The organism is Nocardioides renjunii (assembly GCF_034661175.1).
Lineage (GTDB): Bacteria > Actinomycetota > Actinomycetes > Propionibacteriales > Nocardioidaceae > Nocardioides > Nocardioides renjunii.
Window position 1 is genome coordinate 1,236,112 of the sequence record NZ_CP141058.1, and the last position, 111,608, is coordinate 1,347,719.

At 73.1% G+C, this 111,608-nt stretch carries 112 protein-coding genes and 1 tRNA gene (2 of these 113 only partly in view); 67 read left to right on the top strand and 46 right to left on the bottom strand.

Going from position 1 to position 111,608, the window contains the following annotated elements:
- On the top strand, positions 1–1,295 hold the 3' portion of the coding sequence (locus tag SHK17_RS05855) for a lanthionine synthetase LanC family protein (protein ID WP_322921428.1). 52 nt of this gene lie to the left of the window's left edge; only the last 1,295 of its 1,347 coding nucleotides appear in the window; its start codon lies beyond the left edge, outside the window; its stop codon occupies positions 1,293–1,295.
- A 12-nt stretch (positions 1,296–1,307) separates the two neighbouring features.
- Here SHK17_RS05855 and SHK17_RS05860 read toward each other — a convergent pair whose 3' ends face one another.
- On the bottom strand, positions 1,308–2,267 hold the full coding sequence (locus SHK17_RS05860) for a helix-turn-helix transcriptional regulator (protein WP_322921429.1): 960 nt from the start codon (positions 2,265–2,267) through the stop codon (positions 1,308–1,310).
- Between the two features lie 102 nt (positions 2,268–2,369).
- Between SHK17_RS05860 and SHK17_RS05865 the strand changes: the two genes are divergently transcribed.
- The 6 genes from SHK17_RS05865 to SHK17_RS05890 all read left to right on the top strand — a co-directional run bounded on the left by SHK17_RS05865 (position 2,370) and on the right by SHK17_RS05890 (position 11,862).
- Entirely contained in the window at positions 2,370–2,795 is a 426-nt protein-coding gene (locus tag SHK17_RS05865; protein ID WP_322921430.1) for a VOC family protein, read from the top strand.
- 61 nt (positions 2,796–2,856) lie between these two features.
- Positions 2,857–3,135, top strand: coding sequence for a hypothetical protein (locus tag SHK17_RS05870; RefSeq protein ID WP_172270535.1), 279 nt, complete (start codon positions 2,857–2,859; stop codon positions 3,133–3,135).
- Positions 3,136–3,235: 100 nt separating this feature from the next.
- Entirely contained in the window at positions 3,236–4,186 is a 951-nt protein-coding gene (locus tag SHK17_RS05875) for a carbamate kinase (protein WP_322921431.1), read from the top strand.
- 2 nt (positions 4,187–4,188) lie between these two features.
- On the top strand, positions 4,189–5,295 hold the full coding sequence (locus SHK17_RS05880; RefSeq protein ID WP_322921432.1) for a barbiturase: 1,107 nt from the start codon (positions 4,189–4,191) through the stop codon (positions 5,293–5,295).
- A gap of 79 nt (positions 5,296–5,374) precedes the next feature.
- Entirely contained in the window at positions 5,375–8,605 is a 3,231-nt protein-coding gene (locus SHK17_RS05885) for an ATP-dependent helicase (RefSeq protein WP_322921433.1), read from the top strand.
- A complete protein-coding gene (locus SHK17_RS05890; RefSeq protein ID WP_322921434.1) occupies positions 8,602–11,862 on the top strand; it encodes an ATP-dependent DNA helicase in 3,261 nt (1,086 codons plus the stop codon). The genes SHK17_RS05885 and SHK17_RS05890 overlap by 4 nt, the downstream gene beginning before the upstream one ends.
- Before the next feature lie 633 nt (positions 11,863–12,495).
- On the opposite strand, the gene deoD is transcribed toward SHK17_RS05890, so the two are convergent.
- Positions 12,496–13,206 (bottom strand): purine-nucleoside phosphorylase, encoded by a 711-nt coding sequence (deoD, locus tag SHK17_RS05895; RefSeq protein WP_322424678.1) that lies wholly within the window; start codon positions 13,204–13,206, stop codon positions 12,496–12,498.
- Between the two features lie 32 nt (positions 13,207–13,238).
- Here deoD and nudC point away from each other — a divergent pair, with 32 nt between their 5' ends.
- Positions 13,239–14,174 carry an NAD(+) diphosphatase gene (gene nudC, locus SHK17_RS05900; protein ID WP_322921435.1) on the top strand — a complete coding sequence of 312 codons (936 nt, stop codon included), beginning with the start codon at positions 13,239–13,241 and terminating at the stop codon, positions 14,172–14,174.
- 12 nt (positions 14,175–14,186) lie between these two features.
- On the opposite strand, the gene SHK17_RS05905 is transcribed toward nudC, so the two are convergent.
- Positions 14,187–14,663, bottom strand: a complete 477-nt coding sequence (locus tag SHK17_RS05905; RefSeq protein ID WP_172270543.1) for a hypothetical protein — start codon at positions 14,661–14,663, stop codon at positions 14,187–14,189.
- A gap of 44 nt (positions 14,664–14,707) precedes the next feature.
- A complete protein-coding gene (locus SHK17_RS05910) occupies positions 14,708–14,950 on the bottom strand; it encodes a mycoredoxin (protein ID WP_172270545.1) in 243 nt (80 codons plus the stop codon).
- A 74-nt stretch (positions 14,951–15,024) separates the two neighbouring features.
- On the opposite strand from SHK17_RS05910, the gene SHK17_RS05915 reads away from it, so the two are divergent.
- The 3 genes from SHK17_RS05915 to SHK17_RS05925 all read left to right on the top strand — a co-directional run bounded on the left by SHK17_RS05915 (position 15,025) and on the right by SHK17_RS05925 (position 17,929).
- Entirely contained in the window at positions 15,025–17,067 is a 2,043-nt protein-coding gene (locus tag SHK17_RS05915) for an ATP-dependent DNA helicase UvrD2 (protein ID WP_322921436.1), read from the top strand.
- Positions 17,068–17,278: 211 nt separating this feature from the next.
- Complete coding sequence (locus SHK17_RS05920) at positions 17,279–17,461, top strand: hypothetical protein (RefSeq protein WP_172270547.1); 183 nt, start codon at positions 17,279–17,281, stop codon at positions 17,459–17,461.
- Positions 17,462–17,581: 120 nt separating this feature from the next.
- On the top strand, positions 17,582–17,929 hold the full coding sequence (locus SHK17_RS05925) for a WhiB family transcriptional regulator (RefSeq protein ID WP_172270549.1): 348 nt from the start codon (positions 17,582–17,584) through the stop codon (positions 17,927–17,929).
- Positions 17,930–17,971: 42 nt separating this feature from the next.
- On the opposite strand, the gene SHK17_RS05930 is transcribed toward SHK17_RS05925, so the two are convergent.
- Positions 17,972–18,250: a hypothetical protein gene (locus SHK17_RS05930; protein WP_172270551.1), complete on the bottom strand. Its 279-nt coding sequence runs from the start codon at positions 18,248–18,250 to the stop codon at positions 17,972–17,974.
- A 48-nt stretch (positions 18,251–18,298) separates the two neighbouring features.
- Between SHK17_RS05930 and SHK17_RS05935 the strand changes: the two genes are divergently transcribed.
- Positions 18,299–18,466, top strand: coding sequence for a hypothetical protein (locus SHK17_RS05935; protein WP_172270553.1), 168 nt, complete (start codon positions 18,299–18,301; stop codon positions 18,464–18,466).
- 19 nt (positions 18,467–18,485) lie between these two features.
- Here SHK17_RS05935 and SHK17_RS05940 read toward each other — a convergent pair whose 3' ends face one another.
- Together SHK17_RS05940 and SHK17_RS05945 are read right to left on the bottom strand one after the other, a co-directional pair.
- The gene (locus SHK17_RS05940; protein WP_322921437.1) at positions 18,486–19,007 is read right to left on the bottom strand and encodes a hypothetical protein; all 522 of its coding nucleotides are present in this window, start codon (positions 19,005–19,007) and stop codon (positions 18,486–18,488) included.
- A 114-nt stretch (positions 19,008–19,121) separates the two neighbouring features.
- Entirely contained in the window at positions 19,122–19,280 is a 159-nt protein-coding gene (locus tag SHK17_RS05945) for a DUF5679 domain-containing protein (RefSeq protein WP_090969683.1), read from the bottom strand.
- 193 nt (positions 19,281–19,473) lie between these two features.
- On the opposite strand from SHK17_RS05945, the gene SHK17_RS05950 reads away from it, so the two are divergent.
- The 3 genes from SHK17_RS05950 to SHK17_RS05960 all read left to right on the top strand — a co-directional run bounded on the left by SHK17_RS05950 (position 19,474) and on the right by SHK17_RS05960 (position 22,122).
- Positions 19,474–20,280: an enoyl-CoA hydratase/isomerase family protein gene (locus tag SHK17_RS05950; protein WP_322921438.1), complete on the top strand. Its 807-nt coding sequence runs from the start codon at positions 19,474–19,476 to the stop codon at positions 20,278–20,280.
- 135 nt (positions 20,281–20,415) lie between these two features.
- Complete coding sequence (locus SHK17_RS05955) at positions 20,416–21,474, top strand: PHP domain-containing protein (protein ID WP_322424672.1); 1,059 nt, start codon at positions 20,416–20,418, stop codon at positions 21,472–21,474.
- A gap of 45 nt (positions 21,475–21,519) precedes the next feature.
- On the top strand, positions 21,520–22,122 hold the full coding sequence (locus SHK17_RS05960; protein ID WP_322921439.1) for a M48 metallopeptidase family protein: 603 nt from the start codon (positions 21,520–21,522) through the stop codon (positions 22,120–22,122).
- A gap of 28 nt (positions 22,123–22,150) precedes the next feature.
- Here SHK17_RS05960 and SHK17_RS05965 read toward each other — a convergent pair whose 3' ends face one another.
- Both SHK17_RS05965 and SHK17_RS05970 read right to left on the bottom strand, forming a co-directional pair.
- A complete protein-coding gene (locus SHK17_RS05965; protein ID WP_322921440.1) occupies positions 22,151–22,735 on the bottom strand; it encodes an NUDIX hydrolase in 585 nt (194 codons plus the stop codon).
- The gene (locus SHK17_RS05970) at positions 22,732–24,063 is read right to left on the bottom strand and encodes a zinc-dependent metalloprotease (RefSeq protein WP_322424670.1); all 1,332 of its coding nucleotides are present in this window, start codon (positions 24,061–24,063) and stop codon (positions 22,732–22,734) included. The genes SHK17_RS05965 and SHK17_RS05970 overlap by 4 nt, the downstream gene beginning before the upstream one ends.
- A 60-nt stretch (positions 24,064–24,123) precedes the next feature.
- On the opposite strand from SHK17_RS05970, the gene SHK17_RS05975 reads away from it, so the two are divergent.
- The 7 genes from SHK17_RS05975 (at position 24,124) to SHK17_RS06005 (ending at position 31,042) form a co-directional block, all read left to right on the top strand.
- Positions 24,124–24,561 (top strand): molybdenum cofactor biosynthesis protein MoaE, encoded by a 438-nt coding sequence (locus SHK17_RS05975; RefSeq protein ID WP_322921441.1) that lies wholly within the window; start codon positions 24,124–24,126, stop codon positions 24,559–24,561.
- Positions 24,562–24,604: 43 nt separating this feature from the next.
- A complete protein-coding gene (locus tag SHK17_RS05980) occupies positions 24,605–24,877 on the top strand; it encodes a hypothetical protein (protein ID WP_322921442.1) in 273 nt (90 codons plus the stop codon).
- Positions 24,878–24,904: 27 nt separating this feature from the next.
- The gene (locus SHK17_RS05985) at positions 24,905–25,960 is read left to right on the top strand and encodes a YlbL family protein (RefSeq protein ID WP_322921443.1); all 1,056 of its coding nucleotides are present in this window, start codon (positions 24,905–24,907) and stop codon (positions 25,958–25,960) included.
- Positions 25,957–26,601: a PPA1309 family protein gene (locus tag SHK17_RS05990; RefSeq protein WP_322921444.1), complete on the top strand. Its 645-nt coding sequence runs from the start codon at positions 25,957–25,959 to the stop codon at positions 26,599–26,601. The genes SHK17_RS05985 and SHK17_RS05990 overlap by 4 nt, the downstream gene beginning before the upstream one ends.
- Positions 26,598–29,606 (top strand): UPF0182 family membrane protein, encoded by a 3,009-nt coding sequence (locus tag SHK17_RS05995; RefSeq protein WP_322424668.1) that lies wholly within the window; start codon positions 26,598–26,600, stop codon positions 29,604–29,606. The genes SHK17_RS05990 and SHK17_RS05995 overlap by 4 nt, the downstream gene beginning before the upstream one ends.
- Before the next feature lie 49 nt (positions 29,607–29,655).
- Positions 29,656–29,729 (top strand) — tRNA-Met (locus SHK17_RS06000).
- Positions 29,730–30,103: 374 nt separating this feature from the next.
- On the top strand, positions 30,104–31,042 hold the full coding sequence (locus tag SHK17_RS06005) for a LysR family transcriptional regulator (RefSeq protein WP_322921445.1): 939 nt from the start codon (positions 30,104–30,106) through the stop codon (positions 31,040–31,042).
- Between the two features lie 11 nt (positions 31,043–31,053).
- On the opposite strand, the gene SHK17_RS06010 is transcribed toward SHK17_RS06005, so the two are convergent.
- Together SHK17_RS06010 and SHK17_RS06015 are read right to left on the bottom strand one after the other, a co-directional pair.
- Positions 31,054–32,019 (bottom strand): alpha/beta fold hydrolase, encoded by a 966-nt coding sequence (locus SHK17_RS06010; RefSeq protein ID WP_322921446.1) that lies wholly within the window; start codon positions 32,017–32,019, stop codon positions 31,054–31,056.
- A 20-nt stretch (positions 32,020–32,039) separates the two neighbouring features.
- Positions 32,040–32,762 carry an aspartate/glutamate racemase family protein gene (locus tag SHK17_RS06015; RefSeq protein ID WP_322921447.1) on the bottom strand — a complete coding sequence of 241 codons (723 nt, stop codon included), beginning with the start codon at positions 32,760–32,762 and terminating at the stop codon, positions 32,040–32,042.
- A gap of 171 nt (positions 32,763–32,933) precedes the next feature.
- Here SHK17_RS06015 and SHK17_RS06020 point away from each other — a divergent pair, with 171 nt between their 5' ends.
- Positions 32,934–33,239: a GNAT family N-acetyltransferase gene (locus SHK17_RS06020; RefSeq protein ID WP_322424664.1), complete on the top strand. Its 306-nt coding sequence runs from the start codon at positions 32,934–32,936 to the stop codon at positions 33,237–33,239.
- A gap of 13 nt (positions 33,240–33,252) precedes the next feature.
- Here the strand turns inward: SHK17_RS06020 and SHK17_RS06025 are convergent, their stop codons facing one another.
- Positions 33,253–33,900: a response regulator transcription factor gene (locus tag SHK17_RS06025; protein ID WP_322921448.1), complete on the bottom strand. Its 648-nt coding sequence runs from the start codon at positions 33,898–33,900 to the stop codon at positions 33,253–33,255.
- Positions 33,888–35,114: a sensor histidine kinase gene (locus SHK17_RS06030; RefSeq protein WP_322921450.1), complete on the bottom strand. Its 1,227-nt coding sequence runs from the start codon at positions 35,112–35,114 to the stop codon at positions 33,888–33,890. The genes SHK17_RS06025 and SHK17_RS06030 overlap by 13 nt, the downstream gene beginning before the upstream one ends.
- A gap of 222 nt (positions 35,115–35,336) precedes the next feature.
- Here SHK17_RS06030 and SHK17_RS06035 point away from each other — a divergent pair, with 222 nt between their 5' ends.
- Together SHK17_RS06035 and SHK17_RS06040 are read left to right on the top strand one after the other, a co-directional pair.
- Positions 35,337–36,524 (top strand): serine hydrolase domain-containing protein, encoded by a 1,188-nt coding sequence (locus tag SHK17_RS06035; protein ID WP_322921451.1) that lies wholly within the window; start codon positions 35,337–35,339, stop codon positions 36,522–36,524.
- 205 nt (positions 36,525–36,729) lie between these two features.
- Complete coding sequence (locus SHK17_RS06040) at positions 36,730–37,587, top strand: mechanosensitive ion channel family protein (RefSeq protein ID WP_322921452.1); 858 nt, start codon at positions 36,730–36,732, stop codon at positions 37,585–37,587.
- Positions 37,588–37,594: 7 nt separating this feature from the next.
- Here SHK17_RS06040 and SHK17_RS06045 read toward each other — a convergent pair whose 3' ends face one another.
- Positions 37,595–38,473 (bottom strand): EamA family transporter, encoded by an 879-nt coding sequence (locus SHK17_RS06045; RefSeq protein WP_322921454.1) that lies wholly within the window; start codon positions 38,471–38,473, stop codon positions 37,595–37,597.
- 83 nt (positions 38,474–38,556) lie between these two features.
- On the opposite strand from SHK17_RS06045, the gene SHK17_RS06050 reads away from it, so the two are divergent.
- Positions 38,557–39,420 (top strand): LysR family transcriptional regulator, encoded by an 864-nt coding sequence (locus SHK17_RS06050; protein ID WP_172270586.1) that lies wholly within the window; start codon positions 38,557–38,559, stop codon positions 39,418–39,420.
- 36 nt (positions 39,421–39,456) lie between these two features.
- On the opposite strand, the gene SHK17_RS06055 is transcribed toward SHK17_RS06050, so the two are convergent.
- Positions 39,457–40,248 carry an IclR family transcriptional regulator gene (locus SHK17_RS06055; protein ID WP_172270587.1) on the bottom strand — a complete coding sequence of 264 codons (792 nt, stop codon included), beginning with the start codon at positions 40,246–40,248 and terminating at the stop codon, positions 39,457–39,459.
- A gap of 175 nt (positions 40,249–40,423) precedes the next feature.
- Between SHK17_RS06055 and kduI the strand changes: the two genes are divergently transcribed.
- From kduI to SHK17_RS06110, 11 genes are all read left to right on the top strand, one after another.
- Complete coding sequence (gene kduI, locus SHK17_RS06060; protein WP_322424657.1) at positions 40,424–41,239, top strand: 5-dehydro-4-deoxy-D-glucuronate isomerase; 816 nt, start codon at positions 40,424–40,426, stop codon at positions 41,237–41,239.
- The gene (gene kduD, locus SHK17_RS06065; RefSeq protein WP_172270589.1) at positions 41,236–42,051 is read left to right on the top strand and encodes a 2-dehydro-3-deoxy-D-gluconate 5-dehydrogenase KduD; all 816 of its coding nucleotides are present in this window, start codon (positions 41,236–41,238) and stop codon (positions 42,049–42,051) included. Before kduI ends, kduD begins: the two co-directional genes overlap by 4 nt.
- A gap of 157 nt (positions 42,052–42,208) precedes the next feature.
- Complete coding sequence (locus SHK17_RS06070; RefSeq protein WP_172270590.1) at positions 42,209–43,294, top strand: sugar ABC transporter substrate-binding protein; 1,086 nt, start codon at positions 42,209–42,211, stop codon at positions 43,292–43,294.
- Between the two features lie 68 nt (positions 43,295–43,362).
- Positions 43,363–44,310, top strand: a complete 948-nt coding sequence (locus tag SHK17_RS06075; RefSeq protein ID WP_172271710.1) for an ABC transporter permease — start codon at positions 43,363–43,365, stop codon at positions 44,308–44,310.
- Positions 44,307–45,869 carry a sugar ABC transporter ATP-binding protein gene (locus tag SHK17_RS06080; protein ID WP_322921455.1) on the top strand — a complete coding sequence of 521 codons (1,563 nt, stop codon included), beginning with the start codon at positions 44,307–44,309 and terminating at the stop codon, positions 45,867–45,869. Before SHK17_RS06075 ends, SHK17_RS06080 begins: the two co-directional genes overlap by 4 nt.
- A gap of 1 nt (position 45,870) precedes the next feature.
- A complete protein-coding gene (locus tag SHK17_RS06085) occupies positions 45,871–46,878 on the top strand; it encodes an ABC transporter permease (RefSeq protein ID WP_322921456.1) in 1,008 nt (335 codons plus the stop codon).
- A 109-nt stretch (positions 46,879–46,987) separates the two neighbouring features.
- Complete coding sequence (locus SHK17_RS06090) at positions 46,988–48,478, top strand: aldehyde dehydrogenase family protein (RefSeq protein WP_172270594.1); 1,491 nt, start codon at positions 46,988–46,990, stop codon at positions 48,476–48,478.
- A 20-nt stretch (positions 48,479–48,498) separates the two neighbouring features.
- Positions 48,499–49,143: a bifunctional 4-hydroxy-2-oxoglutarate aldolase/2-dehydro-3-deoxy-phosphogluconate aldolase gene (eda, locus tag SHK17_RS06095; RefSeq protein WP_322921457.1), complete on the top strand. Its 645-nt coding sequence runs from the start codon at positions 48,499–48,501 to the stop codon at positions 49,141–49,143.
- Positions 49,140–50,237 (top strand): sugar kinase, encoded by a 1,098-nt coding sequence (locus SHK17_RS06100; protein WP_172270598.1) that lies wholly within the window; start codon positions 49,140–49,142, stop codon positions 50,235–50,237. The genes eda and SHK17_RS06100 overlap by 4 nt, the downstream gene beginning before the upstream one ends.
- A gap of 233 nt (positions 50,238–50,470) precedes the next feature.
- Positions 50,471–56,323 (top strand): LamG-like jellyroll fold domain-containing protein, encoded by a 5,853-nt coding sequence (locus SHK17_RS06105; protein WP_322921458.1) that lies wholly within the window; start codon positions 50,471–50,473, stop codon positions 56,321–56,323.
- A gap of 126 nt (positions 56,324–56,449) precedes the next feature.
- Complete coding sequence (locus SHK17_RS06110; RefSeq protein WP_322921459.1) at positions 56,450–57,397, top strand: peptidylprolyl isomerase; 948 nt, start codon at positions 56,450–56,452, stop codon at positions 57,395–57,397.
- Between the two features lie 72 nt (positions 57,398–57,469).
- Here SHK17_RS06110 and SHK17_RS06115 read toward each other — a convergent pair whose 3' ends face one another.
- Positions 57,470–57,694 (bottom strand): tautomerase family protein, encoded by a 225-nt coding sequence (locus SHK17_RS06115; protein WP_172270602.1) that lies wholly within the window; start codon positions 57,692–57,694, stop codon positions 57,470–57,472.
- 198 nt (positions 57,695–57,892) lie between these two features.
- Here SHK17_RS06115 and SHK17_RS06120 point away from each other — a divergent pair, with 198 nt between their 5' ends.
- Both SHK17_RS06120 and SHK17_RS06125 read left to right on the top strand, forming a co-directional pair.
- Positions 57,893–58,519 (top strand): DUF1775 domain-containing protein, encoded by a 627-nt coding sequence (locus SHK17_RS06120; protein ID WP_172270604.1) that lies wholly within the window; start codon positions 57,893–57,895, stop codon positions 58,517–58,519.
- Positions 58,516–60,198: a copper resistance protein CopC gene (locus SHK17_RS06125; RefSeq protein WP_322921460.1), complete on the top strand. Its 1,683-nt coding sequence runs from the start codon at positions 58,516–58,518 to the stop codon at positions 60,196–60,198. The genes SHK17_RS06120 and SHK17_RS06125 overlap by 4 nt, the downstream gene beginning before the upstream one ends.
- A 25-nt stretch (positions 60,199–60,223) precedes the next feature.
- Here the strand turns inward: SHK17_RS06125 and SHK17_RS06130 are convergent, their stop codons facing one another.
- From SHK17_RS06130 to SHK17_RS06140, 3 genes are read right to left on the bottom strand one after another with little or no spacing between them, the layout of a single operon-like run.
- Complete coding sequence (locus SHK17_RS06130) at positions 60,224–61,297, bottom strand: spore photoproduct lyase family protein (protein ID WP_322921461.1); 1,074 nt, start codon at positions 61,295–61,297, stop codon at positions 60,224–60,226.
- 8 nt (positions 61,298–61,305) lie between these two features.
- The gene (locus tag SHK17_RS06135) at positions 61,306–61,647 is read right to left on the bottom strand and encodes a DUF2200 domain-containing protein (RefSeq protein WP_322921462.1); all 342 of its coding nucleotides are present in this window, start codon (positions 61,645–61,647) and stop codon (positions 61,306–61,308) included.
- 29 nt (positions 61,648–61,676) lie between these two features.
- Positions 61,677–62,366 carry a hypothetical protein gene (locus SHK17_RS06140; protein WP_322921463.1) on the bottom strand — a complete coding sequence of 230 codons (690 nt, stop codon included), beginning with the start codon at positions 62,364–62,366 and terminating at the stop codon, positions 61,677–61,679.
- Positions 62,367–62,544: 178 nt separating this feature from the next.
- On the opposite strand from SHK17_RS06140, the gene SHK17_RS06145 reads away from it, so the two are divergent.
- Entirely contained in the window at positions 62,545–63,000 is a 456-nt protein-coding gene (locus SHK17_RS06145; RefSeq protein ID WP_172270610.1) for a DUF4383 domain-containing protein, read from the top strand.
- A gap of 12 nt (positions 63,001–63,012) precedes the next feature.
- Entirely contained in the window at positions 63,013–63,825 is an 813-nt protein-coding gene (locus SHK17_RS06150; RefSeq protein ID WP_172270612.1) for an MBL fold metallo-hydrolase, read from the top strand.
- A gap of 33 nt (positions 63,826–63,858) precedes the next feature.
- Here SHK17_RS06150 and SHK17_RS06155 read toward each other — a convergent pair whose 3' ends face one another.
- Entirely contained in the window at positions 63,859–64,599 is a 741-nt protein-coding gene (locus tag SHK17_RS06155; protein WP_172270614.1) for an AfsR/SARP family transcriptional regulator, read from the bottom strand.
- A 246-nt stretch (positions 64,600–64,845) separates the two neighbouring features.
- Here SHK17_RS06155 and SHK17_RS06160 point away from each other — a divergent pair, with 246 nt between their 5' ends.
- The 3 genes from SHK17_RS06160 to SHK17_RS06170 all read left to right on the top strand — a co-directional run bounded on the left by SHK17_RS06160 (position 64,846) and on the right by SHK17_RS06170 (position 67,209).
- Positions 64,846–65,766, top strand: a complete 921-nt coding sequence (locus SHK17_RS06160) for a manganese catalase family protein (RefSeq protein ID WP_172270616.1) — start codon at positions 64,846–64,848, stop codon at positions 65,764–65,766.
- Positions 65,767–65,775: 9 nt separating this feature from the next.
- Entirely contained in the window at positions 65,776–66,864 is a 1,089-nt protein-coding gene (locus SHK17_RS06165; RefSeq protein WP_322921464.1) for a putative manganese transporter, read from the top strand.
- Positions 66,865–66,930: 66 nt separating this feature from the next.
- Positions 66,931–67,209 carry a hypothetical protein gene (locus SHK17_RS06170; RefSeq protein ID WP_172270620.1) on the top strand — a complete coding sequence of 93 codons (279 nt, stop codon included), beginning with the start codon at positions 66,931–66,933 and terminating at the stop codon, positions 67,207–67,209.
- On the opposite strand, the gene SHK17_RS06175 is transcribed toward SHK17_RS06170, so the two are convergent.
- The 7 genes from SHK17_RS06175 to SHK17_RS06205 form a co-directional block, all read right to left on the bottom strand.
- Entirely contained in the window at positions 67,114–67,821 is a 708-nt protein-coding gene (locus tag SHK17_RS06175) for a hemerythrin domain-containing protein (RefSeq protein ID WP_322921465.1), read from the bottom strand. The genes SHK17_RS06170 and SHK17_RS06175 overlap by 96 nt on opposite strands.
- Positions 67,822–67,893: 72 nt before the next feature.
- Positions 67,894–68,454 carry a hypothetical protein gene (locus SHK17_RS06180; protein ID WP_322921466.1) on the bottom strand — a complete coding sequence of 187 codons (561 nt, stop codon included), beginning with the start codon at positions 68,452–68,454 and terminating at the stop codon, positions 67,894–67,896.
- Between the two features lie 14 nt (positions 68,455–68,468).
- Positions 68,469–69,617 carry a zinc-dependent alcohol dehydrogenase gene (locus tag SHK17_RS06185; protein WP_172270626.1) on the bottom strand — a complete coding sequence of 383 codons (1,149 nt, stop codon included), beginning with the start codon at positions 69,615–69,617 and terminating at the stop codon, positions 68,469–68,471.
- A 158-nt stretch (positions 69,618–69,775) separates the two neighbouring features.
- Entirely contained in the window at positions 69,776–70,375 is a 600-nt protein-coding gene (locus tag SHK17_RS06190; protein WP_172270628.1) for a DUF3618 domain-containing protein, read from the bottom strand.
- Positions 70,351–70,830 carry a phage holin family protein gene (locus SHK17_RS06195; RefSeq protein ID WP_322921467.1) on the bottom strand — a complete coding sequence of 160 codons (480 nt, stop codon included), beginning with the start codon at positions 70,828–70,830 and terminating at the stop codon, positions 70,351–70,353. Before SHK17_RS06195 ends, SHK17_RS06190 begins: the two co-directional genes overlap by 25 nt.
- On the bottom strand, positions 70,827–71,699 hold the full coding sequence (locus tag SHK17_RS06200) for a hypothetical protein (protein WP_322424644.1): 873 nt from the start codon (positions 71,697–71,699) through the stop codon (positions 70,827–70,829). The genes SHK17_RS06195 and SHK17_RS06200 overlap by 4 nt, the downstream gene beginning before the upstream one ends.
- The gene (locus SHK17_RS06205) at positions 71,696–71,860 is read right to left on the bottom strand and encodes a hypothetical protein (protein WP_172270632.1); all 165 of its coding nucleotides are present in this window, start codon (positions 71,858–71,860) and stop codon (positions 71,696–71,698) included. Before SHK17_RS06205 ends, SHK17_RS06200 begins: the two co-directional genes overlap by 4 nt.
- Before the next feature lie 163 nt (positions 71,861–72,023).
- On the opposite strand from SHK17_RS06205, the gene SHK17_RS06210 reads away from it, so the two are divergent.
- From SHK17_RS06210 to SHK17_RS06220, 3 genes are all read left to right on the top strand, one after another.
- Entirely contained in the window at positions 72,024–73,160 is a 1,137-nt protein-coding gene (locus SHK17_RS06210) for a fatty acid desaturase family protein (RefSeq protein ID WP_322424643.1), read from the top strand.
- Between the two features lie 97 nt (positions 73,161–73,257).
- Entirely contained in the window at positions 73,258–74,346 is a 1,089-nt protein-coding gene (locus SHK17_RS06215; protein WP_322921468.1) for a carboxylate-amine ligase, read from the top strand.
- 4 nt (positions 74,347–74,350) lie between these two features.
- On the top strand, positions 74,351–75,454 hold the full coding sequence (locus SHK17_RS06220; protein ID WP_322921469.1) for an amidohydrolase family protein: 1,104 nt from the start codon (positions 74,351–74,353) through the stop codon (positions 75,452–75,454).
- Positions 75,455–75,600: 146 nt separating this feature from the next.
- On the opposite strand, the gene SHK17_RS06225 is transcribed toward SHK17_RS06220, so the two are convergent.
- The 4 genes from SHK17_RS06225 to SHK17_RS06240 form a co-directional block, all read right to left on the bottom strand.
- Positions 75,601–78,294 carry an FAD/NAD(P)-binding protein gene (locus tag SHK17_RS06225; RefSeq protein WP_172270640.1) on the bottom strand — a complete coding sequence of 898 codons (2,694 nt, stop codon included), beginning with the start codon at positions 78,292–78,294 and terminating at the stop codon, positions 75,601–75,603.
- A gap of 92 nt (positions 78,295–78,386) precedes the next feature.
- Entirely contained in the window at positions 78,387–78,989 is a 603-nt protein-coding gene (locus tag SHK17_RS06230; protein WP_322921470.1) for a GNAT family N-acetyltransferase, read from the bottom strand.
- Between the two features lie 236 nt (positions 78,990–79,225).
- Entirely contained in the window at positions 79,226–80,266 is a 1,041-nt protein-coding gene (locus SHK17_RS06235; protein WP_322921471.1) for a 1-aminocyclopropane-1-carboxylate deaminase, read from the bottom strand.
- Positions 80,263–80,958, bottom strand: coding sequence for a GntR family transcriptional regulator (locus tag SHK17_RS06240; protein ID WP_322921472.1), 696 nt, complete (start codon positions 80,956–80,958; stop codon positions 80,263–80,265). The genes SHK17_RS06235 and SHK17_RS06240 overlap by 4 nt, the downstream gene beginning before the upstream one ends.
- A 79-nt stretch (positions 80,959–81,037) precedes the next feature.
- Between SHK17_RS06240 and SHK17_RS06245 the strand changes: the two genes are divergently transcribed.
- From SHK17_RS06245 to SHK17_RS06255, 3 genes are read left to right on the top strand one after another with little or no spacing between them, the layout of a single operon-like run.
- The gene (locus SHK17_RS06245; RefSeq protein ID WP_322921474.1) at positions 81,038–81,709 is read left to right on the top strand and encodes a hypothetical protein; all 672 of its coding nucleotides are present in this window, start codon (positions 81,038–81,040) and stop codon (positions 81,707–81,709) included.
- A 4-nt stretch (positions 81,710–81,713) separates the two neighbouring features.
- A complete protein-coding gene (locus tag SHK17_RS06250; protein ID WP_322424635.1) occupies positions 81,714–82,643 on the top strand; it encodes a cation diffusion facilitator family transporter in 930 nt (309 codons plus the stop codon).
- Positions 82,644–82,657: 14 nt separating this feature from the next.
- Positions 82,658–83,680 (top strand): LLM class flavin-dependent oxidoreductase, encoded by a 1,023-nt coding sequence (locus tag SHK17_RS06255; RefSeq protein ID WP_172270652.1) that lies wholly within the window; start codon positions 82,658–82,660, stop codon positions 83,678–83,680.
- 12 nt (positions 83,681–83,692) lie between these two features.
- Here the strand turns inward: SHK17_RS06255 and SHK17_RS06260 are convergent, their stop codons facing one another.
- Positions 83,693–84,679, bottom strand: coding sequence for an LLM class F420-dependent oxidoreductase (locus tag SHK17_RS06260; protein WP_172270654.1), 987 nt, complete (start codon positions 84,677–84,679; stop codon positions 83,693–83,695).
- A gap of 106 nt (positions 84,680–84,785) precedes the next feature.
- On the opposite strand from SHK17_RS06260, the gene SHK17_RS06265 reads away from it, so the two are divergent.
- Entirely contained in the window at positions 84,786–84,995 is a 210-nt protein-coding gene (locus SHK17_RS06265; protein WP_172270656.1) for a hypothetical protein, read from the top strand.
- Positions 84,996–85,019: 24 nt separating this feature from the next.
- Positions 85,020–85,676 carry an SDR family oxidoreductase gene (locus tag SHK17_RS06270; RefSeq protein WP_322921476.1) on the top strand — a complete coding sequence of 219 codons (657 nt, stop codon included), beginning with the start codon at positions 85,020–85,022 and terminating at the stop codon, positions 85,674–85,676.
- 13 nt (positions 85,677–85,689) lie between these two features.
- Here SHK17_RS06270 and SHK17_RS06275 read toward each other — a convergent pair whose 3' ends face one another.
- From SHK17_RS06275 to paaZ, 3 genes are read right to left on the bottom strand one after another with little or no spacing between them, the layout of a single operon-like run.
- Positions 85,690–85,905 (bottom strand): hypothetical protein, encoded by a 216-nt coding sequence (locus SHK17_RS06275; RefSeq protein ID WP_322921477.1) that lies wholly within the window; start codon positions 85,903–85,905, stop codon positions 85,690–85,692.
- 58 nt (positions 85,906–85,963) lie between these two features.
- Positions 85,964–86,263: a hypothetical protein gene (locus SHK17_RS06280; RefSeq protein ID WP_322921478.1), complete on the bottom strand. Its 300-nt coding sequence runs from the start codon at positions 86,261–86,263 to the stop codon at positions 85,964–85,966.
- A gap of 17 nt (positions 86,264–86,280) precedes the next feature.
- Positions 86,281–88,311, bottom strand: coding sequence for a phenylacetic acid degradation bifunctional protein PaaZ (paaZ, locus tag SHK17_RS06285; RefSeq protein ID WP_322424632.1), 2,031 nt, complete (start codon positions 88,309–88,311; stop codon positions 86,281–86,283).
- A gap of 135 nt (positions 88,312–88,446) precedes the next feature.
- On the opposite strand from paaZ, the gene paaA reads away from it, so the two are divergent.
- The 6 genes from paaA (at position 88,447) to paaI (ending at position 92,827) form a co-directional block, all read left to right on the top strand.
- A complete protein-coding gene (gene paaA, locus SHK17_RS06290; RefSeq protein ID WP_322921479.1) occupies positions 88,447–89,412 on the top strand; it encodes a 1,2-phenylacetyl-CoA epoxidase subunit PaaA in 966 nt (321 codons plus the stop codon).
- Positions 89,409–89,789, top strand: a complete 381-nt coding sequence (gene paaB / locus SHK17_RS06295; protein ID WP_172270668.1) for a 1,2-phenylacetyl-CoA epoxidase subunit PaaB — start codon at positions 89,409–89,411, stop codon at positions 89,787–89,789. The genes paaA and paaB overlap by 4 nt, the downstream gene beginning before the upstream one ends.
- Before the next feature lie 93 nt (positions 89,790–89,882).
- A complete protein-coding gene (gene paaC / locus SHK17_RS06300; RefSeq protein WP_322921480.1) occupies positions 89,883–90,818 on the top strand; it encodes a 1,2-phenylacetyl-CoA epoxidase subunit PaaC in 936 nt (311 codons plus the stop codon).
- On the top strand, positions 90,815–91,330 hold the full coding sequence (gene paaD, locus SHK17_RS06305) for a 1,2-phenylacetyl-CoA epoxidase subunit PaaD (protein ID WP_322424629.1): 516 nt from the start codon (positions 90,815–90,817) through the stop codon (positions 91,328–91,330). The genes paaC and paaD overlap by 4 nt, the downstream gene beginning before the upstream one ends.
- Positions 91,330–92,388: a 1,2-phenylacetyl-CoA epoxidase subunit PaaE gene (paaE, locus tag SHK17_RS06310; protein ID WP_322921482.1), complete on the top strand. Its 1,059-nt coding sequence runs from the start codon at positions 91,330–91,332 to the stop codon at positions 92,386–92,388. The genes paaD and paaE overlap by 1 nt, the downstream gene beginning before the upstream one ends.
- Entirely contained in the window at positions 92,381–92,827 is a 447-nt protein-coding gene (gene paaI, locus SHK17_RS06315; RefSeq protein WP_322921484.1) for a hydroxyphenylacetyl-CoA thioesterase PaaI, read from the top strand. Before paaE ends, paaI begins: the two co-directional genes overlap by 8 nt.
- Here paaI and SHK17_RS06320 read toward each other — a convergent pair.
- Positions 92,763–93,407, bottom strand: coding sequence for a TetR/AcrR family transcriptional regulator (locus SHK17_RS06320; RefSeq protein ID WP_322921486.1), 645 nt, complete (start codon positions 93,405–93,407; stop codon positions 92,763–92,765). The two genes, paaI and SHK17_RS06320, sit on opposite strands and share 65 nt — an antisense overlap.
- A 47-nt stretch (positions 93,408–93,454) precedes the next feature.
- Here SHK17_RS06320 and paaK point away from each other — a divergent pair, with 47 nt between their 5' ends.
- The 5 genes from paaK (at position 93,455) to SHK17_RS06345 (ending at position 100,201) form a co-directional block, all read left to right on the top strand.
- Positions 93,455–94,762, top strand: a complete 1,308-nt coding sequence (gene paaK, locus SHK17_RS06325) for a phenylacetate--CoA ligase PaaK (RefSeq protein WP_172270678.1) — start codon at positions 93,455–93,457, stop codon at positions 94,760–94,762.
- 195 nt (positions 94,763–94,957) lie between these two features.
- Complete coding sequence (locus SHK17_RS06330; protein ID WP_322921487.1) at positions 94,958–97,072, top strand: DEAD/DEAH box helicase; 2,115 nt, start codon at positions 94,958–94,960, stop codon at positions 97,070–97,072.
- A 61-nt stretch (positions 97,073–97,133) separates the two neighbouring features.
- Positions 97,134–97,604, top strand: coding sequence for a DUF5709 domain-containing protein (locus SHK17_RS06335; RefSeq protein WP_172270682.1), 471 nt, complete (start codon positions 97,134–97,136; stop codon positions 97,602–97,604).
- A gap of 341 nt (positions 97,605–97,945) precedes the next feature.
- Positions 97,946–98,749, top strand: a complete 804-nt coding sequence (locus tag SHK17_RS06340; RefSeq protein ID WP_322921488.1) for an alpha/beta fold hydrolase — start codon at positions 97,946–97,948, stop codon at positions 98,747–98,749.
- 249 nt (positions 98,750–98,998) lie between these two features.
- Positions 98,999–100,201, top strand: coding sequence for a DUF222 domain-containing protein (locus tag SHK17_RS06345; RefSeq protein WP_322921490.1), 1,203 nt, complete (start codon positions 98,999–99,001; stop codon positions 100,199–100,201).
- Here the strand turns inward: SHK17_RS06345 and SHK17_RS06350 are convergent.
- Positions 100,108–101,334 carry a hypothetical protein gene (locus SHK17_RS06350; protein ID WP_322921491.1) on the bottom strand — a complete coding sequence of 409 codons (1,227 nt, stop codon included), beginning with the start codon at positions 101,332–101,334 and terminating at the stop codon, positions 100,108–100,110. The two genes, SHK17_RS06345 and SHK17_RS06350, sit on opposite strands and share 94 nt — an antisense overlap.
- A gap of 349 nt (positions 101,335–101,683) precedes the next feature.
- Between SHK17_RS06350 and SHK17_RS06355 the strand changes: the two genes are divergently transcribed.
- On the top strand, positions 101,684–102,466 hold the full coding sequence (locus SHK17_RS06355; RefSeq protein WP_322921492.1) for an aminoglycoside phosphotransferase family protein: 783 nt from the start codon (positions 101,684–101,686) through the stop codon (positions 102,464–102,466).
- A gap of 14 nt (positions 102,467–102,480) precedes the next feature.
- Here SHK17_RS06355 and SHK17_RS06360 read toward each other — a convergent pair whose 3' ends face one another.
- Positions 102,481–102,729 (bottom strand): hypothetical protein, encoded by a 249-nt coding sequence (locus SHK17_RS06360; protein ID WP_322921493.1) that lies wholly within the window; start codon positions 102,727–102,729, stop codon positions 102,481–102,483.
- Positions 102,730–102,932: 203 nt separating this feature from the next.
- Between SHK17_RS06360 and SHK17_RS06365 the strand changes: the two genes are divergently transcribed.
- Positions 102,933–103,751 (top strand): class I SAM-dependent methyltransferase, encoded by an 819-nt coding sequence (locus SHK17_RS06365; protein ID WP_322424616.1) that lies wholly within the window; start codon positions 102,933–102,935, stop codon positions 103,749–103,751.
- Between the two features lie 36 nt (positions 103,752–103,787).
- Here SHK17_RS06365 and SHK17_RS06370 read toward each other — a convergent pair whose 3' ends face one another.
- A complete protein-coding gene (locus SHK17_RS06370; RefSeq protein WP_322921494.1) occupies positions 103,788–104,252 on the bottom strand; it encodes a hypothetical protein in 465 nt (154 codons plus the stop codon).
- Positions 104,253–104,336: 84 nt separating this feature from the next.
- Positions 104,337–104,840, bottom strand: a complete 504-nt coding sequence (locus SHK17_RS06375) for an AAA family ATPase (protein WP_322921495.1) — start codon at positions 104,838–104,840, stop codon at positions 104,337–104,339.
- A 97-nt stretch (positions 104,841–104,937) separates the two neighbouring features.
- Between SHK17_RS06375 and SHK17_RS06380 the strand changes: the two genes are divergently transcribed.
- Positions 104,938–105,492 carry a putative glycolipid-binding domain-containing protein gene (locus SHK17_RS06380; protein WP_322921496.1) on the top strand — a complete coding sequence of 185 codons (555 nt, stop codon included), beginning with the start codon at positions 104,938–104,940 and terminating at the stop codon, positions 105,490–105,492.
- Positions 105,493–105,525: 33 nt separating this feature from the next.
- Here the strand turns inward: SHK17_RS06380 and SHK17_RS06385 are convergent, their stop codons facing one another.
- The 5 genes from SHK17_RS06385 to SHK17_RS06405 are packed head-to-tail and all read right to left on the bottom strand — an operon-like array spanning position 105,526 to position 110,071.
- A complete protein-coding gene (locus SHK17_RS06385) occupies positions 105,526–106,269 on the bottom strand; it encodes an SDR family oxidoreductase (RefSeq protein WP_322921497.1) in 744 nt (247 codons plus the stop codon).
- A gap of 25 nt (positions 106,270–106,294) precedes the next feature.
- On the bottom strand, positions 106,295–106,963 hold the full coding sequence (locus tag SHK17_RS06390; protein ID WP_322921498.1) for a histidine phosphatase family protein: 669 nt from the start codon (positions 106,961–106,963) through the stop codon (positions 106,295–106,297).
- The gene (locus SHK17_RS06395) at positions 106,960–108,039 is read right to left on the bottom strand and encodes a phosphotransferase family protein (RefSeq protein ID WP_322921499.1); all 1,080 of its coding nucleotides are present in this window, start codon (positions 108,037–108,039) and stop codon (positions 106,960–106,962) included. Before SHK17_RS06395 ends, SHK17_RS06390 begins: the two co-directional genes overlap by 4 nt.
- Positions 108,036–108,821, bottom strand: a complete 786-nt coding sequence (locus tag SHK17_RS06400) for an SDR family NAD(P)-dependent oxidoreductase (protein WP_322921500.1) — start codon at positions 108,819–108,821, stop codon at positions 108,036–108,038. The genes SHK17_RS06395 and SHK17_RS06400 overlap by 4 nt, the downstream gene beginning before the upstream one ends.
- Positions 108,818–110,071, bottom strand: coding sequence for an acyl-CoA dehydrogenase family protein (locus SHK17_RS06405; protein ID WP_322921501.1), 1,254 nt, complete (start codon positions 110,069–110,071; stop codon positions 108,818–108,820). The genes SHK17_RS06400 and SHK17_RS06405 overlap by 4 nt, the downstream gene beginning before the upstream one ends.
- Positions 110,072–110,110: 39 nt before the next feature.
- Between SHK17_RS06405 and SHK17_RS06410 the strand changes: the two genes are divergently transcribed.
- Positions 110,111–110,710, top strand: a complete 600-nt coding sequence (locus SHK17_RS06410) for a TetR/AcrR family transcriptional regulator (RefSeq protein ID WP_322921502.1) — start codon at positions 110,111–110,113, stop codon at positions 110,708–110,710.
- A 24-nt stretch (positions 110,711–110,734) separates the two neighbouring features.
- Here SHK17_RS06410 and SHK17_RS06415 read toward each other — a convergent pair whose 3' ends face one another.
- Positions 110,735–111,608 carry the 3' portion of an MXAN_6640 family putative metalloprotease gene (locus tag SHK17_RS06415; protein ID WP_322921503.1) on the bottom strand. It continues 698 nt past the right edge of the window, so only the last 874 of its 1,572 coding nucleotides appear in the window; its start codon lies off the right edge, out of view; the stop codon is at positions 110,735–110,737.

Sequence of the window (111,608 nt, forward strand, 5' to 3'; positions counted from 1 at the left end):
TGCTCGACCAGGTGCGGTGGGACGACGCGGGTCCGTGGATCCCCGAGACGGTGCCGCACGCCGGGGGACCGCCCGAGGAGCGCGACGGCATGCACAGCGGCATCGGCGGGCTCGCACTCGTGCTCGCCGAGGTCCGGCTCGGGCGGGCGTGGACCGACGAGGAGCAGCGGCTCGCCGACGGCATCGCGGCCCGGATCCGCGCGGGACTGCCGAGCCAAGGGCTGGCGACGTACTTCGACGGGGTGGTCAGCGACCTCGGGGTGCTGATCGCCCTGGACGCACGAGGCGCAGGCAGTGCCGAGGATGCCGGCGTCGCGGTCGCGCGGCTCGTCGAGCTCGCGACCGACGACGGGTGGGAGCAGCCCTACCTGGTGCCGCCCCCGTTCGCGCCGCACACCCGCATCAACGACGTCACGCTGGGCACGGCCGGTGTCCTGCTCGGCGCGGTCTGGGCTCACCGGCACGGCGCACGCGGGGCGGAGGACCTGGCTGAGCGGGCGGCCGGCATCCTCCTCGCGGAGGGGGAGCCGACGCAGGCGGGGACCGCCTGGTCGTTCGTGCCGAGGCGCTTCCGCGCCGACGTGCCGGTCGAGCGGCAGCGCGAGATGCCCAACTGGTCGCACGGCCTCGCCGGGATCGCGGCCGCGCTCGCGGTGGCGGGCAGCGAGCTGCGCCGGCCGGACCTCGTCGACGCGGCACGCCGCGGAGCGGAGCACCTGGTGACGCTGGGCGACACCGACGGCGACGGCTTCGTCGTGCCGGCGGCGATCCCGCCCTCACCGGGACTCGAGGAGGTCACGTTCACCTGGTGCCACGGACCGACCGGCACCTCGCTGCTCTTCACCGCCCTCGAGCACGCCGGCGTCGACGTGGTCGCGGGCGAGTCCCCGGCCCAGTGGCACCGCCGTTGCCTGCGCAGCGTCCGCACGTCCGGCGTGCCGCGACGGCTGCGCCCGGGCTTCTGGGACAACGACGGACGCTGCTGCGGCACCGCCGGTGTCGGCGAGGTGTTCCTCGACGCGTGGCAGCGGCTCGGCGACCCCGACGACCTCGCCTTCGCGACGGTCCTGGGCGATGCGCTGCTCGACCGGGCCGTCCGCGACGGCGACCGCGCGTGCTGGCGCTTCACCGAGCACCGCAGGGACGACCCCCTCCTGCCGCCCGGAGTCGGCTGGATGCAGGGCGCCGCCGGCATCGCGGCCCACCTGCTGCGGCTCTCGCGGGTCCTCCGCGAGGGTCGTACGGCGCCCGCCGTCGCCCGTCTCGACACGTGGTGGAACCTGCCGCCAGCCTGAGCGGCGCGGCGCTCAGCCGCCGGCCCCCGCGAACCGGGCCGCCAGCACCCGGCACGCCGCCGCCAGCTCGGGCGGCTCCACCACCTCCACATCGGCGTCGAAGCGGGCGAACGCCGCCGCGAGCGCCACCCACGACCAGGCGCCGAGCGTGACCCGGCAGGTGCCGTCGGCGAGCGCCTCGACGTCGCCGTCGCCGACGAAGGGCGCCACCTCGGAGGCGGGTGCCCGCAGCACCGCGGTGCCCCGGCACGGCCACGCGTCCTCGTCGGCCGAGCCCTTGAAGCGCGCGGACACGAACGTCGCCACGTCGGGCGCCGGCAGCTCGCGCGGCACGAAGCGCGGCCCGTGGGGGGTGCGCAGCCGCATCCGGTCCAGCCGGTAGGTCCGCCAGGCCTCGCGGTCGAGGTCCCACCCGACGACGTACCAGCGGGAGCGACGCCGGACCAGGTGCACCGCCTCCGTCCGCCGCGGTGGCGCGCCGGGCGACTCCTCGCCGTAGTCGAAGCGCAGCACCTCGCAGCGGCGGATCGCCGCGCTCACCTCGACGATGACGGCCGGGTCGACGGCCGGCCCGCGGTCGAGCGCCGTCACGCGGACGGCGTCGACGCGGTGGCGCAGGTGGCTGGGCAGCACCTGGCGCACCGTGGCGAGGGCGCGGGCGGCGCCCTGCGCGACGGCGTCGTCGGTGCCGTCGCCGCTGCCGGTCGCCAGGCGTAGCGCCACGGCCAGCGCCACCGCCTGCTCCTCGTCGAAGAGCAGGGGAGGGAGCTCGCTGCCCGACTCCAGCCGGTAGCCGCCGTCGGGTCCCTTCGTGGCCGTGACGCGGTAGCCCAGCCCGCGCAGGCGATCCACGTCGCGACGCACCGTGCGCTCGGTGACCTCCAGCCGCCGCGCCAGGACACCCCCGGGCCAGTCGCGGCGCGCCTGGAGGAGGGAGAGCAGGGCGAGGAGCCGCCCGGTGGGTCCTGACATGGCCCCAGTGTGCCCGAGGTAGCGGACAGGAACGGTCCTCTTCTGGCGAGAGAGTGAGGGCACCGGCCGGAACCGCCGACCGGGCCACCAGGAGGAACCACCATGACCATCGACGTCACCCCGCACCTCAACTTCCGCGGCAGCGCCCGCGAGGCGCTCGAGCTCTACCGCGACGCCCTGGGCGGCGAGCTCACGATCGTCACCTACCGCGACGCCCACGCCGTCCAGGACCCCGCCGAGGGCGACCAGGTCATGTGGGGCCAGGTCGCGGCACCGAGCGGGGCCCGGGTGATGGCCTACGACGTGCCGTCCGCGCTGCCCCACGACGCCGGGACCATCCCGTTCTTCGTCTCGCTCCGCAGCGCCGACGCGGACGAGGTCTCCGCGGCGTGGGCGGGGCTGCTCGACGGCGCGACGGTCGTGCAGGACCTCGCGCCGTCCGGCTGGTCCCCGCTCTACGGCATGCTGCGCGACCGCTTCGGGGTCACCTGGGTGCTGGACGTGGCGGTGGCGTACCCGTCGGCCTGACGAGCCGGCCGGCCGCAGCCGGCCCGGGACACCGGGCCGGCTCCGGGCGCACACTGGACCGATGGACGAGGACGTCGAGGACATGAGCCGCGAGCAGCTGGTCGCCGAGGTCCGCACGCTGCGGGCGGCGATCCGGACCCACCGCGACAGCTCGGGGCACGACCTGTGCTGGCACCACCCGGACCTCTGGGGCACGCTCCCGGAGCGGGTCGAGCCGGACGTCGCGGTGCCGCCGTGGCCGCAGTTCCTGCGCGGGTGCCTGGCCTACCGGCAGTCGCTCGACGAGCAGGTGGCGGGCGCCCCGGCACATGCGGCGGAGTACGACGCAGGGGCGTCCTGACCTCGGCCGGAGGTGCTGGGCAACTGTTGCCCTCCGTCCCGCGTGTGCCTGACAACTCTTGCCGGTGGGGGCTGTGCCGCCGGTCACTAGGGTCGAGCGCATGAGGGTCCTGCTCGCACTCGGCGGCAACGCCATGACGAACGCCGACGGGCGGGCGCGTCCGGAGGACCAGATCGCCGCGGCGGGGGTGGCCATGGCCGCCGTCGCCGGACTGCTCGAGCACGAGCACGAGGTCGTCGTCACCCACGGCAACGGTCCGCAGGTCGGCAACCTGCTCGTGAAGAACGAGCTGGCCGCGGGCGTCGTACCTCCCGTGCCGCTGGACTGGTGCGGGGCACAGACGCAGGCCACCCTCGGCTTCGTCCTCATGGACGCCCTCGACCGCGAGCTCGACGCGCGGGGGATCGACCGGCGCAGCGCCGCGCTGGTGACCCGCACCCTGGTCGACGCCGACGACCCGGGCTTCACCACGCCGACCAAGCCCATCGGACGCCACCTTCCCGAGGCCGAGGCGAAGCTGCTCGTGGGCCACGGCGAGACCTGGGAGGACCGCGGTGAGAAGGGCTGGCGCCGCGTCGTCGCCTCACCCGAGCCGCAGGAGATCCTCGACGCACCGGCCGTGCTCGCCCTCATCGAGGCGGGCTTCGTCGTGGTGGCCAACGGAGGCGGCGGCATCCCGCACGTACGCCGCCCGGACGGGTCGCTGGCCGGCGTGGAGGCCGTCATCGACAAGGACCTCGGCGCCGCGCTCCTGGCCGCGACGACGCGGGCGGACGTCCTCGTCATCGCCACCGACGTGCCGCACGCCGTCATCCGCTGGGGCGAGCCGGACGCTGAGCCGCTCGGCCGCCTCACTGTGGCCGAGCTGCGCGCCCACGCCGCCGACGGCCACTTCGCGTCGGGGTCCATGGGACCCAAGGTCGACGCCGTGTGCCGCTTCGTGGAGGCGACCGGCCGCACCGGCGTCATCACGAGCCTCGACCAGATCACCGCAGCGGTCGCCGGCGACGCCGGCACCGTCGTCGTACCCACCCCGAAAGGAAACCGCTGAACATGCCCAGCGCCATTGAAGTCCGCAAGGTCCCGATCCACTCGGTGTCCGACGCCTCCGAGCTGACGAAGCTGATCGACGAGGGCGTCATCGCCGCCGACCGGGTCTTCGCCATCATCGGCAAGACCGAGGGCAACGGCGGCGTCAATGACTACACGCGGATCATCGCCGACCGCGCGTTCCGCGAGGCCCTCGTCGCCCAGGGCGCCGACGCCGAGCAGGTCAAGGGCATCCCCATCGTGTGGTCGGGCGGCACCGACGGCGTGATCAGCCCGCACGCCACCATCTTCGCGACCACCGACGTCCCCGAGGACGACCCGTCGCGCCAGGAGATGCGGCTCACCGCCGGCTTCGCGATGAGCGAGCCGATCCTGCCCGAGGAGATCGGCTACACCGCGATGGTCGAGAAGGTGGCGGCCGGGGTGAAGGTCGCCATGGAGGGCGCCGGCATCACCGATCCTGCCGACGTGCACTACGTCCAGACCAAGACCCCGCTGCTGACCATCCACACCATCCGCGACGCCAAGTCGCGCGGCAAGACGGTGTGGACCGAGCACACCCACGAGTCGATGGACCTCTCCAACGGCGTCACCGGCCTCGGTATCGCCGTCGCCCTTGGCGAGATCGACATGCCGAGCGACGCCGACATCATGCACAACCGCGAGCTCTACTCCGCTGTCGCCTCGTGCTCGTCGGGCGTCGAGCTCGACCAGGCGCAGATCGTGGTCGTGGGCAACGCCACCGGCGTCGGGGGCCGCTACCGCATCGGCCACTCGGTCATGGAGGACGCCCTCGACGCCGACGGCATCTGGGAGGCCATCCGCTCCGCCGGCCTCGACCTGCCGGAGCGCCCCCGCACCAGCGACCTCGACGGCAGGCTCGTCAACGTCTTCCTCAAGTGCGAGGCCAGCCAGGACGGCATGGTCCGCGGCCGGCGCAACGCCATGCTCGACGACTCCGACGTGCACTGGCACCGCCAGATCAAGGCGGCGGTCGGCGGTGTCACCGCGGCCGTGACCGGGGACCCGGCCGTCTTCGTGTCGGTCTCCGCGGCCCACCAGGGTCCCGAGGGCGGCGGCCCGGTCGCCGCCATCGTCGACCTCGGCTGAGCCGCTCCGACGCACCGCTCGTACGCCCCTCGGCGGGGCCGGCAGGTGACTGTCGGTCCCGCGTGATGGGGTGTCTCCCGTGAGCACGACGACCCGCTACCGGCTGGTGCGCCCCGACCGCGAGGTCGTGGTGCCCGAGCTCGACGAGCACCAGCAGCGCGTCGTCGACCACGAGGGCGGTCCGCTGCTCGTGCTGGCCGGCCCCGGCACGGGCAAGACCACCACCCTCGTCGAGGCGATCGTGGACCGCATCGAGGTCCGGGGCGCCTCGCCCGACTCGGTCCTCGCGCTGACGTTCTCGCGCAAGGCCGCCGAGCAGCTGCGCGACCGGGTGACGGCCCGCGTCGCCCGCACGACCTCGGCCGCCTCGTGCTCGACGTTCCACTCCTTCGCCTACGCCCTGGTCCGCAAGTACGCCCCCGCCGAGCTCTACGAGGGCGCCATCCGCCTGCTCTCGGCCCCCGAGGCCGACGTGGTGCTGCGCGAGCTGCTGCGAGACAACCCCGAGTCGGTGGTGTGGCCCGAGCCGCTGCGGCGCGCGGTCGGCACCCGGGGGTTCGTCCGCGAGGTGCAGGCGGTGCTGGCCCGCGCCCGCGAGAAGGGCCTCGACCCCGCCGGGCTGCGCAGCCTCGGCATCGAGCACGACCTGCCGGAGCTCGTCGCCGCCGGGCTCTTCCTCGAGCAATACCTGACGGTCCTCGACAACCTCGGCGCCACCGACTACTCCGACCTCATCCGCCGGGCCGTCATCGAGGCCGAGGGCCACCGCGACGAGCTGCGCGCGCGCTGGGGCCACGTCTTCGTGGACGAGTACCAGGACACCGACCCCGGCCAGGTGGCCCTCCTGCGGGCGCTCGCGGGCGACGGCCGCGACCTGACCGTCGTCGGCGACCCGCACCAGTCGATCTACGGCTTCCGCGGCGCCGACGTGCGCGGCATCCTCGACTTCCCGGCGAGCTTCCCGACCGCCGCCGGCGAGCCGGCCCCCGTCGTCGTGCTGCGCCGCACGAGGCGCTTCGGCCCGCGGATCCTGCTCGCCGCAGGCCGGGTCGCCAGCCGGCTCACGCTGACCGGCAGCATCGGCGCCGAGGCCCGGGAGGCGTTCCTGGCGCCCGAGGCGGTGCCGGGGCCGCACGGCAACGGCCGCGTCGAGGTCTTCACCTACGACACCGAGCGGGCCGAGGCGGAGCGGCTGGCCGACCTGCTGCGCCGCGCCCACCTCGAGGACGGCATCGCCTGGGACCGGATGGCCGTGCTCGTGCGGTCCGGCCGGACCAGCATCCCGCCGCTGCGCCGGGCACTGGCCGCATCGGGCGTGCCCGTGGAGGTCGCCTCCGACGACCTGCCGCTCGTGCACGACCCGGCCGTGCTGCCGCTGCTCGACGGGCTCCGCGCCGTGGTCAACCTCGACAACGACGACCCCGACTCGCCCGACTTCCTCGACCCGGGCCGGATCGAGTCGCTGCTGCTCTCGCCCCTGGGCGGCCTCGACGCGTCCGACCTGCGCGCCCTCGTGCGCCGCCTGCGCACCCGCGAGAAGGAGCTCGCCGACGCCAGCGACCGGCGCACCTCCCGCGAGCTGCTGCGGTTGGCGGTGGTCGAGGACGGCTTCCTCGACGGCCTCGACGGGCCCGACGTCGAGCGCGCCGCTGCGCTGGCGGACCTCCTGCGCGACGGCGGACGCATGCTGGCCGACCGGGCCGGCGTCGAGGACGTCCTGTGGCACCTGTGGTCGACCACCACCTGGCCGCAGCGCCTGCGCCGCCAGGTCGACACCGGAGGAGCGGGCGCCCGGCGGGCCCACCGCGACCTCGACGCCATCGTCGCGCTGTTCGATCTCGCGGCCCGGGCCGTCGACCAGCGTGACCACGTCGGGGTGGAGGCGTTCTTCGCCAGCCTGGTCGCCCAGCAGCTGCCCGCCGACACCCTCGCCGAGCGCGGGGTGCGCGGCGCCGCGGTCAGGTTGCTCACCGCCCACCGCTCCAAGGGCCTCGAGTGGGACCTCGTCGTGGTCGCCCACGTCCAGCAGGAGGGCTGGCCCGACCTCCGGCGGCGCGCCACCCTGCTGGGTGCCGACCGGATCGGTGTCGACCCCGTCGGGCACCCCGACCTCGTCCCGCCCGTCACGACCCGCGCGCTGCTGATGGAGGAGCGCCGGCTGTTCTACGTCGCCTGCACCCGCGCCCGCCGCCGGCTCGTGGTGAGCGCCGTCCGCTCGCCCGAGGACGACGGCGAGCAGCCGTCGCGGTTCCTCGAGGAGCTCGGCGTGAGCATCGAGCACCAGGACGGCCGTCCCCCGCGGCCGCTGTCGCTCGGTGGCCTCGTGGCCGAGCTGCGCCGCACCGCGGCGGACCCGCAGGCGTCGACGGCGCTGCGCGAGGCGGCGGCGCGCCGGCTCGCCGCCCTCGCGGCCGAGGAGGTCGACGGGCGCCAGCTGGTGCCGGCCGCCGACCCCTCGACCTGGTGGGGCACCCGCAGCGCCACCCGGTCGATCGAGCCCATCCGCGACCCCGAACGGCCGGTGCCGGTCTCGGCCAGCATGCTCGACTCAATCCTGGTGTGCCCCGCGCAGTGGTTCTTTGAGCGCGAGGCGGGCGGGGTCTCGGCGGTGCACCAGTCCGCCAACCTCGGCCAGGTGCTGCACGCCCTCGCCGAGCGCGTCGCCCGCGGTGAGCTCCCGGCCGAGGAGGCGCCGCTGATGGCCGAGGTCGAGGCGATCTGGGACCGGCTCGCCTTCCGGACCCCGTGGTCGCGCCAGCGTGAGCTCGCCCGGATCCGCAAGGCGGTCGCGCGGTTCGTGCAGTGGCACCTCGCCAACCCCCGCCAGGTCCTCGGCGCCGAGCAGCGCTTCGAGAGCGTGGTCGACGTCGACGGCCGCCCCGTGCGGCTCACCGGCTTCGCCGACCGGCTCGAGATCGACGACGACGGCCGCGTCGTCGTCGTCGACTTCAAGAGCGCGCGCACCGCCCCCACCGGTCCCGCGGTCGCCGGCAACCTCCAGCTCGCCCTCTACCAGTACGCCGTCGACGCCGGCGCCCTCGACGAGGCGGCGGGTCGTCCGGTGGCCTCCGGCGGGGCCGAGCTCGTCCAGCTCGGCATCGACGACGACTCGGCCGTCGCCAAGGTGCAGGGACAGCCCGTCCACGACGACGCCGGGCCCGAGCGCGCGCTGCTCCGCGCGGGGCTGGCGCGTGCCGCCGACCTGGTGCGCTCGGAGAACTTCCCCGCCACGGCCGGCCCGCACTGCCGCGACTGCCCGTTCGTCCCGATCTGCCCGGCGAAGGGCGCAGGGAGCGTGACCGTCCAGTGACCGGGACCAGCCTGCGCGAGACGACCGTCCCCGAGCGGGAGCCGGTCCGCCTCGACACGCCCGCGGACCTGCAGGCGCTGATGGGCGGCCACGCACCGAGCGACGAGCAGTGGGCCGCCATCACCGCGCCGCTGCGCCCCACGGTCGTGGTCGCGGGAGCCGGCAGCGGCAAGACGACCCTCATGGCCCAGCGGGTGGTCTGGCTCGTCGCCACCGGCAAGGTGCGGCCCGAGGAGGTCCTCGGCCTCACCTTCACCACCAAGGCCGCCGCCGAGCTCCGCCAGCGCGTCACCGCCGCGCTGGGCGCGGCGGGCCTGCTCGACCGCTCCGTCGTCGTCGAGGGGGAGGACGTCCTCGAGCCGACCGTCGCGACCTACCACGCCTACGCCGCCACCCTGCTCACCGACCACGGGCTCCGCATCGGCCACGAGCCCGACACCCGCGTCGTCTCCGACGCCTCCCGCTACCAGCTCGGCGCGCGGGTGATCGAGCGCTTCACCGGCCACATCGAGCTGCTCACCGACCACCCCGCCACCGCCATCCAGAACCTCCTCGCCCTCGACGGCGCGATGAGCGAGCACCTCGTCGACGCCGACGACGTACGCCGCGTCGACCAGGACGCCCGGCGCGGGTTCGAGCGCGCGATCGAGGAGGAGCAGGCCGGCAAGGCCCGCTCGACCTACCTCGGGCCGCCGGCCAAGGCGATCAACGCCATCGACCGCCGCGCCGAGCTCTTGCAGCTCGTCAGCGGCTACCGCCGGCTCAAGGCCGACCTCGGCCTCATGGACTTCGGGGACCAGATCGCCCTCGCCGCGCGGCTCGTCGAGGACCAGCCCGAGGTGGGCGAGATCGAGCGGGCGCGGTTCAAGGTCGTGCTGCTCGACGAGTACCAGGACACCTCCGTCGCCCAGGCGACCATGCTGGCGCGGCTCTTCTCCGGCCCCGACCCCGAGCGCGGGCTGGGTCACCCGGTCATGGCCGTCGGCGACCCCAACCAGGCGATCTACGGCTGGCGCGGCGCCTCGGTGTCCAACATCCTCAACTTCGCCGACACCTTCCCGGCCGCCGACGGCGAGCCCGGCCGGCTCCCGCTGACCGTCAACCGGCGCTCGGACCGGCGCATCCTCGACGTGGCCAACCGGCTGGCCGAACCTCTGCTCGCGGCCTACGGCGACAAGGTGGCGCGGCTCCGCGCGGCGGAGAGGGCAGCCGACGGCCGCGTGGAGGCCGCCGTCTTCGAGCGGGCGTCCGACGAGCTCGCGTGGCTCGCCGAGGCCGTACGCCGCGAGCACGACGCGGGCAAGGCCTGGTCCGACATCGGCGTGCTGAGCCGCGACAACGCGCAGGCCGAGGACGTCTACGACACCCTCACCGCCGCCGGCGTGCCGGTCGAGATCGTCGGCCTCTCCGGCCTGGTCCGGCTCCCCGAGGTGGCGGAGGTCGTCGCCACCCTCACCCTGCTCCACGACGTCACGGCCAACTCCTCGATGCTCACCCTGCTCACCGGCCCGCGGTGGGCCATCGGCCCGCGCGACCTGCGGCTGCTGGCGCTGCGCGCGGGGGAGATCGCCGAGGTGCGGGGCCGCAAGGAGGCCGCCTCGGTCGCCGCCCAGCTCCTCCAGATCGCCGACGGCATCGACGCCTCCGAGCTGCCGGCCCTCAGCGACGCCGTGGAGTCGCCCGGCGAGGCGGCCTACTCACCCGAGGCGCTCGACCGGTTCGGGCTGCTCGCCGGCGAGCTGCGGCGCCTGCGGGCGCACGTCGGCGACCCGCTGCTCGACGTGGTGCGCCGGATCATCGACACCACCGGGGTCGACGTCGAGCTCGCCTCGGCGACCTCGCCGGCCGCTGCCGCGCGCCGTGACAACCTCGACCTGTTCGTCAAGGCCGTGGCGGAGTTCCAGTCGGTCGACGGCGACGTCACCCTGCCGGCGCTGCTGGCCTACCTCACGGCGGAGGACGACCAGGGCAACGGCCTCGACGTCGCCGTGCCGACGGCCGCCGACTCGGTCAAGCTGCTCACAGTCCACCGCGCCAAGGGCCTGGAGTGGTCCTCGGTGTTCTGCGTCGGCGTGGGGGAGACCCGCTTCCCAAGCAACCGCTCCCGCACGCTGTGGACCTCCTCGCCCGCCGTCCTGCCGGCGCCGCTGCGCGGCGACCGCGCCGACCAGCCGCAGCTCGTCGGCCACGACAAGGCTGCGCTCGACGCCTACCGCGCCGCGACGAAGGCCCATGACGCCGAGGAGGAGCTGCGCCTGGGCTACGTCGCCTACACCCGCGCCGCCCACCACCTCGCGGTGACGTCCTACCTCTGGGGCCAGCGGGCGACGCCCTTCGGGCCCTCGGCCTACCAGTGCGTGGTCCGTGACCAGCTCGACGACTGGGGCGAGCCGGTGGAGCGGTGGTTGGACAAGCCGGCCCCCAAGTCGCCCAACCCCAACGACGACGTCGACCCCTCCCGCCCCTGGCCCGTGCCGGGGCCGGGGGAGGAGGCCCGTCGGCGGCTGGCCGCCGCCGAGCTGGTGCGCAGCGTCGACCGCACCGCCCCCGACCACGACCTCGACATGGTCGAGGCGGCCCGGGTCGCCGACTGGGACGACGACCTGGCGCAGCTCCTGACCGAGGCCCGCGCCGAACGCGCCACGTCTGTCGACCTGCCGCTGCCGAGCAGCCTGTCCGCCACCTCCGTGGCCCGGCTCCGTGACGACCCCGAGGGCTTCGCCCGCGAGCTGGCGCGACCGATGCCGCGCCCGCCTGCCCCGGCCGCGCGGTTCGGCACGGCGTTCCACGCCTGGGTGGAGGAGCGGTTCGGCCAGCAGGCGCTCATCGAGCCCGACGAGCTGCCGGGGCGTGCCGACGCCGGCATCGACGACCAGGCCGACCTGGGGGAGGTGGTCAAGCGGTTCGAGGACGGACCGTTCGGCGACCGGGCCCCCCACGCCGTCGAGGCGCCGTTCGCGCTCGTGCTCGCCGGCCAGGTCGTCCGCGGTCGCATCGACGCCGTCTACGCCGAGCCCTCAGGGTCGGCGGACGCCCACTTCCTCGTCGTCGACTGGAAGACCGGTCGCCACGAGAGCGCCGACCCCCTCCAGCTCGCCCTCTACCGGCTGGCGTGGGCCGAGCTCACCGACACCCCGCTCGACCGCGTGCGGGCCGCGTTCCACTACGTCCGGACCGGTCACACGGTCGAGCCCGAGGACCTGCCCGGTCGCGACCAGCTCGAGGCGCTGGTGCGCGAGGGAGCCGTCGGCGCCTGACGCTGGTGCTCCACCCACGGCGCGCGGGTTCGGGTGGTGGCGGCAGATCGCGTCGTGCGGCGGGTCTGGCGTGCGAGGTGCCGCCACCCAGGTCGGCGGTGGCCGGGTGGCGACAGATCGCGTCGTACGGCGGGTCTGACGTGCGAGGTGCCGCCACCCAGGTCGGCGGTGGCCGGGTGGCGGCAGATCGCGTCGTACGGCGGGTCTGACGTGCGAGGTGCCGCCACCCTTGTTGGCGCAGGTTCGGGTGGTGGCGGCAGATCGCGTCGTACGGCGGGTCTGGCGTGCGAGGTGCCGCCACCCTTGTCGGCTCGCGGGTCCGGGTGGTGGCGGCAGATCGCCTCGTACGGCGGGTCTGGCGTGCAAGGTGCCGCCACCCTTGTCGGCGGTGGCCGGGTGGTGGCGGCAGATCGCGTCGTACGGCGGGTCTGGCGTGCGAGGTGCCGCCACCCTTGTCGGTGGTGGTCGGGTGGTGGCGGCAGATCGCGTCGTACGGCGGGTCTGGCGTGCGAGGTGCCGCCACCCTTGTCGGCGCAGGTTCGGGTGGTGGCGGCAGATCGCGTCGTACGGCGGGTCTGGCGTGCGAGGTGCCGCCACCCAGGGACCGTCGGCGCCTGGCGCGGACGACGACCCTCAGGCGAGCGCCGCGGTGAGGGCGATCTCCACCATCTCGCCGAACGTCTGCTCGCGCTCCTGCGACGTGGTCTCCTCGCCGGTCACGATGTGGTCGGAGACGGTGCAGATGGCCAGCGCCCTTCGCCGGTGCTTGGCGGCGAGCGTGTAGAGCGCACTCGCCTCCATCTCGACCGCGAGCACGCCGTACTTCACCATCTCGCCGAGCAGCTCGGGGCGCGCCGGGTAGAACGAGTCGCTGGAGAAGATCAGGCCGACGTGGAACGGCGAGCCGCCCTCGCGCGACTCGGCCGCCTCGACCGCGCCGCGCAGCAGCCCGAAGTCGGCAACTGGGGCGTAGTCGATGCCGTGGAACGCGATCCGGTTCATCGAGGAGTCGGTGCACGCCCCGGAGGCGATGATGACGTCGCGCACGCCCACGTCCTCGGTCACGGCGCCGCACGAGCCGACCCGCACGATCGACTGCACGTCGTAGTCGGTGAAGAGCTCGTTGACGTAGATCGACATCGACGGCTGACCCATGCCGGACCCCTGCACCGACACCGGCCGGCCGTTCCACGTGCCGGTGAAGCCGAGCATCCCGCGCACCTCGCTGTAGCAGCGGGCGTCCTCGAGGAAGGTGTCCGCGATCCACCTGGCCCGCAGCGGGTCGCCGGGCAGCAGGACGATGGGGGCGATGTCGCCGGGCTGGGCGCCGATGTGCGTGCTCACCGGCCGAACGCTACCGACTAGCGTGGGAAAGCGTGAGCGACCCAAGCCCCGTTGAGCGCCCCCTCCCGCACGTCGCCCTGTCGGCGCACGCCCACAACCGGATGGGGCTGCGCCGGACCGACGAGGCGTGGCTCGCCGAGCGGACGGCCGACCAAGCCACCCGCGTGCTGGTGGTCGCGGGCAACCGGTTGCGCCCGGTCGACGGCGCGGTCGCGTGGGTGAGCCCCGACGCCGCACCCGAGGGCCGGCTCGTGCTGCTCGGCGACGCGGACGGCGTCGTGCACCTCGCGGTCCTCGTGGAACCCGACGACGCGCCGGGGGACCCGGAGGAGTGGGTGCCGCTGCGCTCCGTGCTGACCGCGGTCGCCGACCACGCGCCCGACCAGGCGCCGCTGCTCATGCACGCGATCGGGCTGGCCGAGTGGCACCACGCGACGCGGTTCTGCCCGCGCTGCGGCGGGACGCTGGTCAGCCGGTCCGCCGGGCACGAGCTGCGGTGCACGCAGTGCGACCGCGCCCAGTTCCCGCGCACCGACCCCGCGGTGATCATGGCCATCACGAGCGGCGACGGCGACGACGAGGCGCTCCTGCTCGGTCGCAACCGGGCCTGGCCGACAGGCCGCTGGTCGACCCTCGCCGGCTTCTGCGAGCCGGGGGAGACCCTCGAGGACGCCGTACGGCGCGAGGTGGAGGAGGAGGTCGGCGTGCGGGTCGGCGAGGTGGGCTACTTCGGCAGCCAGCCGTGGCCGCTGCCGGCCAGCCTGATGCTGGGCTTCACCGGGCGTGCGCTGACGACCGATATCGACGTCGACGGCGCCGAGATCGAGGAGGCGCGCTGGTGGACGCGCGCCGAGCTCGAGGCGGCGGTGCGCTCGGGGGAGGTCGCGGTGCCGCACGGCATCTCGATCTCGTCCTCGCTCATCGAGAGCTGGTTCGGCCGGCCCCTCGACGGGCCGGGCTGGGACTGACCGCAGCCCGGCTCAGTCGCACTGGTCGCAGATCCCCGTGGCGGGGAGCGCGATGAAGCAGCGCGGGCACAGGTTCACCGGCCGGTCGCTCGCGGCGACGCGCGGACGGCTCGTGCCGGTGCTGCGGGTCGAGGTGGTGCGGGTCCGCGATGAGCCGGAGGAGCTCGACGGGGCGCTGGACCGCGTCGCCCGCGTGCCGGCCACGCGCTCGGGTGGCGAGTCGTCGCGGATCTCGAAGCCCAGGCGTCTCAGCGCCTTGGTCGCACCGGCCGAGCCGCCCGGGATGTCGGCGGGCGTGAGCGTACGTCCGGTGGCGAGGCCGTGAGCGATGCCGGCGATCGCGGCGGCGTCGTACTCCTTGCCGTGGTGCAGCAGGACGTGGGTCGAGACACCGCCGCGCACGAGCATGTAGTTGGCCCCGCCGGCTGCGTCCCAGGTCTCCATCGCGGTCAGGACGTGGTCGCGGTCGATCGAGTTGAGCAAGGACACGACAGCAGGCTAACCCTGCTCGCCGACGACCGTGGGGGCGAGGCTCACGCGAGCGCCGCCAGCTTCTCCTTGACCTGCGCCACCGACGGGTTGGTCAGCGTGCTGCCGTCGGCGAAGAGGAGCGTGGGCACCGTCTGGTTGCCGCCGTTGGCCTGCTCGACGGTGAACGCGGCGTCCGGCTCCTGCTCGATGTCGACGATCGAGAACGCGATGCCCTCGCGGTCGAGCTGGCTCTTGAGGCGGTGGCAGTAGCCGCACCAGGGGGTGGTGAACATGGTGAAGGTCATGGGATGGAGTGTCCCCTCCGACGTCTAGGCTGGCGAACACCCCTCTCAACCACGACGTCGCAGGAGTTGTTCCGTTGCTCGAAGCGCTCGATCCCGAGCAGCGACAGGTCGCCGAGGCGCTGCGCGGGCCGGTGCGCGTCCTCGCCGGCGCGGGCACCGGCAAGACCCGCGCGATCACCCATCGCATCGCGCACGGCGTCGCCCAGGGCGTCTACGCCCCCACCGAGGTGCTGGCGCTCTCGTTCACCACGCGGGCGGCGGGCGAGATGCGCGAGCGGCTGCGTCGCCTCGGCGCCCCGGGCGTCCAGGCGCGCACCTTCCACTCCGCCGCCCTGCGCCAGCTCCGGTTCTTCTGGCCGCGGGTCCACCAGCGCGACCTGCCCGAGCTCACCGAGTCCAAGCTCGGCATGCTGGCCCTGGCCGCGCGGCGCCAGCGGCTGAGCGTGGACAAGGCGACGCTGCGCGACCTCGCCAGCGAGATCGAGTGGGCCAAGGTGTCCAACGTCGGTCCGGACGCCTACGCCGCGCTGGCCCGCTCGCGCGGCCGGGCCGTGTCAGGCCTCGAGCCCGAGGTCGTGGCCCGCGCGTTCGACGCCTACGAGGAGGTCAAGCGCGGCCAGGGGCGCATGGACATGGAGGACGTCCTGCTCTTCGGTGCCGGCCTGCTGGCCGACAACGACGCGGTGGCGGCGCAGGTGCGCCGGCAGTACAAGTGGTTCGTCGTCGACGAGTTCCAGGACGTCTCCCCGCTCCAGCACGCGCTCCTCGACCTGTGGCTCGGTGGCCGCGACGAGCTGTGCGTCGTCGGTGACCCCGCCCAGACGATCTACTCCTTCGCCGGCGCCGACGCGCGCTACCTCCGCGAGTTCACCCACAAGTTCCCCACCGCCACGAGCGTCGAGCTGGTCCGCAACTACCGCTCGACGCCGGAGATCGTCACCGCGGCCAACCAGCTGCTCGCCGGCACCGCCAGCAAGGGCGTCGACCTGGTCGCCCAGCGACCCGCGGGAGCGCGCATCACCTACCGCGAGGCGACCGACGAGGTCGCCGAGGCCGACGCGGTCGCCGAGCGCCTGGCGGGGCTGCGGGCCGCGGGCACCCCCGCCAGCCGGATGGCGGTGCTGCTGCGCATCAACGCCCAGTCCGAGCGCTTCGAGGAGGCGCTCGCGGCGCGAGGCCTGCCCTACGTCGTGCGTGGTGCGGCCCGCTTCTTCGACCGCCCCGAGGTGCGGCAGGCCATCACCCTGGTCCGCGGCGCCGCCCGCAGCGGTGAGGCATCCGGTCCGGTGGCGGACTCCGTGGTGGCGGTGCTGTCCCAGATGGGCCACTCGACCGACCCGCCCGAGGGCAGGGGCGAGGTCCGCAACAGATGGGAGTCCCTCCAGGCGCTGGTCGACCTGGCTGCCGACTTCGGCCGCGAGCGCCCCGACGCGGTCCTGGGCGACCTCGTGGACGACCTCGACCGGCGTGCCGGCGAGCAGCACGCCCCGGTCGCCGACGCGGTCACCATCGCCACCATCCACTCGGCCAAGGGCCTGGAGTGGGACGCCGTCTTCGTCGCGGGCATGCACGAGAAGATGATGCCGATCTCGCAGGCCCAGACGCCGGCCGAGATCGAGGAGGAGCGGCGCCTGCTCTACGTCGCCATGACCCGCGCCCGCGACGAGCTCGCGGTGTCCTGGGCGGTCGCGCGCGAGCCTGGTGGTCGGGCCAACCGGGGGAGCTCGCCCTTCCTGGCCCCGGTGCTCGACGGGGTGCCGGGCGTCTCCGGGCAGCGCCGCGAGCGGAGCAAGCGCAACCGCGCCGCGCTCCACTGCCGCGAGTGCGGGGGCGCGCTGTCCAACGCCCGGGAGAAGAAGACCGGCCGGTGCGCCGACTGCCCGGCGTCCTACGACGAGGCGCTGTTCGAGAAGCTGCGCGAGTGGCGCCTGGCGCGCGCGTCGGAGGACAGCGTGCCGGCGTTCGTCATCTTCACCGACGCCACCCTCCAGCTCATCGCCGAGCACGTCCCCAGCAACGAGTCCGGACTGCGCGCCATCAGTGGCGTGGGACCGAGCAAGATCAGCAAGTACGGCGATGAGGTGCTCGCCCTGGTCGCCGCCGAGTCCTCTCGCTGAGGGTTCGTCGGAGCGCCCACGAGCCTCGCGCGAGGCTCGCGGGCGGGCCGTCGCGGGGCCCCGGCGAAGATTCTCGAAGAAATTCTTGGTAATACCCATAAAATGGTTTGCCCCTGACGACACCCAGGGTCTAGCGTTCCACTCACAACAACCCGCGCACTGGGATCGCTGACAACGATCCGCGCCCGACGCACCGAAGGAGGTGGCCCCCATGGAGAACTACACGATGACGATGACGGCGTGGACGCCGTCCTTCGGCATGTCCACCCTCGGCCGCCCCTGCGCGCACACGCGCGCCCTCGGCGCCGGCGTGGTGGCTGTCCAGGACGCCGCCGCCATCGTTCGCATCAAGGGCGATTTCCCGGGTTCTCCTGCCTGGAGTCCGTCGAGCTAGGTCACACCTCGCATCGGCAGCCTCCAGGCCGCGGAACCCGACACCGGGATCCGCGGCCTTTTTGTTTGTCCCACCGATCCATTCCATCCGCGATCAGGTCAACGAGTAGGAGGTGAACACATGACCATCAGCGTTCTCGACCGCCCCCGAGCTGCCGACGCACAGACCCAGCTGGAGCCGCAGGCTGCACTGGGCGCCCTGCACGACGCAGCTGCCGGAGTGGATGAGGAGTTGCTGCCCTGCCGCGTCAACGACGCAGAGCTGTGGTTCGCCGAGTCCCCCGCGGACGTGGAGCACGCCAAGGCCCTGTGCACGGACTGCCCCGTGCAGGCGCTGTGCCTCGACGGAGCCCTCGAGCGGCGCGAGCCGTGGGGCGTCTGGGGAGGCGAGCTCTTCCTCCAGGGCGTGGTGATCCCGCGCAAGCGGCCGCGCGGCCGGCCCCGCAAGTCCGACCAGCCCGCCGCGTAGGCACACCGCGTCATCCCCTCCAAGGAAATACAGGAATCAACTTCAATGAATACCTACCGAAATGGACGCAACGACATGAATCTCATGCATGAAGAACTCGCACGCGCGCAAATGTCCGCGCGCCTGGGAGAGGCGCACGAACTGCGACGCGGCCACCACCTGGCCATGGCCCGTCGGTTGAGCCGCAAGGCCGAGCAGGCCGCGCAGCAGGCGCGTCTCGCCCTCGCTCGCGCGATCTGAGCACAGCACCTCGAGGACGGACCTCGGGACACGCTCCACCCTGATCGCGGGTGAACCCAGCACGAGCCGGTACGTCGTCACGGTGACGACGTACCGGCTCGTCTGCGTCCCGGGGGTAGCCTCGGCCGGGTGAGCGACGTGGTCACCTGTGCCTTCTGCGGCACCGAGGCGCCGGAGGCGGAGACCCTCACCTGGACCGTCGCAGTGGAGAACGGCCGGCGCCGGGCGTTCTGCGACACCTGCTCGCGCAGCAACCTGCGGGCCATGGAGGGCAAGCTCGACAGCGAGTGGTGGTGACCGGGCCGCTCGCGGCGGGTCAGCCGGTCTCGAACCAGGCGCACCCGCAGTAGGGGTGGCGCTGCCAGCGCCGGTCCCGCGGGACTGGCTCGTGGTCTAGGAGCCAGGACGTCAGCCAGGTGGACGGCGTCTCGCCGCGCGACCAGGCGGCGAGCTCGCGGGCCGCCGCGCCGGCGGCCATCGCCAGCAGGGGGCGGGGCGGCTGCGGGTCGTGCACCGCGCCACCCTCGTCGAGGACGTACGCCGCGACGCACCGGGCGCACGGACCGACGCCGGGCGCCGCCCACGGTCCCACCTCGACGGCGTGCGGGCGGACGCCGACCAGCAGGTGGGGGAGCGAGGACACGGTCCAGTCGTCGACCGTCCCCGACACCTGACGGCCGGCCGCCACGGCGAGGCCCACGGGCGCGGCGGCGTCGACGACGACGCCGGCCGCGGTGAGGGCGGCGAGCACCGGCTCGCACCAGGCGCGGGGGCAGTCGAGCTGGGCGCGGAGCGGGACGGACCAGGGGCGGGCGCTGGCGGGCAGGCTGGCGGGCATGTCCTGACGTTGCCACGCGGGACGCGGCGACGGCCGGTCGTCCACAGCCCCGTGAATGCAGCAGCGGCGCCGCCCGGGGGGCGGCGCCGCTGTCAGGTGCTCACAGGGTGAGGCTCACGCCTTGCCGAGGATGCGGTTCAGGTTGGTGCCGCAGACCGGGCACACGCCCTTGGCCATCTTGGTGCCCTTGTCGTTGACCTTGATCTCGCCCTCCGCCTCGCGCTTCTCCTTGCACTTGACGCAGTAGAACTCACCGCTCCAGGTCTCCGCCATGACGGCCTCCTTGCTTCGTAACTTCGTGGTCGTCGCGGCGGGGTGGTCGAGGGGGAAGCCCGCCGGGGAGGGCCGGCGGGTGCCAGCGCTCCGTCGAAGACCCTACGCCACGCGTGGCCCACGCTCACGCACCACACGCGCTGAGCGTGAATCCGCCTCCCGCCGCGCCCGGCCGGCTCAGTACCCTCTGGTCATGCCGGAGCCCCTTGCCGACCTCGCCCACCTCCGCCTCGAGCGGCCCTCCGAGGGGGTCGCGCTGCTGACCCTCGACAACCCGGGGATGCGCAACGCGATGAGCCACGAGATGACCTCGTCGTGGGTCGCCGCGATCGACCACCTCGCCGCCGACACCTCGCTGCGAGCCCTGGTCGTGACCGGGGAGGGCAGCGCCTTCTGCTCGGGCGGCAACACGTCGTGGATCGCGAGCGAGCCCGACGCGAGCGTGGACCGCCTGCGCAGCCGGATGCTGCCGTTCTACCGCGCCTGGCTGTCGGTCCGGCGCCTGGAGGTCCCCACCATCGCCGCGGTCAACGGACCGGCAATTGGGGCCGGGCTGTGCCTGGCGCTGGCCTGCGACATCCGCTACGCCGCCGCGGGCGCCCGGCTCGGCGTGCCGTTCAACACGCTCGGCATGCACGCCGGGATGGCCGGCACCTGGCTGCTGCCCGAGGTGGTCGGTCCCGCCCACGCGCGCGACCTGCTGCTCACCGGCCGGGTGGTCGACGCGGACGAGGCCCTGCGCCTCGGGATGGTCTCGCGGGTCATCGACCCGGACGGCTTCCTCGAGGAGGTCCTCGAGACGGCCGCCGGCATCGCCGCGACCGCGCCCATCGCGGCCCGGCTGACCAAGATCGCCCTCGCCGACGGCGGCCACGCCGACTTCGAGGCGGCCCTGCAGTGGGAGGCCCTCGCCCAGCCGATGACACTGGCCACCGCGGACCTCCAGGAGGGCATCCGCGCGGCGAAGGAGAAGCGGGCGCCGGAGTTCCGGGGCCACTGACCGGGCCACTGACCGGGTCCACGCAGGGGGGCCACCCCTGTGGACAGGCCTGTGGACGCCCTGTGCACGGCGCGGCGCCGTACTGTGCGGGTGACCAGCGACAACGGCAGCAGCGCGGTGGTGAGGAGAGAGAAGTTGGCCGAGAGCACGTCGAGCCAGGCACCCGACCGGGCGCGAGGACCCGTCGCCACCCTGCGCCGCATCGCCTTCCTCATGGAGCGCCAGCGCGAGGAGACCCGCCGCATCGAGGCGTTCCGCAAGGCGGCGCGCACGATCCTGCCGCTGCCCGAGGAGGACGTACGCCGGCGCGCCGCGGACGGGACGCTCACCGAGCTCGCGGGCATCGGCCCGAGCACCGCGGCGGTGATCACCGACGCCTGCAACGGTGTCGTGCCGGAGCGCCTGCGGGCGCTGGAGGAGACGGCGGGCCCGCTCGCCACCGGCGGCGAGGAGCTGCGCGCGCGGTTGCGCGGCGACCTGCACTCGCACTCGGACTGGTCCGACGGCGGCTCGCCGCTGGAGGAGATGGCGATGACCGCCATGGAGCTCGGCCACGACTACCTCGTGCTCACCGACCACAGCCCGCGCCTGCGGGTCGCCAACGGGCTCAGCGCGGAGCGGCTCACCCGGCAGCTCGCCGTCGTGGACGCGGTCAACGAGCACCTCGGCGGGGCCTTCACCCTCCTCAAGGGCATCGAGGTCGACATCCTCGACGACGGGTCGCTCGACCAGACCCCCGAGATGCTCGGGCGGCTCCAGGTGCGCGTCGCGTCGGTGCACTCCAAGCTCAAGATGGAGGCCCCGCAGATGACGAGGCGGATGATCGGCGCGGTGCGCAACCCGCACACCAACGTGCTGGGGCACTGCACGGGCCGCCTGGTGACCGGCGGGCGCGGCACCCGTCCGCAGAGCCAGTTCGACGCGCGCGCCGTCTTCACCGCGTGTGCGGAGGAGGGCGTCGCCGTCGAGATCAACTCCCGCCCGGAGCGCCGCGACCCGCCCACCCGTCTGCTGGAGCTGGCGCGCGACACCGGCTGCCTGTTCTCGATCGACTCCGACGCCCACGCCCCCGGCCAGCTCGACATGCTCGACCACGGTGCGGCCCGGGCGACGGAGGCGGGCATCGACCCCGACCGGATCGTCAACACCTGGGAGCGCGACCGGCTGCTCGCCTGGGCCGCCTCCCGGCTCTGAGCGCGGCTCCGGGACGTCGTGGGTGCGGACGGCTAGGTTCGCCCCATGAGCACGACTGCGCCGACGCCGCCGGGGGTCCCGGAGGTGGAGGTACGCCGCTCGCGGCGCCGGCGGCGGACGGTCTCGGCCTACCGCGACGGTGACCGCATCGTCGTGCTCATCCCCGCCACCATGAGCAAGCGCGACGAGGCGACGTGGGTGGCCGACATGGTCGCCCGCATCCAGCGCCAGGAGCGCCGCAGGATGCGCTCCGACGACGACCTCGTCGCCCGGGCGGCCACGCTCAACGACCTCTACTTCGGCGGGCTCGCTGTGCCGGCGTCGGTGCGCTGGGTGAGCAACCAGAACGCCCGCTGGGGCTCCTGCACCCCCGGCGACCGCACGATCCGGCTCAGCCACCGGCTGCAGAAGGTGCCCGGGTGGGTGGTCGACTACGTGCTGGTGCACGAGCTCGCCCACCTCCTCGAGGCGGGCCACACGCCGGCCTTCTGGGCGTGGGTCGACCGCTACCCGCGGGCCGAGAAGGCCAAGGGCTACCTCGAGGGCTACTCCGCCGCCGCCCGCCTCGAGCCGCCGCCCGGCGGTGAGGAGTCGGACGGGGGAGTGGTCGAGCACGCGGTCGAAGACCTGAGCGACGACGCCGACTAGGCGGACGGGCCGGGCGGACGGGGACCGGCTAGGACAGGCCGGTCCGACGTCCGGCGTCCGACCGGCCGCGCACGCGGGCCACCGCGACGTCGACGAGGGCGTACATGTCGTCGAAGGTCGCCGGCAGGTCGTCGACGGGCCACCAACGGACGTCGAGCGACTCCTCGCTGGTGGCGTGGGTGCCGCCGGGGTCGGCGACGGCCAGGAAGCGCACGTCGAGGTGGTGGACGGTGCCCCGGGCGGAGCAGAACTCCACGGCGTGGGCGTCGAGGCACAGCGGCTCGGGGTCGAAGGTGAACGACGCCAGGCCCGACTCCTCGACCAGCTCGCGGCGGGCGCCGTCGGCGAGCGAGCCGTCGCCGGGTTCGAGGTGGCCGCCGAAGGCCAGCCACGCGTCGGCCTTGCGGTGGTGGTTGAGCAGCACGGCGTCGCCGTCCGGTGACACCACGATCGCCCCGGCGGTGAGGTGGTCGGGGAAGCACGCCTTGGCGAGCCCGTCCGGGTGCGCGGCGAGTTGGGCGAGGAAGCGGTCGCGCAGGGCTGACTGGTCGGCCGACGGCGGTGCCCAACCGGTCAGCGCGGCCACCGCGCTCGCGTGGAGTCCGGTGCTCACTCGGACCGGGGGTCGTCGCCGCCGCCGTCGAGGAGGTCGCGCAGCCCGGCGTCGAACTCCTCGTCGGAGAGCTCGCCCGGCGAGACGGAGTCCTCGCGGAAGCCGAGCGGGTCGTCGAGGTCCTCGGCGGTGGGCAGGAGGTGCGGCGACATCCACACGCCGTCGCGGGCCTCGGCACCCTGGCGCGTGCGGAGCGAGCCCCACAGCGTCGAGGCGTCGCGCAGCCGGCGTGGCCGCAGCTCGAGGCCGACGAGGGTGGCGAACGTCTGCTCGGCCGGCCCGCCCGCGGCGCGGCGGCGGCGTACGGTCTCCTGCAGCTTGGCGGCGGCGGGCATCCGCTCGGCGGTGGCCTGGCTGACCACCTCGTCGACCCAGCCCTCGACGAGCGCGAGGGTGACCTCGAGCTTCTCCAGCGCCGCCTTCTGCGCGGCGGACGGCTCGGGGTCGAACAGCCCGCCGGCGAGCGCCTCCTGCATCGCCTCGGGGTTGGCCATGTCCATCCCGCGGAGCTTCTCCTCCATGCCGGAGGTGTCGAAGTCCATGCCGGCGCCGTACTCGGCGACCGCGCCGATGAGGTGGTCGCGCAGCCACGGCACGCCTGCGAAGAGGCGCTGGTGCGCGGCCTCGCGCAGGGCGAGGTAGAGCAGCACGTCGTCGGTGGTGACGTCGGGCAGCTCGGCGGCGAACGCCGCCACGTTGGTGGGCAGCAGCGCCGCCTTGCCGATCGGTCCGAGGGGCAGGCCGATGTCGGAGGCGCTGAGGACGTCGCCGGCCAGCGCGCCGAGCCCGCTGCCGACCTGGGAGGCGACCATCGCCCCACTGGCCTTGCCGAGCATCGCCATGAGCGGGCCGGCGAGCTGCTTCATCTCCTCGGGCATCGCCTGCCCGAGGGCGGACGTGGCGGAGCCGGCGATCGGCTCGACGAGCACCTTCCAGACGTCGATGGTCTCCACGATCCACTCCGCGCGCGACCACGCCGCGGTGGTCGTGACGCCGGAGGGGAACTCGGTGGTCGTGTCGAGCCAGTGGTCGGCCAGTCGCACGGCGTCGGCGACGGCGCCCGACTGGGCGGCGGTGACCGTCGGGTCGGGCTCCTGCGCGGCGGTGCGGCGCGCCAGGTCGGTGACCGTCTGCCAGTTGACGGGGCCCTCGTGCGGGGCGAAGAGCGACTGCATCTGCGCCATCAGGGCGTTGAGGTCGGGCATGCCGCCCCCGGCCCCGAAGCCGCCCATCTGCGAGAAGATCTGCTCGAAGGGCGTGCCCTTGAAGGGGTTGTCGTCGTCGGGGCCCTGCCCAGCCGGTCCGGAGCCTCCGGGGGTGTCACTCATGGCGTCAACGGTACTCACCGCGCCCAGCCCCGGCATCCCCGCGCGCCTAGACTCTGAGCCGTGACCGACCCCGTCCCCGACCCCGTGCGACTCGTCGACATCCGCGACACCCCGCTCGACGTCACCGAGGTGCTCGACGCGCTCGGCGACGACGGCGCCGGTGGGCTCACGCTCTTCGTCGGGCAGGTCCGCGACCACGACGGGGGCAAGGGGGTCACCGCCCTCGACTACTCCGCCCACCCCACGGCGCTCGAGCGCCTGCGCGAGGTGTGCCGGCGGGTGGCGGCCGAGCACGACGTTCGCGGCGTCGCCGCCGTGCACCGCGTCGGCGAGCTGCGCATCGGCGACCTCGCCGTCGTGGTCGCCACCACGGCCGCCCACCGCGGCGACGCCTTCGCTGCGTCGCGCGCGCTGATCGACACCCTCAAGGCCGAGGTGCCGATCTGGAAGCACCAGGTCTTCGACGACCGGACCGAGGAGTGGGTCGGCACGCCGTAGGACCTGACGCGACCGGCGGTCGCGGAGGCCTAGGCTCCGGTGCGTGGAGATCCTGCTCTGGCTCGTGCCCTCCGTCGTCGTGACGGCGGTGGCCATGCTGTGGGTGTCGTGGGTCAGCCGGGACGGGCGCGGCGAGGTCGACCGCGACGTCGCCGCCCAGCGGCTCGGCAGGGCCATCGCCAAGGACCTGCCGGCGGGCACCCGCCGTACGCCGCCGCAGGCGCGCGACCGCAGCACCGGCATCGCCGTGCGGCCCAGCCACGGGGCGGGCCCGGGGGAGGGCTCCCACGGCGGCGCCACCCGTCGCGCGTCGTAGTTGCGCCGGTTTGAGAGAGTTGCGCCCATGAGTCAGCGGACCAGGGCGGGCCTGCTCGCACTGTGCCTCCTGGCCGTGCTGTGGGGCACTGCAGCCTTCGTGCCGCTGCCCTACGTCACCTACTACCCCGGACCGACCGTCGACATCCTCGGCACGGGCGACGACGGTGAGGAGACGGTGCAGGTCACCGGCCACGAGGCCTTCTACGACGAGGGCGAGCTGCGGATGACGACCGTCTACGTCAGCTCGCCGCAGGAGGACGTGACCCTGCCCGACCTGCTGAAGGCCTACTTCGACCCCGACGCCGCGGTCTGGCCGCGGTCCTCCATCTACGCCCCGGACGAGACCGACGAGTCCAGCGACCGCCAGTCCGACCTGGCCATGATGTCGTCGCAGGACACCGCCATCGCGGCGGCGCTCACCGAGCTGGGCGAGGACCTCGACCCGGTCGTCGAGGTCCTCGACGTCACGCCGGGGCTGCCCGCGGACGGCAGGCTCGAGGTGCGCGACGTGCTGCTCGAGGTGGGCGACACCACGATCACCGAGGCCCAGGACGTCGTCGACGCGGTCGAGGGCGCCGAGGTGGGCGAGCCCATCCCGTTCGTCGTACGCCGCGACGGCGAGCGCGTGCGCGTCGAGATCACGCCGGAGGAGGTCGACGGCAGCCCGCGCGTCGGCATCACGCCCGCCGAGGGCTTCGACTTCCCGTTCCAGGTCAGCGTCGCCATCTCCGACAACATCGGTGGCCCGAGCGCCGGACTGATGATGTCGCTGGCCATCTACGACACCCTCACCCCCGGGTCCATGACCGACGGCGCCGACATCGCCGGCACGGGCACCATCACCCCCGCCGGCGAGGTGGGACCGATCGGCGGCATCCAGCAGAAGATCGCCGCCGCCCGCGACGCCGGCGCGCAGCTCTTCTTCGTGCCGGCCGACAACTGCGACGGCATCGGGGGAGTCGACCCCGGCGACATGCGGCTCGCCAGGGCCACGACCATGAGCAGCGCCGTGACGACCCTCGCCGACTGGGTCGACGATCCCGACGCCTCCCTTCCCAGCTGCGAGGACACCGCTTCATGACCGAGACCCCGGACACCCCGGAGACGCCCGACCTGCCCGACGTCCCCCCGCCCGGTGCCCTCCCCGAGGACCCGGCGCTCGCCGCGGCCGTGCTGGAGATCGAGGCGCACGTCGCCCAGGACGGGTGGGACCAGCCCGCCCGGCTCTACGCGCTGGTCGACACCGCCGAGCTGATCGCGCAGGAGCCCGCCCTCGCCGCGGTCATGTCGATCGACGGACCCGGTGACGAGGGGTCCTTCACCCCGATCGAGCAGGAGGGGCTGCCGCCCGGGCAGGCCCTCGAGGACGCGCTGCCCTCGATCGCGTGGCCCGAGAGCGTGGCCGGCTGTGCGGCCGTCATCGAGCGGCTGGTCCTGCCTCCCGAGGTCGACGACGAGATCCCCGACGACCCGACCGCCGCCGAGCTGTTCGCCCGGGAGCACCCGCACCGCCAGGAGGTCCGCATGGTCGCCGGCGTGACCCGGGCCGGCGCGTCGTACTGTGCCCTCCGGTTGCGCGCCCACGACGACGAGCAGTCGGTCGTCAACGGCACCGAGCTGGTGCCCGGCCTCCTCGACCTCCTCCACGCCACGCTGCACGACACCGACCCCGACGCCCAGTCGGACACACCCCACGAGACCTCTGAGCAGGGGCCCGCATGAGCAATCCGTTCGACCGACCCAGCGGACCGAACGGTCCCGACGGCCCCCAGCGGCCCGGCGGACCGGGAGGACCGGGAGGACCGGGCGCCCAGCGCCCGGCGGCCACGTCGCGCCGTCCCGGTGCGCTCGTCATCACCGCGATCATCCTGGTCCTCGGGTTCATGCTCCTGAGCGGCTTCGCCTCGTTCTGGACCGAGCGGCTGTGGTTCGGCTCCGTCGGCTACAGCGGTGTCTTCACGACGCTGCTGCTCACTCGCATCGGGCTCTTCCTCGTCTTCGCGGGGCTGATGGCGGCGACCGTGGCGCTGTCCATGGCGATGGCCTACCGGTTCCGCCCGGTGCTGTGGCCCGGCATGCCCGGGATGCCCGACGACGGGATGGACCGCTACCGCCAGGTGCTGGCCCCCCGCATGGGCTGGGTGATCGCGGGCGCCTCGATCGTGATGGGCCTGTTCGCCGGCGCCTCGGCGACCGGGCAGTGGCGCAGCTACTCCCTGTGGCGCCACAGCGAGTCCTTCGGCACCACCGACCCCTACTTCGAGAAGGACGTGGGCTTCTACGTCTTCGAGCTGCCGTTCTGGCACTACCTCGTCGACTACGTCATGGCGCTGGCCGTCGTGGGCCTGCTCGCGTCGGTGGTGATGAACTACCTCTTCGGCGGCATCCGGCTCTCGGCGCGGCCCGGCGAGCGGCTCACGAGCGCGGCCCAGATCCAGGTGTCGGCGCTGCTGGCGCTGTTCGTGCTCGCCAAGGCCGTCGACTACTGGCTCGACCGCTACGACCTGGTCACCAACTCGGGGTCCATCTTCACCGGCATGGGCTACACCGACGACAAGGCGGTGCTCCCGGCGAAGGAGATCCTCGCCGGCATCGCGATCGTCTGCGCCCTGCTCTTCCTGGCCAACATCTGGCGCCGCACGTGGCTGCTCCCGTCCGTGGGCGTCGCGCTCTTCGCGCTCTCGGCGATCATCCTGGGCCTCATCGTCCCGACGCTCGTCCAGGCGATCCGGGTCAACCCCAACGTGCCGGACCGTGAGGGCCCCTACATCGCGGCCAACATCGAGGCCACGCGCGCGGCCTACCAGCTCGACCAGATCGAGACCCGGCCCGTGGGCGGCGGCGCGCAGGTCGACGGCCGGCTCGAGGCCCTCGACGGCGTCACCGACGGCGTACCGCTGGTCGACCCCCAGATCGTCAGCGAGATCTTCGAGCAGCAGCAGCAGGTGCGGGCCTACTACTCCGTGCCCAACGTGCTCGACGTCGACCGCTACGAGATCGACGGCCAGGACCGCGCCGTCGTCCTCGGCGTGCGCGAGCTCGACCAGAGCGGACTGGCCGAGGGCGACCAGAACTGGTCGAACCTCCACACCGCCTACACGCACGGCAACGGCGTCATCGCGGCGTTCGCCAACCAGCGTCCCGAGGACGACTCGACCCAGCAGACCGGCATCCAGTGGGCCGAGGGCGCCGAGGCCGACGAGGACACGCTGACCCGGCTCGCCGGGCCCGACGGCTACGAGACGCGGGTCTACTTCGGTGAGCAGAGCCCGACCTACAGCATCGTGGGCCTCGACCCCAGCGGGAACCCGGTCGAGTTCGACCTGCCGCAGGGCGACCGCAGCGAGGAGGACGTCGCGACGACGTACGACGGCAAGGCGGGCGTGCCGATCGGCAACCTCGTCAACCAGCTGCTCTACGCCGTGCGCTTCAGCGAGCCCAACCTGCTGCTGTCGAGCCGCGTCCACGACAACTCCAAGATCCTCTACGACCGCGAGCCGCGGCAGATGGTCGAGAAGGTGGCGCCGTGGCTCACCGTGGACTCCGACCCCTACCCCGCAGTGGTGGACGGCCGGATCCAGTGGATCCTCGACGGCTACACCGTCACCGACAAGTACCCCCTCTCGCAGCGCGAGTCGCTGGAGGAGATGACCGACGACTCCCTGCAGGAGAACACCGGCTTCCAGACGCTGCCGACCGACGAGATCAACTACCTGCGCAACTCGGTGAAGGCGACCGTCGACGCCTACGACGGCACGGTGTCGCTCTACGCCTGGGACGAGGAGGACCCGATCCTCAAGGCGTGGCAGAAGGTGTTCCCCGACGTCGTCCAGCCCAAGGACGCCATCCCGGACGCGCTGACCGAGCACCTGCGCTACCCCGAGGACCTCTTCAAGGCGCAGCGCTACCAGTTCCAGCGCTACCACGAGACCTCCGCGTCCGCGTGGTTCGAGGGCTCGAGCCGCTGGGAGGTGCCCAGCGACCCGCAGCTCACCAGCCGCCTGCAGCCGCCGTACCGCCTCTTCACCGACACCGGCGAGGGCGAGACCTGGTCGCTGACGTCGGTCTACGTGCCGCGCGACAAGGAGAACAACCTCGCGGCCTACATGGCGGTCAACAGCGACGCGACGAGCGAGGACTACGGCAAGGTCTCGGTGCTCGAGCTGCCCAACGAGCCGACCGGCGGGCCGCTGCAGATCGCGAACACGTTCTCGACCAACGAGGACGTCAGCCAGGCGCTCCTGCCCTACACCACGGGTGATGCCGACCGGGTGCCCGGCAACCTGCTGACGCTGCCGGTCAACGATTCGTTCATCTACGTGCAGCCGGTCTACACCCGTCGCGACGGTGAGTCGAACTTCCCGATCCTGCGGTTCGTGCTCGTCTCCTACGAGGGCCGGGTGGGCATCGGCACGACGCTCACCGGCGCCATCGAGGACGCCCTGCTGGCGGAGGCCACCTCCGGGGACGAGACCGAGGAGCCCACGGAGGAGCCGACCGGCGAGCCCACGGAGTCGCCGGGTGCGTCGCCGACCGAGGAGCCGTCCGAGGAGCCCACGACGCCGTCGGGCAGCACGCAGCAGCAGATCCGCGAGCTGCTGCGCCAGGCCGAGGCGAAGTTCTCCCAGGCCGACGCGGCCCAGCAGGCGGGCGACACCGTGCGGTGGGCGCGCCTGATGGAGGAGGGCCGCGAGCTGATCGAGGAGGCCGTCCGGCTGGCCGGCTGACCCCCGATTTGGGCTCCACCCCCCGCCCCTGTAATGTTCTGTTCACCGACGCGGGGTGGAGCAGCTCGGTAGCTCGCTGGGCTCATAACCCAGAGGTCGCAGGTTCAAATCCTGCCCCCGCTACAAAGAACAGGGCCCGACCCGCGGAGACGCAGGTCGGGCCCTGTTGCTGTCCGCCCGAGGCCTCGCACTGGTCGCCCGAAGGGGCTGTCCGTCGGGTGGCGCGCGTCACGTGGCCGCCCGGAATGTTGAAGCAGATCGGGCCGTTGTGAAGGACAGCTGGTCCGAGATCTTGCCCCCGGGCCTCACCCTTCGCCGCTACGAGCGGCCACCCGCCGAGAGGCGGCAGACGGACCAGCGAGCAGCACCGCGAGACCGCCCGCCGGGTAAGCCCCGGTCCGGGCGGTCACGTGTTTCCGGGCCAAGGTGTCGTCAGCGTGGCGCCTCGCGCAGCGGCGTGGTTGTCGCGGGGACCACGCTGCCGCGATGCTGTGCGCATGGATCCGCGCGGACTCGACCTGCGCCGGCTGCTGATCTTCCGGGAGGTGGCGGTCGCGGGGTCCCTGGGCGCGGCGGCCCGCTCCCTGGGGTGGACGCAGCCGGCGGTCAGCCAGCAGGTGCGCGCCCTCGAGAGGGAGCTCGGGTGCCCGCTGGTCCTCAGGACGTCGAAGGGCGTTGTCCCGACCGCTGCCGGGGAGCTGGTGCTCGCGCGGGCACAGCGCATCGCCGAGGAGGTCGACGCGTTGCGCGGCGAGCTCGCCGAGCGCGCCGCCGGCGCGAGGTCGGTGGTGCGCATCGCGGCCTACCCCTCGGCATCGGCCACGCTGATCCCGCGCGTGATGGCGGCGCTGCAGGACACGGAGCCGGACATCACCACCGAGCTCGTCGAGGCCGAGCCCCCCGAGGCCGAGGTGGCGCTCCTGGCCGACGAGGTCGACCTCGCGCTCGTGTTCCGCTACCCGTCGGAGAGCGCGACCGCGGGGGGTCTGCACTGGCTCCCGCTCTTCGAGGAGCGGATGGACCTCGTCATCGGCGGCGACCACCCGCTGGCCGCGCGGGCTGCGGGCAGGGACGCGCCTCCTACGGTGGCCGACCTCGCCGAGCAGACCTGGGTCGCCGGCTGCGAGCGCTGTCGGCGCCACGTGACGGAGATCTGTGCGGCCGCCGGCTACGCCCCGACGATCCGCCACGCCACCGATGACTACGTGCTCGTCCAGAACATGGTCGCGGCGGGACTCGGGGTCGCGGTGCTCCCGCAGTCGGCGCTGAGGGCGTTCCGGCACCCCGACGTGGTGGTCGTGGCCGGTCCCTCCTTCGGACGGCGCGTGTGCGGCCTGGTCGTCCGCGACGAGCCGGTCGGCGAGGCGACCGAGGCGCTCGTCAGGGCTTTCCGCCCCGTGCGGGACCGGTCGCTCGAGGAGCCCGCCGACGCCTGAGCACCGGGGGCTCAGGCGCGAGCGCCGAGCCAGCCGAGGAGCGCGTCGGCCGTCCAGGCGGCGTCCTCCATGTGGGGCAGGTGCCCCACGCCCGCCCTGGTCCGGAAGTCCCACCGCTCCGGCACGCTCGCGTGTGCCCGCACTGACGTGGCGAGCCGGGTGGCGTCGTCCAGCGGGACCTTCAGGTCGTCGTGCCCCTGCAGCCACAGCGTCGGCACCGCGACCTCCGCGAGCCGGTCGCGCCACTCCAGCGGGCGGGCCAGCAGGTCGATGGTGCCGAGGATCGCGTTCCACTGGGTGCGCCGGGCAGCGGCCGCGTCCGGGGCGGAGGCCCGGACCTCCTGCTCGGCGACCGAGGCGGCGAGCGCGGCGGCAGGGACGCGGTCGGTGTGGGGCGTCGCCTCCGCGACCTGGCGCACCACGAGGTCCGCCGGCGCCGTGCGTCGCAGCTGCCGGTCCACGAGCCCGCGGACCAGCGACGTGCCGAGGACCGCCCGTTTGGCCGCCAGTCCACGGTCGCGCGCCGCGTCGGTGCGGTGGGGCACCGGCGGAGCCAGCAGCACCAGCCGGTCCACCGTCTCCGGGTGCGCGAGCGTGTGCAGCACGGCGAGCACCCCGCCGAGCGAGTGGCCGACGAGGACGACCGGTTCGTCGACGCGGGTGGCCACGTAGGTGGCGACCAGGTCGAGCTGCTCCTCGACCGCGGCCGAGGCTGACAGCTCCGGCCGGCCCGAGCGCGTGCCGCCATGACCGAGGAGGTCCAGCGCGACGACCCGGTGGCGCTCCGCGAGGAGCGGGGTGACCGGGCCGAAGTTGAGGGCCGACCCGCCGAGGCCGTGCAGGCAGAGCACAGTCGCGACCTCCCCGGTCCCGGCACCCGGGCCGGGCCGGACCCAGGCGTGCACGGGGCCGCCGATGTCGACGGTGGTCGAGGTGGCGCCGTACGGCGTCCGGATGTCGTGGCTGTCGTCGGGCATGGTGCTCCTTCTCGGTGCGGTCACGGACGGTCAGGGCCGTTGCTGGTGACGGTGGCGGCGAGGGCCAGGTCGACGGCGGCCAGGGCGTGCAGGGCCATGGAGTCGATGAGCGGCACGGGACAGTCCTCCTGGCGCAGCAGCAGCTCGATCTCGGTGCAGGCCAGCACGACCGCTTGGGCGCCGGCGTCGGCGAGGTCCGCCACGACCCGGGCGTACGCCCGTGCCGACTCCTCGCGGACCGTGCCCTGCGTCAGCTCCTCGAAGATCACGCGGTCGACCATCGCCCGGTCCTCCGCGCCCGGGGTGAGGCAGCGGACGCCGGCAGCGGCCAGCCGGTCGCGGTAGAAGGGCTCCTCCATCACCCAGCGCGTCGCCAGGAGGCCGACGGCGGTCAGCCCCCGCCCGAGCGCCTCCGCCGCGACGATGTCGGGGATGTGCAGCACGGGGACGGTCACTGCCGCCGCCACGTCGTCGGCCACCTTGTGCATGAGGTTCGAGCAGATCAGCAGCACGTCTGCGCCGGCGGCCTCGCAGTCCCTGCCTGCCGCGGCGAGCATCCTGCCGGCCGCGGGCCAGTCGTCGCGCAGCTGGTGCTCGCGCACCGCCGCGAAGTCGACCGAGCGCATCGCGATCTCGGCCGAGCCGTGCCCGCCGAGCCTACGCTGCGTCTCCTCGTTGATCGTCCGGTAGTACTGGGCGGTGGAGTACCAGCTGAGCCCGCCGATGAGACCTGTCGTGTGCATGCCCCAAGCATCTGCCCGCCGGAGCCGGTCCGGTAGCCCTCGCCTCGTTGGCAGCGTCCCAAGCCGTGCTTGGGACCATCGCCCGGCGCCACCTTGCCGCTGCTAGGTTCGGGCTGGTGCGGCGGGTGCCGCGACGCCCGTCGAGGGCGGCGATCCCCAGGAGGAGCAGCAGTGAGCGTTGAGGTGGTCGACGTCCCCGAGCGTCAGCGGTTCGAGGCCCTCGTGGACGGCACCCTGGTCGGGTTCGCGGCCTACCAGACGACGTCCGAGATGGTCGTGTTCACCCACACCGAGGTCGACTCGTCGGTCGAGGGCCAGGGAGTGGGTGGCGCACTGGTGCGTGGAGCCCTCGACCAGGTGCGCGGGGCGGGGCTGCGGGTGCTGCCCATCTGTCCCTTCGTGCAGGCCTGGATCGGGCGTCACCCCGACTACGCGGACCTCGACTACCGACGCCCGCCGAGCAAGGTGACCGACTGACCCGAAGGTCGGGTCAGCGCGACGCCCGGTCGAGGTAGTGCAACACGGCCGTCACGCGGCGGTCGGCGTCGTCGGAGGGCGGCAGGTCGAGCTTGGCGAAGATCGAGCGGATGTGCTTGTGCACCGCGCCCTCGGTCACGACCAGGGCCTGCGCGATCGAGGTGTTGCCGCGCCCCTCGGCCATCAGCGCCAGCACCTCCCGCTCGCGAGCGGTGAGCCGCGACAGCCGCGCGTCCGGGCGCGCCACCAGCTGGCCCACCACCTCGGGGTCGATCGCCGTCCCGCCGCGGGCGACGTGCTCGAGGGCCTGGACGAACATCTCCACCCGCCCGACGCGCTCCTTGAGCAGGTAGCCGAGACCGGCGCTGCCGTGGGCGAGGAGCTCGGTGGCGAACGCCTGCTCGACGTAGGCCGACAGGACGAGCACGGGCAGCCCGGGCCGTCGCCGGCGCGCCTCGACGGCGGCCCGGACGCCCTCGTCGGTGTGCGTCGGGGGCATGCGTACGTCGACGACCGCGACGTCGGGCTCGTGTTGCTCCACGGCGGCCAGCAGCAGCTCGCCGTCGCCCACCGCGGCGACGACGTCGTGGCCCTCGGCGAGCAGCACGGCGCTGATCCCCTCACGCAGCAGCGGGTCGTCCTCGGCGATCACGATCCGCACGGGACCACCACCCGCAGCTCGGTCGGGCCGCCCGGCGGGCTGGTCAGCGACCAGCGGCCGTCCATCGCCTCGACCCGGTGCCGGATCCCGGACAGCCCGGTGCCGACGCCCTCCCTCGCACCGCCGGCGCCGTCGTCGCGGACGACCGCCTCGACGACCTCGGAGCCGTCGTCGGCCGCCCGCAGGCGTACGTCGACGTGGGCCCGCTCGGCACCGCTGTGCCGGGCGACGTTGGTGAGGGCTTCGGCGACCACGAAGTAGATGGTGGCCTCCACCGACGCCGCGCTGCGCACCGGGACGTCCACGGTCGTGGTGCACGGCACCGGGCTCGCGGCGGCGAGCCCCTGCAGGGCGCCCGCCAGGCCGCGGTCGGCGAGCACCGGCGGGAGGATCGTGCGCACCACGGCGCGCAGCTCGGCGAGGGCGAGCTCCGCCGCGTCCTGCGCCTGGCCGAGCAGCTGGTCGGTCGCGGCCGGACCCGTGGTCGCCAGGCTGCGGCGGGCCGCGCCGATGAGCACCGTCGTGGCCACGATGCGGTTCTGCGCACCGTCGTGGAGCGAGCGCTCGATGCGCCGCAGCTCGGCCGCGTGGGCGTCGAGCGCGGCGGCGCGGGTGCGGGTCAGCTCCGCCACCCGCATCGTCAGGTCGCCGGGGTCCTGCCCGAGCAGCCGCCGCGCGACCCGCAGCTGCCGGCGCGCCGCGACCGGGGCCAGCAGGACGGTGGCGGACGCCCAGCAGGCACCGAGGAGGACGACGCCTGGCACGCCCGACCACTCGCGGACGACCCAGAACCCCAGCGAGGGGCTCGCCCAGCCGTCCGGCAGGGTCCACCACCACAGCGGGAACGTCAGGTCGCGCGCGGCGGAGAACGGGGCGAGCACCGCCAGGAAGCCGACCACGTTGCCGGCGACGGCGTGCCGCGCCAGCCACGCCAGCTCCGACCGGGTGGCGGGGTCCCGGAGCGCCTCGCCGAGGCGTACGGGCCGGACCGCCGGCGCCGCCACCTCGACGCCCCAGCGCCCGAGCCGGGCCCGCTCGCGGTCGGCCAGGCCGTGCACCAGACCGAGGGTGGTCGCGGCGGTGAACCAGCCCAGGGTCACGGCCCACACCAGCAGTCCGAGCGCCAGCAGCGCGGTGCCGAAGCCGCCCAGCAGCTGCTCCAGGGACCGGAGGGTGCGCCGCAGGGCGGGTCGGACGCGCGCTGTCGTCGCCACGGTGCTGCTCCCTCCTGCCGACCGGCCCGGCGACCGGTCATGCGTGCTCGTGCGGATGTGCCGGCCACCGCACCGTAGGGGGAGCGACGTGCTCGGCCCAACACCTGCGGGCCAGGAGTAGTGCCTGCTGTACCAACCGCTCGGCAGCCAGCGGGATCGATCGCCGGCGCGGGAACGACGACGGTTGAGGGACACATCGACACCCCATCCGAGGAGATCACCATGTTCCGTCGCATGTCCCGCACCACCGCCGTCGCCCTGACGGTGTCGGCCGTCGCCGTGTCGGTCACCAGCAACGTCGTCGCCGCGAAGGCGGCCCCGGCGCCGGATGGTGCCGGGCACCACGCCGCGACGTCCACCCAGGAGCGGCTCGACCGGCTCGTGTCCCGCACCGGCTTCCCGGGAGTCATCGCCACCGTCCGCGGGGCGGACGGGAAGGTGCGCACCTGGACCGCCGGCAGCGGCGACCTCGCCACCGGTGCCCCCGTCCCGGCGGACTCGCGGGTCCGGATCGCCAGCAACACCAAGATGTTCACCGCCACCGTCGTGCTCCAGCTGGTGGGGGAGGGCCTCGTCGAGCTGGACGCGCCGGTCGAGCGCTACCTGCCCGGGGTCGTGCGCGGCGGTGGCAACGACGGACGGCGCATCACCGTGCGCCAGCTGCTGCAGCAGACGAGCGGGCTGCCCGACTACGACTCGCTGGTGATCGAGGCCGGCGGCTCGCTGAGCGCCGTCGCGCACACCTACTTCGAGCCGCACGACCTGCTCGACGCGGCACTGGCCGAGGGGCGGGACTTCCGCCCGGGCACGCGCTGGGCGTACTCCAACACCAACTACGTCGTCCTCGGCCTGCTCGTGCAGCGCGTCACCGGCCGCCCGGTCGGGGAGGAGATCGCCCACCGGATCATCGAGCCGCTCGGCCTGCGCGACACCTACTGGCCGCGCGCCGGCGAGCAGCGGATCCGCGGCAGCCACCCGCACGGCTACCTCGCCGCCGAGCCCGGCGCGCCCGGCGCGCCGTGGGAGGACATCACCCGCATGGACCCGTCCCTCGGCTGGGCCGCCGGCCAGCTGGTGTCGACGCCGGCCGACCTCGGCGCCTTCATGGGCGCGTTGGTGGGTGGCGAGCTCCTCGAGCCCGCGCAGCTGGACGCGATGCAGCAGACCGTGCGGGCGCCCGGCTTCGACGCCGAGCCCGGCTGGCGCTACGGCCTGGGCCTCGCCAGCCAGCAGCTCGACTGCGGCGTCGTGGGCTGGGGCCACGGCGGCGACATCCAGGGCTTCGAGACCCGCAACCTCGTCACCTCCGACGGCCGGTGGGCGGTCGTGGCCGTGACGGCGCTGCCGACGAGCTTGGAGATGCTCGCCGACGTGAGCGGCACGGTCGACGACCTCGTCTGCGGGGCCTGACGCGACGCGGGCCCCACTCCCTATGGGTGGGGTCCGCTTGCCCTCCGAAGCCGTCCGTGGTTCGTTTACAACGTAAACCCGCCGCGACGGCGTGCCGCCCGTGAGCCGGTCGACCCGTTCGCCGGCAGGCGCTCGGTCGCGCTCCCAGCCCTGTGCGGAGCGCGCCGGGTGCTGTCGCGGTGTCCCCCGGACCAAGGAGAAACGCATGCAAGAATCACTGGAGAACGGCCTGCGGAGCGGGTTCAGCCTCATCGCCGAGTTCCTGCCCAAGCTCGTGCTCTTCCTGATCATCCTCGTCGTCGGCCTCCTCGTCGCGAAGGCCATCGGCAAGGCGCTCAACGCCGTCCTGGAGCGGGTCGGATTCGACCGCGCGGTGGAGCGTGGAGGTGTGCGGAAGGCGCTGGAGAACTCCAAGATGGACGCGAGCGACATCGTCGCCAAGCTCATCCACTACACGCTCGTGCTGTTCGTCCTGCAGCTCGCCTTCGGGGTGTTCGGTCCCAACCCGATCAGCGACCTGCTGACCCAGGTGATCACCTTCCTGCCCAGCCTGATCGTCGCGATCATCATCCTCGTGGTCGCCTCCGCGATCGCCGCTGCGGTCAAGGTCCTGGTCGAGGGCGCCCTGGGCGGCCTGTCCTACGGCAAGGCACTGGCCAACGTCGCCTCGATCTTCATCCTCTTCCTCGGCGTGGTCGCCGCGCTCAACCAGGTCGGCGTCGCCACGACGGTGACGACCCCCGTGCTCGTCGCCATCCTCGCCACCGTCGGCGGCGTGATCGTGGTCGGTGTCGGTGGTGGCCTGATCAAGCCGATGCAGCACCGCTGGGAGGGCTACCTGTCCCGCGCCGAGGAGGAGGCTCCCCGCATCAAGCGCGAGGCCGCCGCCGCCCCGAGCGTCGGCGAGCGGGCGCAGCAGGCGACCTCCAGCCTGCGCACCGGCACCGGCTCCGGCACCGGCTCCGGCACCGCTGGTGGCTCCACTGCCGCCGGCGGGACGTACGACCCCACGTACAACTCGACCTTCGGTGCTCCGGGGACCGACGGCACGCCGCGGACCTGACACCCGGTCAGGCAGCCAGCGCCCGCGCGTCGTCGGTCTCCCCGACGGCGTCGCGGGCGCCGCTGCGCTCGGCGCCGATGCCGGCCGCCACGACCAGCGAGATGCCCGCGATCGCGATGCCGTTGGGCACCTGGCTCAGCGCCAGGAACCCGATCACGAGGGCGAAGGCCGGCTCGAGGGCCATCAGGGTGCCGAACGCGGCGGTGGTCAGCCGTCGCAGGGCGACCAGCTCGAGGGCGAAGGGCACGACGGGCAGCAGGATCGCCAGCCCGAGGCCCTGGAGCAGCAGCTCCGGCGTGAGGTGGCCGACGACGCCCGGCCCCGCGACGACCGTGGCCACCAGCGCCGCGACGGGCATCGAGATCGCCAGCCCGCCCAGGCCGCTCACCGCGTCGCCCACCCGCTGCGTCAGCAGGATGTACGCCGCCCAGCACAAGGCGGCACCGAGCGCGAAGGCCACGCCGAGGGGGTCGGCGGCGCCCGTCCACGGCTGGGTCAGCAGCACGACCCCCGCCGCGGCGACCAGGGCCCAGGCGCGCCCGACGCCGCGGCTGCGCCACACGGCGACCCCCAGGGGTCCCAGGAACTCCAGGGCGCTGGCGGTGCCGAGGGGCAGCCTCGCGATGGAGGCCATGAACAGGAGCGTGACGCCGGCGGTGACGACGCCGAGCGCCGTGCCGGCCACCAGGGCCTCGCGGCTGTAGAGCCCCCGCCGCGGGCGGACGATGACCAGCAGCAGGATCCCCGCCCAGAAGAGCCGCAGCCACGCCGCGCCGGACGCGCCGACGTCGTCGATCAGGCCGACGGACGCGGCCAGCCCGAGCTGGACGCAGAGCATGGAGGCGACAGCCATCGAGGCACCGGTGCGGGCGGGGGAGAGGGGCATGCCTCCAGTAGAGACGACGCCCACCGTTCGCGTCCACGTGACTTTGTTGGACATATCGTTCGTCATCCCGACACAATCGGGGGATGGACGTGCGGCGACTCCGGATGCTCCTCGAGCTCTCCCGGCTCGGGTCGATGCACGAGGTGGCGGACGCGCTCGGCACCACGACCTCGAGCGTCTCCCAGGGCATCGCCGCCCTCGCCCGCGACGTCGGGAGCCCGCTCCTCGAGCCGGACGGCCGGCGCGTCCGCCTGACGCCGGCCGGGCGACGGCTGGCCGACCACGCCGTGACGATCCTCGCGGCGGTGGAGTCGGCCCGGCTCGACCTCGACCCCGCCGCCGAGCCGGTCGGCGTGCTGCGGGTGGCCGGGTTCGCCTCGGCCGTGCGCCGCTCGCTGCTCCCCGCGATCGACGACCTGCAGCGCACCCATCCCGGCATCGAGGTCCGCGTCCTCGAGTACGAGCCGCTCGAGGCGTTCGGGCTGCTCGCGCGCGACGAGGTCGACCTCGCGCTCGTCTACGACTACGACCTCGCGCCCGCCGACTGGCGCGAGGACCACGAGGTCGTGCCGCTGTGGCAGGTCGAGTGGGGCGTCGGCGTGCCCACCCGCGACCGCGGGCTCACGCTCGCCGACCTCGCCGACCGCGACTGGATCATCAACTCGCGCAACACCGCCGACGAGGACGCACTGCGCACCCTCGCCTCACGGGCCGGCTTCGTCCCGCGCATCGCCCATCGCATCGACGCCCTCGAGCTGGTCGACGACCTGGTGGTCGCCGGCCGGGGGGTGGGGCTGCTGCCGCGCGGACGCGCGTCGCGGCGCGGGGTGAGCGTCGTACGCCTGCGCGACCCCGGGCTGTGGCTGCGCGCCTACGCCGTCACCCGGCGCGGCCGCGCGACCTGGCCGCCGCTGCGTGCGGTGACCGAGCGCCTGGCGACCGGCTGAGTACCCGCTGATTACAGGGGGAGGACCGGGCCGGCGTCAGCGGACGAGGCTGTTGCCGTGGACGGCGGCGAGCCGCGCCTTGACGCTGAGCAGCGTCTCGATGATGAGGTCCTCGCGGCCGTTGTCGAGGCGGCTGATCGGCACGGCGACGCTGAGGGCGTCGACGGCCTGGTGGCTGAAGGGCAGGGCGACGCCGAAGCAGCGCACGCCCATGCACGACTCCTCGCTCTCGGTGGCGTAGCCGTGGATCTCCGCGCGCTCGATGATCTCGAGGACCGCGTCCTTGTCGGTGGTGGTGTTGGGCGTGATCGCGCTGATGTGGTCGGGGACCATGTCGCGGCGCTCCTCCAGGGGCAGCTCGGCGAGCAGCGCCCGGCCCAGGGAGGTGGCGTAGGCGGGCAGGCGCCGGCCGACGGCGGAGTGCATCCGCAGCGGGTGCATCGACTCGCGCTTGGCGGTGTAGATGACGTCGTGGCCGTCGAGGCGCCCGAGGTGCACGGTCTCCTCGGTGGCCGCCGCGACCTCGTCGAGGACCGAGGCGGCACGCGCGAGCACGGGGTCGCCGTCGAGGTAGGCCGAGCTCACGACGAGGGAGTGGATCCCGAGCTGGTAGACGCTGCCGGTGGGATCGGTCTGCAGCCACCCGCGGTCCACCATCGTGCGCAGCAGCGCGTGCAGGCTGCTCTTGGGGATGCTCAGCCGGGTCGAGAGCTGCAGCTGGGTGCCGGGGCCGTTGGCGGCGATCTCGTCGAGCAGGTCGAGCGCCCGGGCGGCCGACTTGACCGGACCGGCGGCGGTGGGCGGAGCGAGCTCCTTCTGCAGCGTCATGGACTCGTCTCCCCGTGATGGTGCGGGGCTCCGTGCCCCGTCGTGCTCGATCGTAGCGCGAGTTCGCATACATGGACAGTGGTCCAGATGCTTGACCAGTGACGGGCGTCACGTATACGCTGAACTCAGTTCACATAGACGAACGCAGTTCATAACACCGAGGAGTGTTCCCGTCATGCAGGTGCGATATTCCACGTCTCCGACCAGTGCGGAGACTGCCACCACGGCAGACCTGCGCGACACCTTCCTGGTCCCGGACCTCTTCGTCAACGGTGAGGTCCACGCCACCTACACCCACGAGGACCGCATGGTGATCGGCGGCGCGGTGCCCGGCACGGGGCAGCTCGACCTGCCGGCCTGGACCGACGTCCTCGGCACCGAGTCCCACCTCGAGCGCCGCGAGCTCGGCGTCATCAACGTCGGCGGCGCCGGCCACGTCATCGTGGACGGCGAGAAGTTCGAGCTCGAGCACCTCGACGGCCTCTACGTCGGCCGGGGGAGCGAGGTCGCCTTCGCCGGCGAGGAGGCCGCCTTCTACTTCGTGTCGGCCTCGGCCCACGCGACCTACCCCGCCACCCTCCTGAGCCACGAGCAGGTCGAGCCGGTCGCCCTCGGGTCGCCGGAGGCGGCCAACGAGCGCAGCCTGTTCCGCTACGCGTGGGGCCAGGACCTCGAGACCTCCGTCCTCCAGTTCGGCGTCACCGTCATCGCCGACGGCTCGGTGTGGAACACGTTCCCGCCCCACCTCCACGCGCGCCGCACCGAGGTCTACTGCTACGTCGACCTGGCCGAGGACGACCGCGTCTTCCACTTCATGGGCCAGCCCGGGCACACCCGCCACCTCGTGGTGCGGAACCGCCAGGCCGTCATCGCGCCGCCGTGGTCGATCCACGCCGGCGCCGGCACCGGGTCGTACGCCTTCATCTGGGCGATGGCCGGTGAGAACAACTGCTACACCGACCTCTCGCCCGTGGCGGTGGACGACCTGTGACCCAGCTCGCCCCCTCCTCCTCCCGGTCCGGCTCCCCGTCGCCCGCCACCGACGGCGCCCGCTCGCCGTTCGACCTGCACGGCAGGTGCGCGGTGGTGACCGGTGCCGGTCGCGGCATCGGGCGCGCGGTGGCCCTCGGCCTCGCGCAGGCCGGCGCCGACGTCGTGCTCCTCGGTCGCCCCGGCGCCCAGGACGCCACGCGTGACGCCGTGCAGGAGCTGGGCCGGTCGGTCGACGTGGTCGACCTCGACGTGAGCGACCACGACGCCGTCGAGCGCGTGGCCGCCGAGCTGGCCGCCGAGCGCCAGGTCGACGTCCTCGTCAACAACGCCGGGATCATCGACCGCGAGGACAGCGTCGACGTCGACCGCGCGTCGTGGGAGCGGGTCCTCGACGTGAACCTCACCGGGATGTTCCTCCTCTGCCAGGCGCTCGGGCGTCCGATGGTCGAGCGCGGCCACGGCAAGATCGTCAGCATCGCCAGCCTGCTGTCCTTCCAGGGCGGCGTCCGCGTGGTGTCGTACGCCGCCAGCAAGCACGGCGTCGCCGGCGTCACCAAGGCGCTCGCCAACGAGTGGGGACCGCACGGCGTGCAGGTCAACGCGATCGCGCCCGGCTACATCTCCACCGACAACACCACCGCCCTGCGCGAGGACCCCGACCGCTCGCGGTCCATCCTCGAGCGGATCCCCGCGGGCCGCTGGGGCTCGGCCGACGACATCGCCGGCGCGGCGGTCTTCCTCAGCTCGTCGGCCGCCGACTACGTCAACGGGCACGTGCTCGCCGTCGACGGCGGCTGGATGGCCCGCTGACCCACCCGGTTCCCCGCACCACCCCCACCGCACCATCCCTCACCCCGCCGCACCACCCCACCGCACCACCCCTCACCGCACCACCACTCGGGGCAGTACCTGACCCAGTCAGTCCCACCGCCGGACAACCGGCTCCGAAAGAGAATGAGGATCGACCATGAAGTTCACCTCTCGACCGACCGCAGTCGTGCTCGGCCTGACCCTGGCAGCTGCCGCCCTCGCCGGCTGCAGCGAGGAGGCCGGTGGCAGCGGCGGTGGCGGCTCCGAGGCTGGAGCCTGCGCGCCCGAGGACGTCACCCTGGTGGGCCAGGTGCGCAACGAGTCCAACCCCTACGAGGCTTCGTGGCTCGACGGCGGCGACGCCTTCGCCGAGCAGGTCGGCCTCGAGCAGCAGCGCCTCACCTACGACGCCGACTCGACCAAGCAGCAGGAGCAGATCACCCAGCTGCTCGCCGGCAACACCGACTGCCTCGTCATGAACATCCTGCCCAACGGCGACTCCGACACCCTGCCGATCGTCGAGGGTGCCGAGGAGGCCGGCGCCTACCTCGTCACGCAGTGGAACAAGCCGGCCGACGTCAACGTCACCGACTACGACCAGTGGCTGAGCCACATCACCTACAACGGCGTGGAGTCCGGCCAGCAGATCGGCGACGCGCTCGCGGAGGCCATCGGCGGCTCGGGCGGCATCATCGCCCTGCAGGGCATCCTCGACACCGGCGCCGCCAAGGACCGCTTCGCCGGGCTCGAGGCGTCGCTGGAGGCCAACCCCGACGTCGAGCTCCTCGACGACCAGACCGCCAACTTCTCGCGCGACGAGGCGCTGGCCGTCACCAAGACGCTCCTCACCAAGCACGGTGACGACGTCAAGGGCATCTGGGCCGCCAACGACGACATGGCGCTCGGCGCGCTCGCGGCGCTCGAGCAGGCGGGCCGGGACGACGTCGCGGTCGTCGGCATCGACGCCGTCCCGGACGCGCTGACCGCCATCGAGGACGGCGCCATGACCGCGACCGTCTCCTCGGACGGCCCGTGGCAGGGCGGCATCGGCCTGGCCATCGGCTACTGCGTGGCCACCGGTGAGCTCTCCGTCGACGACATCGCCGACGAGGACCGCGCCTGGTTCGCCGAGCAGTTCCTCATCACCGGCGACAACGTCGGCGAGTTCACCGCTCCCGAGGTGGACGAGTCCGACTTCGCGTGCGACAACGTCTTCAGCCGGTCGCAGGGCCCGATCTCGTGACCATGACATCCCCCGCCAAGGCCGACGACGAGGTCGTGATCCCGCCGCGCCCCCAGCCTCGGCGGGGGGTGTCGCTCCGGGACGCTGGTCCCCCGATCGCGCTGGTGGTCATCGTCGGCATCTTCTCGGTGCTGAGCCCTGACTTCCGCACGGTCGGCAACGTGCAGAACATCCTGGACGCGGCGGCGGTCCTCGCCGTCGTCACCTGCGGCATCTCCTTCGTGCTGATGATGGGGTCGATCGACCTCTCGGTCCCTGGAGTGATGGGGGCCTCCGCGATCGCGGTCGCCCTGCTCGTCGCCAACAACCGCAACGGCAACGACTGGGGACTCCTCGGCGTCCTCGTCGCGGTCCTGCTCGGCTCGGCCCTCGGCTGCCTGAGCGGCATGGCGCTGGTGACGCTGAAGGTCCCGTCCTTCATGACCACTCTCGGTGTGTCGGCCGTCGGGCTCGGCGTCGCGACGCTGCTGTTCTCCGGCGTGCAGCCCAACATCTCCGACGAGATGCTGCGCAGCTGGGCCGTCAGCCGCTTCCTGGGCCTGGCCTACCTGACGTGGATCGCCGTCGGCTGCGTGCTCGTCGGCTGGCTCGTCCAGCGCTACTCGCGCCTGGGCCGCTACGCGTACGCGATCGGCGGCGCCGAGGAGGTGTTGTCCCTCTCCGGCGTGAAGGTCGCCCCCTACAAGGTCGCCGTGTTCACCCTCGCCGGGTCGTTCTACGGGCTCGCGGGCGTGCTGGTGACGAGCCAGCTCAGCGCCGGGCTCGTCCAGGCGGGCAAGGGCTACGACTTCGCGGCGATCACCGCCGCCGTCGTCGGTGGCACCCTGCTCACCGGCGGTCGCGGGGGAGTGCTCCACTCCGCCGTCGGCGTCCTCCTCGTCACCGTCCTGACCAACGGCCTCGTGCAGATCGGGGTCAGCCCCTACTGGCAGGGCGGTGTCCAGGGCCTCATCGTCGTCGCGGCCGTCTCGGCCGCGGTCATCCCCCAGCGTCGTAGGAACCAGGTGACCAAGTGACCACCGACCTGCAGCTCCAGCCCGACGCCCCGGCGCCGGCTCCCGTCCCCGCCCTCGAGGTGCGCGGACTGGTCAAGCACTACCCGGGCGTCAAGGCGCTCGACGGCGTCGACCTCGTCGTGCGCCAGCACGAGGTGCTCGGCCTCGCCGGCGAGAACGGCGCCGGCAAGTCCACGCTCCTCAAGGCGCTCGTCGGCCTGGTCCGCCCCGACTCCGGCGAGATCTGGGTCCGGGGCGAGAAGGTCCGCCTGCGCAGCGTCGTCGAGGCCGCCGACCACGGCATCGGCATGGTGTTCCAGGAGCAGTCGCTCGTCCCCAACCTCACCGCCGCGGAGAACATCGTCCTGGGCAGCGAGGGCGCCGGCGTGCGCCGCGGGATCTACCGCTGGGACACGATGCGCAAGCTCGCGCAGGCCCAGCTCGACAAGATCGGCTCCCACATCGACCCGCTGGCGCGCACCGACATGTTGACGTTCGCCGAGCGGCAGATGGTCGAGATCGCCAAGGTCCTCCGCATCGAGGAGCGCACCTCCCACCCGCCCGTCATCATCCTCGACGAGCCCACCTCGGTGCTGGAGTCCAAGGAGATCGAGACGCTCTTCACCCAGGTCCGCCGGCTCCGCGAGTTCGCGTCGGTGGTCTTCGTCTCGCACCGCCTCGACGAGGTGCTCGACGTGTGCGACCGGGTCACCGTGCTCCGCGGCGGGCAGTCGGTGGGCGAGGTGGCCACCGCGGGCGCCGCGCCCTCGGAGCTGCACCGCATGATGATCGGCTCGACGGGCTCCGACGACCACTACCACGCGGGACTCTCGGAGCGGACCGCGGCGGAGGCCGAGCCCCGCCTGGTCGTCACCGGGCTGTCCGGCAGGACCTTCCGCGACGTGGACCTCGAGGTCAGGGCCGGTGAGATCGTCGGCATCGTCGGCGTGCACGGCTCGGGGCGCGAGGACGTGTGCCGCGCGCTCTTCGGGGCCGAGCCCACCCTGGCCGGCGAGGTCACCCTCGACGGCCGGAAGCTCGACCTGTCCGGCACCCGGGCCGCCGTGGCCTCCGGCGTCGGCTACGTGCCCGCCGAGCGCAAGATCGAGGGCATGGTCGGCCCGATGTCGGTCGCCGACAACATGACCCTCACCAAGCAGAAGTCGCGCTGCGCCGGCCCGATGGTGGTGCCGCAGAAGCAGGCCACCCTGGTCGACAAGTGGATCGAGCGGCTCTCGATCCGCACCCCGCACCGCGGCACGCAGATCGGGCGCCTGTCCGGCGGCAACCAGCAGAAGGTCGTCCTGGCGCGCTGGCTGGTGGCCGGCGACATCCGCCTGCTGCTCCTCGACCACCCGACCCGCGGCCTCGACATCGGCGCCCGCTCGGAGGTCTACCGGCTGATGCGCGAGCTCGCCAACAGCGGCGTGGCCACCGTGCTCCTCGCCGACAGCCTGGAGGAGGCCATCGGGATGTCCGACCGGATCATCGTGATGAGCGACGGTCGGGCGACCGCCGAGGTCGCGTGCCCCCACGGCGGCAAGCCGACCCCGCTCGACCTGGTGAAGGAGATGGTCTGAGATGAGCACACCGGTCCTCACGACCCCCGAGTCCAACCCGGCGGCCGAGCCCGCCATCGTCAAGGGCGGTCCCACCGTCGGCCAGCGCGTCACCTCGTTCATGCCGCTCATCGCGCTCGTCGCGCTGCTCGCGGCCCTCACGGTCGCCGACCCCGACTTCATCACCCAGCGCAGCCTCACCGCCGCCGTACGCACGTCGGCCCCGCTGGTCGTGCTCGCGGCCGGTGCCACGCTGGTGGTGCTGTGCGGTGGCATCGACCTGTCGATCGCCGCCCTCTGCTCCCTGTCGACGGTGTTCTTCGCGATGTGGTTGCCCGACCTCGGTGGCCTCACCGTGCTCGGCGTCATCGCCGCGGCCGGCGCCATCGGCGCCGTCCAGGGCATCGCGCACGTGCTGCTGAGGATCCCGTCGTTCGTCGTCACGCTCGGAGGCATGAGCATCTTCTCCGCGATCGCGCTCGTCATCTCCGACGCCGGGCCCATCCGGGTCGTCGACCGCGACGCCACGAAGTGGCTCAACCTCTACGTCGCCGGCTACGTCCCGATGTCGTTCTTCGTCGCGCTCCTCGTCGTCGCGGTGATCTCGCTCGTCATCAAGCTCACGCCGCTGGAGAGCTTCGTCCGGGCCACCGGCTACTCGGAGTCGGCCGCCCGGCTGGCCGGCACGCCCGTCGACCTGGTGAAGGTCGCCGCGTTCACGGTGTCGGGCGCCTGTGCCGGCCTCGCCGCCGTCATGCTCGCCTCCCGCAACTTCAGCGGCAGCCCCACGATGGCCGACAACCTGCTGCTCCCCGCGGTGGCGGCCATCGTGGTCGGCGGCACAGCCATCACCGGCGGTCACGGCTCGCTGTGGCGCAGCCTCGCCGGCGCCCTCGTCGTCACCCTGCTCCGGGTGGGCCTGCCGATCGTCGGCGTCCCGTCCGCCTGGGAGCAGATCCTCTACGGCGCCATCATCGTCGCCGCCGTCGCGCTCACCCTCGACCGGTCGAAGGTGCTGATCATCAAGTAGCAGCCCGACCCCGACCGCCACCCTGACCTCCAACCCCCCCGATCGCCCCGACACCCGACACCCGATCCACGATCCGCCACGAACCCCGCCACGAACCCGGAAGGCTCCCATGTCCGAGAACTCCCAGCTCCTCCCCGCCGTCTCCTCGTTCCTCTCCTCGCCGCGCCAGCTGCTCATCGACGGCGAGTGGGTCGACGCCAAGGACGGCCAGACGTTCGACACCGTCAACCCGGCCACCGAGGAGGTCCTCGTGCAGGTGGCCCGCGCCTCGGCCGTGGACGCCGACCGCGCCGTCGTGGCCGCCCGCAACGCCTTCGAGGCCGGGTCGCCGTGGTCGCGGATGACGCCGCGCGAGCGCTCGCACCTGCTGTGGCGCATCGGCGACATGATCGACGAGCGCGCCGAGGAGTTCGCCCAGCTCGAGTCGCTCGACAACGGCAAGAGCCTGGCCTCGGCCCGCGGCGACGTCGGCGTGGCCGCCGAGCTGTTCCGCTACTTCGCCGGCTGGGCCACCAAGATGGAGGGCACCACCATCCCGATGTCGGTGCCCGGTCGCGAGTTCCACGCCTACACCCGCCGTGAGGCCATCGGTGTTGTCGCCGGCATCGTCCCGTGGAACTTCCCGCTCACCATGGCGGCGTTCAAGATCATCCCGTCGATCACCGCGGGCAACACCGTGGTGCTCAAGCCGGCCGAGCAGACGCCGCTGACGGCGCTGCGGCTGGGCCAGCTGCTGCTCGAGGCCGGCGTGCCCGCCGGCGTGGTCAACATCCTGCCCGGCTTCGGTGACGCGGGTGCCGCCCTCGTCGACCACGCCGACGTAGACAAGGTCGCCTTCACCGGCAGCACCGAGGTCGGCAAGAAGATCGCCGCCGGTGCGTCCAGGAACCTCAAGAAGGTCTCGCTCGAGCTCGGCGGCAAGGCGCCCAACATCATCTTCGCCGACGCCGACCTGGACGCCGCGATCGCCGGCGCCGCGCTGGCGGGCTACTTCAACGAGGGCCAGTGCTGCGTCAACGGCTCGCGCCTCTACGTCCAGCGCGAGGTCTTCGACCAGGTCATCGAGGGCGTCGCCGCCGCCGCGAAGGCGATCCGGGTGGGCGACGCGTTCGACCCGGCCACCACGATGGGGCCGCTGGTCTCCCAGGAGCAGCACGAGAAGGTGATGGGCTACGTCCGCGGCGCGGTCGCCGACGGCGCCACCATCGCCGCGGGCAGCCCCGACCCGGCGGCCGAGCGCGGCTACTTCTTCTCCCCGACGCTCATCACCGACGTGACCGAGCAGATGGCGGTGCAGACCGATGAGATCTTCGGCCCGGTCATCACCGCGATCCCGTTCGACTCCGAGGACGAGGTCGTCGCCGCCGCCAACAACACCGTCTACGGCCTCGCGGCCGGCGTCTGGTCCAAGGACCTCGGCACCGCCCACCGGGTCGGCGGCAAGCTGCGGGCCGGCACGGTCTGGCTCAACACCTGGCACGCCGACGACGTCACGCTGCCGCGCGGTGGCTTCAAGCAGTCCGGCTGGGGCCGCGAGCTCGGGTCGTTCGGCCTGGACGACTACACCGAGCTCAAGACCGTCATCGCCGAGCTCCGGTGATCCACGGAGTGAAGCCCACCGTGAGCGCGACCGACGTCCTGGGCGGCCACCGCATCGTGCCGGTGGTCGTCCTGGACGACCCGGCCAGGGCCGACGCGCTCGGCGCCGCCCTCGTCGAGGGCGGGCTGCCGGTCGCCGAGGCGACGTTCCGCACGCCCGGGGCGGCCGCCGTCCTGCGCCGGCTCGCCGAGAACGCCGACCTGGTCGTCGGGGCCGGCACCGTCCTCACCGACCGCCAGGTCGACGAGGCGCTGGAGGCGGGGGCGCGGTTCGTCGTGTCGCCGGGCCTCAGCGCCGCCGTCGTACGACGCTGCCAGGACGCCGGCGTGCCGGTCGTCCCCGGTGTCGCCACCCCGACGGAGGTCATGCAGGCCCTCGACCTCGGCCTCGACACCGTGAAGTTCTTCCCGGCCGAGGCCAACGGGGGACTGCCCACGATCAAGGCGCTGGCCGCCGCCTTCCCGCAGGTGCGGTTCATGCCCACCGGCGGGATCACGGCCGAGAGCGCCCCGGCCTACCTCGCCCACCCGGCGGTCGCCGCCGTCGGCGGCAGCTGGATGGTCGCCGGCGACCTGCTGGCGACCGGCCGCTGGGACGAGGTCGCCGCCCGCTGCGCCGCCTCGACGCGGCTCTACCACCCGACCCTCGAAGGAGCACCCGCATGATCGAGACCCGTCCGGCCGAGGAGTGCGAGCTCGACATCGTCGCGCTCGGGGAGGTGATGCTGCGCCTCGACCCGGGGGAGGGCCGCATCCGCACCGCCCGCCGGTTCGAGGCCTGGGAGGGCGGCGGCGAGTACAACGTCGCCCGCGGCATGCGCAAGGTCTTCGGCCTGCGCGCCGGGGTCGTCACCGCCCTCGCTGACAACGAGATCGGCCACCTCGTCGAGAACCTCGTCATGCAGGGCGGCGTGGACACCTCGCTGATCCGCTGGGAGGACTACGACGGCATCGGGCGCACGGTGCGCAACGGGCTCAACTTCACCGAGCGCGGCTACGGCGTCCGCGGCGCGGTCGGTGTCTCCGACCGGGCCAACACCGCGATCGCCCACCTGGCGCCCGGCACCGTGGACTGGGACGACCTGTTCGGTCGACGTGGCGTGCGCTGGCTGCACACCGGCGGCATCTACGCCGCCCTGTCCGAGAACGCCGCCGCGGTGGCGGAGGAGGCGATGGCGGCCGCCCGGCGGCACGGGACGATCGTGTCCTTCGACCTCAACTACCGGCCCAGCCTGTGGGCGGGCATCGGCGGCACCGAGCGCGCCCGCGACGTGAACACCCGGCTCGCGGAGCACGTGGACGTGATGATCGGCAACGAGGAGGACTTCACCGCGGCCCTCGGCTTCGAGGTGGCCCACGTCGACGAGCACCTCAGCACGCTGCCGATGGACAGCTTCGAGGCGATGGTCGCCACGGTCGCGGAGAAGATGCCCTGGCTCCAGGTCGTCGCGACGACCTTGCGCACCGTGCACACCGCCAGCGACAACGACTGGCAGGCCATCGCGTGGTCGCCGGAGACGGGCGTGCTCGCCTCGACGCCCCGCGAGCACCTCGGCATCTTCGACCGCGTGGGAGGCGGTGACGGCTTCGCCTCCGGGCTGGTCTACGGCCTGCTGGAGGGCGAGCCGCTGCAGCAGTGCCTCGAGCTCGGCGCCGCCCACGGCGCGCTCGCCATGACCACCCCCGGTGACACCTCGATGGCCACCCGGGAGGAGGTGCGCGCGCTCGCCGGTGGCGGCAGCGCGCGCGTACGTCGCTAGCCGCCGGCTGGCACACACCACCCAGACCAGGCCTGGGCGGTCCGACCCCGTGCGGGGGATCGGCCGCCCAGGCCTGCTTTCATGTATCGGAACGTTTGCGCCGTCGAGTTCACAATTCTGGACAGAGTTCTTGACTCTGTGTGATGCCCGTCATACGTTTCCGCTGTCTCGTGAGCGCTGACCGCACCCGCCGCCCGCCGAGCTCCGCCCCGCCGAGCCCTAGGGAAACGTTGATGAACCTGCTGCACCGATCTGCCCGCCGGCGCCCGACACGGCGCCTCCGCCGCGCAGCGACACGAGTCGTCGCCCTGACCGCCGCCCTCGGCGTCGCGCTCCCGCTCGCCACCCTCGCCGCCGCGCCCGCGACCGCCGTGACCGCGTCGGCTGCGCCCGGCGACGACGACGTGCTGCGCGTCCTGCTGTTCTCGAGCGGCGACGGCGTGCACGGCTCGGTGGCCAACACCCGCGCCGCGGTCAAGGAGATGGCCAACTCGCTCGCGGCCCAGTACGGCCTCGACGGCAACACCGGCGACGCGTCCAAGGCCGTCGCCGAGGTGCAGGAGACGACCAACGCCGCCGTCTTCACCCCCGAGAACCTCGGCACCAAGGACCTGCTGGTGTTCGCCCACACCGCGGGGGTGCTCTTCAACACCGACCAGCGGGCCGCCCTGGAGGGCTACATCCGCGGCGGCGGCGGGTTCGCGGGCATCCACTACACCTCGTGGTCCCCCGACCAGACCGAGCACGACGTGAACCCGTTCTACCGCCGGCTCGTCGGCGCGGCGTCCACGGGCCACCCCGAGCCCGCCGGCGGCCAGCGGGGCACCGTCACCGTCACCGACGGCGCCCACCCGCTCACCGCGGGCATCAGCTCGCCGCTGTCCTACACCGACGAGTGGTACGAGTGGGACGTCAACCCCACGCAGAACGTGCGCACCCTCGTGACCGTCGACGAGTCCACCTACGCCCCCGGCGCCCGGATCGGTGAGGAGGGCACGTCCCACCCGGTGACCTGGTGCCAGTCCATCGACCAGGGTCGCTCGTGGTACTCCTCGCTCGGGCACCACGCCTCGGCCTGGACCGCGGCCGACGACGGCGGCAACGCCAACGACAACCAGGCCGACGACTTCGTCCGGGCCCAGCTGCGCAACGGCATGGCCTACTCCGCCGGCCTGCTGCCCGCCGACTGCTCGCCCCCGAAGAAGGACGAGCAGGGCGAGATGAGCGCCGTCACGCCGTGGCCGCTCATGCCCATCAACGCCGCCCTCACCTCCGACGGCAAGGTCCAGTCCTTCGGCTCGGTGGGCTCGGGCTGCACCGACAACACGCCGTACGACTACAGCGGCAACGACTGCGTCACGCAGGGCGGCCAGATGGAGATCGACGTCTGGGACCCGACGGTGGTGCGCACCGTGGCCAACCTGGTCTCCGGCGTCGTCCCCAACGCGACCTACACCGACCTGTTCTGCTCCATGCAGGTGCAGATGCCGCACCGTCGCTCGACGTTCACCGTCGGCGGTGACGACGGCCTCGGCGGCAACGCGCCCAACGACGCCGCCATCGGCGTCACCAGCTACTCCACGGGCAAGGGCCTCAAGAACGAGGCGCCGATGAACTTCCCGCGCTGGTACCCGACCGGCACCACGCTGCCCAACGGCTCCATCGTCGCCCAGGGCGGCTCGCTGCGCGGCGGCCCCGGCGGCCCGGGAGTGCTCACGCCCGAGGTCTACGACCCGCAGCAGGGCAGCTCCTGGAAGCTGCTGACCGGCGCCACCAGCGCCCAGGCCTACGGCGACGGCGCCGACGCCCCCCAGGACGAGAACCGCTGGTGGTACCCCCGCGCCTTCGTCGCCCCGACCAACGGCAACGTCTTCACCATCACCGGCACCCAGATGTTCGAGCTCGACCCGTCCGGCGACGGTGCGGTCACGATGCGCGGCACGCTGGGCAACGGCACCGGCAACCAGGGCGCCCTCGGCAACCCGGTCGGCGCCACCTCGACCGCCACGATGTACCGCCCCGGCAAGATCCTGCAGGTCGGCGGCGGCTGGTGGGCCAACGGCGGCGGCCCCGCCGGCGCCCGTGCCGGGTTCACCGTCGACATCTCGGGCGGCACCGCCGCCCCGGTGGTCACCGCGACCGACCCGATGAAGCACCGACGCCACTGGGCGACCTCGACGGTCATGCCCGACGGCAGGGTGCTCGTCACCGGTGGATCGCGCGACAACAACGGCCAGGGCGGCTACGTCACCAACCCGGAGATCTGGAACCCGGACGCCCCGAGCGGTCAGCAGTGGACCGAGGTCGAGATCCCCTACGAGCACGCCCGGCTCTACCACTCGGTCGCGCTGCTCCTGCCCGACGGCCGGATCATGATCGGCGGCGGCGGCGCCCCGGGCCCGCACAACTACACCGACGTGGAGTACTACTCCCCGGCCTACCTCTTCGACGGCGACGAGCCGGCCGTGCGGCCGGTCGTCACCAACGCCCCGAGGAAGATCGGCTACGACGGCACGTTCTCGCTGTCCTCGGACAAGCCGGTCGAGCGGGTCACCCTCGTCCGCAACGGCTCGGTCACCCACGGCTTCAACAACGACCAGAACTTCCAGGACCTGTCGTTCACGCAGTCGGGCGGCACGGTCAGCGTCACCTCCCCGACGAACGCCAACTTCGCGCCCCCCGGTGCCTACATGGTCTTCGTGTGGAGCGGCGGCGTCCCGTCCGTGGCCAAGATCGTCCAGATCGACCCGACCGTGAAGATGGCCGCGCCGGCTCCGACCGTCGTCGACCAGTTCGAGTACCCCCGCCTGCCCGCCTCGTGGCGGTCCGGCACCTACGACAGCGTCCAGGTGGCGGCGGGCAACGGCCGCATGTCGCCGTGGGTCGTCGACGACCAGGTGCAGCTCATCCGCGCCAACGCGGGCGGCATGGGCGCCCTCGGCCTCACCGGCTACCACCTCGCGGTGGGTGCCGACGGCGAGCTGACCCGCACCCTCAAGGGCCTGAGCGTGGGCAAGCAGTACCGCCTGTCGGTGCGCTACGCCCGTGACAGCCGCTCCGCCGGCACCGCGCCCGGCACGGCCGCCCTCTCGATCGCCGACCTGACCACCACCTTGTCGGCGTCCACCCAGAAGTCGTCCAACGCCGCCTTCGACACCTTCGTCGGGACCTTCACCGCCACCGCGCGGCAGCAGGACCTGACGATCTCGGGCGGCGGGCCGGGCGGCAGTGTCGTCCTCGACGACCTCGTGGTCGTCGGCACCGGTCTCGGCGTCGACGACGCCGTGGTCCAGTACGCGTTCGAGGAGGGCACCGGCTCCACGGCGGCCAACACCGGGTCCGACAACACCGTCGGCGCGGCCACGCTCACCGGCACCACCGGGTGGAGCACCGACGGGGTCACGGGAGGCGCGCTCGACCTCCCGGGCGGCACCAACGCCAACACGGTCGATCTGCCCGACAACCTGCTCCAGGGCGAGACGGACTTCACCACCTCGTTCTGGGTCCGGCCCGACACCAAGGGGAACTGGATCAACCTGTTCCACATCGGTGACGGCCTCGGCGACGCGGGCAGCTTCTTCCAGGTCCAGATGCAGACCCAGGCCAACGGCAACACCGGGCTTGCTGCGACCTTCAAGAAGAAGGGCAGCAACGTCCAGGAGCGGGTCTTCGCCGTGCCGACCAAGGACGTCGCCGCGGGCAGGTGGAACCACGTCGTGTTCACGCGACAGGGCGCCACGGGCACGCTGTACCTCGACGGCCAGAAGATCGCCAGCCGCAACGACCTGACGATCACCATGACCGACGTCGGTCCGACGACCAACAACTGGCTGGGCCGCAACGGCTACCCGGACCCCGCGTTCGACGGCCGGATGGACGACGTACGGCTCTGGACCACCGCGCTCACGGACGCCGACGTCGCGGGGCTCCACGCCGACGGCACGGCGGTCGACACGACCACCACCGTGACGACGTCGCCCGCCTCCCCGTCGGCCTTCAACACCCCCATCACGGTGTCGGCCACGGTCAAGGACGAGGCGAACGCCAACCCGACCGGCGTCGCCGAGCTGTGGATCGACGGCACGAGCCAGGGGGGCCAGGTCGCGGTCACCAACGGCCAGGTCGTCTTCCCCGAGGTCACGCTGGCGCCGCGCCAGCACGACATCGAGGTCCGCTTCATCGCGGCTGCAGGTTGGCGCGACTCGGTCGGCACCACCCAGCACACGGTGGCGCGTCCCCCGGTGGGCGAGGGCGTCCCGGTCCGCTACACCTTCGACGAGGGCACGGGCACGTCGGCCGCCAACTCCGGGTCCGACCCGGCCATCGGCGCCGGTGTGCTGCAGGGCAACGCCGGGTGGACCGCTGCGGGCAAGTACGGCAGCGCGCTCAACCTGCCCGGTCAGGGCCACGTCCGGCTGCCCAACGACATCACCGAGGGCATGGAGGAGGAGATCACCATCTCCACCTGGATCCGTCCGACCGCCCTGCCCAACTGGACGTCCCACGTCCAGATCGGCAAGGGCCAGGACGAGTTCTTGCTGGTCCAGTCCGAGTGGGACAGCGGCGCACGCGGCTTCGTGGTCACCCTGCGCAACAACAACGGTGAGCAGTACCGCACCGCGCTGCCCGGCACGCAGGACCTGCCGCTGGGCCAGTGGACGCACGTCGCCGTCACCATGGGACCGGCGGCCTCGGGCACCGGCTCCACGGTGAAGATCTACTTCGACGGCGTGCTCCGGGCGGAGAACACCGTCCCGGTCATGATCGGCGACATCACCGAGGGCGGCACCAACGCCAACTTCATCGGCAACGGCAGCTGGCCCGACCCCCGCCCCACCGAGCAGCAGGACGACTTCCGCATCTACGGCTACGCGCTGAGCGCGGAGGACGTGCTGGCCATCTTCAACGGCACGACCAACGTCGCGCCGGTCGGTGTGCCGGACGCCTACACCACGACCGAGGGGCAGGTCCTCGAGGTCTCGGCCGAGGACGGTGTCCTGGCCAACGACACCGACGCCGAGGGTGACGACCTCACCGCCGGCGACGTGTCCGGGGCCGCCGGTGGCGTCGTCACGGTCGACGCGGACGGCTCGTTCAGCTACGTCCCGGACGAGGGCTTTAGCGGCGCCGACACCTTCACCTACAAGGCCAGCGACGGGACCGCCACGTCCCAGGCCACCACCGTGACCGTCACGGTGGAGGAGGTCGCCGAGACGCCGAACAGGGCGCCCGTGGGCGTCGACGACGCCTTCGCGACCGTGGCCGGTGAGCCGCTGACGCTCGCCGCGCCGGGTGTCCTCGGCAACGACACCGACGCCGACGGCGACGCGCTGACCGCGACGCGGACCAGCCAGCCCGTCAACGGCTCGGTGACGGTGAACGCCAACGGTTCCTTCACCTACACGCCCGACGCGGGCTTCGCAGGCAGGGACGTGTTCACCTACACGGCGGGCGACGGCACCGACACCTCGGCGCCGGCCACCGTCACGATCACCGTGAGGCCCACGGGCGGCAACGGTGGTGGTCCGCTCACCTCCGCGGTGGCAGGCGCCTCGACGCCCATCACCTACGGCCAGGCGGGCACGATCGTGGCGAGCGTCGCGCCGTCGGGGGCCACCGGCAGGGTCGAGGCGGTCGACGGCACCACGGTGCTGGCGTCCGGCGTCCTCGCCTCCGGGCAGGCCAGGTTGGCCCTCCCGGCCAGGAGCCTGCTGCCCGGCACGCACCGGCTCACCCTCCGCTACGTCGGGGACGACGGCCACCGTGCCTCGTCCTCGTCGATGGAGGTCACCGTCGCCAAGGTCGTCCCGCGGATGACCGTGAAGGCGCCGAGCACGGTGAAGAAGGGCAAGGCCGCGAAGGTCACCGTCGTCCTGACGGCTGCTGACGACGTACCGGTCACGGGCACCGTGTCGGTCGCGGTCAGGGGCGGCAGGACCGTCACCGGCACGTTGCGGGACGGCAGGGTCGTCATCAGGCTGCCCAAGGCGACGAGGACCTGGCGGCTGACCGTGACCTACGGCGGGAGCGCGCTCGCCGAGCCGGTCTCGGACAAGGTGACGATCAAGGTCCGCAGGAAGAAGTAGCAGGACCACGCAGGACCAGGCAGGAAGGAGCAGGCCCCGGAGGAGCGATCCTCCGGGGCCCGCTCCGCTTCACCGGGTCCGGCGTGGCACCGTTCAGCCGATGGTGAGCCGGCCGAGGAGACGTGGGTGAGCAGCAAGAAGCAGCGCGAGGCACGCCGCAGGGCCGAGCGGGAGCAGTGGGAGCTCGACCAGCGGCGCCTGGCCGCGCGTCGCCGACGTGGCACGGTGCTCGGCGTCGTCGGGGCAGTTCTCGCCGTCGTCGCGGTGGTCGTCGCCCTCGTCGCCCTCACCGGGCGCGACCAGCCGGATCCCGGCACCGGGGAGCCGCAGGTCCGCGACACCGAGCTGCTGGCCTCCGAGGCGGCCGGTGAGGCGCAGGCGTCCGCGGCGGCCGGTGCGGTCGAGGCCGGCGCGGTCCTGGCGGAGGACTTCACCGTCGAGCCGGGGACCGCCGTGGACAGCGGTGTGCGACCAGCGAAGGACGACCGTCCCGTCGCCTGCGGGGCCGAGGCACCGGCGGACGCGCGTGCGTCGCGTCCCCGCTATCCCGGTGGTCCGGCCGACGTGCTCGAGGACGGCGTCGACTACGTCGCGAGGATCGAGACGTCCTGCGGCCCCCTCGTCATCGACCTGCTAGAGCGGGACGCCCCGGTGGCGGTCAACTCCTTCGTCTTCCTCGCCGAGGAGGGGTTCTACGACGGGCTCGAGGTCTTCCGCGACTTCGGCGCCGTCGCCGCCGTGCAGGCGGGCAGCGGCGACAACACCGTCCGGTGGGACGTCGGCTACCTGCTCCCCGACGAGCTGGGCCGGGCGAAGCGGGAGGGCTACCCCGTCGGGACGGTGACCACCGCCGGCACGGGTGCTCCCTACACCGCCGGCAGCGGGTTCTTCATCGCCTACGGCAAGGAGTTCGACGCCGGCTACCGGACCGACCGGGTCCAGACGACGTTCGGCCGGGTGCTGGCCGGGATGGACGTCATCGACACGATGACCGCGATGGACCGGCTGGGGATGGGCGGGGAGGCGTTCGCCGAGCGGCTGTTCCTGGAGTCGGTCACCATCGAGCGGCGCTGAGGCCGTGGGCCCGAGGACGACGACGCCTCCTCGCGCGGGCGAGGAGGCGTCGTGGGACCTGCTGGTGCCGGCTCAGTCGTCGGCCAGCGCGGCGACCACGCCGGCGCGGCTCTCGTCCTCGCTGGCCAGCACACCGCCGTTGGCCACGATGTCGGGGGTGATCTCGCTGAAGACCATGCGGACGTCCTGGCGACGGGCACCGAGGATCTCCACGGCACTGTCCGCCACGGCCTGCGCGAAGTCGCGGCGCTGCTCGACCGAGCGTCCCTTGAGGAGCTCGACGGTGATGTTGGGCATGGGGTGTTCCCTCTCTGTCATTCTTCGGACGGACCCGTGTCGGGCGGCGTCCTGTTCAGGTTGACGACCACGGTTCGGTGACTTGAATCACGGTAGTACCAGTTCACATCCTTGACAACAGTTCGAGCCGCTGGTTGTGTGACCGTCACCACCCCACCCCCGTCCCACCCGTCCCTCCACGCCTCGTCGGGAGCTCCCATGAACCGGATCCGCGCGCTCGCGGCCGGCGCGAGGTCGGGAGCGGCGGCCGGTGTCGCTGTGCTGGGCCTGGCCCTGACCGCGTCCCCGGCGGCGGCCCACGTGACCGTCACGGCCAGCACGACGGCCGCCGGCGCGACCGCGGAGGTGCGGATGCAGGTCCCGCACGGCTGCGAGGGATCGGCCACCACGGAGATCGCCGTCCGGATGCCCGACGAGGTGGCCGAGCTCGTGCTCACCGACACCGAGCGCTGGTCCGCCGAGCAGGTCGAGGGTGGCGCCACCTTCCGCACCGACGACCCGTTGCCCGACGCCCTGCGCGACGAGGTGGCCTTCTCCGTACGCCTGCCCGACGTCGCCGGCACCGAGCTCGTGTTCCCGGTGGTGCAGCGGTGCGAGCAGGGGGAGGCGGCCTGGACCGAGGTGGCCGAGGACGCGGCCAGCCGGGACGAGCTCGACATGCCCGCGCCGGTCATCGTCGTGACCGCCGGCGAGGAGTCCGCGGGCGCCCCGGCCGACGACCGGGAGCAGGGCGGACGGGTGATGGCCTGGAGTGCCGGTGGCGTGCTCGCGCTGGGGTGCCTGGCCAGCGGCACGGTCCTGCTGCTGCGCCGCCGACGCGCATGACCCCACGCTCCTCGCGGCGCCGGGCGGCCGGCTGGCTGCTGCTCGCCTCCGCCCTGGTGCACGCCGCGCTCCTCCTCGTCCTGGGCACGGCCTCTCCGGCGGCGGCGCACGCGACCCTCGTCAGCACCGACCCGGCGGAGGGCGCCGTGCTGGAGGCGGCACCTGACCAGGTCACCTTCACGTTCAACGAGTCGGTCATCGGCGTCCCGGCCGGGATCCAGGTGTTCGACGCGTCCGGTGAGGAGGTGGCCTCGACGGCGTCGGTGCGCCAGGCGCAGCTCGTCGTGGGCCTCGACGAGGAGGTGGGCCGAGGGACGCTGGTCGTCGTCTGGCGACTCGTCTCGGCCGACGGCCACCCCGTCGGCGGGTCCCTCAGCTTCTCGGTCGGCGAGCGGAGCGACGTGGTGGACGTCCCCACGACGAGCGCGGACGCGGGGACGGAGGCGCCGCTGCTCCTGAGCGTGGTGAGGTGGCTGGGCTACGTGGGCCTGCTGGTCGCCACCGGCGTGGCCGCGTTCGCGGTCCTCCTCCTCCCGGCCGACCGGGCCGACGACGGCTCGCGGCGCCGCCTCCGGGCGGTGGCGCGCGGCGCCGCGCTCGTCGGGGCGGTGGCCTGGTGCGCGGCCGTCCCGATGGTCGCGCTCTACCAGCTCGGCCTGCCGGCCTCGGCGCTCGGCGACGGGTCGACCTGGGCGGCGCTGGCGCCCGCCGAGCGCGTCGTACCGGCCCTGTTGGTCACCGGCATCGCGCTCGCAGCCGTGGCCGTCCCGGCGGGTCCCCCCGGTCGCGGACGGACTGCCCTGGTGCTGGCCGGGTGCGCCCTCGCCCTGGCGGCACCGGCGCTGACGGGCCACACCCGTGCCAGCACCCCGGAGGCGCTGGTGGTCGCGGTCGACGTCCTGCACCTCGTCGCGGGAGCACTGTGGCTCGGTGGGCTGGTCGCGGTCGCGGCGGTGCTGGGCGACCTCGCCACGCGCGGCGAGGACGGCGCCGTGGTGCTGTCCCGGTTCTCGACGTGGGCCTCGGGCGTGCTGGCGGTCCTCGTCGTCGCCGGCTCGGTCCTGGCCTGGCGCATCGCCGGCTCCTGGAGCGCGCTGCTCGACACCGGCTACGGCGGGTTCCTGCTGGTCAAGGTCCTCGCCGTGCTGGTCGCGATCGGCATCGCCGCCTGGAACCGCCTGGCGCTCCTGCCGCGCCTGCGCGCGGCGTCGCGCAGGCGTGAGCGGCGGGACGCCGGCGCCCTGCTGGTGCGGACGACGTTCGCCGAGGCGGGGGTGCTGGTCGTCGTCCTCCTGCTGACCGGGTTCCTCGTCGACCGCAGCCCCGAGCCGGACGTGACCGTCACCTCCCCGGCGGCGGGGGAGACCGCGACCCGCACGCTCGACCTCGACGACATCTCCGCGAAGGTGACGCTCGAGCCGCTCGGGGTGGGCCCGGCGACCGTCACGATCGAGCTGCGCGACGACGCGGGCGCGCCGACCGAGGGCTACGAGGCACCGCGGGTCAGCCTGTCCGGCGACGAGGTCGACCTCGGGGAGGTGCAGCTGAGCAATCTCGGGCCGGGCGTCTACGCCGGCGACGTCGTGCTGCCGACCGTCGGCACCTGGGAGGTGCAGCTCTCGCTGCGCACCACCGAGTTCGACAACCCGGTGCGCAGCACCACCTTCGACGTGCCCTGACCGCGCGCGAAAGGCCTCGTCCCCCTCAGAAGGCGTAGCGCACGCGGCACTCCGGCAGCTTCTCGGCGAGGAGGTCGGTGAGCTGGCGCACCCAGCGACCCTTCCAGCCGGTGCGGTAGCGCACGTTGGTCTGACCGCTCTGGCTGCGCTTGGTCTCCTGGATGTCGGGGCGCCACAGCAGCTCCTCGCCGCGCGGGTGCCAGCCGAGGTTGACCTCGTGCAGGCCCTCGTTGTGGGTGAGGAAGATGATCTCGGCCGCGAGCTGGTCCCGGGTGCGCGCGCTGGTGCCGTCGGCGACCTGCTCGAGCAGCTCGGCCCACTCCTCGAGCCAGGTCTCGTGGACGATCACCGGGCTGAGGTTGAGGTGGACCTCGTAGCCCGCCTCGACGAAGTCGTCCATCGCCGCGATCCGGTCGGCGATCCTTGACGTGCGCACGTCGACGAGGCGGGAGGGGCCCTCCGGCATGAGGCTGAACCGGACCCGGGTGCCACCGCGCGGGTCCCAGCCCAGCAGGTCGCGGTTGACGAGCTTGGTCGCGAAGCTCGCCTTGGCGTGGGGGAGGCGGGCGTAGAGGTCGACCAGGTCGCGCACGTTGTCGGAGACGAGCGCGTCGGCCGAGCAGTCGCTGTTCTCGCCGATGTCGTAGACCCAGTCGACCGGGTCGCACTGGTTGGGCTCGGGCTTCACGCCCTGGCGTCCGGCGTGGCGCTCGAGGTAGCCCAGCACCGCCTCGATGTTGGCGAACACGGTGATGGGGTTGGCGAAGCCCTTGCGCCGCGGCACGTAGCAGTAGGAGCACGCCATCGCGCAGCCGTTGGCGGTCGACGGCGCGATCCAGTCGCTGGAGCGCTCGTTGCGGCGCGCGCTGAGCGACTTCTTCTCGCCGAGCACGAGCACCTCGCGCTTGTTGCGGACCCAGTCCTCGACGGCGCCCGCGTTGCCGTGCAGGCCGGGGATCGCCTGATGGGAGAGCACCTGGATGCGCTCGGCGTCGGGGAAGCGCTCGAGCACCTGGCGGGCGCGCGGGAACCGCTCGATGTCGGGCTCGTGGTAGATCCGGCGGACGTCGAGCAGCCGGTCCGCGAGGTCGGCGGGCACACGGCGGTTCAGCTGCGGAGCACCTTCTCCATCGGGCGGCCCTTGGCCAGCTCGTCGACGAGCTTGTCGAGGTAGCGGATGCGGCGCATCAGCGGGTCCTCGACCTCCTGCACCTTCACGCCGCAGACCGACCCGGTGATCTGGTCCACCCGCGGGTTGAGGGTGGCGTCGGCGAAGAACGCCTCGAAGGTGGTGCCGCGGTCGAGGTGCTCGCGCAGCGCGGCCTGGTCGAAGCCGGTGAGCCACTCGATCACGCGGTCGACCTCGGCGGCCGTGCGCCCCTTGCGCTCCACCTTGGTGACGTAGTGCGGGTAGACCGACGCGACGCTCGTGCCGAAGATCCGGTGCATGGTCCGAGGATAGGTCGAGGCGGTGACAGTCAGCCCTTGTCGGGGTCGGCCGCCCGACCAAGGACCTCGGCCTCGCTGGCCACGGCCTTGACCGTGGCCGGGTCGACCAGCGGCTCGGTGCCGGGCTGGTAGAGGTCGGTCTCGGTGGTGTCGGGGTTGTAGCCCTCGTCGGCGGCGGGGATGCCCGAGGGGGTGCGCAGGTCGTCGGTGGTCTCCACCCCGACGCCGTCGGCGACCTCGTCCTCGGTCAGGCCCAGCGCCGGCGCGAGGACGGCGGCCTGCTTCGAGGGTGCCTTCTTCGCGGGTGCCTTCTTGGCGGCTGCCTTCTTCGCGGGCGCCTTCGCGGCAGCGGCCTTCTTCGCCGGTGCCTTCGTGGCGGGTGCCTTCTTCGCGGCGGCCCTCTCAGCAGGTGCCTTCTCGGCGGACGCCATGGCCGGCGCCTCCGGGCTCACGTCGGAGGTGCCGCTCGAGGTGGCTGCAGAGGTCGGCTCCTCCGCGGTCAGGGTGTCCTGCGCGGGGCGCGGCGCCGGCACCGACGAGGCGCCGTGCTCGGCGACGGTGCCCGCGGCCCGCTCGACCGCCCACCCCACCACCCGTGCCGTCGTCCTCAGCCCGGCGGTCGCGACGCCGACGGACGCGCCGACCGTCGCTCCGGCGACTGCGCCGACGGTGCGTGCCGGGTGGGTGATGGCTGCGGTGACCTTGCCTAGCGGGTTCACGTGGGTTCCTCTCGTCAGGGCTTGCCTCCGACCGTACCCCCGTGCGCCCATCCCACTCCGTGGCGTGCGCCACGTCGCCGGGCCTCGCTCGTCCGGGTGGTGCGCACGCGTGACGGGACGCGGCGTGGGTACCGAGCGGCACGCGCACAGCGGGTGCGCCACCGAGAGGAGCAAGCCGATGGCCGACAACATGCACGTCCGATCCACGTCCACCGCAACGCGCGCGCCGGTGCAGGCCGCCGCCGCCGCGGTTGGTGCGGTCTTCCTGCTCGTGGGGGTCCTGGGCTTCATCCCGGGCATCACGACCGGCTACGACAGCCTCGAGGCCGCCGGCCACGAGTCCCACGCCAAGCTCCTGGGGATCTTCCAGGTGTCGGTGCTCCACAACATCGTCCACCTCCTGTTCGGGGCCGCCGGCCTGGCGCTCGCGCGCACCGCCTCGGGTGCCAGGACGTACCTCATCGGCGGCGGTGTGGTCTACCTGGTGCTGTGGCTCTACGGCCTGGTCATCGACAAGTCGTCGCAGGCCAACTTCGTGCCGCTCAACACCGCAGACGACTGGCTGCACTTCGTGCTGGGCCTGGGCATGATCGCCCTCGGCGTGGTGCTCGGCAAGCGCCCGGCGACGCGCTGATCCGCTGATCCCATGGCCACCGGGGACAGGCTCCACTTCATCGGCAACGCCACCACGGTCCTGACGCTGGGGTCCTTCACGCTGCTCACGGACCCCAACTTCATCCACCGTGGCCAGCGCGCCTACCTGGGGTGGGGCCTGTCCACGCGGCGCCTCGTCGATCCCGCGATCGAGCCCGAGGACCTGCCGGTGCTCGACGCCGTCGTGCTCTCGCACCTCCACGGCGACCACTTCGACCGCGTCGCCCGCCACCGGCTCGACCGCACCGCGCCCGTGCTGTCGACGCCCGAGGCCGCGCGACGCCTGTCGCGGTGGGGCTTCGAGACGCAGGACCTGAGGACCTGGCAGGCGCACTCGCTGGTCAAGGGCGGCGAGGAGCTGCGGGTCACCGCCGTCCCGGGCATCCACGCCCGCGGCCTGCTGGGGAAGATGCTGCCGTCGGTGATGGGCAGCATCCTCGAGCACGTCGTCGACGGCGACGTACGACGTCGCGTCTACCTCAGCGGCGACACGCTCACCGGGTCGCACGTCGACGAGATCGGCGCGCGCTTCCCCGACATCGACGCCGCCGTGGTCCACCTCGGAGGGACGCGCGTGCTGATGCGAACGGTCACCATGGACGCCCGGATGGGCGTCGACTTCGTCAACCGCTGCCGCCCCTCCGTCGTGGTGCCCGTCCACCACGACGACTACACCGTGTTCCGCTCGCCCCTCTCAGACTTCCTCGACCGGGCCCGCGCCGAGGGCCTCGCGGCGACGCTCCGCTGCCCCGGCCGGGGCGAGGTCGTCAGCCTCGACCCCACGGAGCCCGACACCGCCGCCTGAGGACGTGACCGGCGCGACCCGCCCCGTGCGCCGTCAGCCGGCCCGTCCGGGCAGGTCGACCGGCCGCCCCAGGAACGGGGCGACCATCTGTCGCATCCGGTCGCTCGGAGCCAGGCCGAGCTCGTCGGCGAGGAGGCGCCGGTAGCCGTCGTAGTGGCGCAGCGCCTCTGCCTGGTTGTCCTCCGCGAGGTGCACCTGGATCACCCGTCGGTGCGCGCTCTCGCGCAGGGGCTCCGAGCGCACCGCGCCCAGGCCGGCCGACAGCGCGTCGTGGTAGCGCCCGGCCCGGCACAGCAGGTCGGCGCCGCGCTCCAGCGCGTGCAGCCGGCGCTGGCGGAACGACTCCTGCTCGACCGCGAGCCAGGAGTCGTGCCACGTCGGAAGCAGGTCGTGGGTCAGCAGCGCGAGGTCGGGGAGGTCCTCGACCAGCGGGGCGACGGACCCGCACAGCAGCTGTGCCTGCGTCTCCGCCTCCCAGAGGTCGACCCAGAGGTCGGGGTGCACCCACACCTCCATCGCGTCGCCGAGGACGAGCGCGCGCCCCCGGTCGCGCGGCAGCCGCCACAGCACCGACCGCAGGGTCGAGGTGGCGCGCGCCGGGTCGGAGTCGGGCCGCATCGCCTCGGCGAGCGCGGTCCGCGAGACGCGACGCCCGCGGTGCACCACCGCCAGCAGGGCCAGGAGCCGGCGCGCGGTGGCGGGCACCGGGTGCGGTCGACCGTCGAGCTCGAGGGCGAACTCGCCCAGCAGGTGTAGCCGTGCCGCAAGAGCCATGTCGCCTCCCCAGGTCGCGTGGGCTTCCCAGTGCCCCCGACACGGGCGCTCAATGCGTCGTTGCAGTGACGCCGCGGTGACGGTTGCGGTGACGCCCGGGGCGCGGCCCGAGGGACGCCGAGGAGGCGCCCGGCGAGGCGCGACGGAGGCGCCGGGGGAGCGGTCGCCGTCACGCCGTCGGGACGGGCGTCCCCGAACGTGGAGGGGTCAGGAGCGAACGGCGCTCCCGCCACCGAGAGGAACGACATGTACCGGCACACGAAGGAGCTCCAGTGGAGCGCCAAGCCCGACCGTCCCGACGCGCTCTACGCGGCCAAGCTGCAGGAGGTCATCGGCGGCCAGTTCGGGGAGATGACCGTGATGATGCAGTACATGTGGCAGGGCTGGGCCTGTCGCACCCCGGGCAAGTACAAGGACATGATCCTCGACATCGGCACCGAGGAGATCGGCCACGTCGAGATGCTGACGACGCTCCTGGCCCGGCTCCTCGAGGGCGCGCCGGCCGAGACCCAGGCCGAGGCGGCGGCCGCCAACCCCGCGCTGGCAGCCGTGCTCGGCGGGCAGAACCCGCAGCACGCGATCGTCAGCGGCGGCTTCGCGATGCCCACCAACAGCATGGGCGTGCCGTGGAACGCCGGCTACATCGTCGCCAGCGGCAACCTGCTGGCCGACTTCCGCCACAACGTCATGGCCGAGGCACAGGGCCGGCTGCAGGTCGCCCGCCTGATCGGGATGACCGACGACCCGGGCGTCAAGGAGACGCTGTCCTTTGCGCTGGCCCGGGACACCTTCCACCAGCAGCAGTGGCTCCTCGGCATCGAGCAGCTCATCGAGGACGGCCACACCGACGGGCTCGAGGACTCGCGCAAGGACGAGGAGGCGGCCGGACAGAACGACGTCTTCTACAGCTTCCACGAGGGCAGCACCGCCCACGAGGGTCGCTGGGCGCAGGGCTCCACGCTGGTCGGCGACGGTGAGATCCGCTTCGAGGAGGGCCGCGCGCTCCAGGACGACGTCCAGGAGCTCCCGGCGCCCGACCCGCTGCTGTTCGGCACCTACGACGGCTCGAAGGGTCCCGGCAAGCCGGGCACCGCGGGAGGCGCCTTCGTCCAGGGCGCGCAGAACCTGGTCAGCAAGGCCAAGGACAAGCTCACTCCCGGGGAGTGAGCGGCTGCCATGTCCTCCGCGCTGACCGAGCTGCTGCTCCGCCCGCTCGCCGACGCCTTCATGCAGGTCGGCGTCTTCGTCGCCCTCATGGTGGCGCCGTTCGGCTGGGCGCGCTGCCGGTGGGGCTACCGCCTCGATGCCGCCCTCGAGCGGCGTCGGGGCGCCGGCCCCCTGGTGGCGGCGGCGCTCACGATGCCGCCCGGGTGCGGCGGCGCCATCCTGGTGATGGCGGCGTACGGACGCGGCGCGGTGTCGTACGGCGCGGCGGTCGCAGCCCTGGTGGCGACCATGGGCGACGCGTCGTGGGTGCTGCTGGCCCACGACCCGTGGCTCACCGTGCAGCTCAAGGCGCTGCTGCTCGTCGTGGGCGCCTGCACCGGGTGGCTGGTCGATGCCGTGGGCATCAGCCCGCGACGCCGCGCGGTCGCGACGGTGCCGGCGCCCGCGCCGCAGCGCCCGCCGGTGCCGGTCACGCCGGCCCAGCCGGCGCTGCCACGACCCGCCTTCGCCCTCCACGAGGTGGGCGTGCTGCCGGTGCTGCTGTGGCTGGCGATCGGCGGAGGCGCGACCGTCAGCGTGCCGGTCACCTTCCAGCTCCTCGACCCCCAGACGCTCTACCTCGTGCTGGGCGTGCTCGGGGCGTCGATGGCCATCGTGGTGTTCGTGCGCGGCGGGTGCCGCCTCGCCGACGACGACGAGGCCAGTGCGGAGGAGACCTCGTTCGCCGCGGTGCTGCGGCACGGCGGCCACGAGGTCGCGTTCGTGACCGTCTGGGTGGCCGTGGCCTACGTCGCCTGGTCGCTGCTCACCCACATCACGGGCTTCGACGGCTCGCAGCTGCCCGTGCTCGGGCTCGCCGGTGTCGTCGTCGGCGCCCTCATCGGCCTCGTGCCGGGGTGCGCCGTGCAGATCGTCTTCGCCGGCATGTTCGCCGCCGGCGGCATGCCGCTGGCCACCCTCGTGGCCAACACCATCAGCCAGGACGGCGACGCGCTCCTGCCGCTGCTGGCCCTCGAGCACCGCTCGGCGCTGGTGGCCACGGTGCTGACCACCATCCCGGCCCTCGTGGTCGGGCTCGGGTTCCTCGTCCTCACCTGACCTCGGACCCAGTCCCGACCTGTCCCGACCCGTCCCGACCTGTCCCCACCAGCCCGGAGGTATGCCATGTCCGCCCACCGACTCGCCCCCGCACCCCGCGTCGTGCCGCGCACGACCGGCAGCGAGCGGCTGCACCTCCTGCTCGCCGCCTGCTGCGCGCTGACGCTGATGCCGCTGGGCCTCACCATGGCGGTCGTGGTGCTCGCCGTGCTCGTCGCCCGGCGGCAGGCACGCCGCTCGCTGCAGCGGTCAGTCGCGGTGGGTCGAGGGATCCTCGCCCCGGCGCAGCAGCCCCGCGTGCTCCACACGGCCGGTCACCGCCGCCAGGCCGTCGCTCGCCCGTGACGCCTGCACGTGCAGGTGGGGGAACCGGCGAGCGCCGGACTCCAGCACGTCGCGGGAGCGGTCCAGCACCGTCAGCGGCAGCGCGGCCAGCGCGTTGCCGGGCGGTCGGCGCGAGACGACCGGGTGCGGCCGGGTCGGCGCCGTGCGCCGTACGGCCTCCCACGCCACGCCCAGCAGGCGGAGTCGGCGCACGCCGACGGCCTCCTGCAGGCGGGGGAGCAGCTCGTCCTCCTCGTCGCGGACGTCCTCGCGCAGCACGGTCGTCAGGCGGGCCAGCGCCTCGGCCCGCTCCGGGCTTCCGGACGGGAGGTCCTCGAGCGAGATCCACAGCTCGTTGACCTCCTGGTGCTCCTGCTCCACCTGCAGCGTCAGGGCCTCGCCGTCGGGCAGGACGCGACGCGCCTCGGGCCACAGCACCGACTCCTCGGCGAACGCGTGCGGGAACACGAGGCGGGCGATGGCCTGCAGGGTGGTCTGCTCCTCCACGCCCGGGGCGCTGCGGTCGAGGCGGTGGAGCAGCCGGTCGAGCCGCTCGTGGTCGCGCTTCTGGCGGGTCAGGATGCTGAGCGGACCACCGAGGCTGTCGAGGTCCTGGTCGGCGAGCGAGGTCATGCGAGGTCGTACCCCGTCCGGCGCGTCGTCACGCGTCCGACGACGCCGGACCGGGCCGGCCGATGAGCAGGATCAGCGCCGGCGAAGGGCGCGGACCGCCCGCCACGCGCCGTACGTCCCCAGCGCCCACGGCGCGCCGTTGACCACGGGGTCGAGGACCTGGTGGCGCACGTCGACGCGACCCCTGCGCGAGCGCAGGCCGCCGTGCGTGAGCTCACCCTTGATCCCGGTCTGCGTGACCGGGTTGTCCGGTCGCAGGGTGGCGAACGACCGCACCACGTGCTCGGCGACGTCGACCCGGTCGGCGGCGATGAGCAGCAGCCAGTGGGCCGCCTTGCCCTCGCTGTGGCGCGCGTAGGCGTAGCGGCGGATCGGGGCGGCGAGGCCGCGCAGTGGCTGGGCCGTGCCGAAGACCGGCGGCAGCATCCCGTGCTCGATCGACACCTCCCGGCCGCCCGTGTCCGGCTGGCGCTCGGGGAAGTCCCAGTGGGCGCCCGTGCCCGCCGGGTCGAAGACCTCGCGGGGGAACGACGGGCGGTCGGCGGGGTCGAGGTCGGCGCCCCAGCCGGGGATGCGGGCACGGAGCTGGTCAGGGGTCTCGGCGACCGGTGGCTTGTCTGCGGTGTAGGGCATGGCGGACTCCTTCGTCAGTCGGCGGAGGGGACGATGAGTGGCTTGATGCAGCCGTCCAGCTTCGCGGAGAACACGTGGTAGGCCTCGGCGATGTCCTCGAGCGGGAAACGGTGAGTGACGATGTCGCTGGGCTTGAGGTAGCCGTTGCGGATGTGCTCGAGCAGGCGCGGCCACTGCCGCTTCACGGGGGCCTGGTTCATCCGCAGGGTGAGGCCCTTGTTCATGGCGTCACCGAACTTGACCGAGGTGAAGATGGGCCCGTAGGCGCCCACCACGGAGACGGTGCCGCCCTTGCGCACGCCGTCGATCGCCCAGTTGAGCGCGACCGGTGACCCGCCCTGGAGCTTGAAGCGCGCGGAGGTCAGGTGCTGGGTCAGGTTGCCGTCGGCCTCCGCGCCGACCGCGTCGATGACGCGGTCGAACCCGAGGTGCTCGGTGAGCTTTTTCATGGTGACCACGACGTCATCGACCTCGGTGAAGTTCAGCACCTCGGCATGGGCGAAGGTGCGCGCCTTCTCGAGGCGCTCCTGGAGGTGGTCGATGACGACGACGCGGCCGGCACCCATCAGCCAGGCGCTGCGCGCGGCGTAGAGACCGACCGGCCCGGCGCCGAGCACGGCCACGGTGTCACCCTCGTGGATGTCGGCGATCTGGGCCCCGAAGTAGCCGGTGGACAGCGCGTCCGTCATCAGGAGCGCGTCCTCGTCCTCGAGCCAGTCGGGGATGACCGAGGGGCCGACGTCGGCGAACGGCACCCGGACGTACTCGGACTGGCCGCCGTCGTAGCCACCCGTGGTGTGGGAGTAGCCGTAGATGCCACCGACCGCCGTCGCGTTGGGATTGACGTTGTGGCAGTTGGAGAAGAGTCCGCGGGCGCAGAAGAAGCACGAGCCGCAGTAGATGTTGAACGGGACCATCACGCGGTCGCCCACGCTCAGGTTCTGCACCGACGAGCCGACCTCGTCCACGACTCCGATGAACTCGTGGCCGAACGTGTGGCCGACGCGGGTGTCGGGCATCATCCCGTGATAGAGGTGCAGGTCGGAGCCGCAGATGGCGGCCAGCTGGACGCGGACGATCGCGTCGTTGGGGTGCTCGATCACCGGTCGGGGCTTGTCCTCGACGCGGACGCGGTAGGGACCGCGGTAGACCATGGCGCGCATGGCGACTCCAAGGGTCGGGACGTCAGGTGGGAGACGTCTGCGTGGAGCGGAGTGGAGCGGGGGAGGTCGGCCGCGCCGGCCCGCCCGCAGGCGGGCCGGCGCAACCGTGGTGCTGTGCTGTGGTGCTGTGACCGGCCGTCGACCGGTCGGGCCTCAGGTCAGGACGAGGACGTCTGCGACTTGACCTCGTCGACGCCGGACTGGCCCTCGGACTTCACGCGTTGCGCGCTGTCCGTGGCGGTGTCCTTGACCTCCTGCACGGCCTCGGTGGCCGTGCCCTTGAGGTCCTGCGCGACGTCCTGCGCCATGGACTTCGCCTGGTCCACGACCGGCTGGCCGTGCTCCTTGGCGGCGTCGACCACGTGCCCGGCCGCGACGGCCTCCTTCTCGGAGGCGGGGATCAGCGCGGCGACGATCATCCCGGCGCCGAAGGCGACCAGTCCCGCAGCCAGCGGAGATCCCTGCATCTTGTCCTGCGCGGTGCTGACGGTGTCCTGGGCAGTGCCCTTCACCGAGTCGACGGCCCCGAGGGCCGACTCCTTGGCGGACCCGGCGCCGCCGGACGCGGACGAGCGGGCGCTGTCAGCGGTGCCCATGACCTTCTCGCGGACGCCGAGGATGCGGCTGCGGGCCGCCTCCTTGCGTCGCTCCACGATGGCCGACGGGCTCACCCGGTCCTGCAAGGCGTCCACGTTGGCCGTCATCGACTGGCGCGTCTGGGCGATCTCGCTGCTCAGCTCTTCTGTGCTTTGACCCATTGTGCGTCCTCCTTGAGTGTCTGCTGCGTCTCCGGCAGCTGCGGGTTTGCGTTCTTGAGCTCCTTGCGGCCCTTGGCCGCGAGGACGGCGCCGACGATCGCCCACAGGAGCGTGACGATCAGGAGGGCCAGCTCGACCGGCATCCAGTTGTCGAGCAGGTAGGCGAGGGCGAACGAGCCCAGGATCAACGCCAGGAGCCCGGCGACGCCGGCGCCCCCGAGCATCCCGGCGCCCTTGCCCGCCTTGGTCGCCTCCTCCTTGAGCTCGGTGCGCGCCAGCTCGAGCTCCTTCTTCACCAGCGTGGTCAGGTCGGTGCTGATGTCGCCGACGATCTCGCCGAGGCTGCGCTCGTCGCCGCTCCCGCGCGGGGTGGCGTCGCCCACCGCGTGCGAGCCCGACGTCATCGGGTCCACAGGCGTCCCGACGATGGGGTCGAATCCCGAGGGCCCTGTCACGGCGTGTCCTGCGTGCGCTGGCCCGGGAGCCCGGACGAGGTGGAGTCGGTGCTGGCCGGGGTGGTCAGCGTCGGGTCGGCCACCGGGGTGTCGTAGCCCGTGGTGCCGGGGTTGTTCGTGCTCGACTCGGTGGCCAGCGGGTCGGTGCCCAGCGTGCCGGCGCCGGCGCCCGTGCCGTAGCCCGGGTCGTAGCTGGTGCCGGTGTCGTAGCCGCTGCTGTAGCCGGTGCCTGTGCCGGCGTACGACGTGCCGGTGCCGCCGGACTCCGCCAGCGAGGCCGCGGCGGCGCCGTCGGCGGTCGCGCGGAACATCCGCCCGGCGACCACGCCGGCGGCGAGCGCGCCCAGCAGGAACACGCCGGGGCGGCGACGGGCGAAGGAGCGGGCGTCGTCGAGCAGGTCGGCCGGCTCGCGGTTCTCCAGGTGGTCGCCCAGCGAGCGGACCCGGTCGGAGATCTCGCGCGCCACGTCGGCGGCCATGCCCTGCCCGGAGCCCTCGCCCTGGACCATCTTCTGCAGGTCGTCGCCGAAGGTGCGCAGGGTCTGCGACAGGTTGTCGCGCTGCGTGGTGGCCTGGTCGCTCAGCTGCGAGGTGACCTGCTGCTTGGCGTCACCCACCACGCTGCGGGCCTGCTGCGCGGCGGTGCCGGCGACGTTGCGGGCCTCCTCGGCGGCGGTGCCGGCGACGTGCTTGCCCTGGTCGGCCGCCGTGGAGGCCGCCTCCTTGGCCTTGCCGGTGGCTCCGCTGCTCTCGCCGCCGGTCGTGCTCGTGCCGGTCGTGCCGGTCTCGGTCGAGCCGGTGTCGGTCGTGCCGAAGCCGGTCGTGCCGGTGCCGGTCGTGCCGATTGGGTCGCTTCCGTAGGTCGTCATGCGTCCTCCTCGTTGTGGATGGGGGTGGTGCCTGCGTCCGGGTCGGGGTCGGGGTCGCTGGCCGGCTCGGAGTCCGGGTCCAGCTGACCGGTGTCCGGCTCCTCACCGTCCGGGGTGGGCGGCTCGGCGTCCTGGTCGTCGGTGCGGGGGTGTTCGGTCATGGCGCTCCGTACCCCGTCGGGCCGGATGCACTCCACCCGTAGGGGCGGTCTCCGTGACACCTTCGACCGGTCGGTCCCGGGGCGGTCGTGGATGGCGTTCCAGCCCCCGTGCCCCCACCCCTACCGGCGTATGCGCCTTCACCGCATCGGGCACTGTTGTGCCATGGCCGCCTTCCTGCAGCACGCCCCCGTGGCCCCTCCGCCGCACCGCTCGTACGACGACCTCACCGACGCCGAGGTCGAGGAGATCGGCCGGACGCTGGACGCCCTGCGCCAGGAGGTGCTCGCGAACCGAGGCGCGCGCGACGCGGCCTACATCCGGCGGGTGATCGCGACGCAGCGGTGCCTCGAGGTGGCCGGGCGGCTGGTCCTCCTCGGCAGCCGCAGCCGCCCCGCGTGGTGGGTCGGCACCGCGGCGCTGACGCTGTCCAAGGTGCTGGACAACATGGAGATCGGGCACAACGTGCTCCATGGCCAGTGGGACTGGATGCGCGACCCGCGGATCCACTCCTCGACGTGGGAGTGGGACCACGCCTCCGCGCCGGAGCAGTGGCGGCGCGCGCACAACGACCGGCACCACGTGAACACCAACGTGCTCGGCAAGGACAACGACCTCGGCTACGGCATCATGCGCGTCGACGAGGCGCAGGAGTGGAGCCCGCGCCACCTCGCGCAGCCGCTGTGGAACTTCGTCAACGCCTGCATCTTCGAGTACGGCATCGCGATGTACGACCTGGACCTCGGTGAGTCGCTGCGCAGCGGGCGCGGGTTCACCGCTGAGCAGAAGGACGAGATGCGGGTGACCGCGCGCCGGGTCGCCCGCAACGCGCTGCGCGACTACGTCCTGCACCCCGCGCTCTCCGCGCCCACCGGCTCGGCCCGCACCACGCTGACCGCCAACCTCGTCGCCAACCTGGCCCGCAACGTATGGAGCCACTCGGTGATCATGTGCGGCCACTTCCCCGAGGGGGTGGAGACCTTCGAGGTCGACGAGCTCGACGAGCACGAGACGCGCGGTCGGTGGTACGTCCGGCAGATGCTCGGGTCGGCGGACATCTCCGGGCCGTGGCTGCTGCACGTGCTCTGCGGCAACCTGTCGCACCAGATCGAGCACCACCTCTTCCCCGACCTGCCGAGCAACCGCTACCGCGAGGTCGCCGGGCCGGTGCGCGAGCTGTTCGAGCGCCACGGCCTCGCCTACCACAGCGCCCCGCTGCTGCGTCAGGTCGCCAGCGCCTGGCACAAGGTCCTGCGCCTGTCCGTGCCGTCGCGCGGACGCCACGTCGCGGCGAGCGCCTGAGCGGTGCATGTGCGAGTGCTCGGCGGGGCACCTGTCGGGCATGACGGGGGCGCTCTCCCACGGTGTGGAGCCACGACAGGACAGGGGTCACGCGCGGGTGCCCGCGTGGGTGCCCGGCGGTGACCTCACGGTCGGCGTCGAGGAGGAGCTGATGCTCGTCGACGACTCCGGCGAGCTGCTCGGAGCGGCCGGGCCCGCAGTCGTGGCGACCCTGCAGCGGATCACTCCCGACGGCGTGGTGACCGGCGAGGTCTACGTCGACCAGGTCGAGCTCAACACGCCGGTGTGCACGGGCGCCGAGGAAGTCGCCGCCTCGTTGCGCACGCTGCGCGGGTCCGTGTCCGCGCGGGGCGTCCGGGCGCTGGCGGCGGGCGTGCACCCGACGGCGCCGCTGGGCGGCGCGGTCCTCGCCTCGTCCCCGCGCTACGACCGCATCCGCGAGGAGTACGCCGGCCTCCTCCGCACGCCCACGGCGGCGCTGCAGGTCCACGTCGGCTTCCCGGACGAGCAGGCGGCGATGCGGGCCTACCGCGGCCTGCGCCACGCCGTGCCGCTCCTGCGCGCCCTCGCGGCCGGGTCGCCCTATTGGCACGGCGTGGACTCCGGCCTCGCCTCGACGAGGTCGGCCATCCTCCGGTCCTATCCCCGTACGACCGTCCCGCCCCTGCTGCGCTCCTGGGAGCAGTACGTCACCCGGACGGAGGCGGTGCTCGACGCCGCCGAGGCCACCGACCACACCTATGTCTGGTGGGACCTGAGGCCGAGGCCCCGGCTCGGGACCCTCGAGGTGCGGATGATGGACGCGGTGCCGTCCCTTGCGCTGGTGGCCGGACTGACCGCGCTGGTGCAGGGGATCGCCCGCTGCGCCCTCGAGTCGCCGGCTCTCGCGGACCTGCCCGACGACGTGCTCGCGGTGAACGACCACCGGGTCGCCCGCCACGGCCTCGAGACCACGGTCGTCGACCTCGACCGGACGCACCGGCCGCTGCGCGAGGTCGCCCGACGGACCCTGGCCGACGCGCGGGTGGCGCTGGCCGTGGACGGGCTCGAGGGCCCGCTCGAGGCGGTCGAGGCGATGCTCGCCGGCCCGGCCGAGCCCGAGCGGCAACGTGGCCTCGTGGCGAGCGGCGGCATGCCGGCGCTGCTCGACGACCTGGTGGCCCGCACCGGCGACCTGGACGGCTGAGCGCGTGTACGCCGACCACCTGGTGCAGCCGTGGTACGACCGCGTGCTCGAGGAGCTGCCCGAGGGACCGGTGCTGGACGTGCACACGCACATCGGTGACCGGGACTCGGTCTCCGCGACGGTCGAGGAGCTCCTGACCGCGGTGGACGCGGCCCGTGCCCGCGCCCTCGTGTTCCCGCTCTCGGAGCCCGACGGCTACCGCGCCGCCAACGCCGCCTGCCTCGACGCCGCGCTGCGCAGCGACGGCCGGCTCACGGCGCTGGCCCGGGTGGTTCCCGACGAGGTGGACGGGCTCGAGGCCCTGCTGGACGCCGGCGCACGCGGCATCAAGCTGCACCTGTCCAGCGACGAGCTCGACCTGGCCGACCCGCTGCTCGAGCCGGTCTTCGCGATCGCGGACGAGCGACGGCTCCCCGTGGTGGTGCACGCCGGTCCCGAGGTGGACTCGGTGCGGGAGACCGTCCTGGAGACCTGCACGCGGCGCCCGGGCCTGCGGATGGTGCTGGCCCACTGCGCGATGTCGGACCTCGGCCGCCTGCACCGGCACGTGGGCGACGTGCCCAACCTCTTCTTCGACACGTCCTGGTGGACCCCGGCGCACCTCATGGCGCTCTTCCGGCTGGTGCCGCCCGGCCGCGTGCTGGCCGCCAGCGACCTGCCCTACAGCACCCCGGTGTCGTGGCTGATGGCGACGGCGCGCTGCGCGTGGCAGGCGGGGCTGGACCGTGACCAGGTCGCGTCGGTGCTCGGCGGCCAGGCGACCCGGCTGCTCGAGGGGCGGGAGCCGCTCGACCTGGGTGGGCCACCCGAGCGGGAGGCCCGGGCGGTGGGGCCGTTCCTCGAGGTCGCCTCGACCAACCTGCTGGCCGCGCTGGAGGCGATGCAGCGGGGCCTCCACCCCGAGGTGCCGCTCACCGTGGCCCGGCACGCGTGCGACGTACCGTCGGACGACCCGGACGCACCGGTTCTCGCCTCCGTGCTCCGTCTGCTCGACCTCTACGAGGAGCACCGCGAGCGACTGCAGCGTCGCAACGGGTTCACTCCCGGGTGGGACCTGCTGTCGGCGGCGTCTGTGGTGGCGCGGACGCCGGCGGCGCCCCTGCCCTGATCCGGTCTCCCGGCTCCCGCAGCAGCCACCAGGCCGCGAGCCAGGCCGCTGCACCCGCGACGACCTCCAGGTGCAGCTCGGTGAGCGCGAGCGCGACCAGGGTCGTCACCGCCGCCGAGCCGAGCGCCTCTCCGGGCATGCCGGTCTCAGCGTCCGCTCGGTGCGTCGGCCGACGCCGTGCTGCCGGCGGCGTCGCTGGCAGCGCCGGTCACCGCGGCGCGGCGGCGAGCGTCGAGGGCGGAGGAGCGGCGCGAGAGCCGGTGGTCGAGCAGCGCGGCCGCGTCGGCGTTGCGACCGGCCATCGCCAGCACGTGCACCAGCGTGTCCTCGACGACCTCGCGCTGCGCCTTGCTCCCGCCCAGCGGGTCCATCGTGGTCACCACATCGGCGAGCGTCGCCGCAGCGGCGTCCCAGCGCTCCTCGACGACCGACACGAGGCCGGTGCACAGCGGGGCGACGACGTCGCGGAAGACGCGGTCCTCGTGCTGGGCGGCCTGTGCGGACAGCCGGGTCAGGGCGGCTGCGTCGCCGTCGGCCGCCAGCAGCACGGCGCCGTGCATCGCGGCGAACGGCGTCGGGGGAGTGCGCAGCCACTCGGCCGGCGCCTTGGCCCGGACCTCGCGCACCGGCAGGTCGTCGGTCCAGGCGCCGGTCACCCGGCCGCGCCACAGGAGCGAGCCGCTGTCGACGACGACACGGCTGCCGCTGACCACCGCGGGGTCGAGCTCGCGGCGGAACCGGCGTCGCACCGCCTCGACGTCGTCCTGCATGAGCTCGTGGAGCGCGGCGTGCCAGGAGAAGTGCGAGCGGTGGTTGGCCTCCGGCCCGCGGGTGCGGATCCACTCGTCGAGCCAGGCCAGTCCGGCGGCGTGGTCGCCCGTCTCGTAGAAGACGTGGGCCCGGGCGTGGACGGCGTGCCCGGAGGCGGGCTCCACCGAGAGGGCGTAGGACGACAGGTCCTCGGCCTCGGCCCAGCGCTCCTGGTCCTGGCGGACGAAGGCGAGCTGGCCGGCGTACCACCAGTCGTCGCCGTAGGAGCGGCCCAGCGACTCCACGAGCTCCGCGGTCTGGGTGCCGCTGGTAAGGCCGCCGAAGGCGACGGTCGGCACCGCCACGCTGACGGCGAGGGCGTCGCGCGGGAAGAGCCGGACGTGGCGCAGGAGGGCCGCGGCGCCGGTGGCCTCGTCGGTGCGGAGCCGGGTGGTGACGGCGTCGAGGAAGCTGCTCTCGCGGTCGTCGAGGTGGCGCTCGGCCGCGGCGCGGTGCGCGGCGCGGAGCGAGGCCTGCCAGTGCGTGGTGGCGCCCCACTCGTGGCCGAGCAGCGCCAGCGCGGCGTGCGCCTGCACGAACCCCTCGTCGGCGGCGACGGCCTGCGCCAACCCCTCCTCGACGCCGCCCTGGAGCCGCAGCAGGCGGCCGAGCGCCGCGTTGTAGCGGGCGGCCGCGCGGCGGTTGGTCGAGAGCGTGAGGCCGTAGGGGTCGACCGGGCGGCGCCGCGACTCGCCGTGCAGCGAGCGACCGACGACGCGCGCGACGTCGTAGGCCTGCTCGCGGATCTCGGGCATCGCGGTCGACTCCCAGAGGTTGCCCCGGCGCAGCGAGCCGACGGCCAGGAACGGCCGGGTCTCGGGCAGGGTGCCGACGATGCGGCCGTCGTCGGCGGTGTCGATGCCCAGGCCGGCCGGGCCGGGACGGACCAGGCCGCTGTGCGCGAGTCGGGCGAGGAGCGGGTCGGCGGCGATCGAGCCGACCGGGCCGGTGCAGTTGACGACCGCTGCGACGCTGAGCTCGGTGCCGTCGTCGAGCGTCACGTGGAGGGCGTCGTCGTCGGCGCGCACGGCCGCGATCGTCCCGCGGTGCCGCACCAGCCGACCCCCGGCCGCGACCGCGTCCAGGCGGCGGGCGGTGGCGGGCGCCATCCGGTGGCGGTGCACGTCCCAGGTGCGGGCGTCCTCGGCGATGAACCGGCGCTTGTCGGCCTCCGACAGCCCGCGCCACAGCTGGGCGGTGACGGGTCGCAGGCCGTCGACGGCCGCGCGCCAGTCGCCGGTGCTCTCCACGGTGCTCGCGACGTGCGCCGCCAGCGTGGAGCGGAGCGCGTCGAGGCCCTGGGTGCGGGTGATGCCCGGCGGCGGCGGGACCGGGGGAGTGGTGGGCAGCACGTGCGGGTGCGGCACCGCGTCGGAGCGGGACACGACGTGGAGCGTGCGGCCGGGCCGGTCGGCGCTGATCGCGAGGTCGACCATCGTCAGCCCCGAGCCGAGCAGCAGGACGTCGCCCTCCTCGGGGATCGGCTGCGTCCACGGGTCGGCGACGAGCCGTGGGTCGACCGCCAGCTCCGGCGGCGCCCAGCCGGTGCCGGGGCGGCTGCTGGTCGCCAGCACCACCGCGCGCGCCTCGAGGCGCTCGCCGTCGGAGAGCTCGACGACGAAGCCGGTGCCGGACCCCTCGACGTCGACGACCTCGGCGCGACGGCGTACGAGGCGGGCGTTGCCGGGGAACTCCGCGGCGGTGGTCAGCAGGCTCTCGACGTAGCGGCCGAACACGGCGCGCGGCGCGAACTCGTGCGGCTGGAAGTCCGGGTCGTGGTGGTTGCGCAGCCAGCGCAGGAAGTGCTCCGGGTCGCGGGGGAACGCGCTCATGCCGGAGGCCGGGACGTTGAGCAGGTGGCGGTCGTCGGTGGTGGAGTAGGCCTGCCCGCGCCCGGTCGTCGCGACCGGGTCGACCAGCTCGACGCGGAACCGCGAGGACAGCGCCGTGACGAGGTGGGTGGCGACCAGCGTCCCGCCGGCGCCCGCACCGACCACCACGACTCGACAGTCGCCCTCGTTCGACCCCATGGCGCGCTCCTTTGTCCAGTGAATTGGTTGACTAAAGGTAGCAAGGAGGTGCGGGCCGAGGCGACTCGGGGCGCACGACGGCGGGTCGCGGCTCAGGCGGTGCGCCGCATCACCACCCGGGGGAAGCCGGCCGACGTGGCCCCGGTCGGCGCGGCGAGCCTGAATCCGGCGTCCTCGAACAGCTTGCGCGTGCCGACGTAGGCCATCGTGAGGTCGACCCTGGCGCCCTGGTTGTCGACGGGGTAGCCCTCCACCACGGGCGCGCCCTGCTGCCGGGCGTAGGCGACCGCACCCTCGAGCAGGACGTGGGAGATCCCGCGCCCGCGGTGCCCGGGGCGGACCCGGATGCACCACACCGACCAGGCGTCCTGGTCGTCGACGTGCGGGATCTTCGTGGACCGGGCGAAGGGCAGCTCGCTGCGCGGCGCGACGGCCGCCCAGCCCACCACCTCGTCGCCGTCGTAGGCGAGCACGCCCGGCTTGGTGCGCCGGCGGGTCAGCGCCTCGACGTAGGCCCCGCGCGCCGGTCCGGCCAGCTCACGGTTGTCCTTAGCGGGGATGCGGTGGCTCAGGCACCAGCAGACGCTGGACGTGGGGTTCTTCGGGCCGACCATGGTGCGGACGTCGTCGAACCTCGCGTGCGTCGCGGGGTGGACGGTGAACCCGTCGGTGCGCAGCAGCGGCGTCGCGGCCATGGGGCCACGCTAGCGGCGGGTGGCGGCGTCGGTCATCGGGTCGCCGGTCGCCCTGGGACACGTGTCCGAGATGTTGCCCCGGCACGGGCGCTCCGAGGGCTGTGCCCGGACACGTGTCCGAGATGTCGCCCCGCACCGGGCGCTCCGGGGCCGTTGCCCGGACACGTGTCCGAGCTGTCGCCCCCCACCCGGCACCCCGAGGGCCGTTCCTCGGACACGTGTCAACAGGCTCGGCGTCAGCCCTGCGCCGGCCAGAGCGAGTGGTAGGCGTTGATCGCCGGCTGCCCGCCGAGGTGGGCGTAGAGCACGTGCGAGTCGCGGGGGATCTCCCCGCCGGCGACGAGGTCGATCAGGCCGGCGAGCGACTTCCCCTCGTAGACCGGGTCGGTGATCATCGCCTCCAGCTGCGCGCCGAGCGCCATCGCCTCCATGGTCGAGTCGACCGGTAGGCCGTAGAGCTCGCCCGCCCAGCCCTCGAGGACCGTGATCTCGTCGTCGCGCAGGTCGCGGCCGAGCTCGATCAGCTCGGCGGTGCTGCGGGCGATGCGGGCGACCTGGTCGCGGGTCTTGTCGAGGGTGGCGCTGGCGTCGATGCCGACCACCCGACGGCGTACGCCGGTGAGGTCCTCGAGTGCCGCGAAGCCGGCGATCATGCCGGCGTGCGTCGAGCCGGTGACGGTGCAGACGACGATCGTGTCGAAGGTGACGCCGAGCGACTTCTCCTGCTCGGCCACCTCGAAGGCCCAGCTGGCGAAGCCGAGACCGCCGAGGCGGTGCTCGCTGGCGCCGGCCGGGATGGCGTACGGCGTGCCGCCGGCCTCCTCGACCTCGCGGATCGCGTCCTTCCACGAGTCGCGGATGCCGATGTCGAAGCCGTGCGGGTCGAGGCGGGAGTCGGCGCCCATCATCCGGCTCAGCAGGATGTTGCCGACCTGGGTGTTGGTCGGGTCGTCCCACGGCACCCACTTCTCCTGGACGAGGCGGCACTTGAGACCGAGGTGAGCCGCGACGGCGGCTACCTGGCGGGTGTGGTTGGACTGGAAGCCGCCGATGGACACGAGCGTGTCGGCACCGCTGGCGAGGACGTCGGGGACGATGTACTCCAGCTTGCGGATCTTGTTGCCGCCGTAGGCCAGCCCGCTGTTGACGTCCTCCCGCTTGGCCCACACCTGCGCACCGCCGCCCCGCGCCGCGAGGTGGTTGCTGAGCCGCTCGAGGTGGTGGACGGGGGAGGGGCCGAAGGTCAGCGGGTGGCGGGGGAACTGGTCGAGGATCACGGGGTCTCCTGGCTGGGCTGGTCGGGCACGGGCTGGTCGGGGTCGGGGATGAGCTCGGCGAGGGTGTGCCACGTCCGGAACGAGACCTCGGCCGCGGCGTCTGCGTCGCCGGCCGCGCAGGCCTCGACGAGCCGGTCGTGCAGTGCCACCGACTCCTCGCCGGCGTGGCTGGCGAAGCGGCGCCGCTCGAGGCGACGCACGACCGGGCCGACCTGGTCGAGGACCGTGGCCACCGCGCGGTTGCCGGAGGCGGTGACCGGCACGGCGTGGAAGTCGTCGTCGGCGCGGAGCGCGGCCGCGGTGTCGCTCCCACGGAGCGCCGCGGCGAAGCGGGCGTTGGCGTCGCGCATGAGCTCGAGGTCCTCGGCCGTCAGGCGCTCGACCGCCTCGGCGACCGCGAGCCGGTGCATCGCCGCGACGACGGAATGGGCGGCGCGCACCTCGTCGAGGTCGATCCGGGCGACGACGGTCGAGCGTCCGGGCGCGGCCCGCACCAGGCCGGTCTCGCCCAGCCGGAGCAGCGCCTCGCGGACCGGCGTACGGCTCACGCCGAGCCAGGCGGCGAGCTCGGTGTCACGCACGACCTCGCCGGGGGCGAGCGTGCCGTCCACGATCGCGTCGCGCACCCGGTCGTGGACGGCGTCGCGCAGCAGGGAGGTCCGGATGGGGGCGGCGGACGGCGGGACCGGCATGCAATATATTGCACATCGCGCGGCACGAGGTGTCAAGGGACACGTGGTGGCGCGGCGGTCCCGTGGGTACCTCTGCAGCATGCCCCTCTACCGCGATGCCTTCCGCGAGCTGGCCGCGCTGCGCTCGGCGCCCGCCTTCCACCCCGACGGGGTGCTCTACGAGGGCCGGGCCGAGGTGCGCGGACCCGGACCACTGCCCCTCGGCGAGGTCGACTGCCTCGTCCGGCTCTCCAAGGGGATCGGGACGCCGCGCGGGGTCCCCGACCTCCTCGGCATCGCCGTGCGGCTCCTCCACGAGCCGCCCGTCGACTTCCTGTGCACGACGGGTCCCGGCAGCACCGGCTGGCGGCGCTTCGTGCTGAGCCCGAGCCGCCGGTGGGCGAGGTCGACCCTCACCTCGCTCATGTACTGGCGCGCCCCCCACGTCGAGCGCCTCCACGTGCTGGTCGACGTGTCGGACACGCGGCTCGACTCGCCCGACCCGGACGTCCTGATCGGCAGGCTGCCCGTGCGGCTCGGCCTGCGCGTCGTCGGGCGGGACGGTGACGTCCAGGTCGGCACCATCGAGGTGACCCGCCGCTCGGACCTCGACCGGCCGGCCTTCGACCCGGTCCTCCACCCGCCCGCCGGCTGGCGGCTCGGCCCGGCGTGGCTGGCGAGCCTGCGGGAGCGGGCGTACGTCGGCAGCCGGGCCGGGCAGGGGATCGACGCGACCACCGGCCGGGACGTCCGGCTGGAGCAGGCGCGCTGACACCGTGCTCACCGTCGTCATCGCGCTCGCCGCGAACACCACGCTGGCCGTCCTCAAGAGCCTCGTCGCGGCGGTGACCGGCTCGGCGTCGATGGTCGCCGAGGCCGCCCACTCGTGGGCCGACGCCGGCAACGAGGTCTTCCTCGTCGTGGCCGAGCGGAGGTCGGCGCGGGAGGCCGACCGCGCGCACCCGCTCGGGCACGGGCGCGAGGCCTACGTGTGGTCGATGATCGCCGCCTTCGGCCTCTTCGCGGTCGGCGCCGCGGTGTCGGTGATCCACGGCATCCAGTCGCTGGACGCGGAGGAGCAGGAGGCCGACTACCTGTGGGCCTACCTCGTCCTCGGGGTGGCGCTGGTGCTGGAGGGGATCTCCTTCCTCCAGGCCCGCCGCGAGGTGCGCCGCGGCGCGCGGGACGCCGACCTGAGCCGGGCGACCTTCCTGGACCGGACGTCGAACCCGACCCTGCGCGCCGTCTTCTTCGAGGACGCGGCCGCGCTGACCGGCATCCTCATCGCCGCCGCCGGCCTCGCGCTGCACCAGGCGACCGGCCAGCCCGTGTGGGACGCCATCGGCTCCATCCTCGTCGGCCTCCTGCTGGGGTGGATCGCCATCTACCTGCTGCGCCGCAACATGGCCTTCCTCGTCGGCCAGGTCGCGGACCCGCGGGCCTACGCCGCGGTCCTCGAGTGGCTGCGCGCGCGGCCCGAGGTGCAGTCCGTCAGCACGCTGCACCTGGAGTACGTCGGCCCGGACCGGTTGTTCCTCGTCGGCTCCGTCGACCTGGCCGGCGACGACCGCGAGAGCGAGGCCGCCGAGGAGCTGCAGCGGCTGGAGGACCAGCTCGAGCAACGCCCCGAGGTCGCCCGGGCCGTGCTGTCCCTGGCCGCGCCGGGTCGCCCGCCGAGCCTCCTCGGGAACAACGAGGGTGGTTGAGCGTTGAACCAGTCATGAAGAAGATCGGGTTCCTGAACTTCGGCCACTGGACCGACTCGCCGCAGTCCGCGGTGCGCTCGGCCTCCGACACGCTCCTGCAGTCGATCGACCTCGCGGTCGCGGCCGAGGAGCTCGGCGCGGACGGCGCGTACTTCCGCGTCCACCACTTCGCGCGCCAGCTCGCCTCGCCGTTCCCGCTGCTCGCCGCGGTCGGCGCTCGTACGAGCCGGATCGAGATCGGCACCGGCGTGATCGACATGCGCTACGAGAACCCGCTCTACATGGCCGAGGACGCCGGCTCGGCCGACCTCATCTCGGGCGGCCGGCTCCAGCTCGGCATCAGCCGGGGATCACCGGAGCAGGTCATCGACGGCTGGCGCTACTTCGGCTACCAGCCCGCCGAGGGCGAGGACCAGGCCGACATGGCGCGCCGACACACCGAGGTCTTCCTGCAGGTGCTCGAGGGCAGGGGCTTCGCCGAGCCCAACCCGCGGCCGATGTTCCCCAACCCGCCCGGCCTGCTGCGTCCCGAGCCCCACTCGCCGGGCCTCCGCGACCGCATCTGGTGGGGGGCGGCGTCCGACGCGACGGCTCGGTGGACCGCTGAGAAGGGCATGCACCTGATGAGCTCGACCCTCAAGGCCGACGAGACCGGCGAGCCGTTCCACGTCCAGCAGCGCAAGCAGATCGAGGTCTTCCGCGACGCCTGGCGCGAGGCCGGCCACGAGGGCGAGCCGCGCGTGTCGGTGAGCCGCTCGATCATGCCGATCACCACCGACCTCGACCGGATGTACTTCGGCCACGAGGGCCGCAGCTCCGACCAGTTCGGCCAGATCGAGGCTGACCTGCGCGCGGTCTTCGGCAAGACGTACGCCGCGGAGCCGGACATCCTGGTGAAGGAGCTCGCCGACGACGAGGCGGTCGCGGCGGCCGACACGCTGCTGCTCACGGTGCCCAACCAGCTCGGTGTCGACTACAACGCCCACCTGCTGGAGACGGTGCTCACGGACGTGGCGCCGGACCTCGGCTGGCGCTGAGCCCCGCGGTCCTCAGGGGGCGGCCGCCCGCAGCTTCTCGAGCAGCGGGCCGGCCGCCTCGTCGAGGAACCGGTCCTGGCCCTCGTCGCCGACCTGCACGAGCGCGATGTCGGTGAAGCCGGCCTCCCAGTAGGCCGAGACCGCCTCCACGACCTTGTCGAGGTCGGGGCCGCAGGGGATCGACTCCGCGACGTCCTCCGGGCGGACGAACTGCGTCGCCCCGGCGAACCCGGCCGGGGTGGGGAGGTCGGCGTTCACCTTCCAGCCGCCGGCGAACCAGCGGAACTGCTCGTGCGCCCGGGCGATCGCGGCCTCCTCGTCGGGGTCCCAGCAGATGGGGATCTGCCCGACGGCCCGCGCGTCCTTGCCGATGCGCGGCGCGCCGTCGACGTCGTTCCAGTTCTGGATGATCTCCGCGTCCGGCTCGGTCGCGACGAGGTGGTCCGCGAGCGGGGCGAACCGCTCGATCGCGCGGGCCCCGGCGACGGCGACGCCGATCTCGACGCCCTCCTCGGGGAGGTCCCAGATGCGGGCGGAGTCGACCTGGAAGAAGTCGCCGCGGTGGTCGACGAGCTCGCCGGTGTGCAGCGACCGGATCACCTCGATCGCCTCGGCCAGCAGGTCCTGGCGCTCGGCGATGGCCGGCCAGCCCTCGCCGACGACGTGCTCGTTGAGGTTCTCGCCGCTGCCCAGGCCCAGCGTGAAGCGTCCCTCGGCGAGGATCTGCAGCGTCGCGGACTTCTGGGCCACGACAGCGGGGTGGTAGCGCAGCGTCGGGCACGTCACGTAGGTCATCAGGCCCACGCGCTCGGTCGCCTGCGCGACGGCCCCGAGGGTCGTCCAGGCGTACGGCGCGTGGCCCTGCTCGGTCAGCCACGGCGAGAAGTGGTCGCTCGACACCTCGAAGTCGAAGCCCACCCGCTCGGCGGCGACGGCGTAGCCCACCAACTCCCGGGGTCCGCTCTGCTCGGTCATCAGGGTGTAGCCGAAACGCGTCATGTGACGACCGTAGCCAGCCCGGCCGGGACCGCCCACCACCCACTCAGGTGAGCCCTCGTCAGGTGCCCGGTGCTTGTGTGGAGGCACACCCACGAGGAGGACCACGATGAGCGCATCACCCAACGAGGACAAGACCGACCAGGACGGCAACGAGGGCCAGGTCTCCGAGACCGCGTCGGAGTTCGGGGAGCAGATCAGCTCGGGTGACTCCGTGGCGGGCCAGCCCGACCCGCACCCCGGCGAGGTCGACGAGGGCGCCCAGGGACCCAACGCGATCCCGGACGACCCGACCGGCGAGCACCCGCACAAGCCGTGACCCGCGTGCGGTAGGACTGTCGGCATGAGCAGACCGGTCATCGTCGTCGTCGGGGCCGGCCCGGGCGTCAGCGGGTCGGTGGCCCGGCGCTTCGCCGACGCCGGTCACGACGTGGGCCTGCTGGGCCAGGACCAGGAGGTCCTGGACCAGCTGGTCCCCGACCTCGAGGCACGGGGCGCCGCCGTCGGCCACGCGGTCGTCGACGTCACCGACGACCGGGCCGCGCGCGACGCCGTACGCCGCATGGGCGAGCACACGGGCCGGATCGACGTCCTGCACTTCAACCCCAGCGCCTACCGGGAGAAGGACCCGCTGACCCTGACGGTCCCCGAGCTGCTCGAGGACGTCGCGCTCGGGGTCGGCGCACTGCTGACGGTGGTGCAGGCGGCACGGCCCCACATGTCCGCCGGCGCGCGGATCAGCGTCACCGGCAGCATGGCCGCGGACCAGCCGTGGGAGGGAGCGGCCTCGCTCGGGGTCCAGAAGGCCGGCGTCCGCAACCTCGTGCACAGCCTCGACAAGGCGCTGTGCGAGGACGGCATCCGCGCCGTGTCGGTGACCGTGTGCGGCACGCTCGCCCGCGAGGGCGCGTTCACCCCGGACCGGGTCGCCGACGCGCTGTGGGCGGCCGTCACGACCGACGAGTCCGCGTGGCGCAGCGAGGTGCGCTACACCGGCTGATCCCGGTGACGCCTCAGCGCTTGCGACCCCAGACGAGGTAGGCGATCGGGCCGAGCGGTTGCACCGACAGCGCGGGCCCCCACAGGAGCTTGGGGCCGCGGACCAGGTCGGCGGGTCGCTCCTTGAGGTCGCGTGCGCACCAGGCGGTGACGGCGACCTCGACGATCCCCGCGACGACCACGATGTTCTTCTGCATGGGCGTCATGTCGCCCCAGGACTTCTTCGCCATGGCGGCACCGTAGCGCGATCGCCTCCGCCAGCCGAGGCGCCTGCCGCCGCAGATCGGGTCAGGCGCCCTCGAAGCCGTTGAGCAGCAGCCAGAACACGACCACTCCGACGAGCGCCGCCAGCAGGCCCCACCAGGCGCCGGTCATCGCCCGTCGCCCGGTGGAGGCGCCCTCTCTGGCGAGGCCGGGCAGGGCCACGGTCACGGCGGCGCCGAGCAGCGCCATAGCGAGGAGCTGCACCGGGACGATCCAGTTCTCGGTGCCCTGGGCGTCGAGCAGGGACGCCGACACCGGCAGGCTCAGCATGCCGAGGACGAGCAGGACGATGATGCCGACGATGCGCTGCACGGGTCTGGTCATGGCGGCACGCTAGTGGGTCAGGCCTCCTTGGCGACCAGGGTCAGCACGTCGTACGTCGCGACCGGCTCGCCGTCCTGGTTGGTCACCAGTGCGTCCCAGCGGACCTCGCCGTAGTCGGCCGACGAGCGGGGGGTGACCTGCTTGACCGTCAGCGTCACCGCGATGGCGTCGCCCGCCTTGACGGGGGTGAGGAAGCGCAGGTGGTCGACGCCGAAGTTGGCGAGCACGGGGCCCGGGGCGGGGTCGACGAACAGGCCGGCCGCCATGGAGACGATGAGGTAGCCGTGCGCCACGATCCCGCCGAAGAGGGGGTTCTGCGCGGCCGCCTCGGGGTCGGTGTGGGCGTAGAACGTGTCACCGGTGAAGTCGGAGAAGTGGTCGATGTCCTCGCGCGAGATGACCCGCGGCTCCGACGCGATGGTGTCGCCCACCCGCAGGGTCGCGAGCGAGTGGCGGAACGGGTGCTCGGGGGTGATCGTGCGCTCGGAGCCGCGCGTCCACCGGCCGGTGATGGCGGTGAGCATGTCGGGGGAGGCCTGGATGGCGGAGCGCTGCATGTGGTGCAGCACCCCGCGCACGCCGCCGAGCTCCTCGCCGCCGCCGGCGCGACCCGGGCCGCCGTGCACGAGCATCGGCAGCGGGGAGCCGTGGCCGGTCGACTCCGGGGCGTCGTCCCGGTCGAGGACCAGGATGCGCCCGTGCCAGGGCGCGAGGCCGAGCACGAGCGTGCGCGCGACCTCGGGGTCGTGGGTGACGACCGAGCCGACCAGCGAGCCCTTGCCGCGGGCGGCCAGCCGGACGGCCTCGTCGAGCGAGTCGTAGGACATCACGGTCGACACCGGGCCGAACGGCTCGACGTCGTGCGGCTCGACGGCGCCCGCGCGTGCCCGCAGCAGCACCGGCTCCATGAAGGCGCCGCGCTCGCCGTCACCCGCGAAGCCGGTGGTCGAGGTCGGGTCGCCGTGGACGACGTCGGCGGAGGAGCGCAGTGCCTCGACGGCCTTGCGGACCTCCTCGCGCTGGCCGAGCGAGGCGAGCGGTCCCATCCGGACGGACTCGTCGCCGGGGTCGCCGACGGTGATGGTCGAGAGGCGGGCGGTGATCGCCTCGGTCATCTCCTCCGCGGCCGCGGCCGGCACGATCACGCGGCGGATGGCCGTGCACTTCTGCCCGGCCTTGGCGGTCATCTCGGTGACGACGCCCTTGACGAACAGGTCCCACTCGGGGTCGCCCGAGGTGACGTCCGGTCCGAGCACCGAGCAGTTGAGCGAGTCGGCCTCGACCTGGAGGCTCACGCCCCCGTGCAGCACCGAGGGGTGCTGGCGCAGGATGCCGGCGGTGTGGGCGGACCCGGTGAACGCCACGGAGTCCTGCACGCCGAGGTGGTCGAGCAGGTCGCCGGCCGATCCGGCGAGCAGCTGGAGGGAGCCCTCGGGGAGGATCCCCGACTCGACGATGCGGCGGACCACGAGCTCGGTGAGGTAGGCCGTCTGGCTGGCGGGCTTCACGATCGAGGGCAGGCCGGCGATGAAGGCCGGCGCGAGCTTCTCGAGCATCCCCCACACGGGGAAGTTGAAGGCGTTGATCTGCACCGCGACGCCCGGGCGCGAGGTGTAGACGTGCTGGCCGAGGAAGACGCCGGTGCGGCCGAGCTGCTCGAGGTCGCCGTCGCACACCACGTGGGAGTTGGGCAGCTCGCGGCGCCCCTTGGAGGAGTAGCTGAACATCGTGCCGAAGCCGCCGTCGATGTCGATCATCGAGTCGCGCCGGGTCGCGCCGGTGGCGAGCGACAGCTCGTAGAGCTCGTCCTTGAGGCCGGTGAGGTGCGTGGCCAGCTCCTTGAGCAGCAGCGCGCGCTCGTGGAACGTCATCTCCCGGATCGCCGGACCGCCGACGCGGCGCGCGTGGTCGGTCATCGCGGCGATGTCGAGACCGGCGCTGGAGATGCGCGCGACCTCCTCGCCCGTGGCGGCGTCGAGGAGCGGGTCGCCCTCGGCGGAGGCGGCGTACCAGCGGCCGGCGGCGTAGCTCTCGAGCAGACGGGTCACGGTGTCCCCTTCGGGTGGCGGGCGGGCGCACGCCGGTGTTTGCGTGCCGGAGTGACTGGTGACACACTAATACCAGACCGATCGGTCAGTAAATGTGGTCCGGACGCCCGGCCCGGACCGAGCCCAGGAGGCCGGATGTCCCTCACCGACACCTCGCGCGACGCCGCCACGCCCGACGAGCTCGAGCGCCACTTCGAGGCGACCATCGCGCGCAACGACCGGATCGAGCCACGCGACTGGATGCCGGAGGGCTACCGCAGGACGCTCGTGCGGCAGATCGCCCAGCACGCCCACAGCGAGATCATCGGCATGCAGCCGGAGGGCAACTGGATCAGCCGCGCACCGAGCCTGCGCCGCAAGGCGATCCTGCTGGCCAAGGTGCAGGACGAGGCGGGCCACGGGCTCTACCTCTACTCCGCGGCCGAGACGCTGGGTGTCTCCCGCCTCGAGCTGACCGAGCTGCTCATCGCCGGCAAGCAGAAGTACTCCTCGATCTTCAACTACCCGACGCTGTCCTACGCCGACGTCGGCACCATCGGCTGGCTGGTCGACGGCGCCGCGATCTGCAACCAGGTGCCGCTGTGCCGCACCTCCTACGGCCCCTACGGCCGGGCGATGATCCGCGTGTGCAAGGAGGAGTCCTTCCACCAGCGCCAGGGCTACGAGCTGCTGGCCACGATGATGCGCGGCACCGACGAGCAGCGAGCGATGGTGCAGGAGTCGGTCGACCGCTTCTGGTGGCCGGCGCTGATGATGTTCGGCCCGCCCGACGCCGACTCGCCCAACACCGCCCAGTCGATGGCGTGGGGCATCAAGCGCAACACCAACGACGAGCTGCGCCAGAAGTTCGTGGACATGTCGGTGCCCCAGGCCGAGGCGCTCGGCGTGACGCTGCCCGACCCCGAGCTCGTCTGGAACGAGGAGCGCGGTCACCACGACTTCGGCCAGCCCGACTGGCACGAGTTCATGGAGGGCGTGAAGGGCAACGGTCCCTGCAACGCGCAGCGGATGGCCCACCGCCGCCGCGCCCACGAGGACGGCGCGTGGGTGCGCGAGGCCGCGACGGCGTACGCCGCGTCGCAGGCGGGGGGCGCCCGATGAGCGACCAGCCGACCGGACGCGACCTCAGCGCCGAGGGCGGGCACGGTGCGGTGCCACTGCAGGGCGTGCCGACCGGGCAGGGCGTCACGCCGCCCGAGCCGGAGTGGCCGCTCTACGAGGTCTTCGTGCGCGGCAAGCGCGGCCTCAACCACGTGCACGTCGGGTCGCTGCACGCCGCCGACGACCGGATGGCGCTGCTGCACGCGCGCGACGTCTACACCCGGCGCAACGAGGGCGTCAGCATCTGGGTCGTCCGCGCCGACGCGATCACGGCGTCGAGCCCGGACGAGAAGGACCCGATGTTCGCGCCCAGCGGCGACAAGGTCTACCGCCACCCGACGTTCTACGACATCCCCGACAACGTCCCTCACATGTGAACCACCCCACGACGTTCTTCTTCCCCCGCTGCGCTCCTCCAGAACAACGCCGCGGGGACCCCGGTCCCTCCAGCAGTCGGACGAGAGAACCTGATGCCTGACATCCACATGACTTCGGAAGACGAGCACGACAGCGCCTACTCCGGGCTGCTGGTCAACGACGCGCACTGGGCCTTCGGCACCGACTTCGAGGACCCGCTCGCCGGCGTCGACACGACGATCCCCGACGGCGTGGACGCTCCGACCCTGGCGGCGTACGCCCTGATGCTCGGCGACGACGCCCTGGTCATGTCGCACCGGGTCGCGGAGTGGACCAGCAACGCGCCGGACCTCGAGGACGACATCGCGCTGTCCAACATCGCGCTGGACCTGCTCGGCCAGGCGCGGCTCCTGCTCGCGCGCGCCGCGAAGGCCGACGAGTCGGTCGTGCCGGCGCTGCCCGAGGGCTCGCCCGCACCGCCCGAGGACGCGCTCGCGTTCTTCCGCGAGGCCCACGAGCTGCGCAACGTCCGCCTCGCCGAGCTCGTCAACGGCGACTTCGCCGAGGCGACCGTGCGGGTGCTGCTGTTCTCCACGTGGCGCCTGGCCGTGTGGGAGGAGCTGCGCGCCAGCCGCGACCACGTCCTCGCCGCCGTCGCGACGAAGGGCGTCAAGGAGCTGGCCTACCACCGCGACTACTCCGCCCGCTGGTTCGTCACCCTCGCCCGGGGGACCGACGAGTCGCGCCGCCGGCTGCTGGCCGCGCTCGCCGCACTGTGGCCGCTGTGGCCCGAGCTGTTCGACACCCACCCGGTCGAGGCGGCCGCAGCCGCGTCGGGCGTCGGGGTCGACCCGGCCACGGTCCATGACGCCGCCGAGGCGGTCCTCGACCAGGTGCTGGCCGCCGCCGACGTGCCCCGCCCCGAGGTGGCGCGTCGTGCCGGCGTGCTCGGTCGCACCGGCCGCGACGGCATGCACGGCGAGGCGCTGAGCCGGATGCTCGCCGAGATGCAGTCGGTGGCCCGGGCCCACCCGAGGGGGCTGTGGTGAGTCTCCTGAGCCGTACGACGCTCGACCGCGCCCGTCGCGTGGCGGCCACGGTCACCGACCCCGAGCTGCCGATGCTCACCCTCGTCGACCTCGGTGTGCTGCGCGACGTCGACGTCGTGGGGGAGGGCCACGTCGTCGTCGACATCACCCCGACCTACTCCGGCTGCCCCGCGATGGCCGCGATGCGCGACGACCTGGTCCGCGAGCTCACCGGCGCCGGCTTCCACCGAGTGGACGTCCGGGTCAGCCTCGACCCGGCCTGGACGACCGACTGGATCACCCCGGAGGGCCGTACGGCGCTCGCGGCGGCCGGCATCTCGCCGCCCGGTCCTGCGCCGTCGACCGACGGGCCGATCCCGCTGACGTTGCTGCCCACGGCCCGTCAGGTCCGCTGCCCGCAGTGCGACTCGCCGGCCACCGACCTCGTCTCGGAGTTCGGCTCGACGGCGTGCAAGGCGCAGTACCGCTGCACCTCCTGCCTCGAGCCCTTCGACCACCTCAAGGAGATCTGATGGCCGGCCCGGTCTTCCACGAGCTGACCGTGCGCGACGTCGACCCGCTCACCGACGACGCGGCCGCGGTCACCTTCGACGTCCCTGACGACCTGCGCGAGCTGTTCGACTTCGAGCCGGGGGAGTCGCTCACGCTGCGCCGGGTGGTCGACGGCGTCGAGCACCGCCGGACCTACTCCATCTGCGCCCCCGCCGGCGCTCCTCCCCGCATCGGCGTGCGCGAGATCCCCGGCGGCATCTTCTCCTCGTGGCTGATCCACCAGGTGCGGCCCGGCGAGCGGGTCGAGGTCGCCGCCCCGTCGGGCAGCTTCCGCGCCGACCCCGCCCTCGCCGGCCGGCACCTCTGCATCGCCGCCGGCTCCGGCATCACGCCGATGCTCTCCATCGCGGCGTCGGTGCTCGACAACCCCGCCAGCTCGGTGACGATGCTCTACGGCAACCGCGAGACGACGTCCGTCATGTTCGCCGAGGAGCTCAGCGACCTCAAGAACCTCCACGGCCCCCGCTTCGACCTGGTGCACGTGCTCTCCCGCGAGCCGCGCGACGTCGAGCTCTTCTCCGGCCGCCTCGACGCCGACCGGCTCCGCCGGCTGCTGCCCCTCAAGGTGCCGGTCGCCGCGCTCGACCACGTGTGGATCTGCGGGCCGCTCGGTCTCGTCGAGGACGCGCGGGCGGTCCTGGCGGAGCTGGGGGTGCCCCCGGAGAAGGTCCACTTCGAGCTGTTCTTCGTCGACGAGCCGCCGCCGACGCTCCGCCACGCCGACCGGGTGGTGGAGGGTGTGACCAGCGACGTCACCGTCGTCCTCGACGGGCGTACGACGACCACGCCGGTGGCGCGCGGCACGACGATCCTCGACTCCGCGCAGGCCGTCCGCAGCGACGTGCCGTTCGCCTGCAAGGGCGGGGTGTGCGGGACGTGCCGCGCCCAGGTGGTCGACGGTGAGGTCGAGATGGTCCGCAACTACGCCCTCGAGCCGGCCGAGGTCGAGCAGCAGTTCGTGCTCACCTGCCAGACCTACCCGGTCAGCGACGCGGTGACGGTCGACTTCGATGCCTGACCCGGCGCCCGACCCCACGTCCGACCCCGCAGTGGCCATGTGGGCCGACGACGCGGCGAGCGCGATGCTGGGCATGCGCCTGGTGGAGGTCGGTCCGGGTCGGGCGCGGGTGTCGATGCCGGTGCGCAGCGACATGGTCAACGGCCACGACCTGTGCCACGGCGGCCTCATCGCCACCCTCGCGGACTCCGCGTTCGCGCTGGCCTGCAACTCGCACCGTCCGGCGACGGTCGCCGCCGGCTTCTCGATCGACCTGCTGGCCCCCGCCCGGCTAGGGCAGACGCTCCACGCCGAGGCACGGGTGGTGTCGCTGCGCGGGCGCTCCGGGATCTACGACGTCACGGTGCGCGCCGACGACGCCGACTCCGGCGAGGTCATCGCCGAGCTCCGCGGCCGGAGCCGGACGCTGCCCGACCCGGCAGGCGCGTCCCGTGGGTGAGCCCGTCGAAGGCCAGCGCCGCGACGGAGTCGGCCAGCGCCTCCGCGTCGACCCCGGGACGCAGCCACTCCACGAGCGAGTTCACCATGCCGAAGAGCAGCCGGCTGATCACCAGCGGCTCGACGTCCTCGCGCAGCACGCCCTCGTCGACGGCGGCCCGCACCATGTCGGCCAGCCGCTCGTCGAGCGCGCGACGCCGCGCCAGCGCGGCCTTCTCGACCGGCGTGTTGCCGTGCACCCGCAGGAGCAGCGTCACGGCGGGGAGGTGGCCCACCAGGACGACCACGCTGCTGCGCACCGCGGCGCGCAGGCGCTGCTCGGCGTCGAGGCCGTCGTCGGCCGCCACCTCGTCGAGCGCGGCGGTCAGCGCGTCGAGCGCCTCGTCGACGGCGCTCTGGAGCAGGTGCTCCTTGCTCGGCACGTGGTGGTAGATCGCGGACTTCGTGATCCCGAGCTCTCGGGCGACGTCACCGACGCTCGTGGCGTCGTACCCCTGGCGGTTGAAGAGGTCGACCGCGACGCGCAGCACCGACTGCTGGTCGTGACCCGGCCGTCCGCGTCGCGCGGCTCCCTCCACCATGGGTCACAGCCTCCCACGACCCCGCTCCCGACCCGGAGGACCGCACCGTGCACGACCTGAGCCCGCGACCCGGCGACCTCGACCCGGTCGAGACCGCGCCGCTCGACGAGCTGCGCGCCCTGCAGCTCGACCGCCTGCGGTGGTCGGTGCGGCACGCCTACGACAACGTCGCGCACTACCGGCGGGCGTTCGACGAGGCCGGGGTCGGCCCCGACGACATCGCGTCGCTCGCCGACCTCGCGCGGCTGCCGTTCACGACCAAGGCGACGCTGCGCGACAACTACCCGTTCGGGATGTTCGCCGTGCCGCGGGAGGACGTCGTGCGCGTGCACGCCTCGAGCGGCACGACGGGCAAGCCGACCGTCGTGGGCTACACCCGCGACGACCTCGACATGTGGGCCGACGTCGTCGCGCGTTCGATCCGGGCGGCCGGCGGGCGCCGCGGGATGATCCTGCACAACGCCTACGGCTACGGCCTGTTCACCGGCGGGCTCGGCGCGCACGCGGGCGCCGAGCGACTCGGCTGCACCGTGGTCCCGGTCTCGGGCGGCATGACCCAGCGCCAGGCGCAGCTCATCCGCGACTTCGAGCCCGACGTCATCATGGTGACGCCGTCCTACATGCTCTCGATCATCGACGAGCTCGAGGCGCAGGGCGTCGACCCGCGCTCCACCTCGCTCAAGGTCGGCATCTTCGGCGCCGAGCCGTGGACCAACGACATGCGCCGCGAGATGGAGGAGCGCACCGACATGCACGCGGTCGACATCTACGGCCTGTCCGAGGTCATCGGGCCGGGCGTCGCCAGCGAGTGCGTCGAGACCAAGGACGGGCTGCACGTCTGGGAGGACCACTTCTACCCCGAGGTCATCGACCCGGTCACCGGTGAGGTGCTCCCCGACGGCGAGGAGGGCGAGCTCGTCCTCACCACGCTGACCAAGCAGGCGATGCCGGTCATCCGCTACCGCACGCGCGACCTCACCCGGCTGCTGCCGGGCACCGCACGCACCATGCGCCGGATGGAGAAGATCACCGGTCGCACCGACGACATGATCATCCTGCGCGGGGTGAACCTGTTCCCGACGCAGATCGAGGAGGTCGTGCTGGGCCTGCCGGCGCTGTCCCCGCACTTCCAGTGCCACCTCGACCGCGCCGACAACCTCGACAGCCTCACCGTCCTCGTCGAGCGCCGGGAGGGCACCTCGGCGCACGAGGCCGCGCTCGCACAGGACGAGCTGGTGCGGCGGATCAAGGAATCGATCGGCGTCAGTGTCGCGGTGCAGGTCGTCGACGTCGCCTCGATCGAGCGGTCGGTGGGCAAGATGCGACGGATCGTCGACCACCGTCCGACGCGCTGAGGCGTTGGTTACCGGCAAGGCACCCCCGGGGGCTACAGTGGTCCCAGCGTTCCAGACGCCGTACCGCTGTGATCACCCCAGATCCACCGGCCACCGCGCACCTGACGCCCGCTCCACACCTCCACGCCGCGCCGTGCAGGTCAGCGCCGACAGGCTCGCCTGCTCCACGACGCGTACCCCGTCCGGGAGGACACCTTGGCCCAGCGCCAGCGTTCACGCGGCAGTCGCCGCACCCCTGCGCACGCCCGCCACAAGGACAACGAGGGCATCGTCCCCGTCCTGGCCCGGGCGGTGCGCGAGCTCGAGTCCGCGGTCCAGCGCGGCCCGCTGGCGCCGGGACAACGCGTCCGGTTCCAGGTCGTGGCGCTGCTGGCGCGCGAGCACCGCACCCACGTGCGCGCCTCGACCGAGCTGAGCGACGCGCAGAAGGCCGACGAGCTCAAGCGCCTCGACGGCATCGCGACGATCCTGGCCAAGACCGCGACACGCGACCCCTCCCTGTTCGGCCTGCTGTCCGAGGACTCGGTGATCACCGACAGCGCCCGCGACCTGCGCCTGGAGATGCTGCGCAAGGCCGGCATCGAGGCCGTCGCCGAGGAGCCGAAGCCCGACGACGAGTCGGGCCCGGGCCTGTTCGAGCGCCGCGTCATCCCGCAGTCGGTCGTGCAGCACCAGCTGGCCAACCCGTTCCTCGTCCCCGACTTCGACATCGGCCGCGAGCGCCGCAGCGTCCACGGGCAGCTGGCGACGTGGGAGCTCCTCGGCCCGCTGTTCCGCTCCTTCGAGCTCGGCGGCTCGTCCTCGTGCATGGACCTTCCCGAGGCGACCTCGCTCAACGCGCCCGGCAAGCTCGAGCTCATGCCGCACCAGGCCCGGTTGATCGCCGCTGCTGCGGAGGGCCACCGCACCTTCCTGCTGGCCGACGAGCCCGGCCTCGGCAAGACCGCGCAGGCCCTGCTGGCCGCCCAGGCCGCCGACGCGTTCCCGCTCCTGGTCGTGTGCCCCAACGTCGTCAAGACCAACTGGGCCCGCGAGACCGAGCGGTGGACCCCGCGCCGCCGCGCCACGGTGATCCACGGCGACGGCGACCAGGTCGACGCGTTCGCCGACGTCATCATCGTCAACTACGAGATCCTCGACCGGCACGCCGGCTGGCTCGGCAGCTTCGGCTTCCGCGGGATGGTCGTCGACGAGGCGCACTTCATCAAGAACAAGACCTCGCAGCGCTCGCGCCACGTGCTCGAGCTGTCCGAGCGGCTGCGCACCCGCACCGCCCGCCCGCTGCTGATGGCGCTGACCGGCACGCCGCTGATCAACGACATCGAGGACTTCCGCGCCATCTGGCAGTTCCTCGGCTGGATCGACGACACCAAGCCGATGGCCCGGCTGATGGAGCGGCTCGAGGAGACCGAGCTGACGCCGGCCGACGCCCCGTTCTACCCCGCGGCCCGCAAGGCCGTCATCGACATGGGCATCGTGCGGCGCCGCAAGGTCGACGTCGCCGAGGACATCCCGGCCCGCCGCATCGCCGACATCCCCGTCGAGCTCGACGACGAGGACACCCGCTCGATCCGCGCGGCGGAGGACGACCTCGCCCGGCGGCTCGTGCAGCGCTACAGGGCGGCGCTCGAGACCCGTCGTACGGGCTCCGTCGTCGAGGGCATCGACCACGAGCTCGTCCGCCGCGTCGCGACGTGGGAGCGCGAGGAGATGGACCAGGGCACGGGTGGGGAGAACGTCTTCTCGATGTTCCGCCGCATCGGCCGCGCCAAGGCCGGGCTCGCCGCCGACTACGCCGCGCAGCTGGCGCGCAACGTCGGCAAGGTCGTCTTCTTCGCCCGCCACGTCGACGTCATGGACATCGCCGAGGAGACCTTCACCCGGCGCGGGCTCAAGCACGCCTCGATCCGCGGGGACCAGACCCCGAAGGCGCGCGAGCGGGCCATCGAGGCGTTCGTCAACGACCCCGACGTGCAGGTGATCGTCTGCTCGCTGGCCGCGGCCGGCGTCGGCGTCAACCTGCAGGTGGCGTCCAACGTGGTGCTGTCCGAGCTGTCGTGGACCGACGCCGAGCAGACGCAGGCGATCGACCGCGTGCACCGGATCGGGCAGAGCGACCCCGTCACCGCGTGGCGGATCATCGCCGCGCAGACCATCGACACGCGGATCGCCGAGCTGATCGACTCCAAGGCCGGCCTCGCCGCCCGGGCGCTCGACGGCTCTGACGAGGAGGTCACGTCCTCGGCCAACATCCAGACCGAGGCCCTGGTGACGCTGCTGACCGAGGCGCTGGAGCGCGAGCTCGGCTGACGGGGGCACGCGGCTTGTCCCGCGCCTTGTCCCGCGCTGGTCGGTCGGACAGGGTGGGGGCATGACTGAGGACCGCGAGACCTACGGCGACCTGTCGATCGACGACGAGGACCAGCTCCAGTCCGGGGACACCCTGGACGACACGGACGTCGACGACGTGCTCGACCGGGGCTACTCGCCCCCCGACCGCGCGCCGAAGGGCTACGACGACTACCCCACCGAGGCCGAGCGCCTCCGGGGCGAGTCGCTCGACGAGAAGCTCGCCGAGGAGGAGCCCGACATCGACCCCTACGCCGAGGACGACGCGGACGACGACCACGAGGACGAGAACGCCCTCGACGAGCAGCTCGGCCTCGACGAGGCCGACGAGCGCACGGGGCGGCTCGTCCAGCCCGACGAGGGCCTCGGCCTGGACGTCGACAACCAGGAGCGCGCCCGCGACGTCGGCATCGACGGCGCCGGTGCGTCCGCCGAGGAGGCCGCGATGCACATCACCCGCGAGCCCGAGCCGCCGGAGGGCGACGAGTACTGATCGGCGTCAGCTCGCGCGGCCGCCATCAGCCCGCCCAGTGCCGTGAGGGCCACGAACCGGGGGGCGTCGCGATGCCGGGCGGCTGGGCGACGAGCGAGACGCTCAGCACCCTCGGGCTCGGCGGCGCCGACCAGGTGCTCGACCAGCGAGCCCATGGCCCACGTGGCCGGCTCTTCGCCGGGCCCTCGCACCACCACGCCGTGGCCCTTGCGCGGGCTGGACGCCGGCGACGTACGCCGATCGGCTCGCGGACCTGTGGACCCGGCTGCTGCTGGCGGACCCGCTCGGCCGGGGCTGACCACTCCTAGGGTGGGAGGCACCCGACGAGAGGACACACCACCATGGCGCACGTGACGTCAGCGGACGGCACACCCATCGGCTACGACCTGCTCGGCGACGAGGAACCCGTGGTGGTCCTGGTCAGCGGCGGGCTGGACGACGGATCCGAGAGCCGTCCCCTCGGCGAGCACCTGGCGGACGCGTTCACCGTGGTCGCCTACCGGCGGCGCGGGCGGGGCGACAGCGGGGACACCCAGCCCTACGCGGTGGAGCGTGAGGTCGAGGACCTCGCGGCTGTCATCGACGCCACCGGCGGGCGGGCGCACCTCTTCGGTGCGTCGTCGGGTGGCGCCCTCGCGCTGTCGGCTGCCGCGGCCGGGCTGCCGGTCGACCGGATCGCCGTCCACGAGGTCCCCTACCAGCTCGACGAGGAGATGCTCGGCGCCTGGCGCGCCTACCGGGCGGACCTGGCCGCTGCGCTCGGTGCCGACGACCCCGACCAGGCGCTGCGTCTGTTTATGCACCTGGCCGGCTCCGCCGACGCGGACATCGCCGCTGCCGAGGCCGCGCCGGTGTGGCCAGCGCTGCGCGCGCTTGCGCCGACGCTCGCCTACGACGCCGCCTGCCTCGGTGACGGAGCGCCGCCCGCCGACCTGCTCGCGGCCGTGGCACAACCCGTCCTGCTGACCACTGGCGCCACGACCGACCCCCACTCCGCCGGCCTGCCCGTCGACTACTTCGGCGCCGCCGCCGACGCCGCGGCGGCCCACCTCCGCGATGCGCGACGGACCACGCTCGAGGTGGCCGGACACGTCGCCGACCCCGCCCTGCTGGCGCCGGTCCTGGCGGAGTTCTTCCACGGCTGAGGCGCAGCGACCTTGCACCTGTTTTCGAACAGGTGTACGATAGTGCGTAGCACGCCGGTCCACCACGAATCCATCGTCTGAGGTGACGAGGATCCCGGGATCGGGACAGTCACCCATAGAACCCGTCGTGGTGCTGACGGGACGCCTCTGGCTCACCCGGTGACGACCTGGCAACGGCGCCGCCAGTCATGCCTCACCGCTCCGCCCCGGACCAGGGCGGTGTCCCGTGAGCGTGCCAGGAGGTGGCCAGTGCATCCGATCATCGCGTGTGCCGCCGACCTCGGGGCCGCTCTGAAGGCGGTGGCGTCGGTCGAGCCGGCGTTCATGGTGACGGCGGACAAGCAGTCCGCGCTCCTCGCGCTGACGGAGGTGCGGTCACAGCTCGACGCGGTGACGGCTCGGGCCCTCGCGGCCTCCGACGACGTGGGCGAGACCCACGGGCTGCGCGACGCCGCCGCCTGGTTGGCGGTGCAGACCCGCACGACCCGGCGAGACGCCCAGCGTGACCTGTCCCTGGGCCGGGCCCTCGAGCAGCACCCGTGCGTCTCGGACGGGCTGACCTCCGGCGGGCTGCGCTCGGAGCAGGCGCGCGTGATCGCTGAGGCGGTCGACGCCCTCCCGCCTCGGGTCGACGCCGACGTGCGCGGCCTCGCCGAGGAGACGCTCCTGCGGCTCGCCGCCCGACACGACGCCCGTGAGCTGCGGCAGATCGGCAAGCGGATCCTGGACGTCGTCGCGCCCGAGGTGGGGGAGTCCCACGAGGAGGCCGTGCTGGCGGCGGAGGAGTCCCGAGCCGCTGCGGGGGTCGAGCTCACGCTGCGCGACGACGGAGAGGGCCGCTGCCACGGCCGGTTCACCGTGCCGTCCCACGTGGGAGCCGTCCTCGAGCGCCACCTCCTGGCGCTCGCGAACCCGGCCCGGCACCTCGAGTCCGAGCTGCGCGACGAGTCCGGAGGCTTCACGCCGCTCCGTCGACGCCTGGGCGAGGCGTTCGTCGAGTACGTCGAGCGCTTCCCCGTCGAGGCCACGCCACAGACGGCGGGAGTCAACGCCACCGTCGTGGTGACCATGACCCTGGAGCAGCTGATGGCGGAGCAGGCCACGGCACTGCTCGACGACGGCTCGCGGATGTCGGCCGGGCAGGCACGCCGGCTGGCGTGCGAGGCCGGGATCATCCCGGTGGTGCTCGGCACGGCGTCCCGACCGCTCGACCTCGGGCGCACGGCACGGTTGTTCACCAGGGCCCAGCGCATCGCCCTCGGCCTGCGCGATGGCGGCTGCACCGCGAGGGGCTGCGCGACTCCGGTTGAGTCCTCCCCCTGTTTCTCGCGCCGCGCTGGCAGTGGTCGACGGGGTGATCAGCCGCCCGTGACGGGCTCTCCCGAGTCCCACACGTTGCCACGCCACTCGTTCCCGGCGGCCGACGTCTGGAAGGCCGTCGCCGGTCCGTAGACGCCGCACCGGCGGTTGGGACCGCGCTCGAAGACGTTGCCGATGAAGCGGATCTGCGTTGCGACCGGGTAGGGCTTGCTCGGGGAGTAGCCGCCGTACGCGCAGTAGGAGATCGACGAGTTGTTGGCCTTCAGCAGGTTGTTCTCGACGAGCACGTCCCGCACAGGCCCGAAGTCGCCGAAGAGGGAGACGTTCGCCGTGCACCCACCGTCGGTCGAGTTGAGGATCGAGTCGCAGTGCAAGGTGTTGTGCCGCAGCACCATTCCGTCACCGCCATTGGTGAGGAAGGCGTTCGAGTGGACGCTGCCGCCGGCAGGGTTGTACTGGGCGTGGAGCCACGAATCGACGATGGTGCAGTTGTCCATGCAGTGCACGGAGTGCTGACCGCCCGTCACCTCGACCCGGGTGGCGGTGATGTTGGAGCCCCACAGTGCACCGTCCGACCAGCCTCCGGCGACGACGTCGCTGTCGCGGATGTCGAGGCGCTGGTCACGCGCGGTCACCTCGACACGAGGCACGCGGCTGTTGCGGATGGTGAGCGAGAACGGGTGGTAGGCGACCAGCTCGTTGCACGTCGCGCGGACGTCCTTGCCGTCGATGACAGCGGACGAGCCGTGGGACTCACGGAAGATGCACGGCCCGGTGTACCGCTCGAGGGCGACCCCAGCGGGGACTCCCGTGCTTGCGGCGTCCGGGAAGCCCGTGGGCGTGGGCGTCGGCGTCGGCGTGGGCGTCGGGGTCGGTTCCGGGGTGGGTGTCGGTTCCGGGGTGGGTGTCGGGGTCGGGGTGGGTTCCGGTGTCGGAGTCGGGGTCGCAGTGGGTTCCGGTGTCGGGGTCGGGGTCGGGGTCGGGGTCGGCGTTGGGGTGGGGGTGGGTTCCGGAGTCGGGGTGGGGGTCGGCGTGGGCGCAGGAGTGCCCTCGGACGCGTCATGGTTCGCCAGGAGTGCCTCGATCCGGTCGAAGCGACAGCTGTCGTAGGCGTACAGGGCTTCCACGGTGATCGGGGGCGTTGGTTCTGCGCACGTGGGGACGGGCGCCGCATCGGGCGCTGCGGCGTACCCGACCGCGGCGAAGAGGGTGGCGATGGTGCCCAGCGCGAGGCCGGCAGGGCCGAAGCGCCTGAGTGGGGACATGGGAAGCTCCTTGCGGGGGTGGGGTCGCGCACGTCTCGACGAGTGCCGCACGGCACTCATCGAGGCAGGGGTCGTCGCCGTCGTCGCGGCGGTGCCGCGGATGGCGGTGTGTGGTCCACGTCGGTGCTCAGCCGGCTCCGACCCACCTCACGGCGGAGGGATCACGTGACGGTACCCCGCAGCCGGGCCGCTCTTGCACCCCTCAGCCGTAGCGAGCATCGATCTACCCACAATGTGCTCTCGAGCGGTGTCCCCGTGGACACCGCACCGTGCGCATCCGCCGATGAGCAGGCGAGGGGCTCCGCGAAACTCGCTGGTGGCCCGCCGCGGATCGTGTGAACGTGCCGTCATGGCCGACGACGACGTACGGAGCAGAGCGGCGGAGGTGAACGAGCAGCTCCGCGCCGTCGAGGTGACGGCTGAGACGGTCACTCGACCTGCCGGTCCGCACACGCGGACCGTGCACTCGTTCCTGCGGCACCTTCGGGAGAACGGTCTGGACTGCGTTCCCGAGCCCGTGTCGCTCGACGACGAGACCGAGACGCTTCGACTCATCGAGGGCGACAGCGGTGGTGACGGATGGAGGAACCAGCACGACGAGGATGGGCTGCGCTCGGCAGCGCGCTTGCTGCGGCGCATCCACGACGCCTCTGCTGACTGGGCTCCACCCCCTGACGCCGTCTTCGCTGCTCCGATGGCCGATGGCGGCGACGTCTTCGTCCATGGCGATCCCGGACCCTGGAACTTCGTCTGGCGCGACCGGGAGGCTGTCGCGCTGATCGACTGGGACTTCCTCCATCGAGCGCCCAGGCTCGACGACGTGGCGTACGCCCTCCGGTGGTTCGCACCGGCACGAGACGACGAGTCGACGCTCGAGTGGCACCACTTCCCACATGTCCCCGACCGGCGCGCGCGCATCGAGGCCTTCCTGGACGCGTACGGCATCCCGGCCGACTTCGACGTCGCCGACGCCGTTGTCCGACGCATCCACGCCACCCTCAACCACCTCCGTTTCCTCGCCGGACAAGGGCAGGAACCGCAGAGGACGTGGGTCGCTGAGGGCAGCGTCGAGAGGCAGGAGTTGGCAGAGATCGCCTGGATCGAGGAGAACAGGGCGTTGCTGTCCCGTTGACCGCCGCGGTGCGCTCAGCGACCAGCTCGCGACCCATCAGCCGAGGACCGCGCGGTCATGGCACACGTCTGGGCCAGGCCCAGCGCCCAGCACGTCGGACACCCGCGCAGCAGCACCGCGGCCGGCACGATGAGCAGCAGCGCGAGCGGTCCGAGCCACGGGATCAGCACGAAGGCCGCCACCATCATGGGGAGCCCCAACGCGCCCCGGACGAGATGCCGAGGAACGCTCCGGCTGGCGAACATCGTGTCGGGCTGGCTCATGCCGTGGGTTCGCGGCCGGCGCGGCGAACGGATGGGTCACCGAGGACAGCACGGCTGCCCCCGGCCCAACGGCTGGTTCGCCCACGACCCCAACGACCCCGAGCGCCGCGACGACCCGGGCCGACGGCCACCGCCTCCGTAGCGGACCCGGCATCCCGGCAGGCGCGCTCGACGGCGAGCCGCCGTGCTGTCAGGCTCGTGGGATGGACGACGGCGAGCGCGAGAAGGCACGGATCGCGGGGGTCTTCGACCGCGCCTCGGCGACCTACGACCAGCTGGGCATCGAGTTCTTCGGGACGGCGGCCGCCGAGCTCGTCCGTCGTACTGACCCGCGGCCGGGTGAGTCGGTGCTCGAGCTCGGCAGCGGTCGCGGAGCGTCGGTGCTGCCCGCCGCCGAGGCGGTCGGGCCCCGCGGTCGCGTGGTCGCGACCGACCTGGCTCCCGGGATGCTGGCGGGGCTGCGCGCGCTGACCGCGGACGTGCCGTGGGTGCAGGTGGCCGAGGGCGATGCCGAGCACCCACCCGAGGGACCGTGGGACGTCGTGCAGGCAGGGCTCGTGCTCTTCTTCCTGCCCGACCTCCACGGCACGCTCGACCGCGTGCGTGACGTGCTCGCGCCTGCGGGACGCCTGGGCTTCACCTGGTTCGGCGAGAGCGACGACTCCTGGCAGGAGCTGACCCGGCAGCTGCGGGAGCTGGCGCCCGAACCGGCCGGCCCCGACCCCGCTGACGAGGACCGCGGGCCGTTCTCCTCGGTGGCGACGATGCACGACGTCCTGTCCGACCACGGCTTCCTGGACCCCACGACCAGCACCATCCGGGTGCAGGTCGAGTTCTCGGATGCGGACCAGTGGTGGGCGTGGATCTGGTCGGCCGGGCTGCGGGTGATGGTCGAGCGGCTCGAGGCCCACGGCGTCCTCGACCGGGCGCGGGCCGTGGCCGCCCCCGAGCTCGAGCGGCGAGCGATCGCAGGGACCTTGTCGTGGTGGACCGACATCCGGTGCACGCTGGCCCACCGCTGACCGCTCGGGCCCGTGCGGTGACGCACGACCGATCCGTCAGCGCCGGCGGAACCACCCTCGGCGCTGCGGTTCCTCCACCGGCAGCTCCTCCTCGTCCGGACTCCCGAACGGCTCGAGCGAGCCGTCCCACCCGTTGACGTCCGACTGGGTGAGACCACCGTCGGCGTAGGTGTAGCGCCACTGCGAGCCGTCCTCGCCGGTGATGAGCACGGTGCCCTGGGTGACCCACCTGGCCAGCTCGGCGTAGAACGCCGTCGCCTGCTCTGACCACTTGGGGTCGCCCTGGTCGTCGGTGGCCAGGACCAGCCACTCACCGTCGCGCTCGACGGAGGTCGCGGCGTACGTCGCCAGGTCCGCGAGGGACGAGACCGGCCACTGGTCGTCCTCCGGGTCGAAGCAGCCCTGCCGGGTCGCCATGGCCGCCGTCAACGCCTCGAACGCGGCCCCCTCGTCCGCGGTGGGGAGCAGCAGCCGGCCCGTCGTGTCCACGAGGTAACCCATGGCGGCGAGCGTGCCACAGCGCTCGCCGACTGCGCTCCAGAATCGCTGTGCACGCGTCGCGCAGCGTCAGGACAAGCCCGTCGGTCAGGGCGCCAGCAGGGACCGCACCGACGCAGCGACCCGGTCGACATCGACGGCGCGGGACGTGTCCACCTCGAGGAGGGGACCCAGCCCCAGCGGCGCGACCTCCTCGCGCCACAGCTCCGCCTCGGTCCGGAGGCCGTCGAGGTGTCGCGAATCCCTGACCCGGCGGCCGTAGCGCTCACGGGCGACCTCCAGCGGCACCCGGCAACGCACCTCGACGATCGGACCCGGCAACGACCGCGCCAGCGGCTCCGCGTACGGGTACCAGGTGCTGTCGATGACGGCGGCACGACAGCCTCGCGCGGCGCCCAGCAGGGCGAACACCGCCATCCGCCCCAGCCGTCGGGACGCCTCGACGTCGGAGGGAGGCCCGACGGCGTCCATGAGCGCCTCCTTGACCGCGTCCTTAGACAGGTGCGGGACGTCCAGCTCGGACGCGAGCGCGCCCGCCAGGGTCGTCTTGCCCGAGCCCGGCCATCCGCCGACGAGCACATAGCCGCGCATGGCACGAGCGTGCCACGCGCCAGTGGTGCGCGGTGCTCGACCTCTGCGTCGCCGTCATGCTGGTGACGCACGCAAACCTGACCCGAAGGAGACGCCCATGCGCGACACGCAGCTCCCCCCGTTCGCCGCCTGGAGGTTCGTCGGCGCGGTCGACGGGTTCGAGGTGCTCTATCCCGACGGTCGACACCTGCGCGGGCACACGTCCGCCGTCGAGGACGGGCGACCGTACGCCGTCCACTACGACATCACCGTGGACGACGAGTGGCGCACCCGTGAGGTGCGGGTCAGCACCGACGTCGTCGGCGGCCCCCGCTCGCGGGTCCTGGTGTCCGACGGGCGCGGACGCTGGTCGGTCGACGGCGAGGCCGCGCCGCTCCTGGACGGCCTCGTCGACGTCGACCTCGAGGCGTCGGCGTGCACCAACATGCTGCCCGTCCACCGCATGGAGATGCCGGTGGGGGAGGTGGTCGCCGCGTCAGCGGTCTACGTCCAGGCCCTCGACCTCGAGGTCCGCCGGCTGGACCAGACCTACTGCCGCCACGACGAGCGCTCGTTCGACTACACGTCCGAGGGCGGGTTCGCGGCCCTGCTGACCTACGACCCGGCCGGGTTGGTCACCGACTACCCGGGCATCGCGACCCGCTTCGCGTGAGCGACGGACGCCACCGGGGTGACGACGGGCCCCTCAGCCCATCCGGCGCAGCACGCCCACCGGGACGTGCTTGACCACGAACCCCAGCGGGGCCCAGGGCCAGGCCGGGACGCGCGCGGTCCTCTTCTCCTTCTCGATGGCCTCGACCATGGCGCGCACGCCCTTCTCGGTCGAGGTCATCAGCGGCGTCCGCGCCGACATGCCGGACATCTCCGAGACGATGTAGCCGGGGTAGAGCACGGTGACCTTGATCGGCGTGCCGTGCACGTCGGCGCGGAAGCCCTCGGCGAGATGGGCGACCGCGGCCTTGCTGGCGGCGTACGTCGTGATGTTCCTCGGCATCCCGCGCAGCGCGGAGAAGCTCGACACCATCACGAGGTGCCCCGCACCCTGCGCGCGGAAGATCGCGGCCGCCGCCTCGGTCTGGGCGAGCGCGCCGATGAAGTTCGTCTGGGCGGTCTCGCGGTTGGCGTCGAAGCGGCCGGTGCCGAGCGGCTGGCCCTTGCCGAGGCCCGCGTTGACGACGACCCTGTCCAGGCCGCCGAGCTCCTCGCGGAACTGCTCGAAGACCTCGAAGACCGCGTCGTGGTCGTTGACGTCGAGCGCCTTGACCGACACGGTCACGCCGGGGTGGGCGGCGGTGATCTCGTCGCGGAGCTCCTCGAGGCGGTCGGTGCGCCGTGCGCACAGCGCCAGGTCGTGGCCGAGGGCCGCGAACTGGCGGGCCATCTCGGCGCCGAGGCCGCTGCTGGCACCGGTGATGAGGATCGAGGGCACGGGAGGTCTCCTGAGGGGCGAGGGGTCAGCGGTAGGTGAGCAGGTCGGGGGAGAGGTGGTCGTGGGCGTTGAAGGCGACGAGCGTCGTGCCCCGCGAGCCGCGGACGACCGTCGAGGTGCCGGTGTTGACCGAGACGGGGTTGAGCCGCATCCACAGCCCCGTCCGGGCCGGGGCGTCGTCGGCGAGCAGCGACGCGCAGACCCAGGCGACGGGTCCGCCGCTGGTGAGCACGAGCGCGGTCCCGCCGCGGGGGAGGGACGCCGCCAGGTCGGCCAACGCCGCCTGCACGCGGGAGGCGAACGCGGTGAACGACTCGTCGTAGGCGTCGTCGTGCTCGCCGGAGGTCCACCGCAGCGTCGCCTCCTCGAACCAGCGCTGGAAGGCCGCCTTCTCCGACTCGCCCTCGGCGGTGCTCGGCTGGTCGTGGACGGCCAGCACCTGCAGGTGGTCGAACTCGTTCCACCCCGGGTCGACCTCGACGGCCCCCGGCAGGCCGGCGCCCTCGAGGACACCGGCAGCGGTCTGGTGGTGCCGCCTCATCTCGCCGGCGACCACCACGTCGGGCACGATGCCGCGGGCCGCGAGGGCGGCGCCCAGCACGCGTGACTGCTCGTGCCCGGTGTCGGAGAGGTTGTCGTAGTCGGCCGCTCCGAACGACGCCTGCCCGTGCCGCACCAGCAGGATCCGGCTCACGCCGTCCCCTCGACGAGGCCGTCCAGCCGCCGGCCGATGATCTGCACCGCGGACCCGAACAGCGCGTACATCTCGTTCGTGGTCTGGCCGTGGAACCAGCGGTAGTAGATCTGCTGCGCGATCACGGCCATCCGGAACAGCCCGAAGACCTCGTAGAAGCGCCACTGCCGGGGCGTGACGGCGCGACCGGTGCGCTCGGCGTACGCCGTCACGATCTCGTCGCGGGTCAGCATCCCCGGCAGGTGGGTCGGCACGCGCCGCATCATCTGGAACTCGTCGGGGTCGTCCGCCTGCACCCAATAGGCCATCGAGCCGGCGAGGTCCATGAGGGGGTCGCCCAGGGTGGCCATCTCCCAGTCGAGCACGCCGACGACGCGGGTGACGTCGTCCGCGTCGAGGACGAGGTTGTCGAGCTTGAAGTCGTTGTGGATGACGCAGGTCGCGACGTCGTCGGGCTGGTGCGCGTCGAGCCACGCCATCACGGACTCGAGGTCGGGCACGTCGTCGGTGCGGGCGTTGCGGTAGCGCGTCGACCAGCCCTCGACCTGGCGGCGGACGTAGCCGAGCCCCTTGCCGAGGTCGGCGAGCCCGGCGGCCTCGGGGTCGATGGCGTGGAGCTCGGCCAGCACGTCGACGGCGTCGAGGCACAGGGCGCGGGCCTGCTCGGGGGACAGCGGGACGTCGGCGGGCCACTCGCTGCGCGGGATGACCCCGGGGATGCGGTCCATGGCGTAGAAGTCCCCACCGACCACCTCGGGGTCGTCGCAGAAGGCGACCATGGGCGCGACGTAGCCGAAGACCGGCGCGAGGGCGGACTGGATCGTGAACTCGCGGCGCATGTCGTGCGCGCCCCTGGCCTTGGTGCCCTGGGGTGCGCGGCGCACGACGAGGTCGCGCCCGGACGGGTAGCGCAGCAGGTAGGTGAGGTTGGACGCCCCGCCGGTGAACTGCCGCGCCTCCGGTTGGCCGTCCAGGCCCTCGGGGGTGGCGGCGTGGGCGCGGAGCCAGTCGGCGACCCGTGCCACGTCGAAGGCGTCCTCCTCGCGCACGTCGCGGGCGCCCGGCACGGCGGTCACGACGCCCCCTCGACGCCCGCCTGCAGCCGGGCCGCCTGGCGCCGCATCACCTCGTCGTAGGCCGGTCGGTCGGCCCACTTGAGGAAGTAGGCCTGGCGCGCCGGCTCGTCCGGCACGATGACGTCGTCACCGGCGTCCATGCCCGCCAGCACCGCGGCCGCGATCTCCTCGGCGGTGATGGAGGAGCGCTCGACGAGCCCGGCGACGACCTGCCCGACGACCTCGTCGCTGCCCTGCATCGAGTCCATGAGGTTGGTGCGGAAGTAGGACGGGCACACCGCGCTCGCGCGGATGCCGAACGGCGCGAGCTCGTGCCCGCACGTCTCGGTGAAGGCCACCACGGCGGCCTTCACCGAGTTGTAGGAGCCCATGCCCCCGGGGTGGACGAGCCCGGCCAGCGAGGCCACGTTGACCAGGTGCCCGGAGCCCTGCTCCTTCAGCATCGGCACGAACGCCTTCGTGCCCCGCACCAGCCCGAAGAGGTTGATGTCGAAGATCCACTGCCACTCCTCGAGCGTGGTGCGGTCGACCCGCCCGCCGCTCGCGACCCCGGCGTTGTTGACCAGGACGTCGAGGCCGCCCCAGCGCCCGCGCACGACGTCGACCGCTGCGGCCCAGTCGTCGTCGGAGGTGATGTCGAGGACGAGGTCAATGCCGTCGGCCTCGACGCGGTCGGTGGCGAGCACCTCGTCGCCGCGGGCGCGGAGGGCCGCGACCAGCGCAGCGCCGAGGCCCGACGCGGCGCCCGTGACCAGGACCCTCCTGGCGTCCGCGGTGCTCACGAGGTGTGCTTCCCGAGCTCGATCTTGGCGATGACGTTGCGGTGCACCTCGTCGGGGCCGTCGGCCAGCCGCAGGGAGCGGGCCCCCACCCAGGCCGAGGCGAGCGGGAAGTCGTCGCTCATGCCGCCACCGCCGTGCAGCTGGATGGCCATGTCGATCACGTCGAGGGCCATGCTGGGCACCTCGACCTTGATCTCGCTGACGGCCGAGTAGGCCTCGCGGCTCATGCCCTGGTCGAGGAGCCAGGCGGCGTGCATGACCAGCAGCCGCGAGCGGTTGATGGCGATCCGGGCGTCGGCGATGCGCTCGCGGTTGCCGCCGAGGTTGGCGATCGGCTTGCCGAAGGCGGTGCGCGAGGTGGCGCGGGCGCACGCGAGCTCGAGGGCGCGCTCGGCGAGGCCGATCGCGCGCATGCAGTGGTGGACCCGGCCCGGCCCGAGCCGCCCCTGCGCGATCTCGAACGCGCGGCCCGGACCGAGGAGCACGTTCGACAGCGGCACGCGTACGTCGTCGAAGGTCACCTCGCCGTGGCCGAGCGGCTCGTCGTAGTAGCCCATCGTCGTCAGCATCCGCTCGACGGTGACGCCGGGGGCGTCGCGGGGGACCAGCACCATCGTGTGCCGCGAGTGCCGGTCGGCCTCGGGGTGCGACAGGCCCATGAAGACGAGGACCCGGCAGTCGGGGTTGCCGACGCCCGTGGACCACCACTTGCGCCCGTTGATGACGACCTCGTCGCCCTCGACCTGTGCCGTGGCGGCCATGTTGGTCGCGTCGGAGGAGGCGACCGCGGGCTCGGTCATGCAGAAGGCGCTGCGGATCTCCGCACGCAGGAGCGGCTCGAGCCACTGCCGGCGCTGCTCGTCGGTGCCGTACTTGAGCAGGACCTCCATGTTGCCGGTGTCCGGGGCGTTGGAGTTGAAGACCAGGGGAGCGAGGAAGGAGCGGCCCATCTCCTCCGCGACCGGCGCGTAGTCGACGTTGGAGAGGCCCTCGCCGCCGTCCGTGCCGAAGTCGGCGGCGTAGCGGCTCGCATGGGCGGCGGGCAGGAACAGGTTCCACAGGCCCTGGGCGCGGGCCTTGGCCTGGAGCTCGGCGATGAGCGGGTCGGGGGTCCACCGGTCGCCGCCGGACTCGCGCAGCCGGGTGATCCGGCGGTGCGCCTCGGACTCGATCGGCTCGATCTCGTCCGTGACGAACGCGCGCACCCGCTCGCGGAGGTCGGCGGCGCGCGGGGAGAGGGAGAAGTCCATGCGTTGACCTTGGCACACTGTTGAGCAATGCTCAACAGTGTGTCCGACCCTGCCGCGCCCGCTCCCGCGCGCCGTCGACTGAGCGCGGACGAGCGCCGGCGCCAGCTGGTGGCCATCGGCCTCGCCAAGATCGTCGAGACGCCGATCCAGGACCTCTCGATGGACGACATCGCCGTGGAGGCGGGCATCTCGCGCGGGCTGCTCTTCCACTACTTCCCGACCAAGACGGACTACTACCTCGCCTGCATCGCGGCGGCGGGGCGGCGGATGCTGCGCACCACGGCGCCGGACGAGTCGCGCCCGGGCCCCGAGCAGGTCGAGACCACGACCCGGCTGATGGTCGAGCAGATCGAGCGGCGCCGCGACTTCTACCTCGCGCTGGTGCACGGCCACGGCGTGGGGGACCCGCGGGTCAGCGAGGTGATGGACTCGGTCCGCGACGGCAGCACCGCGCGGGTCATGGCGGCGCTGGAGGTCCCGGAGCGCCAGCGCGACGTCGTCCGCGCGTGGTGGGCCTACACGGAGGACCGGGCGCTCACCTGGTCGGCTGTGCCGACCGGCGAACGCCCGGTCTCGGTGTCGGAGCTGGTCGAGGAGTGCGTCGCCGCCCTCCACGCCCTGCTGTCGATCAGGGCCTGACGAGTCCTGGGTGCTGCTCGGGTGCTACTTGGTGACGCGTCCCGTCACGCTGAAGCGGGACCTGTCGTCGAGCGGACGCCCGCCGCAGGCGAGCACCGTCCGGCGGTTGCACTGGTAGCGCGTCGAGGCGTTGACGAGCGTGACCGTCACCGCGCCGACCCGCTTGCTGCTGAACGCGACCGTCTTCCGGCCGTCGCCGCCGCGGTTGAGCTTGACGAGCTTGACCTGCCGCTTGCCGTTGACGAGGTGGACCACGACGACCGCGGCGGGGGAGGTGCGCTTGTCGGGACCGGTGACGGACACGGCGAGCTTCCACTTCTTGGCGCCGAGGCCCTTGCCCGGCGTGAAGGCGTACGACATGGAGGCGAGGTGGTTGATCTTGGCGCCGTAGCGCTTGGTGCGCTTGTTCTTGCTGAGCGCCTTGGCGGCCTTGACGCCGGGGAAGGGGTACTCCGCGCCCTCGGGGTAGTTGGCCGCGGGCGTGAGGTTGCCGGCCGCGAACGTGGCGTAGTTCTTGGTCAGCCCGCCCTTGCCCTTGAGCACCTTCTCCAGCGCCGGGATGCTGTTCTTGCCGCCGTCGCCCTTGAGCGAGCCGGCCTGCTTCCACGCCTTGTTGACGATGCCGAGCCCGTAGCGGGTGCTGAGGTACTCCCAGAAGATCCAGTTGCCGTACTGGAAGGTCGAGGTGCGGCTGAAGACGTCGAGCGGCACGTAGGGCGCGTAGAGCTGGCTGGAGGGGAGGTACTGGCGGTTGTCGTTGACCAGCGTGGCGATGCGCTCCTCCATCCACGTGGCGGTGGACTCCATCATCCAGAGGTCCTCGCCGTAGTCGTAGGCGAACTGGACGGCGTGGAAGAACTCGTGCCCGGCGGTGACCGTCAGGTTGTCGGTGGGAGTG

Excerpts from the sequence above, each read along its gene's own strand:
- SHK17_RS05860 (WP_322921429.1), bottom strand. The coding sequence starts at position 2,267 with ATGTCAGGACCCACCGGGCGGCTCCTCGCCCTGCTCTCCCTCCTCCAG.
- SHK17_RS05865 (WP_322921430.1), top strand. The coding sequence starts at position 2,370 with ATGACCATCGACGTCACCCCGCACCTCAACTTCCGCGGCAGCGCCCGC.
- SHK17_RS05870 (WP_172270535.1), top strand. The coding sequence starts at position 2,857 with ATGGACGAGGACGTCGAGGACATGAGCCGCGAGCAGCTGGTCGCCGAG.
- SHK17_RS05875 (WP_322921431.1), top strand. The coding sequence starts at position 3,236 with ATGAGGGTCCTGCTCGCACTCGGCGGCAACGCCATGACGAACGCCGAC.
- SHK17_RS05880 (WP_322921432.1), top strand. The coding sequence starts at position 4,189 with ATGCCCAGCGCCATTGAAGTCCGCAAGGTCCCGATCCACTCGGTGTCC.
- SHK17_RS05910 (WP_172270545.1), bottom strand. The coding sequence starts at position 14,950 with ATGACCTTCACCATGTTCACCACCCCCTGGTGCGGCTACTGCCACCGC.
- SHK17_RS05920 (WP_172270547.1), top strand. The coding sequence starts at position 17,279 with ATGGAGAACTACACGATGACGATGACGGCGTGGACGCCGTCCTTCGGC.
- SHK17_RS05925 (WP_172270549.1), top strand. The coding sequence starts at position 17,582 with ATGACCATCAGCGTTCTCGACCGCCCCCGAGCTGCCGACGCACAGACC.
- SHK17_RS05940 (WP_322921437.1), bottom strand. The coding sequence starts at position 19,007 with ATGCCCGCCAGCCTGCCCGCCAGCGCCCGCCCCTGGTCCGTCCCGCTC.
- SHK17_RS05945 (WP_090969683.1), bottom strand. The coding sequence starts at position 19,280 with ATGGCGGAGACCTGGAGCGGTGAGTTCTACTGCGTCAAGTGCAAGGAG.
- SHK17_RS05950 (WP_322921438.1), top strand. The coding sequence starts at position 19,474 with ATGCCGGAGCCCCTTGCCGACCTCGCCCACCTCCGCCTCGAGCGGCCC.
- SHK17_RS05960 (WP_322921439.1), top strand. The coding sequence starts at position 21,520 with ATGAGCACGACTGCGCCGACGCCGCCGGGGGTCCCGGAGGTGGAGGTA.
- SHK17_RS05970 (WP_322424670.1), bottom strand. The coding sequence starts at position 24,063 with ATGAGTGACACCCCCGGAGGCTCCGGACCGGCTGGGCAGGGCCCCGAC.
- SHK17_RS05985 (WP_322921443.1), top strand. The coding sequence starts at position 24,905 with ATGAGTCAGCGGACCAGGGCGGGCCTGCTCGCACTGTGCCTCCTGGCC.
- SHK17_RS05990 (WP_322921444.1), top strand. The coding sequence starts at position 25,957 with ATGACCGAGACCCCGGACACCCCGGAGACGCCCGACCTGCCCGACGTC.
- SHK17_RS05995 (WP_322424668.1), top strand. The coding sequence starts at position 26,598 with ATGAGCAATCCGTTCGACCGACCCAGCGGACCGAACGGTCCCGACGGC.
- SHK17_RS06005 (WP_322921445.1), top strand. The coding sequence starts at position 30,104 with ATGGATCCGCGCGGACTCGACCTGCGCCGGCTGCTGATCTTCCGGGAG.
- SHK17_RS06010 (WP_322921446.1), bottom strand. The coding sequence starts at position 32,019 with ATGCCCGACGACAGCCACGACATCCGGACGCCGTACGGCGCCACCTCG.
- SHK17_RS06015 (WP_322921447.1), bottom strand. The coding sequence starts at position 32,762 with ATGCACACGACAGGTCTCATCGGCGGGCTCAGCTGGTACTCCACCGCC.
- SHK17_RS06035 (WP_322921451.1), top strand. The coding sequence starts at position 35,337 with ATGTTCCGTCGCATGTCCCGCACCACCGCCGTCGCCCTGACGGTGTCG.
- SHK17_RS06040 (WP_322921452.1), top strand. The coding sequence starts at position 36,730 with ATGCAAGAATCACTGGAGAACGGCCTGCGGAGCGGGTTCAGCCTCATC.
- SHK17_RS06045 (WP_322921454.1), bottom strand. The coding sequence starts at position 38,473 with ATGCCCCTCTCCCCCGCCCGCACCGGTGCCTCGATGGCTGTCGCCTCC.
- SHK17_RS06050 (WP_172270586.1), top strand. The coding sequence starts at position 38,557 with ATGGACGTGCGGCGACTCCGGATGCTCCTCGAGCTCTCCCGGCTCGGG.
- SHK17_RS06055 (WP_172270587.1), bottom strand. The coding sequence starts at position 40,248 with ATGACGCTGCAGAAGGAGCTCGCTCCGCCCACCGCCGCCGGTCCGGTC.
- kduI (WP_322424657.1), top strand. The coding sequence starts at position 40,424 with ATGCAGGTGCGATATTCCACGTCTCCGACCAGTGCGGAGACTGCCACC.
- SHK17_RS06070 (WP_172270590.1), top strand. The coding sequence starts at position 42,209 with ATGAAGTTCACCTCTCGACCGACCGCAGTCGTGCTCGGCCTGACCCTG.
- SHK17_RS06085 (WP_322921456.1), top strand. The coding sequence starts at position 45,871 with ATGAGCACACCGGTCCTCACGACCCCCGAGTCCAACCCGGCGGCCGAG.
- SHK17_RS06090 (WP_172270594.1), top strand. The coding sequence starts at position 46,988 with ATGTCCGAGAACTCCCAGCTCCTCCCCGCCGTCTCCTCGTTCCTCTCC.
- SHK17_RS06100 (WP_172270598.1), top strand. The coding sequence starts at position 49,140 with ATGATCGAGACCCGTCCGGCCGAGGAGTGCGAGCTCGACATCGTCGCG.
- SHK17_RS06105 (WP_322921458.1), top strand. The coding sequence starts at position 50,471 with ATGAACCTGCTGCACCGATCTGCCCGCCGGCGCCCGACACGGCGCCTC.
- SHK17_RS06115 (WP_172270602.1), bottom strand. The coding sequence starts at position 57,694 with ATGCCCAACATCACCGTCGAGCTCCTCAAGGGACGCTCGGTCGAGCAG.
- SHK17_RS06120 (WP_172270604.1), top strand. The coding sequence starts at position 57,893 with ATGAACCGGATCCGCGCGCTCGCGGCCGGCGCGAGGTCGGGAGCGGCG.
- SHK17_RS06125 (WP_322921460.1), top strand. The coding sequence starts at position 58,516 with ATGACCCCACGCTCCTCGCGGCGCCGGGCGGCCGGCTGGCTGCTGCTC.
- SHK17_RS06135 (WP_322921462.1), bottom strand. The coding sequence starts at position 61,647 with ATGCACCGGATCTTCGGCACGAGCGTCGCGTCGGTCTACCCGCACTAC.
- SHK17_RS06145 (WP_172270610.1), top strand. The coding sequence starts at position 62,545 with ATGGCCGACAACATGCACGTCCGATCCACGTCCACCGCAACGCGCGCG.
- SHK17_RS06150 (WP_172270612.1), top strand. The coding sequence starts at position 63,013 with ATGGCCACCGGGGACAGGCTCCACTTCATCGGCAACGCCACCACGGTC.
- SHK17_RS06155 (WP_172270614.1), bottom strand. The coding sequence starts at position 64,599 with ATGGCTCTTGCGGCACGGCTACACCTGCTGGGCGAGTTCGCCCTCGAG.
- SHK17_RS06160 (WP_172270616.1), top strand. The coding sequence starts at position 64,846 with ATGTACCGGCACACGAAGGAGCTCCAGTGGAGCGCCAAGCCCGACCGT.
- SHK17_RS06165 (WP_322921464.1), top strand. The coding sequence starts at position 65,776 with ATGTCCTCCGCGCTGACCGAGCTGCTGCTCCGCCCGCTCGCCGACGCC.
- SHK17_RS06170 (WP_172270620.1), top strand. The coding sequence starts at position 66,931 with ATGTCCGCCCACCGACTCGCCCCCGCACCCCGCGTCGTGCCGCGCACG.
- SHK17_RS06175 (WP_322921465.1), bottom strand. The coding sequence starts at position 67,821 with ATGACCTCGCTCGCCGACCAGGACCTCGACAGCCTCGGTGGTCCGCTC.
- SHK17_RS06180 (WP_322921466.1), bottom strand. The coding sequence starts at position 68,454 with ATGCCCTACACCGCAGACAAGCCACCGGTCGCCGAGACCCCTGACCAG.
- SHK17_RS06185 (WP_172270626.1), bottom strand. The coding sequence starts at position 69,617 with ATGCGCGCCATGGTCTACCGCGGTCCCTACCGCGTCCGCGTCGAGGAC.
- SHK17_RS06190 (WP_172270628.1), bottom strand. The coding sequence starts at position 70,375 with ATGGGTCAAAGCACAGAAGAGCTGAGCAGCGAGATCGCCCAGACGCGC.
- SHK17_RS06200 (WP_322424644.1), bottom strand. The coding sequence starts at position 71,699 with ATGACGACCTACGGAAGCGACCCAATCGGCACGACCGGCACCGGCACG.
- SHK17_RS06205 (WP_172270632.1), bottom strand. The coding sequence starts at position 71,860 with ATGACCGAACACCCCCGCACCGACGACCAGGACGCCGAGCCGCCCACC.
- SHK17_RS06210 (WP_322424643.1), top strand. The coding sequence starts at position 72,024 with ATGGCCGCCTTCCTGCAGCACGCCCCCGTGGCCCCTCCGCCGCACCGC.
- SHK17_RS06225 (WP_172270640.1), bottom strand. The coding sequence starts at position 78,294 with ATGGGGTCGAACGAGGGCGACTGTCGAGTCGTGGTGGTCGGTGCGGGC.
- SHK17_RS06230 (WP_322921470.1), bottom strand. The coding sequence starts at position 78,989 with ATGGCCGCGACGCCGCTGCTGCGCACCGACGGGTTCACCGTCCACCCC.
- SHK17_RS06240 (WP_322921472.1), bottom strand. The coding sequence starts at position 80,958 with ATGCCGGTCCCGCCGTCCGCCGCCCCCATCCGGACCTCCCTGCTGCGC.
- SHK17_RS06245 (WP_322921474.1), top strand. The coding sequence starts at position 81,038 with ATGCCCCTCTACCGCGATGCCTTCCGCGAGCTGGCCGCGCTGCGCTCG.
- SHK17_RS06255 (WP_172270652.1), top strand. The coding sequence starts at position 82,658 with ATGAAGAAGATCGGGTTCCTGAACTTCGGCCACTGGACCGACTCGCCG.
- SHK17_RS06260 (WP_172270654.1), bottom strand. The coding sequence starts at position 84,679 with ATGACGCGTTTCGGCTACACCCTGATGACCGAGCAGAGCGGACCCCGG.
- SHK17_RS06265 (WP_172270656.1), top strand. The coding sequence starts at position 84,786 with ATGAGCGCATCACCCAACGAGGACAAGACCGACCAGGACGGCAACGAG.
- SHK17_RS06270 (WP_322921476.1), top strand. The coding sequence starts at position 85,020 with ATGAGCAGACCGGTCATCGTCGTCGTCGGGGCCGGCCCGGGCGTCAGC.
- SHK17_RS06275 (WP_322921477.1), bottom strand. The coding sequence starts at position 85,905 with ATGGCGAAGAAGTCCTGGGGCGACATGACGCCCATGCAGAAGAACATC.
- SHK17_RS06280 (WP_322921478.1), bottom strand. The coding sequence starts at position 86,263 with ATGACCAGACCCGTGCAGCGCATCGTCGGCATCATCGTCCTGCTCGTC.
- paaA (WP_322921479.1), top strand. The coding sequence starts at position 88,447 with ATGTCCCTCACCGACACCTCGCGCGACGCCGCCACGCCCGACGAGCTC.
- paaB (WP_172270668.1), top strand. The coding sequence starts at position 89,409 with ATGAGCGACCAGCCGACCGGACGCGACCTCAGCGCCGAGGGCGGGCAC.
- paaC (WP_322921480.1), top strand. The coding sequence starts at position 89,883 with ATGCCTGACATCCACATGACTTCGGAAGACGAGCACGACAGCGCCTAC.
- paaE (WP_322921482.1), top strand. The coding sequence starts at position 91,330 with ATGGCCGGCCCGGTCTTCCACGAGCTGACCGTGCGCGACGTCGACCCG.
- paaI (WP_322921484.1), top strand. The coding sequence starts at position 92,381 with ATGCCTGACCCGGCGCCCGACCCCACGTCCGACCCCGCAGTGGCCATG.
- SHK17_RS06320 (WP_322921486.1), bottom strand. The coding sequence starts at position 93,407 with ATGGTGGAGGGAGCCGCGCGACGCGGACGGCCGGGTCACGACCAGCAG.
- SHK17_RS06335 (WP_172270682.1), top strand. The coding sequence starts at position 97,134 with ATGACTGAGGACCGCGAGACCTACGGCGACCTGTCGATCGACGACGAG.
- SHK17_RS06340 (WP_322921488.1), top strand. The coding sequence starts at position 97,946 with ATGGCGCACGTGACGTCAGCGGACGGCACACCCATCGGCTACGACCTG.
- SHK17_RS06350 (WP_322921491.1), bottom strand. The coding sequence starts at position 101,334 with ATGTCCCCACTCAGGCGCTTCGGCCCTGCCGGCCTCGCGCTGGGCACC.
- SHK17_RS06355 (WP_322921492.1), top strand. The coding sequence starts at position 101,684 with ATGGCCGACGACGACGTACGGAGCAGAGCGGCGGAGGTGAACGAGCAG.
- SHK17_RS06360 (WP_322921493.1), bottom strand. The coding sequence starts at position 102,729 with ATGAGCCAGCCCGACACGATGTTCGCCAGCCGGAGCGTTCCTCGGCAT.
- SHK17_RS06365 (WP_322424616.1), top strand. The coding sequence starts at position 102,933 with ATGGACGACGGCGAGCGCGAGAAGGCACGGATCGCGGGGGTCTTCGAC.
- SHK17_RS06370 (WP_322921494.1), bottom strand. The coding sequence starts at position 104,252 with ATGGGTTACCTCGTGGACACGACGGGCCGGCTGCTGCTCCCCACCGCG.
- SHK17_RS06375 (WP_322921495.1), bottom strand. The coding sequence starts at position 104,840 with ATGCGCGGCTATGTGCTCGTCGGCGGATGGCCGGGCTCGGGCAAGACG.
- SHK17_RS06380 (WP_322921496.1), top strand. The coding sequence starts at position 104,938 with ATGCGCGACACGCAGCTCCCCCCGTTCGCCGCCTGGAGGTTCGTCGGC.
- SHK17_RS06405 (WP_322921501.1), bottom strand. The coding sequence starts at position 110,071 with ATGGACTTCTCCCTCTCCCCGCGCGCCGCCGACCTCCGCGAGCGGGTG.